At 55.9% G+C, this 111,233-nt stretch carries 103 protein-coding genes, 6 tRNA genes, 1 other RNA gene and 5 pseudogenes (1 of these 115 cut by a window edge); 66 read left to right on the forward strand and 49 right to left on the reverse strand.

Features of this window, described 5'->3' with window-relative positions; translation table 11 throughout:
* Both IFU29_RS15675 and ypfH read left to right on the forward strand, forming a co-directional pair.
* Window positions 1–114: the 3' end of a tRNA(Met) cytidine acetyltransferase TmcA gene (locus IFU29_RS15675; protein WP_342214480.1), read on the forward strand. It extends 1,884 nt beyond the left edge of the window; 114 of the gene's 1,998 nt are visible here — the last part of the coding sequence; its start codon lies beyond the left edge, outside the window; its stop codon occupies window positions 112–114.
* An 82-nt stretch (window positions 115–196) separates the two neighbouring features.
* Window positions 197–886: an esterase gene (ypfH, locus tag IFU29_RS15680; RefSeq protein ID WP_191934746.1), complete on the forward strand. Its 690-nt coding sequence runs from the start codon at window positions 197–199 to the stop codon at window positions 884–886.
* A gap of 53 nt (window positions 887–939) precedes the next feature.
* On the opposite strand, the gene IFU29_RS15685 is transcribed toward ypfH, so the two are convergent.
* From IFU29_RS15685 to IFU29_RS15695, 3 genes are read right to left on the reverse strand one after another with little or no spacing between them, the layout of a single operon-like run.
* A complete protein-coding gene (locus IFU29_RS15685) occupies window positions 940–1,128 on the reverse strand; it encodes a YpfN family protein (protein WP_062744795.1) in 189 nt (62 codons plus the stop codon).
* Window positions 1,129–1,138: 10 nt separating this feature from the next.
* On the reverse strand, window positions 1,139–2,266 hold the full coding sequence (gene dapE / locus IFU29_RS15690) for a succinyl-diaminopimelate desuccinylase (protein ID WP_191934747.1): 1,128 nt from the start codon (window positions 2,264–2,266) through the stop codon (window positions 1,139–1,141).
* Window positions 2,248–2,652: an ArsC family reductase gene (locus IFU29_RS15695; RefSeq protein ID WP_191934748.1), complete on the reverse strand. Its 405-nt coding sequence runs from the start codon at window positions 2,650–2,652 to the stop codon at window positions 2,248–2,250. The genes dapE and IFU29_RS15695 overlap by 19 nt, the downstream gene beginning before the upstream one ends.
* 251 nt (window positions 2,653–2,903) lie before the next feature.
* On the opposite strand from IFU29_RS15695, the gene IFU29_RS15700 reads away from it, so the two are divergent.
* Both IFU29_RS15700 and ypfM read left to right on the forward strand, forming a co-directional pair.
* On the forward strand, window positions 2,904–3,098 hold the full coding sequence (locus IFU29_RS15700) for a hypothetical protein (RefSeq protein WP_062744802.1): 195 nt from the start codon (window positions 2,904–2,906) through the stop codon (window positions 3,096–3,098).
* 278 nt (window positions 3,099–3,376) lie between these two features.
* Entirely contained in the window at window positions 3,377–3,436 is a 60-nt protein-coding gene (gene ypfM, locus IFU29_RS15705; RefSeq protein ID WP_101505280.1) for a protein YpfM, read from the forward strand.
* Window positions 3,437–3,537: 101 nt separating this feature from the next.
* On the opposite strand, the gene acrD is transcribed toward ypfM, so the two are convergent.
* The 3 genes from acrD to narQ all read right to left on the reverse strand — a co-directional run bounded on the left by acrD (window position 3,538) and on the right by narQ (window position 9,324).
* The gene (gene acrD / locus IFU29_RS15710; RefSeq protein ID WP_191934828.1) at window positions 3,538–6,651 is read right to left on the reverse strand and encodes a multidrug efflux RND transporter permease AcrD; all 3,114 of its coding nucleotides are present in this window, start codon (window positions 6,649–6,651) and stop codon (window positions 3,538–3,540) included.
* 347 nt (window positions 6,652–6,998) lie between these two features.
* Window positions 6,999–7,637: a response regulator gene (locus IFU29_RS15715; RefSeq protein WP_191934749.1), complete on the reverse strand. Its 639-nt coding sequence runs from the start codon at window positions 7,635–7,637 to the stop codon at window positions 6,999–7,001.
* Between the two features lie 4 nt (window positions 7,638–7,641).
* A complete protein-coding gene (gene narQ / locus IFU29_RS15720; protein WP_191934750.1) occupies window positions 7,642–9,324 on the reverse strand; it encodes a nitrate/nitrite two-component system sensor histidine kinase NarQ in 1,683 nt (560 codons plus the stop codon).
* A 253-nt stretch (window positions 9,325–9,577) separates the two neighbouring features.
* On the opposite strand from narQ, the gene IFU29_RS15725 reads away from it, so the two are divergent.
* From IFU29_RS15725 to nudK, 3 genes are all read left to right on the forward strand, one after another.
* Window positions 9,578–9,853 carry a DUF1471 domain-containing protein gene (locus IFU29_RS15725; protein WP_191934829.1) on the forward strand — a complete coding sequence of 92 codons (276 nt, stop codon included), beginning with the start codon at window positions 9,578–9,580 and terminating at the stop codon, window positions 9,851–9,853.
* Window positions 9,854–10,191: 338 nt separating this feature from the next.
* Window positions 10,192–11,640: an L-asparagine permease gene (ansP, locus tag IFU29_RS15730; protein ID WP_191934830.1), complete on the forward strand. Its 1,449-nt coding sequence runs from the start codon at window positions 10,192–10,194 to the stop codon at window positions 11,638–11,640.
* Window positions 11,641–11,788: 148 nt separating this feature from the next.
* Window positions 11,789–12,367, forward strand: coding sequence for a GDP-mannose pyrophosphatase NudK (gene nudK, locus IFU29_RS15735; protein ID WP_191934751.1), 579 nt, complete (start codon window positions 11,789–11,791; stop codon window positions 12,365–12,367).
* A gap of 168 nt (window positions 12,368–12,535) precedes the next feature.
* Here nudK and IFU29_RS15740 read toward each other — a convergent pair.
* Window positions 12,536–12,933: pseudogene (locus IFU29_RS15740) on the reverse strand (DeoR/GlpR family DNA-binding transcription regulator); the annotation flags it as partial.
* 490 nt (window positions 12,934–13,423) lie between these two features.
* Here IFU29_RS15740 and IFU29_RS15745 point away from each other — a divergent pair.
* Window positions 13,424–14,521 carry a DUF1176 domain-containing protein gene (locus tag IFU29_RS15745; RefSeq protein ID WP_191934752.1) on the forward strand — a complete coding sequence of 366 codons (1,098 nt, stop codon included), beginning with the start codon at window positions 13,424–13,426 and terminating at the stop codon, window positions 14,519–14,521.
* A gap of 17 nt (window positions 14,522–14,538) precedes the next feature.
* On the opposite strand, the gene IFU29_RS22665 is transcribed toward IFU29_RS15745, so the two are convergent.
* A complete protein-coding gene (locus IFU29_RS22665; protein ID WP_274604299.1) occupies window positions 14,539–14,670 on the reverse strand; it encodes a hypothetical protein in 132 nt (43 codons plus the stop codon).
* Window positions 14,671–14,684: 14 nt separating this feature from the next.
* Window positions 14,685–15,467: a MipA/OmpV family protein gene (locus tag IFU29_RS15750; RefSeq protein ID WP_191934753.1), complete on the reverse strand. Its 783-nt coding sequence runs from the start codon at window positions 15,465–15,467 to the stop codon at window positions 14,685–14,687.
* A gap of 121 nt (window positions 15,468–15,588) precedes the next feature.
* On the opposite strand from IFU29_RS15750, the gene IFU29_RS15755 reads away from it, so the two are divergent.
* The 4 genes from IFU29_RS15755 (at window position 15,589) to IFU29_RS15770 (ending at window position 21,763) form a co-directional block, all read left to right on the forward strand.
* Complete coding sequence (locus IFU29_RS15755) at window positions 15,589–16,284, forward strand: response regulator (protein ID WP_191934754.1); 696 nt, start codon at window positions 15,589–15,591, stop codon at window positions 16,282–16,284.
* A complete protein-coding gene (locus IFU29_RS15760; RefSeq protein ID WP_191934755.1) occupies window positions 16,281–17,483 on the forward strand; it encodes a sensor histidine kinase in 1,203 nt (400 codons plus the stop codon). Before IFU29_RS15755 ends, IFU29_RS15760 begins: the two co-directional genes overlap by 4 nt.
* A 78-nt stretch (window positions 17,484–17,561) precedes the next feature.
* A complete protein-coding gene (locus IFU29_RS15765) occupies window positions 17,562–18,704 on the forward strand; it encodes an efflux RND transporter periplasmic adaptor subunit (RefSeq protein WP_191934756.1) in 1,143 nt (380 codons plus the stop codon).
* Window positions 18,701–21,763, forward strand: a complete 3,063-nt coding sequence (locus IFU29_RS15770) for an efflux RND transporter permease subunit (protein WP_191934757.1) — start codon at window positions 18,701–18,703, stop codon at window positions 21,761–21,763. Before IFU29_RS15765 ends, IFU29_RS15770 begins: the two co-directional genes overlap by 4 nt.
* Window positions 21,764–21,808: 45 nt before the next feature.
* Here IFU29_RS15770 and tkt read toward each other — a convergent pair whose 3' ends face one another.
* The 3 genes from tkt to rpiB all read right to left on the reverse strand — a co-directional run bounded on the left by tkt (window position 21,809) and on the right by rpiB (window position 25,564).
* A complete protein-coding gene (gene tkt / locus IFU29_RS15775; RefSeq protein ID WP_191934758.1) occupies window positions 21,809–23,809 on the reverse strand; it encodes a transketolase in 2,001 nt (666 codons plus the stop codon).
* 69 nt (window positions 23,810–23,878) lie between these two features.
* Complete coding sequence (tal, locus tag IFU29_RS15780; protein ID WP_062744852.1) at window positions 23,879–24,829, reverse strand: transaldolase; 951 nt, start codon at window positions 24,827–24,829, stop codon at window positions 23,879–23,881.
* A 276-nt stretch (window positions 24,830–25,105) separates the two neighbouring features.
* Window positions 25,106–25,564 carry a ribose 5-phosphate isomerase B gene (gene rpiB / locus IFU29_RS15785; RefSeq protein ID WP_191934759.1) on the reverse strand — a complete coding sequence of 153 codons (459 nt, stop codon included), beginning with the start codon at window positions 25,562–25,564 and terminating at the stop codon, window positions 25,106–25,108.
* 419 nt (window positions 25,565–25,983) lie between these two features.
* On the opposite strand from rpiB, the gene IFU29_RS15790 reads away from it, so the two are divergent.
* From IFU29_RS15790 to maeB, 7 genes are all read left to right on the forward strand, one after another.
* Window positions 25,984–27,324, forward strand: coding sequence for an MFS transporter (locus IFU29_RS15790; RefSeq protein WP_191934760.1), 1,341 nt, complete (start codon window positions 25,984–25,986; stop codon window positions 27,322–27,324).
* Window positions 27,321–29,081, forward strand: coding sequence for a dihydroxyacetone kinase family protein (locus IFU29_RS15795; RefSeq protein WP_118663527.1), 1,761 nt, complete (start codon window positions 27,321–27,323; stop codon window positions 29,079–29,081). The genes IFU29_RS15790 and IFU29_RS15795 overlap by 4 nt, the downstream gene beginning before the upstream one ends.
* On the forward strand, window positions 29,078–29,863 hold the full coding sequence (locus IFU29_RS15800) for a triose-phosphate isomerase family protein (protein WP_280638618.1): 786 nt from the start codon (window positions 29,078–29,080) through the stop codon (window positions 29,861–29,863). Before IFU29_RS15795 ends, IFU29_RS15800 begins: the two co-directional genes overlap by 4 nt.
* Complete coding sequence (locus IFU29_RS15805; RefSeq protein ID WP_137268759.1) at window positions 29,864–30,676, forward strand: sugar phosphate isomerase/epimerase family protein; 813 nt, start codon at window positions 29,864–29,866, stop codon at window positions 30,674–30,676. It abuts the gene before it with no gap.
* Window positions 30,673–31,530 carry a phosphogluconate dehydrogenase C-terminal domain-containing protein gene (locus IFU29_RS15810; protein ID WP_191934761.1) on the forward strand — a complete coding sequence of 286 codons (858 nt, stop codon included), beginning with the start codon at window positions 30,673–30,675 and terminating at the stop codon, window positions 31,528–31,530. Before IFU29_RS15805 ends, IFU29_RS15810 begins: the two co-directional genes overlap by 4 nt.
* Window positions 31,531–31,631: 101 nt before the next feature.
* Window positions 31,632–32,594 (forward strand): sugar-binding transcriptional regulator, encoded by a 963-nt coding sequence (locus IFU29_RS15815; RefSeq protein ID WP_062744866.1) that lies wholly within the window; start codon window positions 31,632–31,634, stop codon window positions 32,592–32,594.
* Between the two features lie 190 nt (window positions 32,595–32,784).
* Window positions 32,785–35,064 (forward strand): NADP-dependent oxaloacetate-decarboxylating malate dehydrogenase, encoded by a 2,280-nt coding sequence (gene maeB / locus IFU29_RS15820; RefSeq protein ID WP_191934762.1) that lies wholly within the window; start codon window positions 32,785–32,787, stop codon window positions 35,062–35,064.
* A gap of 35 nt (window positions 35,065–35,099) precedes the next feature.
* Here maeB and hemF read toward each other — a convergent pair whose 3' ends face one another.
* Window positions 35,100–36,008, reverse strand: a complete 909-nt coding sequence (gene hemF, locus IFU29_RS15825) for an oxygen-dependent coproporphyrinogen oxidase (protein WP_191934763.1) — start codon at window positions 36,006–36,008, stop codon at window positions 35,100–35,102.
* Between the two features lie 105 nt (window positions 36,009–36,113).
* Window positions 36,114–36,992: an N-acetylmuramoyl-L-alanine amidase AmiA gene (gene amiA, locus IFU29_RS15830; RefSeq protein ID WP_191934764.1), complete on the reverse strand. Its 879-nt coding sequence runs from the start codon at window positions 36,990–36,992 to the stop codon at window positions 36,114–36,116.
* Between the two features lie 208 nt (window positions 36,993–37,200).
* On the opposite strand from amiA, the gene IFU29_RS15835 reads away from it, so the two are divergent.
* The 12 genes from IFU29_RS15835 (at window position 37,201) to IFU29_RS15890 (ending at window position 47,768) form a co-directional block, all read left to right on the forward strand.
* Entirely contained in the window at window positions 37,201–37,626 is a 426-nt protein-coding gene (locus IFU29_RS15835) for a GNAT family acetyltransferase (protein WP_062744949.1), read from the forward strand.
* The gene (locus tag IFU29_RS15840) at window positions 37,627–38,082 is read left to right on the forward strand and encodes a DUF2919 domain-containing protein (RefSeq protein WP_342214481.1); all 456 of its coding nucleotides are present in this window, start codon (window positions 37,627–37,629) and stop codon (window positions 38,080–38,082) included. It begins immediately after the preceding gene.
* Between the two features lie 69 nt (window positions 38,083–38,151).
* The gene (locus tag IFU29_RS15845) at window positions 38,152–38,775 is read left to right on the forward strand and encodes an RpoE-regulated lipoprotein (RefSeq protein WP_191934765.1); all 624 of its coding nucleotides are present in this window, start codon (window positions 38,152–38,154) and stop codon (window positions 38,773–38,775) included.
* 117 nt (window positions 38,776–38,892) lie between these two features.
* Entirely contained in the window at window positions 38,893–39,816 is a 924-nt protein-coding gene (locus tag IFU29_RS15850; protein ID WP_191934766.1) for a Dyp-type peroxidase, read from the forward strand.
* 264 nt (window positions 39,817–40,080) lie between these two features.
* Window positions 40,081–41,094 carry a sulfate ABC transporter substrate-binding protein gene (locus IFU29_RS15855; RefSeq protein ID WP_191934767.1) on the forward strand — a complete coding sequence of 338 codons (1,014 nt, stop codon included), beginning with the start codon at window positions 40,081–40,083 and terminating at the stop codon, window positions 41,092–41,094.
* A gap of 2 nt (window positions 41,095–41,096) precedes the next feature.
* Window positions 41,097–41,930, forward strand: coding sequence for a sulfate/thiosulfate ABC transporter permease CysT (cysT, locus tag IFU29_RS15860; protein ID WP_191934768.1), 834 nt, complete (start codon window positions 41,097–41,099; stop codon window positions 41,928–41,930).
* Entirely contained in the window at window positions 41,930–42,805 is an 876-nt protein-coding gene (gene cysW / locus IFU29_RS15865) for a sulfate/thiosulfate ABC transporter permease CysW (protein WP_062744886.1), read from the forward strand. Before cysT ends, cysW begins: the two co-directional genes overlap by 1 nt.
* Window positions 42,795–43,883 (forward strand): sulfate/thiosulfate ABC transporter ATP-binding protein CysA, encoded by a 1,089-nt coding sequence (gene cysA / locus IFU29_RS15870; RefSeq protein ID WP_191934769.1) that lies wholly within the window; start codon window positions 42,795–42,797, stop codon window positions 43,881–43,883. Before cysW ends, cysA begins: the two co-directional genes overlap by 11 nt.
* A gap of 78 nt (window positions 43,884–43,961) precedes the next feature.
* On the forward strand, window positions 43,962–44,840 hold the full coding sequence (cysM, locus tag IFU29_RS15875) for a cysteine synthase CysM (RefSeq protein ID WP_191934770.1): 879 nt from the start codon (window positions 43,962–43,964) through the stop codon (window positions 44,838–44,840).
* Between the two features lie 165 nt (window positions 44,841–45,005).
* Window positions 45,006–45,686, forward strand: a complete 681-nt coding sequence (locus tag IFU29_RS15880) for a response regulator transcription factor (RefSeq protein ID WP_191934771.1) — start codon at window positions 45,006–45,008, stop codon at window positions 45,684–45,686.
* The gene (locus IFU29_RS15885) at window positions 45,683–47,035 is read left to right on the forward strand and encodes an ATP-binding protein (RefSeq protein WP_191934772.1); all 1,353 of its coding nucleotides are present in this window, start codon (window positions 45,683–45,685) and stop codon (window positions 47,033–47,035) included. The genes IFU29_RS15880 and IFU29_RS15885 overlap by 4 nt, the downstream gene beginning before the upstream one ends.
* 43 nt (window positions 47,036–47,078) lie before the next feature.
* Window positions 47,079–47,768 (forward strand): GntR family transcriptional regulator, encoded by a 690-nt coding sequence (locus IFU29_RS15890; RefSeq protein ID WP_191934773.1) that lies wholly within the window; start codon window positions 47,079–47,081, stop codon window positions 47,766–47,768.
* A gap of 65 nt (window positions 47,769–47,833) precedes the next feature.
* Here the strand turns inward: IFU29_RS15890 and crr are convergent, their stop codons facing one another.
* The 5 genes from crr to cysZ form a co-directional block, all read right to left on the reverse strand.
* On the reverse strand, window positions 47,834–48,337 hold the full coding sequence (crr, locus tag IFU29_RS15895; RefSeq protein ID WP_062744899.1) for a PTS glucose transporter subunit IIA: 504 nt from the start codon (window positions 48,335–48,337) through the stop codon (window positions 47,834–47,836).
* Between the two features lie 43 nt (window positions 48,338–48,380).
* Window positions 48,381–50,108 (reverse strand): phosphoenolpyruvate-protein phosphotransferase PtsI, encoded by a 1,728-nt coding sequence (gene ptsI / locus IFU29_RS15900; protein WP_118663545.1) that lies wholly within the window; start codon window positions 50,106–50,108, stop codon window positions 48,381–48,383.
* A gap of 216 nt (window positions 50,109–50,324) precedes the next feature.
* A complete protein-coding gene (gene ptsH, locus IFU29_RS15905) occupies window positions 50,325–50,582 on the reverse strand; it encodes a phosphocarrier protein Hpr (protein WP_034916267.1) in 258 nt (85 codons plus the stop codon).
* Between the two features lie 393 nt (window positions 50,583–50,975).
* Complete coding sequence (gene cysK / locus IFU29_RS15910; protein WP_191934774.1) at window positions 50,976–51,947, reverse strand: cysteine synthase A; 972 nt, start codon at window positions 51,945–51,947, stop codon at window positions 50,976–50,978.
* Between the two features lie 219 nt (window positions 51,948–52,166).
* Entirely contained in the window at window positions 52,167–52,928 is a 762-nt protein-coding gene (gene cysZ / locus IFU29_RS15915; protein ID WP_191934775.1) for a sulfate transporter CysZ, read from the reverse strand.
* 220 nt (window positions 52,929–53,148) lie between these two features.
* Here cysZ and zipA point away from each other — a divergent pair, with 220 nt between their 5' ends.
* The 3 genes from zipA (at window position 53,149) to IFU29_RS15930 (ending at window position 56,428) form a co-directional block, all read left to right on the forward strand.
* Entirely contained in the window at window positions 53,149–54,117 is a 969-nt protein-coding gene (gene zipA / locus IFU29_RS15920) for a cell division protein ZipA (protein WP_191934776.1), read from the forward strand.
* A gap of 69 nt (window positions 54,118–54,186) precedes the next feature.
* Entirely contained in the window at window positions 54,187–56,199 is a 2,013-nt protein-coding gene (gene ligA / locus IFU29_RS15925) for an NAD-dependent DNA ligase LigA (protein ID WP_191934777.1), read from the forward strand.
* 1 nt (window position 56,200) lies between these two features.
* On the forward strand, window positions 56,201–56,428 hold the full coding sequence (locus IFU29_RS15930; RefSeq protein WP_191934778.1) for a DUF3820 family protein: 228 nt from the start codon (window positions 56,201–56,203) through the stop codon (window positions 56,426–56,428).
* Window positions 56,429–56,435: 7 nt separating this feature from the next.
* Here the strand turns inward: IFU29_RS15930 and IFU29_RS15935 are convergent, their stop codons facing one another.
* On the reverse strand, window positions 56,436–57,458 hold the full coding sequence (locus IFU29_RS15935; protein WP_191934779.1) for a bile acid:sodium symporter family protein: 1,023 nt from the start codon (window positions 57,456–57,458) through the stop codon (window positions 56,436–56,438).
* Between the two features lie 94 nt (window positions 57,459–57,552).
* Between IFU29_RS15935 and IFU29_RS15940 the strand changes: the two genes are divergently transcribed.
* A complete protein-coding gene (locus tag IFU29_RS15940) occupies window positions 57,553–58,473 on the forward strand; it encodes a LysR family transcriptional regulator (RefSeq protein ID WP_191934780.1) in 921 nt (306 codons plus the stop codon).
* Here the strand turns inward: IFU29_RS15940 and IFU29_RS15945 are convergent.
* From IFU29_RS15945 to IFU29_RS15970, 6 genes are all read right to left on the reverse strand, one after another.
* The gene (locus tag IFU29_RS15945) at window positions 58,470–58,814 is read right to left on the reverse strand and encodes a FlxA-like family protein (RefSeq protein ID WP_191934781.1); all 345 of its coding nucleotides are present in this window, start codon (window positions 58,812–58,814) and stop codon (window positions 58,470–58,472) included. The genes IFU29_RS15940 and IFU29_RS15945 overlap by 4 nt on opposite strands.
* Before the next feature lie 188 nt (window positions 58,815–59,002).
* A non-coding RNA gene (locus tag IFU29_RS15950) (RtT sRNA) lies at window positions 59,003–59,127 on the reverse strand.
* A gap of 31 nt (window positions 59,128–59,158) precedes the next feature.
* Window positions 59,159–59,234, reverse strand: a tRNA-Lys gene (locus IFU29_RS15955).
* Between the two features lie 4 nt (window positions 59,235–59,238).
* Window positions 59,239–59,314 (reverse strand) — tRNA-Val (locus tag IFU29_RS15960).
* Between the two features lie 34 nt (window positions 59,315–59,348).
* Window positions 59,349–59,424, reverse strand: a tRNA-Val gene (locus IFU29_RS15965).
* Between the two features lie 53 nt (window positions 59,425–59,477).
* A tRNA-Val gene (locus IFU29_RS15970) sits at window positions 59,478–59,553 on the reverse strand.
* Between the two features lie 256 nt (window positions 59,554–59,809).
* On the opposite strand from IFU29_RS15970, the gene gltX reads away from it, so the two are divergent.
* On the forward strand, window positions 59,810–61,219 hold the full coding sequence (gene gltX, locus IFU29_RS15975) for a glutamate--tRNA ligase (protein WP_191934782.1): 1,410 nt from the start codon (window positions 59,810–59,812) through the stop codon (window positions 61,217–61,219).
* A gap of 44 nt (window positions 61,220–61,263) precedes the next feature.
* Here gltX and IFU29_RS15980 read toward each other — a convergent pair whose 3' ends face one another.
* Window positions 61,264–61,614, reverse strand: coding sequence for a YfeC-like transcriptional regulator (locus IFU29_RS15980; protein WP_191934783.1), 351 nt, complete (start codon window positions 61,612–61,614; stop codon window positions 61,264–61,266).
* 153 nt (window positions 61,615–61,767) lie between these two features.
* A complete protein-coding gene (locus IFU29_RS15985; RefSeq protein WP_191934784.1) occupies window positions 61,768–62,556 on the reverse strand; it encodes a formate/nitrite transporter family protein in 789 nt (262 codons plus the stop codon).
* Between the two features lie 350 nt (window positions 62,557–62,906).
* Between IFU29_RS15985 and IFU29_RS15990 the strand changes: the two genes are divergently transcribed.
* A tRNA-Ala gene (locus tag IFU29_RS15990) sits at window positions 62,907–62,982 on the forward strand.
* A 50-nt stretch (window positions 62,983–63,032) separates the two neighbouring features.
* Window positions 63,033–63,108, forward strand: a tRNA-Ala gene (locus IFU29_RS15995).
* A gap of 224 nt (window positions 63,109–63,332) precedes the next feature.
* Here IFU29_RS15995 and IFU29_RS16000 read toward each other — a convergent pair.
* Window positions 63,333–64,517, reverse strand: a complete 1,185-nt coding sequence (locus IFU29_RS16000; protein WP_191934785.1) for a NupC/NupG family nucleoside CNT transporter — start codon at window positions 64,515–64,517, stop codon at window positions 63,333–63,335.
* Window positions 64,518–64,957: 440 nt separating this feature from the next.
* Between IFU29_RS16000 and IFU29_RS16005 the strand changes: the two genes are divergently transcribed.
* Window positions 64,958–66,196 carry an Nramp family divalent metal transporter gene (locus IFU29_RS16005; RefSeq protein WP_191934786.1) on the forward strand — a complete coding sequence of 413 codons (1,239 nt, stop codon included), beginning with the start codon at window positions 64,958–64,960 and terminating at the stop codon, window positions 66,194–66,196.
* Window positions 66,197–66,244: 48 nt separating this feature from the next.
* On the opposite strand, the gene IFU29_RS16010 is transcribed toward IFU29_RS16005, so the two are convergent.
* Complete coding sequence (locus tag IFU29_RS16010) at window positions 66,245–66,622, reverse strand: DUF2502 domain-containing protein (protein ID WP_191934787.1); 378 nt, start codon at window positions 66,620–66,622, stop codon at window positions 66,245–66,247.
* Window positions 66,623–66,806: 184 nt separating this feature from the next.
* Window positions 66,807–67,796 (reverse strand): L-glyceraldehyde 3-phosphate reductase, encoded by a 990-nt coding sequence (gene mgrA / locus IFU29_RS16015; protein WP_191934788.1) that lies wholly within the window; start codon window positions 67,794–67,796, stop codon window positions 66,807–66,809.
* Between the two features lie 205 nt (window positions 67,797–68,001).
* Here mgrA and IFU29_RS16020 point away from each other — a divergent pair, with 205 nt between their 5' ends.
* Window positions 68,002–69,657 (forward strand): alpha-keto acid decarboxylase family protein, encoded by a 1,656-nt coding sequence (locus tag IFU29_RS16020; protein ID WP_191934789.1) that lies wholly within the window; start codon window positions 68,002–68,004, stop codon window positions 69,655–69,657.
* Window positions 69,658–69,750: 93 nt separating this feature from the next.
* A complete protein-coding gene (glk, locus tag IFU29_RS16025) occupies window positions 69,751–70,716 on the forward strand; it encodes a glucokinase (RefSeq protein WP_191934790.1) in 966 nt (321 codons plus the stop codon).
* Between the two features lie 30 nt (window positions 70,717–70,746).
* Here glk and IFU29_RS16030 read toward each other — a convergent pair whose 3' ends face one another.
* The 3 genes from IFU29_RS16030 to IFU29_RS16040 form a co-directional block, all read right to left on the reverse strand.
* The gene (locus tag IFU29_RS16030; RefSeq protein WP_191934791.1) at window positions 70,747–71,475 is read right to left on the reverse strand and encodes a LytTR family transcriptional regulator DNA-binding domain-containing protein; all 729 of its coding nucleotides are present in this window, start codon (window positions 71,473–71,475) and stop codon (window positions 70,747–70,749) included.
* A gap of 13 nt (window positions 71,476–71,488) precedes the next feature.
* Window positions 71,489–73,171: a sensor histidine kinase gene (locus IFU29_RS16035; protein WP_194710769.1), complete on the reverse strand. Its 1,683-nt coding sequence runs from the start codon at window positions 73,169–73,171 to the stop codon at window positions 71,489–71,491.
* Window positions 73,172–73,605: 434 nt separating this feature from the next.
* Window positions 73,606–75,015: an amidase gene (locus tag IFU29_RS16040; protein ID WP_191934793.1), complete on the reverse strand. Its 1,410-nt coding sequence runs from the start codon at window positions 75,013–75,015 to the stop codon at window positions 73,606–73,608.
* A 123-nt stretch (window positions 75,016–75,138) separates the two neighbouring features.
* Between IFU29_RS16040 and IFU29_RS16045 the strand changes: the two genes are divergently transcribed.
* From IFU29_RS16045 to IFU29_RS16060, 4 genes are all read left to right on the forward strand, one after another.
* Entirely contained in the window at window positions 75,139–75,711 is a 573-nt protein-coding gene (locus IFU29_RS16045) for a TetR/AcrR family transcriptional regulator (protein ID WP_191934794.1), read from the forward strand.
* 210 nt (window positions 75,712–75,921) lie between these two features.
* Complete coding sequence (locus IFU29_RS16050) at window positions 75,922–76,575, forward strand: hypothetical protein (RefSeq protein ID WP_191934795.1); 654 nt, start codon at window positions 75,922–75,924, stop codon at window positions 76,573–76,575.
* 119 nt (window positions 76,576–76,694) lie between these two features.
* Complete coding sequence (locus tag IFU29_RS16055) at window positions 76,695–77,237, forward strand: GNAT family N-acetyltransferase (RefSeq protein ID WP_191934796.1); 543 nt, start codon at window positions 76,695–76,697, stop codon at window positions 77,235–77,237.
* Between the two features lie 106 nt (window positions 77,238–77,343).
* A complete protein-coding gene (locus tag IFU29_RS16060) occupies window positions 77,344–77,583 on the forward strand; it encodes a hypothetical protein (protein WP_191934797.1) in 240 nt (79 codons plus the stop codon).
* Between the two features lie 104 nt (window positions 77,584–77,687).
* Here the strand turns inward: IFU29_RS16060 and IFU29_RS22855 are convergent.
* The 3 genes and pseudogenes from IFU29_RS22855 to IFU29_RS16070 all read right to left on the reverse strand — a co-directional run.
* Window positions 77,688–78,020 (reverse strand): annotated as a pseudogene (locus tag IFU29_RS22855) (LacI family transcriptional regulator); the annotation flags it as partial.
* A gap of 261 nt (window positions 78,021–78,281) precedes the next feature.
* Window positions 78,282–79,202, reverse strand: a complete 921-nt coding sequence (locus IFU29_RS16065; protein WP_191934798.1) for an alpha/beta hydrolase — start codon at window positions 79,200–79,202, stop codon at window positions 78,282–78,284.
* A 403-nt stretch (window positions 79,203–79,605) separates the two neighbouring features.
* Window positions 79,606–80,844 (reverse strand): MFS transporter, encoded by a 1,239-nt coding sequence (locus IFU29_RS16070; protein WP_191934799.1) that lies wholly within the window; start codon window positions 80,842–80,844, stop codon window positions 79,606–79,608.
* A 61-nt stretch (window positions 80,845–80,905) separates the two neighbouring features.
* Here IFU29_RS16070 and IFU29_RS16075 point away from each other — a divergent pair, with 61 nt between their 5' ends.
* The 3 genes from IFU29_RS16075 to IFU29_RS16085 all read left to right on the forward strand — a co-directional run bounded on the left by IFU29_RS16075 (window position 80,906) and on the right by IFU29_RS16085 (window position 83,239).
* Window positions 80,906–81,916: an AraC family transcriptional regulator gene (locus tag IFU29_RS16075; RefSeq protein ID WP_191934800.1), complete on the forward strand. Its 1,011-nt coding sequence runs from the start codon at window positions 80,906–80,908 to the stop codon at window positions 81,914–81,916.
* A gap of 182 nt (window positions 81,917–82,098) precedes the next feature.
* Window positions 82,099–82,533: a VOC family protein gene (locus IFU29_RS16080; RefSeq protein WP_191934832.1), complete on the forward strand. Its 435-nt coding sequence runs from the start codon at window positions 82,099–82,101 to the stop codon at window positions 82,531–82,533.
* Between the two features lie 232 nt (window positions 82,534–82,765).
* A complete protein-coding gene (locus IFU29_RS16085) occupies window positions 82,766–83,239 on the forward strand; it encodes an NUDIX domain-containing protein (RefSeq protein WP_191934801.1) in 474 nt (157 codons plus the stop codon).
* A gap of 104 nt (window positions 83,240–83,343) precedes the next feature.
* Here IFU29_RS16085 and IFU29_RS16090 read toward each other — a convergent pair whose 3' ends face one another.
* From IFU29_RS16090 to IFU29_RS16100, 3 genes are all read right to left on the reverse strand, one after another.
* Window positions 83,344–84,087: an SDR family oxidoreductase gene (locus IFU29_RS16090; protein WP_191934833.1), complete on the reverse strand. Its 744-nt coding sequence runs from the start codon at window positions 84,085–84,087 to the stop codon at window positions 83,344–83,346.
* Between the two features lie 223 nt (window positions 84,088–84,310).
* Window positions 84,311–84,760, reverse strand: a complete 450-nt coding sequence (locus IFU29_RS16095) for a GNAT family N-acetyltransferase (protein WP_441004789.1) — start codon at window positions 84,758–84,760, stop codon at window positions 84,311–84,313.
* Between the two features lie 223 nt (window positions 84,761–84,983).
* Window positions 84,984–85,892, reverse strand: coding sequence for a LysR family transcriptional regulator (locus tag IFU29_RS16100; RefSeq protein WP_062743066.1), 909 nt, complete (start codon window positions 85,890–85,892; stop codon window positions 84,984–84,986).
* Window positions 85,893–85,992: 100 nt separating this feature from the next.
* Here IFU29_RS16100 and IFU29_RS16105 point away from each other — a divergent pair, with 100 nt between their 5' ends.
* The 4 genes from IFU29_RS16105 to IFU29_RS16120 all read left to right on the forward strand — a co-directional run bounded on the left by IFU29_RS16105 (window position 85,993) and on the right by IFU29_RS16120 (window position 88,527).
* Window positions 85,993–87,120, forward strand: coding sequence for an FAD-dependent monooxygenase (locus IFU29_RS16105; RefSeq protein WP_244633720.1), 1,128 nt, complete (start codon window positions 85,993–85,995; stop codon window positions 87,118–87,120).
* Window positions 87,121–87,432: 312 nt separating this feature from the next.
* The gene (locus IFU29_RS16110) at window positions 87,433–87,684 is read left to right on the forward strand and encodes a hypothetical protein (RefSeq protein WP_118663571.1); all 252 of its coding nucleotides are present in this window, start codon (window positions 87,433–87,435) and stop codon (window positions 87,682–87,684) included.
* A complete protein-coding gene (locus IFU29_RS16115; protein ID WP_191934803.1) occupies window positions 87,656–88,003 on the forward strand; it encodes a low molecular weight protein tyrosine phosphatase family protein in 348 nt (115 codons plus the stop codon). Before IFU29_RS16110 ends, IFU29_RS16115 begins: the two co-directional genes overlap by 29 nt.
* Window positions 88,004–88,197: 194 nt before the next feature.
* Window positions 88,198–88,527: an NIPSNAP family protein gene (locus IFU29_RS16120; RefSeq protein WP_191934804.1), complete on the forward strand. Its 330-nt coding sequence runs from the start codon at window positions 88,198–88,200 to the stop codon at window positions 88,525–88,527.
* A 157-nt stretch (window positions 88,528–88,684) separates the two neighbouring features.
* Here the strand turns inward: IFU29_RS16120 and IFU29_RS16125 are convergent, their stop codons facing one another.
* Together IFU29_RS16125 and IFU29_RS16130 are read right to left on the reverse strand one after the other, a co-directional pair.
* Window positions 88,685–89,197 carry a GNAT family N-acetyltransferase gene (locus IFU29_RS16125; RefSeq protein WP_191934805.1) on the reverse strand — a complete coding sequence of 171 codons (513 nt, stop codon included), beginning with the start codon at window positions 89,195–89,197 and terminating at the stop codon, window positions 88,685–88,687.
* Between the two features lie 176 nt (window positions 89,198–89,373).
* Window positions 89,374–90,615, reverse strand: a complete 1,242-nt coding sequence (locus tag IFU29_RS16130; protein WP_191934806.1) for a DUF1479 domain-containing protein — start codon at window positions 90,613–90,615, stop codon at window positions 89,374–89,376.
* 121 nt (window positions 90,616–90,736) lie between these two features.
* Here IFU29_RS16130 and IFU29_RS16135 point away from each other — a divergent pair, with 121 nt between their 5' ends.
* Window positions 90,737–91,264 carry a GNAT family N-acetyltransferase gene (locus tag IFU29_RS16135; protein ID WP_191934807.1) on the forward strand — a complete coding sequence of 176 codons (528 nt, stop codon included), beginning with the start codon at window positions 90,737–90,739 and terminating at the stop codon, window positions 91,262–91,264.
* 123 nt (window positions 91,265–91,387) lie between these two features.
* Window positions 91,388–92,623 carry an alanine transaminase gene (gene alaC, locus IFU29_RS16140; RefSeq protein WP_191934808.1) on the forward strand — a complete coding sequence of 412 codons (1,236 nt, stop codon included), beginning with the start codon at window positions 91,388–91,390 and terminating at the stop codon, window positions 92,621–92,623.
* Window positions 92,624–92,666: 43 nt separating this feature from the next.
* Here the strand turns inward: alaC and ypdK are convergent, their stop codons facing one another.
* The 3 genes from ypdK to IFU29_RS16155 all read right to left on the reverse strand — a co-directional run bounded on the left by ypdK (window position 92,667) and on the right by IFU29_RS16155 (window position 95,473).
* On the reverse strand, window positions 92,667–92,738 hold the full coding sequence (ypdK, locus tag IFU29_RS22720) for a membrane protein YpdK (protein ID WP_156288194.1): 72 nt from the start codon (window positions 92,736–92,738) through the stop codon (window positions 92,667–92,669).
* Window positions 92,739–92,837: 99 nt separating this feature from the next.
* Entirely contained in the window at window positions 92,838–93,866 is a 1,029-nt protein-coding gene (locus tag IFU29_RS16150; protein WP_191934809.1) for an HlyD family secretion protein, read from the reverse strand.
* On the reverse strand, window positions 93,863–95,473 hold the full coding sequence (locus tag IFU29_RS16155) for an MFS transporter (protein WP_191934810.1): 1,611 nt from the start codon (window positions 95,471–95,473) through the stop codon (window positions 93,863–93,865). The genes IFU29_RS16150 and IFU29_RS16155 overlap by 4 nt, the downstream gene beginning before the upstream one ends.
* A gap of 163 nt (window positions 95,474–95,636) precedes the next feature.
* Here IFU29_RS16155 and IFU29_RS16160 point away from each other — a divergent pair, with 163 nt between their 5' ends.
* The 4 genes from IFU29_RS16160 to IFU29_RS16175 all read left to right on the forward strand — a co-directional run bounded on the left by IFU29_RS16160 (window position 95,637) and on the right by IFU29_RS16175 (window position 98,281).
* A complete protein-coding gene (locus IFU29_RS16160) occupies window positions 95,637–96,422 on the forward strand; it encodes an IclR family transcriptional regulator (protein ID WP_191934811.1) in 786 nt (261 codons plus the stop codon).
* 12 nt (window positions 96,423–96,434) lie between these two features.
* Window positions 96,435–96,884, forward strand: coding sequence for a universal stress protein (locus tag IFU29_RS16165; protein ID WP_191934812.1), 450 nt, complete (start codon window positions 96,435–96,437; stop codon window positions 96,882–96,884).
* A 49-nt stretch (window positions 96,885–96,933) separates the two neighbouring features.
* Window positions 96,934–97,743, forward strand: coding sequence for a DUF2909 domain-containing protein (locus tag IFU29_RS16170; protein ID WP_191934813.1), 810 nt, complete (start codon window positions 96,934–96,936; stop codon window positions 97,741–97,743).
* A 256-nt stretch (window positions 97,744–97,999) separates the two neighbouring features.
* Window positions 98,000–98,281, forward strand: coding sequence for a hypothetical protein (locus IFU29_RS16175; protein WP_191934814.1), 282 nt, complete (start codon window positions 98,000–98,002; stop codon window positions 98,279–98,281).
* Window positions 98,282–98,460: 179 nt separating this feature from the next.
* Here the strand turns inward: IFU29_RS16175 and IFU29_RS16180 are convergent, their stop codons facing one another.
* The 3 genes from IFU29_RS16180 to IFU29_RS16190 all read right to left on the reverse strand — a co-directional run bounded on the left by IFU29_RS16180 (window position 98,461) and on the right by IFU29_RS16190 (window position 100,878).
* The gene (locus IFU29_RS16180; RefSeq protein WP_191934815.1) at window positions 98,461–98,628 is read right to left on the reverse strand and encodes a hypothetical protein; all 168 of its coding nucleotides are present in this window, start codon (window positions 98,626–98,628) and stop codon (window positions 98,461–98,463) included.
* A 342-nt stretch (window positions 98,629–98,970) separates the two neighbouring features.
* Entirely contained in the window at window positions 98,971–100,197 is a 1,227-nt protein-coding gene (locus tag IFU29_RS16185; RefSeq protein WP_191934816.1) for an L-lactate MFS transporter, read from the reverse strand.
* Between the two features lie 471 nt (window positions 100,198–100,668).
* Window positions 100,669–100,878: a hypothetical protein gene (locus IFU29_RS16190; protein WP_062743051.1), complete on the reverse strand. Its 210-nt coding sequence runs from the start codon at window positions 100,876–100,878 to the stop codon at window positions 100,669–100,671.
* A 210-nt stretch (window positions 100,879–101,088) separates the two neighbouring features.
* On the opposite strand from IFU29_RS16190, the gene IFU29_RS16195 reads away from it, so the two are divergent.
* Window positions 101,089–102,336 (forward strand): mechanosensitive ion channel family protein, encoded by a 1,248-nt coding sequence (locus tag IFU29_RS16195; RefSeq protein WP_191934817.1) that lies wholly within the window; start codon window positions 101,089–101,091, stop codon window positions 102,334–102,336.
* A 55-nt stretch (window positions 102,337–102,391) separates the two neighbouring features.
* Here IFU29_RS16195 and IFU29_RS16200 read toward each other — a convergent pair whose 3' ends face one another.
* Window positions 102,392–104,335, reverse strand: coding sequence for a methyl-accepting chemotaxis protein (locus tag IFU29_RS16200; RefSeq protein WP_191934818.1), 1,944 nt, complete (start codon window positions 104,333–104,335; stop codon window positions 102,392–102,394).
* A 752-nt stretch (window positions 104,336–105,087) separates the two neighbouring features.
* Here IFU29_RS16200 and IFU29_RS16205 point away from each other — a divergent pair.
* From IFU29_RS16205 to IFU29_RS22525, 7 genes and pseudogenes are all read left to right on the forward strand, one after another.
* A complete protein-coding gene (locus tag IFU29_RS16205; RefSeq protein WP_191934819.1) occupies window positions 105,088–106,026 on the forward strand; it encodes a pectate lyase family protein in 939 nt (312 codons plus the stop codon).
* A 577-nt stretch (window positions 106,027–106,603) separates the two neighbouring features.
* Window positions 106,604–106,955, forward strand: a pseudogene (locus IFU29_RS16210) (type VI secretion system contractile sheath small subunit); the annotation flags it as partial.
* Between the two features lie 22 nt (window positions 106,956–106,977).
* The gene (gene tssK / locus IFU29_RS16215) at window positions 106,978–108,318 is read left to right on the forward strand and encodes a type VI secretion system baseplate subunit TssK (protein WP_191934820.1); all 1,341 of its coding nucleotides are present in this window, start codon (window positions 106,978–106,980) and stop codon (window positions 108,316–108,318) included.
* Window positions 108,315–109,004, forward strand: a complete 690-nt coding sequence (gene tssL, locus IFU29_RS16220; protein ID WP_191934821.1) for a type VI secretion system protein TssL, short form — start codon at window positions 108,315–108,317, stop codon at window positions 109,002–109,004. Before tssK ends, tssL begins: the two co-directional genes overlap by 4 nt.
* Entirely contained in the window at window positions 109,001–110,725 is a 1,725-nt protein-coding gene (locus IFU29_RS16225; RefSeq protein WP_191934822.1) for an OmpA family protein, read from the forward strand. Before tssL ends, IFU29_RS16225 begins: the two co-directional genes overlap by 4 nt.
* Before the next feature lie 178 nt (window positions 110,726–110,903).
* Window positions 110,904–110,987: pseudogene (locus tag IFU29_RS22955) on the forward strand (Clp protease N-terminal domain-containing protein); the annotation flags it as partial.
* Window positions 110,988–111,070: 83 nt separating this feature from the next.
* A pseudogene (locus IFU29_RS22525) lies at window positions 111,071–111,233 on the forward strand (type VI secretion system tip protein VgrG); the annotation flags it as partial.

Raw genomic sequence — 111,233 nt, forward strand, 5'->3', positions numbered from 1 at the left:
TCCGGGCGTAAGGCGCTGCTGGTTGCCTGGCGACAGGAGGCCCGGCAGGGACTGATGGCGCAGGACCCGCTGCGGGCACAGCGGCACCAGCAGTGGGTCATCTCATTACAATAAATCCACCGTCTTCATCAAAAATACCCCCTGTTCTTCAGCCAGCAGGGGCGTATGATCCCGGCAATAGCTTAAGGAGTTCACCATGAAATTTCCCCATGTTGTTGTTCAGACCCCCTCGTTACCCGCGACGCAGCTGTTTTTGCTGTATCACGCTGCCGGCGATAATCCAGTGGCAATGGGTGAGATTGGTCACTGGTTTGCCGGGGCCTTCCCGCGGGCGCTGGTGGTCAGCATCGGCGGACCGCAGGCGGATGCTGACGGGGGTTTTCACTGGTATATGCCGTCCGTGCCGGACGGTCATCAGCAGCAGGTTGATGGCGCAATGGATGGTTTTATCGCCAGCGTTCGCCACTGGCAGCAGCAGAGTGGGGTCAACGCGCGGGCAACTGCCCTGATAGGCTTTGCTCAGGGTGCGACGATGGCGCTGGAGGCGATTAAGGTGCAGCCGGGACTGGCAGGGCGGGTAGTGGCCTTTAGTGGCCGGTATGCCACGCTGCCCGACCAGGCCGGGACGCGCACCACTATCCACCTGATCCACGGCGATAATGATACCGTGCTGCCGCTGACGCACGCGGTTGCGGCGGAAGAGCGGCTGTCAGCGCTGGGCGGTGATGTGACGCTGGATATCATCGACGATCTGCCGCATGCCATCGACGAGCGGGCGATGCGCTTAGCGCTCGAACGCCTGCAGTTTACCGTACCGCGTCGTTATTTTGACGAAGCACTCAGCGGTGCGAAACCGGGCGATGATGATGTGATTGCACTGATGTGATTAGCGTGTCAGGGCCGACCGTGTTTTCCGGTCGGCCCTGAATCGGGAGGAAATTATTTCTTCTTCGGCCAGTCGTCTTCATCATCCCATTTATCGTTAAAATCACGATGTGGGGGGAGTTCTGGCTTGTTGTCGAGAAACTTTTTATGATCGATGCGCTTCAGATCTTTGTAAACGTTCATCAGAATGCCAATCATCAGCAGGATCACCAGGATCCACCAGTAGTGCTTTATAAATTCCATCATTTCACCTTTATGCGATCAGCTGTTCCATGATCCGCTGGTACATGCGGCTGAGAAGCTGCAGGTCGGCGGCTTTCACGCACTCATTGATTTTATGAATGGTGGCGTTGACCGGGCCTAATTCCACCACCTGCGCCCCCATGCGGGCAATGAAGCGCCCGTCAGAGGTGCCGCCGGTAGTCAGCAGCTGCGGCCTGATCTCATTATAGTGCTCAACCGCGTTAACCACCGCATCAACCAGCTTACCGCGTGAGGTCAGGAACGGCTGACCGGAGAGTTTCCACTCTATGGTGTAGCGCAGCTGATGGCGATCGAGCAGTTCCTGAACCTGCTGCCGGATCATCTCATCGGTCAGTTCGGTGCTGAAACGGAAGTTAAACTGCACAAAACAGTCGCCGGGGATCACGTTGTTGCTGCCGGTCCCGGCCTGTACGTTGGCAATCTGCATACTTGTCGGCGGGAAGAATTCATTACCGCGATCCCACTCTCTGGCCACCAGCTCATTCAGCGCAGGCATGGCGCGGTGAACCGGATTATCGGCGAGGTGCGGGTAGGCCACATGGCCCTGGACGCCATGAATAGTCAGGTTAGCGGTAATCGACCCGCGACGGCCATTTTTCACCACGTCGCCGACCACTTCAGTGCTGGACGGCTCGCCCACCAGGCAGTAATCCATGCGTTCGTTGCGGGCCATTAGCGCTTCCACGACTTTTACGGTGCCGTTGGCGGCGCTGGCCTCTTCATCGGAAGTGATCAGAAAGGCCAGACGCCCTTTGTGCTGCGGATGGGCGGCAACAAAACGTTCCGCGGCCACAACCATCGCGGCCAGCGACCCTTTCATATCGGCGGCACCGCGGCCAAACAGCATCCCGTCGCGGATAGCCGGTTCAAACGGGGGATTGATCCAGCGGTTGGCATCCCCGGTCGGTACGACGTCGGTATGACCGGCAAAGGCCAGCGTTTCCCCTTCGCCGCGCCATGCCCAGAAATTCAGGGTGTCGCCAATGTTCATCGGTTCAACGGTAAAACCCAGCGCCTGTAAACGGGCAATCAGAATAGCCTGGCAACCGGCATCATCAGGGCTGAGGGAGGGGCGACGAATAAGCTGCTGCGTCAGCTCTATGACCGGACAGTGCATAATGATGACTTCTCCTGAATAAACGACGAATAGGTACCTTCACTGAAGCCCAGCAGCATAGAGCCGTCTGCGGCGCAGAGCAACGGGCGTTTGATGATGGCTGGCTGCGACAGCATCAGCGTCAGTGCCGCTGCCGGATTATCCACTGCCTTACGTTCCGACTCTTCCAGCTTGCGCCAGGTAGTGCCGCGCGTGTTGAGCAGGGCTTCCCAGCCAAGAACATCGATAAAGCGCTGCAGCAAATCTGCTTCTAATCCGTCTGCACGGTAGTCATGAAACAGATAGTTCACGTCACTCGCTTCCAGGTATTTCCGGGCTTTTTTAACGGTGTCGCAGTTCTTGATGCCATACATCGTAAAGGTATTTTTCGGGCTCTGTTCTGTCATCGGTATCCGTTTCCTGTGCCGGCTGATAATTACGGGTTACAGTTTACAGTGGATAGCGCCGGCAGACAGCCCTTGAGATGATGAAACTCAGGTGCCAGGAAGGACGTTTGATGCGTTGCCGGTAAAAGTCAGACTTGTGTACCCTTCTGTTTTTTGTGGGATTCATCTATATTCGGATGAGCTCAATGCAGGACAATAGCGACGAGCACGATGAGAAGGGTAGAGAGCCCGTGATTAAGAGGAGGGGAGCGATGAATTACATGAAAGAGTCGGCCGCGCATACGGTAGAAGAAACCCAGTCCACGATCGTACTGAAGCGTAAAAAAGAAACCCGCTGTGAGGATTTTGCTCATATCGTTGACGCAGTGATGCGCGATCACCCCGACGCGAAAACGCACATCGACAGTGAAAGCGGCGGTTACGATAAAATCATCATTCTGAAATAGTGAATCATCCGGCCCCGCCCGGGGTCGATGTTCCTCTTGAGACGGTGGAAGAGTGGTTGTCTGGCGTATTCAGGTGCGCCTGCCGGATATACGAAGCCTCTTAATTATGCTACCGCTAATAATCCCCTGAGAAATCATCACCTACAGACTGTGCGGCATAGCACAGTTTCATCGAATTTTCGTTTAACTCATTTTACCGATGGCAGTAATTGGGATCCCGATCTTTCTTTTGCTTAGGAATACTCTTAAAATGAAAAGACAAAAAAAGAGAGGTTATTATGATTGATTTAGAATTGGGGAACTGGAAAGACTTTATTGAAGCGATGTTACGCAAGTAATGCGTTTCAGACAAAAAAAGCAAGGCGACCGTATCAAACTGCTTTACCTTCAGTCACTTCCGTTATAAAAGGCAGCCCGTAACAGGCTGCCTTTTTGCTTTTTACTGGGGTTTATCTTTCAGCGGGAAGCGGCGGCGAACCAGCACAAAGAACAGCGGCACAAAGAAGATCGCCAGTACCGTGGCGGAGATCATCCCGCCCATCACTCCGGTCCCGACCGCGTGCTGGCTGCCGGACCCGGCACCGCTGCTGATCACCATCGGCAGGACGCCGAAAATAAAGGCCAGCGAGGTCATCAGAATCGGTCTCAGGCGCTGGCGCGATGCTTCCAGGGTCGATTCCACCAGGTCGCCGCCGCGGGTGTTCATCTCACTGGCAAATTCAACGATCAGGATGGCATTTTTCGCCGACAGTCCGATCACGGTCAGCAGACCGACCTGGAAATAGACATCGTTTTCCAGCCCACGCAGCCAGGTGGCCACCAGCGCCCCAATCACCCCCAGCGGTACCACCAGCATGACCGAGAAAGGAATCGACCAGCTTTCGTACAGGGCGGCCAGGCACAGGAACACCACCAGCAACGACAGGGCATACAGCGCCGGGGCCTGTGCGCCCGTCATACGCTCCTGCAGCGATGCCCCTGTCCACTGCAGGCCAATCCCCACCGGCAGCTGGCTGACCAACTTCTCCATCACGTCCATGGCCGCACCGTTACTGACGCCCGGTGCCGATTCCCCCACAATTTCAACGGCGGAATAGCCGTTGTAGCGTTCAAGGCGGGGTGAACCACTCTCCCAGTGAGAGCGGGCAAAGGCGGTGAAGGGCACCATTTCGCCGCTGGCATTGCGGACGTACCACTTGCTGATATCGTCTGGCAGCATGCGGAAGGTAGCGTCAGCCTGGACATAAACTTTTTTCACCCGTCCTCTGTCAAGGAAGTCATTGACGTAGGTCGATCCCCAGCCGGTTTGCAGCGTCGCGTTAATATCATCCAGCGACACGCCCAGGGCCTGGGCTTTCCGCTGGTCAATATCAATACGCAACTGCGGGCTGTCATCCAGACCGTTATGACGGACCCGGGTCAGGGACGGGTTGCTTTGCGCCAGCTCAAGCAGGCTGTTGCGTGCCGCCATCAGCGCGGTATGGCCCAGCCCGGCATGATCCTGCAGCTCCATATCAAAGCCGGCCGAGTTGCCCAGCCCGGTGATGGCGGGTGGGCTGCTGGCAATCACTTTCGCCTCATTGATTTTTGCAAAGGCTTTGGTGGCGCGCTCAATAATGGCGAAGGCGGTATTGTCACTGCCGGTGCGATCCTGCCAGTCTTTCAGGCGCACAAACATACGTGCCACGTTCTGCCCGTTGCCGCCGGGGCCGGCACCCACGGTGGCGAATACCGACAGCACGTTGTCTTTCTCGTGCGTCAGATAGTACTTCTCGACTTTTTCCACCACTTTCATGGTCTGTTGCAGGGTGGCGCCCGGCGGCAGTTGAACCTGCGTGGTGAAAATACCCCGGTCTTCCAGCGGCAGGAAAGAAGTGGGCAGGCGAATAAACAGCAGGGCCATCACGGCGATCAGCGCCACATACAGCACCAGCCATCGTCCCCCTTTGGCCAGAATTTTGCCCACGCCGCGCTCGTAGCGTTCAGCGCTGCGGTTAAACAGGCGGTTAAACCAGCCAAAGAATCCCCGGCGGCCGTGATGGTGGCCTTTGGCCAGTGGTTTCAGCAGCGTGGCACACAGGGCAGGGGTAAGGATCATCGCTACCAGTACGGAGAGCACCATGGCGGAGACAATCGTGACTGAAAACTGGCGATAGATAGCCCCGGTGGTGCCGCCGAAGAAGGCCATCGGGATAAAGACCGCCGACAGCACCAGCGCGATACCGACCAGCGCCCCCTGTATCTGCCCCATGGATTTGCGCGTCGCCTCGCGCGGCGACAGGCCTTCTTCACTCATAATACGTTCGACGTTTTCCACCACCACGATGGCATCATCCACCAGCAGGCCGATGGCCAGCACCATCGCGAACATGGTGAGCGTGTTGATGCTGTAACCGAAGAGATAGAGAATGCCAAAAGTGCCCAGCAGCACCACCGGCACGGCAATGGTCGGGATCAGCGTGGCACGGAAGTTTTGCAGGAACAGGTACATCACCAGGAAGACCAGCAGCACGGCTTCAAACAGGGTTTTCACCACGTCTTCAATGGAGGCTTTGACAAACGGCGTGGTCTCGTAGGCGATCTCCGCCTTCAGCCCGTGGGGAAAATAGTGTGACAGTTCGTCAAGACGGGCGCGGACCAGGGTATCCGTTTGCAGCTCATTGGCCCCGGAGGCCAGCTTGACCCCCAGCCCTGACGCGGCCATGCCGTTATAGCGGCTGAGGTAATCATACTTCTCCGCGCCCAGCTCCACCTTTGCCACATCACCCAGCGTTACCACGGAGCCATCGGCATTGACCCTGAGGGTGATATCGCGGAACTGCTCCGGGCTTTGCAGCAGGGACTGGGCGTTGATGGTGGCATTCAGCGCCTGGCTGTCGACAGAGGGCAGCCCGCCCAACTGGCCTACCGCCACCTGGCTGTTCTGCGATTTAATGGCGGTGACCACATCGCTGGTGGTCAAGGCATAGTTAATCAGCTTATTGGGATCGAGCCAGATACGCATGGCATACTGCGAACCGTAAGCATCCACCTGGCCTACGCCGTCGATGCGGCTGAGGGGATCCTGAATATTACTGGCAACATAGTCCGAGATATCCTGTTTATCCATGCTGCCGTCGGTCGACACGAAGGCGACCATCAGGATATTAGTATCACCGGTTTTATTGACCGTCACGCCCTGCGACTGAACATCCTGCGGCAGTTTTCGCAGCGCAGATTGCAACTGGTTCTGCACCTGCTGGCGGGCCTCATCAGGGTTTGTCCCGGCTTCAAAAGTCAGCGTAATCGTTGCCTGGCCGGTATTGCTGCTCTGCGACGACATATACATCAGGTTATCGATGCCGGTCATATTCTGCTCGATCACCTGGGTAACGGTGTTTTCCAGCGTTTCAGCAGACGCACCCGGATAGTTGGCGGTGATGCGGACGTTAGGCGGGGCCAGGTCGGGATATTGTTCAATGGGCAGAGAGACGATGGCCAGACCCCCGGTCAGACACATCAGAATTGCCAGCACCCAGGCAAAAATAGGGCGATCGATAAAGAAGTTGGCCATCTCAAGCTCCGCAGCATGTATATCCGTCATCATGTTACCGCGGCAGGCGCGTCGCACGCCCGTTCGCGCCGGTCAGATAACGATCTGCGCGCGGGGCGTTACGGGCTGGCGTCAGCCTGCAGGATGGATGATGGTGGGTATAACCTCAAAAAATAACAAAATAGTGCCTGTGTTCCCTGCGGCGTTCGGGGCAAATATCCCGTCGGTCTCTCTGGCCGGTACGGGACAAATTTATGAATTTATTCAACGTGCTCCGGCAGGGGACCACTGTACCCGCCGCCGGCGAAACAATCGTGGAGAAATTGAGGAGAATATGTAAATTATGCCACAGGTAAACGCACCTGTGGTTACAGACTGGCGTGATGCGACTCCAGCCACATCACGGTGGCTGCCACCCGCGAACGGACGTTCAGCTTGCGTAATACGTTGCGGATATGGACTTTGACCGTCTGCTCCGAAATGGTCAGGTTTTCGGCAATCTGCTTGTTAGACAGGCCGCAGGCTACCTCTTTCATCACCTCCTGCTCACGTTCGGTCAGAATAATAAACGGATCAGCTTTCCAGCTGTCGTTATCACGCAGCGCGTTAAGCGGCGCGCTGAACGCGACGCCCCCCTCTGCCACCTGGATAATTTGCGACAGCAGCTGTTCCGGGGCGCTGTCCTTCAGCAGATAACCGCTGGCCCCGGCTTCCAGCAGGGCGGAAATATCGCTGCGCTGGTCAGAAATCGTCAGCACCAGGATCCGGGCGGGTATGCCGTTGGCGCGCAGGGCGTTAAACGTCTCCAGACCGGACAGACCCTTCATTTTCAAATCTAGCAGGATCAGATCTGGCGGGTTCAGCAGCGCCTGCGCTATCGCATCGTGACCATTGCCGACCTCTGCAATCACCCTGAACCGGGGCTCCAGCGCCAGCAGTTGGCGAATGCCGTTACGCATCAGAGGGTGATCGTCGACAATCATCACGCTGACGGTGTTGTCTTCCATGGTGCTACTCCTTGTCAGAACCCATTTCGGTTAGCGGTTTAAAGTGTAAAGACACGCGCGTGCCTCCGTGCGCATGGCGCACGATGGTCAGCTGGCCGTTCAGCCTTGCAGCGCGCTCATGCATGATGTTCAGGCCGTAGTGACCCTCGGGTTCTTCCAGCGAGGCAATGCCCACGCCGTTATCATCAATGACTATCGTCAGCCCGCTTGTCGCGTCGTAATCGCCGCTGACGGCGATCTCCGTTGAGTTCGCATGCTGTACGGCATTAAGCAGGGCCTCGCGGACAATCTGCAATACGTGAATATGCTGCTGGGCCGGAAGCCGCACTTCAAGCTGTCCCTTCAGCACAATCGGTGCGGCGGTCTGCTGGCGCAGGGGAGCGATGACCTGCTCCAGGGCGCGCGTCAGGCTGGCCGGTTCAATGGTCAGCCGGAAGGTGGTGAGCAGTTCGCGCAGCTGCCGGTTTGCCGTGCTCAGCGCCTCTTCAAACTCGGTCACGATCTCCCTCGCAGCGGTAGCCTCCGCGTCCAGAGTACGTTTCAGTCTGACCAGCTGAATGCGTAAAAAGGTCAGGGATTGCGCCAGCGAATCATGCAGTTCACGGGCGATGGTCGCACGCTCCTCCAGCAGCAGCAGACTCTGCACCTGCTGCTGTGCCTGCCACAGCTCCAGCGCATGGACGAGTAAAGCCGCCACGCTTTTCATCAGCGGCGACTCGCTCTCCTCCGCCTGCCAGTGCAGCACACCGCAGGGGGGCTGCTCCGGGTGTGAGTGAAGGGGCAGCGTTTGCCACGCCCTGTCCGGCACACTACGCCCTGCGCTCAGTCGCCCAAACTCGGGCGTGGAAAGCTCAATGTAACTGAGCTTTTCATGGTCAGACACCAGCCGCAGCGTTTGCTGAAACGCCTCCTGCCCCTTGATGCTGTGACTGAGCTGCTGCGAACAGGCGTACAGCAGCCTGAGGCGGCGGTTGGCCTGGGTTAAATCGGCGGTCTTTTCCTCCACATTCAGGGACATCGCCCGCCACGACTTTTCCAGTTCGCCGGACATTCGGGTAAACGCCCGTGCCAGCACCCCCAGTTCATTTGGCAGGCCGGTGCTGAGTGGGGGGAGATGAAAGCGCCGCTGTTCAATCGCTTCGCTGGCGCTGACCAGCTGTTGCAGCGGGCCGACCACCCGCTGGCGAATATGACGCAGAATAAACCAGACCCTCAGGCTAATGGCCAGTAAACCCAGCAGGCAGGCGAGGGCGGCCAGACGCATTTTCAGCTCGGCCCAGTGCTGCAGAGCCAGCACAAACTGGTCGATTTTATCAACCTCGGTAATCACCTGCTGGTGGTTTCCCGCTGTCGCGGAGGCGGTCTGCCGCGCGGTGACCAGCAGTTCACGATAGCGCTGGCGCACGGTATCCGGCACATAAAAACGGTCCAGCGCTTCCAGCGCAGGGGAGTGCAGTGTGCGCTGATAGTCGGCGATATGCTGTGCAGAAAGGGGGGAGCGCGTGCTGATGTCCCAGCTCAGGCGATAGACCTGCATCCGCAGGGAGCCTGCCAGATTGACTGCTTCTGCATCGCGCAAGCTGCCGGAAAGCGTCAGCAGCGCCAGCCCGCTGGAAATGACGGACAGAAGAACAATAGTAAACAGCGCGCGGGCCAGGCTGTGCGTCAGGGAGCGGGTGATGGTCACATTAATCATCCTTAATATCAGGAGGGTTATTATAACGCCGCGCTAAGGTTTACTGAAGCAGTAGTACCGGACTGTCACTGACGGTTACATCTGCTGAAATTCGACATATCTCTTTACGCTTCTTGGCAGTGTTACGCGCAATACCAGGAATGTTTTAACGGCTTTACGCCCTGCTCACTCTGCTTTTCATTGAAAAGGTAATAATCAATCCCGTCACTACATTAATCGAAACGATTCCCCGAGGAGCTTCATGATGAACAAGATGTTACCCGCAGTGATCGCGGCCACACTGCTTGCTGCAACGTCATTCTCTACGCTGGCCGCCACGCAGGTGGGACAAAGCCAGGCGGCAGATTTGCAAAGTATTGGCACGGTGTCGGTGAATGGCGTCAGAGGCACGCTGGATGATGCCACCCGTCATCTGGCGAAAAAAGCCGATGCCATGGGCGCCAGCAGCTTCCGGGTGATCGGTGCCAACACCCCGGGCGATTCCAGCCTCTGGTCAGGAAACGCTGAGATTTACCGTTAAGCCCTGTTTTACCCTCATCTCCTGTAGTCCCTGTCTGTCCCTGTGTAGTCTTTAGTGCTTGCACTGACCGACCGCAAATTGCGGTCGGTTTTTTTATGCGCCACCCGACAAAAATTACAAAAGCTCACGATTTCCAGCGTGGAATTTTTGCGTCGATTAATCAGAACGGTTAGGATGCATCGCCGCGATTTCCCTGCTTGCGTCATGAATAAAATTACAGCAAACAGGGGGATCTTCCACGCCTGCGTCGCGTACGCAATCGTTTGGTTGGCCTATAAGAAACAGGATACCCGGGACAGGTAACCGCATCACTTTGTGGACAGGAAATAGGAATGACAATGAAAGCTGAAAAGAAAACGGGCGCAGAAAAGCGCGCTGCAAGAAGGCGTTGGTTAAACTCTCATGATTCTGGCTACCATAAAGCTATGGACAATCGTCACGTACAGATGATTGCCATCGGTGGCGCGATTGGTACAGGGCTGTTTCTCGGTGCGGGCTCCCGCCTGCAGGCCGCCGGTCCGGCACTGGCCATTGTCTATCTGGTCTGTGGTATTTTCTCTTTCTTCATTCTTCGTGCGCTGGGTGAACTGGTTCTGCACCGTCCCTCAAGCGGCAGTTTCGTTTCTTATTCCCGCGAATTCCTCGGTGAAAAAGCCTCCTACGTGGCGGGCTGGATGTACTTTGTTAACTGGGCGATGACCGGGATTGTCGATATCACCGCCGTTGCGCTGTATATGCACTACTGGGGCGCGTTCGGCGATGTGCCGCAGTGGGTGTTTGCCCTCGGGGCGCTGGCCATTGTTGGCACCATGAACATGATCGGCGTGAAGTGGTTTGCCGAAATGGAGTTCTGGTTTGCCCTGATTAAAGTGCTGGCGATTGTCATCTTCCTGGTGGTGGGCGTGGTGTTCCTCGGCAGCGGCAAGCCGCTGGATGGCAATGCGACGGGCTTCCACCTGATCAGCGATAACGGCGGCTTCTTCCCGAACGGTCTGATGCCGGCGCTGGTGCTGGTGCAGGGGGTGGTGTTTGCCTTCGCCTCCATTGAACTGGTGGGCACGGCGGCTGGCGAGTGTAAAGACCCGAAAACCATGCTGCCAAAAGCAATTAACAGCGTGATCTGGCGTATCGGCCTGTTCTACGTCGGGTCGGTGGTGCTGCTGGTCCTTCTGCTGCCGTGGAATGCCTATCAGGCAGGGCAGAGTCCGTTTGTGACCTTCTTCTCCAAACTTGGCGTACCTTACGTCGGCAGCATTATGAATATCGTGGTACTGAGCGCGGCGCTGTCCAGTCTGAACTCAGGCCTCTACTCGACGGGACGTATTCTGCGCTCCATGTCGATGGGCGGCTCCGCACCGAAATTCATGTCGAAAATGAGCGGCCAGCAGGTTCCTTACATGGGTATCCTGGTGACCATCGGTGTCTACATTATTGGTGTCTACCTGAACTATGTGGTGCCCTCCCGCGTCTTCGAAATAGTGCTGAACGTCGCGGCGCTGGGGATCCTCTCTTCCTGGGCGTTTATCGTGGTGTGCCAGATGCGCCTGCGCAAAGCCATTAAAGAAGGCAAAGCGGAAGATGTCAGTTTCAAGCTGCCGTGGGCTCCGTTTACTTCATGGTTAACGCTGCTGTTCCTGTTCAGCGTGCTGGTGCTGATGGCATTTGACTATCCGAACGGGACCTACACCGTGGCGGCTATCCCGCTGATTGCCATCGTGCTGGTGCTGGGCTGGTTTGGCGCGCGCAAGCGGGTTCATGCGCTGGCGCAGGAAGAACACAACCACTGATAAACCGGGGGACGATGTCATCGTCCTGTTCCCCGAGTTGCTTAAGCAGGGCGGCCCTCACCGGGCCGCCTTTTCTTATTATTCTCATCGCTCTGGCCGTCAAAACCCTCTATGATCCTCCTCTCCCGGAAACCCAAACGGAGACGGTATGTCAGCCAAGATTGACGTTATCAAAAATAAGATCCTGTCAGAAAACTGGTTCACCCTGCGTAATTTCACTTACGACCTGACGAAAAAAGACGGCTCCACCCTCCGCCATAAACGCGAAGTTTACGATCGCGGCAACGGTGCCACCATCCTGCTGTACAATCGCGAAAAAAACAGCGTGGTGCTGACGCGCCAGTTCCGTATTGCCACCTGGGTAAACGGTAATCCTTCGGGCATGCTGATTGAAACCTGCGCCGGACTGCTGGACGACGACTCCCCGGAAGTGTGCATTCGCCGCGAGGCCACAGAGGAAACCGGCTACGTGGTCGGGGAGGTGGAGAAGCTGTTTGCCCTGTATATGTCCCCGGGCGGCGTTACCGAAATGGTGCACTTTTTTGCGGCCGAGTACAGTGAGTCGCGGCGTGACAACGCGGGCGGCGGCATTGATGACGAGGATATTGACGTGCTGGAAATGACCTTCCCGGAGGCCTGGGCGATGGTGAAGGATGGCCGGATCCAGGACGGTAAAACCGTGACGCTGTTGCAGCACGCGCTGCTGGAGGGCTGGCTGCACCATTAACCATCACCGACTGACACAGATCGCCGTGTGCGGAGCGATGGCCTGGATTGGGCGGATGCTGCTGTAGCCGGGCTAACGCATCGGCATACGGCGGCATGGAATGAGCCGCCCCTGACGGCGCGAGCAGTCACTAATATTGGCCCCGTTCCACGCCAGCGCCTGTTGTCATTCTTTATCTTTCAGGCTGTCGGTAATTAAAAAGTCGACGTCGCGGTAATGACAAATATGGGCAAACGACGGTTGCAGAAATTTACCGGTATCCAGCAATAAGTATTTCCTTTCAGACGCCAGCAGCACCTGCTGTTTTAAATGCCCTTTTATTCATTCCCTTCCCGCAGATAACCGTCGGTACCCAAGCTGCCGCAGGAAAAGAAGGCTTTATTAATTAAAAACTCCGTGAGGGGACGCGCAGCCACCACGCCGGTAAAATCTTCATTGCGGGCAGAATATTCACCGCTGAGACAGCGGGTGCGTAAATTGCTTTTTACCGCCCGTGTTTCTACCGTTCTCAGTGAATGAGTGAGTACGTTTAATTCAATATCCGGCAGCTGGCGGGCCAGGCACCACTCCGCCCGTCCAGCCACCAGTGCGCGGCCCTGCTGGCTGAGTATGTCGATGATTTGTCGCTGACGTTCAATCGGCATCATAAATATCTCCGGTGTAGATAAAAGGTACGGCATCGTTCCGCGCAAAATGCGCACCAGACAGGCGTCCGGCCCCCGGGGGTTAACGTTGCGCCATAAAGTGATCGCTCTCTAAATAAATGCAGGGGTTTTACTGTTGTTTCTTATATAAGAGTGACGTGTGTCACATTAATTGGGGTGAATATGCTGGCTTTTGCTAAAATTGATTTCCTGACATTTTATCGGTAACTGAAAATATCATCACTGTTGCTAACCGTTTATGTGGTGTTGACCCATTCCCCCCCCGGCACAGGCGACTGTCCGATAAATCTGATTGAGGCCATGACGTTAACTGAGCATGATAGAGGGGCCCTACGGGTTGCCCGTCACGGGCTTTCTTTTCTGCATTACCTTACAGGGACTTCATCGAGCAATGTCTTACTGGACGAAATGGTTATGGTTGCTTTCGCTCTCTTACGTCGCTTCTGGACAGGCACAGCCGTTGCAGAAGACCTTCTCTGACTGGCAGATCACCTGTAACAATCTCAACAGCTGCGAAGTGCGCAGCATTCCCGGCAATAACGGCCTGGCGATGACGCTGGAGCGTGAGGCTGGCAGCGATGCCCCGACACAGCTGCGTCTTGATTACGGTAATCGTTACAGCGGACCGCTGCCCGGCGGTGCGCTGCGTGACAATCTGCTGCTGGACGGGCGGCGGCTGCGGCTCGATCTCAAACACTGGGAGGTGGAGCCGCATCACCTGCTGACCACGCACGCCATTTCGATAGATGAATTCCTGGCGCAGGTGATGGACGCCGGTACGCTGCAACTGCTGTACCGGGCGGATGCGGTGATCGGCATGCGCGGGCTCAAGGAAGCACTGATGCTGATGGATGAAATTCAGGGGAGGGTGAACGGCAGTAGCGCCCTGATCCAGCGCGGCAATGACGCGGCCAGCCGCGTCCCGCCCGCCCCGCAGCTACCGCAGATCAGTGCGCCGCCGCGAATGCCGCAGGCCCTGACCCAAGAGGAGTCGAGCGGGCTGATTGATTTTGGCACCTGGCGGGTGAACAGCGATAGCTGTTCGCTGGATCCACTGCGCCGTGAAGTCAGTGTTTCACCGCTCAGTGATGACAAAGCGCTGCTGCTGGTCAGCTGTGAAATGGGGGCCTACAACGTCATCGATCTGGCGTTTGAGGTGACGCGGACAGCCCCCTATGTGTCGAAAAGTATTACCCTGACCCTGCCGTTTTCTTTGCCGGATCGCAGCGATAATAATCTGGAGCTGGTGAATGCCGACTTTGACGCGGCGCGCGGTGAGCTTCTGACCTTTAGTAAGGATCGCGGGCTGGGCGACTGCGGGGTGGCCACGCGCTGGCAGTATAATGGCCGCCAGTTCGTGCTGGCAGAGTACGCACAGGAGAAAACCTGTGACGCCTGGCACAGCAGCGATCAGTGGCCGGTACTGTGGGAAAGCCAGTCCGTTGCACCGCAGCAGGACCCGGGCATGGTGGCAATGCAGGCGCAGTGAGCCGGTGCTCGCTGCGCTCAGGCATCGCAATAGGCCATCAGGTAATAAAACAGTAAATGGATGGCGGCAATTCCAGCCAGGGTCAGCGCCACGAACCCCACGTCATAGTCGGTAAGAAAATCGCCCAGCCGTGAGGTTAACCGCGTCACCTTCTTCATGCTCATTAAAAGGTGTAGGTGACGGCCGCTGTCGCTGTGGCTTCGTTACGGCGGAAAACAATCGGGCTGTCACCCGCATGATCACTGAGCCAGGTGTAGCCTGCCACCAGCGTGGTGCCCCACTGCGGCGTAAACTGATGTCCCCAGGTGACGCTGTTTTCCACACCATAAAGGCCGCCGGGGGCCGAATAGCGGCGATACCCGCTGCGGGTGCTCTGCTGCCCGCTGACTCCGTAAAAGGTATTCATATAGCGGCTGTCACCGAATAACGCGGCAGACTGGAAGGCCAGCGTATCGCTGTCGTTTTGCAGGGGGATCAGCGTCACCGACGTCTGATATTGCACCCCCTGACTGTCGCTTAACGGCAGCGTTGCTTTGCCCTCGACGGACAGCCAGGGTTCAATGGTCCAGCCGACCGCGACCGCCGTGTTCAGGGCGGCGTCAATATTTCCCATCCCTTTCAGTTTGTCGGACCCGTCACGCCATGACGCGTTTTTCTCTGACCGCCCCAGGCTGTAGCCCAGCGTGTGTTCAAGATAGAGTCCCGAATCAGCCTGCAGGTCATAGCCCAGCCCCTTTTGCGAATCAAAAAACACCGCGCCATCACGCGCCTGAATGACCGGGGCAAACTGCCACTGGCGCTGGTCGGACCCGCTGTAACGCGGGGCACTGGTCGCGCCAACCCCCACGGTCAGGCTGGTCGGATCGGCGGCGCAGGCACCGGCGATCAGCGTGATGTTCATAACGGCAATACAGCTAATGCACAGGGTAAGTTTTCTGGTTATCATCGTCGCTCCTCAGCACCGAATCATTACGGCTCCCAAGCGGCCGCGCATCTGATACCGAATGATGAACAGGCAGTGTCAATTTCCTGCCAGGGTTTTATGAAGAAACAATCAAGGTGAGTAAATGCAGATGAAACGCGTACTGATTATTGAGGACGACGCGGATGCGGCTAATGTCCTGGAAGCTTATTTACGGCGGGAAAGCTTTAATGTGGCGATCGCCAGCGACGGTCTTGCCGGGCTGGAGATGGCGCAGAGCTGGAAGCCAGATCTGATCCTGCTGGATATTATGCTGCCGGTGATGAACGGCAGTGATGTGCTGGCCGCCGTGCGGCGCAAGGGCGATATTCCGGTGATTATGGTTTCCGCCATGGGCGACACGCCGGACAAAATCGGCGCGCTGCGCTACGGGGCCGATGATTACGTTGTTAAACCGTACAACCCCGGTGAAGTGGTGGCACGCGTGCATGCCGTGCTGCGCCGGGCTTCCGTGCGTACCGGTCAGAAAGAGCTCCTACGCTGGCAGGGGCTGGAAGTGGATACGGAGTCGCTGACGGCGGTGGTCAGGCACGACGGCGAAAGCGTCACCTGGCTGGAGCTTACGCCGACGGAACTCTCCCTGCTCACCACGCTGATGCAGTCCCAGACCTATCCTTTTTCCCGCCAGCAGCTGCTGGAGCGCTGCCTGCCCGAGAGCGAAGCGCTGGAGCGCGTGGTGGATACTCACGTATACAACCTGCGTAAGAAACTGGAAAACGCGGGCATTGCGGACGTGCTGCATAACGTGCGCGGCGTCGGCTACCGGTTCAGACAGCCATGAGTCAGCCAAAAGAACAGAGTCTGTGGCGCTGGATCTGCATGCGGATCCTTGCGCTGGTGATGGGGTCGGTGGTGATGATCGGCTTCTGCATGTGGCTGCGCTTTGTGATCCAGAAATACTGGGTGCTCAACCGTATGCCGCCCGCAGAGAGTCAGGAGCTGGCTATCCTGTTAAAAAATCCCGAACGCGACGTCTTACGCTTTCACCAGCTGGCGGATGCCGGGTTTGGCATCAGCTATTCAGTGCCTGACATCACCTCTTCTGACTGGATAACGTTGTGGGTGTTAATCCTGATGGCCATGCCGGTGATTATTGTTCTCGGACTACGTGCCGCCAGGCCGCTTTCGGAGCAGTTCAGCCGGCTGGCCACGGCGGCACGATCCGTGGCGCACGGCGAATTTGGTACCCGGGCCGATACGGTGGAAAACGCGCCTGCGGAGCTGGCGCAGTTCACGGAAGACTTTAATCTGATGTCCCGGCAGCTGGAACGTTACGATCGGGAACTGCGGGCTTCCCATGTTGCGATGGCTCACGAGCTGCGATCGCCGCTGACCGCCGCTATCGGACGGCTGCAGGGCATGCTGGACGGCGTGTTTGCGCCCGATCTGACCCAGTTAAATATGGTGATGAAGCAGCTGCAACACCTGAACCGTCTCACGGATGAGCTGCATCTACTGTCCCTTGCCGATGCGGGACAGCTCACGTTTACCCTCAATACCTTTGATCTGGTGGAACTGCTGAACGAGCGGGTAGCCTGGATCAGGCCTCAGGCCGTAGCGGCCGCAATGAGCATTAACGTCAGTGCACCGGCCCCCGCCGTTTTTCGCGGCGATCCGTTCAGAATGGGGCAGGTGTTTACTATCCTGCTGGAAAATGCGGTGCGCTATGCTGCCGAAGGCAAGGTGCTGGATATTGAGATAAAGCCCCATCTTAAAGGCTACCTGATTGCTTTTACCGATCATGGGCCGGGTGTGGATGCCGCGTTTCTGCCGCTGATGTTTGAACGGTTCACCCGCGCCGAATCATCCCGCGCGCGCCACTCTGGCGGCAGCGGGCTTGGCCTGTCGATAGCCCGCGCTATCTGTGAAGCCTGCGGGGGGAAGCTGGTGGCCTCACAGCCCGAACACCGGGGGCTGACGATAAGCCTCTATCTGCCGTTTGCCATTCCTGAGGCGGGAATGAAAAATCAGTTGAATTGACATTTCCTTGACAGGACGTGCAGCAAATCTGGACAGTCGCACGATTGAATAGGGCTATCACCGCACAGGAATAGCCCTATGACCGATACCTTTACTGACTACGCCCGCCACATACTGCACCACCTCAACCTGCCTGGCCGGCTCTCTGTCCACTGTCTGTGGCTGTTCTCGTTTCCGCTGATTTTTCTTCTCGCTGCCTGCGGTGACAAGGGACAGCCGGCATCGCCGCACGTCCGTCCTGTTCGCTATGTGATTGCCCCGGCCTCGCTTTCCGGCAGCCTGCTGTCGCAGACCGGAGAGATCCGCGCAACGGATGAAACAACGCTGGCTTTTCGTCTGGATGGCCGCCTGATTTCGCGTGCCGTGGATGTCGGTGACCGGGTGAAAGCAGGGCAGTTACTGGCGGTGCAGGATAACAGCACGGGGCTGAACCAGCTTGGCAGCGCGCGGGCTGATCTGGCCAGTGCGCAGGCGGCTGAACGGGTAGCGGCGCTGAATCTGCAACGGATGACCACGCTGACAAAAACCGGTGCCATTGCCCGCATGCAGCTCGATACGGCCCGGTCAGACTGGCAGGCGGCCTTATCCAAAAGGCAGAGCAGCGAGGCTGCACTGAAAAATGCGCAGGACAGCCTGAGCTGGACCCGACTGACCGCACCGTCAGACGGCATTATTACTGCGGTCAGCGCCCAGCCCGGTCAGGTGGTCAGTGCCGGACAGGCAGTGTTCACCCTGGCGGCAGGCGGCGGCCGCGACGCCGTGTTTGACCTCAGCGATCCGCAGGCGCTGACGCAAAGTAACCCCGCCGTGGTTCGCGTGTCGCTGCTGGCCGACCCCACCATTCAGGTTCAGGCGCACCTGCGAGACGTCAGCCCGCAGGCCGATCCCCAGACGCGCACCTGGCGGGTGCGCGTAACGCTGGATCATCCTCCGGAAAGCATGGCGCTGGGGGCCAGCGTCCAGGTGAACTGGCGGCGTGAGGGCACGCGCAGTATCAGCCTGCCGGCGTCGGCGTTGACCCGGCTGGGGGATCAGGCCGCCGTATTTGTGGTCGATCGCGCCCAACAACGGGTGCGGCTGCGCCCGGTCACGCTGGGGGCCTTCACGGTGACGGACATTTCCGTCACCGCAGGGGTTCGCCCCGGGGAAGCGGTGGTGACGGCCGGTGTCAGCAAATTGCGCGACGGTGAAAAAGTCACGCTGCTGGAGGACGGAGAATGAACCCGAAAAAAACCGCGTCACGTTTTAACCTTTCCACCTGGGCGCTACAGCACCAGCAGCTGATTGTCTTCTTTATGCTGCTGGTGATGGCGGCGGGAACCTTCAGCTATATGAACCTGCCGCGCAACGAGGATCCGGCCTTTACCATCAAGACCGCCGTGGTGACGGCCGCCTGGCCCGGAGCCGATGTAAAAGATACCGTCAATCTGGTCACCGATACGCTGGAAAAAAAGCTGCAGGAGATCCCTTACCTCGACTATGTCGAGAGTGAAACCCGCGCCGGGCAGGCGGTCATTTTTATCAATCTGCGCGACGATACGCCGCCTGCCGCCGTTGCGGGTATCTGGTATCAGGTGCGCAAGAAGGTCGAAGATATTGCGCCTTCCCTGCCGCAGGGCGTACAGACGCCGCAGGTGAACGACGAGTTTGATGATACGTTCGGCACCATTTACGGTTTTACCGCCGAGGGCTTCACCCCACGTGAGCTGCGTGACCGGGTAGAGGATATTCGGCGCAGCCTGATGTCACTGCCGGATATGGGGAAAATTATCCTGACCGGCGTGCAGGAAGAGCAGATCGTCATTGCCTTTTCGCCGCGTAAAATGGCCGGGCTGGGGCTGGATCTCCAGCAGGTTACCGCCGCCATTGCCGCACAGAATGCCGTGGCACCGGCCGGGGAAATTCGCAGCGACCGGGAAAACATCGCCCTGCGTGTCACCGGGGCGCTGGGGTCAGCAGAGAGCCTGCGGGCCGTCGTCCTGCATATCGGCCAGCGGTATATTCCCCTGAGTGATATTGCCACGGTAACTCGCCAGGCCGCGGAGCCGCCGGCGTCCGCATTTCGCGTTAACGGCCAGCCCGCCATTGGGCTGGCGATCTCTATGGCTGCCACCGGGAATATGATCCATTTTGGCGAGGCGCTCAGCCAGCGTATGGCGGCCATTCAGGCCGGACTGCCGCACGGGATTGAGATGACCCGGGTCGCCGACCAGAGCAAGGTCGTTCAGCAAGCGGTCAGTGGCTTCACCCGGGTGCTGGCAGAAGCGGTGATTATCGTAATGGCGGTCTCGTTTATCTCGCTGGGAATGCGCGCCGGGCTGGTGGTGGCCACGGCAATCCCGCTGGTGCTGGCCATTACCTTTACCGGCATGATGCTGGCCGGGATCGGTTTGCAGCGGATTTCACTGGGCGCGCTGATTATCGCGCTCGGGCTGCTGGTGGACGATGCGATGATCACCGTGGAAACCATGGTGTCGAGGCTCGAGGCGGGAGACAGCCGCTGGAAGGCCGCCAGCCATGCGTTTGAAACCACGGCCTTCCCGATGCTGACAGGTACGCTGGTGATGATCGCCGGGTTTATTCCGGTCGGATTTGCTGCCTCCAGCGCCGGGGAGTACTGTTTTTCCCTGTTCGCCGTGGTGATGATTGCGCTGCTCTCTTCGTGGGTGGTGGCCATCCTGTTTTCCCCACTGACCGGTACCTGGCTGCTGCCCGCGACCCTCAGCCCCCACCAACACGGGCCGGGGCGCCTGGCGCGTGGCTATCACCGGCTGCTGGCACTGGCGCTGCGCCACCGGCTGAAAACGGTATCCATGGCACTGATCCTGCTGGTGCTGGCAGGGTGGGGGACTACGTTTATGCAGGGGGAATTTTTCCCGGCGTCCGACCGGCCCGAACTGCTGGTCAGCCTGACGCTGCCCGGTAATGCTTCGCAGGCTGAAACCGAACGGCGGACGGAACGGCTGGAGCAGGCACTGCGCGGGAACCCGCATATTGACCATTTTTCCAGCTATATTGGCACCGGCGCGATCCGCTTCTATCTGCCGATGGATGTGCTGCTGGACAACGAAAATACGGCCCAGCTGGTGGTGGTAGCGAAGAGCCTTGAGGACCGGGAAGCGCTGCGCAAGCAGCTGGAACATATCCTCTCCGCCGGATTTGGCGATATCGCCACGCGCGTGTCGCCGCTGGAGCTTGGCCCACCGGTCGGCTGGCCGCTTAAATACCGCGTGAGCGGGCCGGACTATCATCGGGTGCAGGCGATCGCCCGCCAGCTCGCCGGTATCCTGGGCGACAGTCCGGCCACCCGCGAAGTAAACCTCACCGCCGGGGAGCCGGAGCGCGTGGTTACGCTGCAGATTAACCAGACCGCCGCCCGCGCAGCCGGTCTCTCTTCGGAAAGCGTGGCCAGCGCGCTGAATACCCTCTGGTCGGGCAGCGTGGTGACAACAGTTCGTGACGGCAACCGGCTGGTGGACGTGGTGCTGCGGGCAAATGATGCAGAACGCCAGGATCTGTCAACACTCTCCACACTGCAACTCACCGCCAGCAGCGGCGTAAAGGTGCCGTTAAGCCAGGTGGCGACCCTTAACTGGGGGATTCAGGATCCCGTTATCTGGCGTCACCAGCGCCTGCCATTTATCACCGTGCAGACCGACCTGGCACCGGGGCGGCGTGCGGAAGCCGTCTCACAGCAGCTGGCAGCATCTGTCGCACGGGTGCGGGACGCCCTGCCGCCGGAGTACCGGATTGAAGAGGGGGGCGCGGTGGCCGAGTCAGATAAGGGCAACAGTTCGGTGTTTGCCGTGCTGCCGGTGACGCTGTTCTTTATGCTGATCCTGCTGATGGTTCAGTTACAGCGCTTCTCACGGATGCTGCTGGCGCTGCTGATGGCCCCCTTCGGCCTGATTGGTATCGTGCTGGCGATGCTCCCCACCGGCACGCCGATGGGCTTTGTTGCGCTGCTGGGAATGATTGCACTCGCCGGTATGATCATCCGTAATGCGGTGATTTTAATCAGCGAGGTGGACAGCAATTTGCAGCGGGGGATGGCCAAAGAGGATGCGATTACTGCCGCCGCACACCATCGCGCCCGTCCGATTATGCTGACCGCCTGCGCGGCTATCCTCGGCATGATCCCGATAGCGGAGCAGGTATTCTGGGGGCCTATGGCTTATGCCATTATTGGCGGATTGCTGGTGGCGACGCTGGTGACGCTGACGGTGCTGCCCGCCTGCCTCAGTCTGGCGATCCGCGACGAGGCTGCGGCGAAGCCATAAAAAAACCGCCTTTCGGCGGTTCAGTGTACGGAGGAAAACGGGCCATCAGTGCGGCTTCAGCAGCGCCTCGGCGTGGCTGACAATGTTTTCCACGGTGAAGCCAAACTCCGGGAACAGCTTCTCGGCCGGGGCTGATTCCCCAAAGCCGGTCATGCCGACGATGGCACCGTTCAGGCCAACATACTTATACCAGTAGTCGGCTATGCCCGCTTCCACGGCCACGCGCGCCTGAACGCCGGACGGCAGCACGGATTCGCGGTAGGCGGCATCCTGGGCATCAAACAGATCGGTTGATGGCAGGGAGACGACCCGAACCTTGTGGCCGCTGGCGGTCAGCTTGTCGGCCGCACCCAGGGTGATTTCCACTTCGGAGCCGGTGGCAATCAGGATCACCTCCGGGGTACCGTCGCTGTCTTTCAGTACGTAGCCGCCGCGTGAAATATTCGCCAGCTGCTCTTTCGTTCGCTCCGGCTGCGCCAGGTTCTGACGCGAGAGGATCAGCGCGGTCGGGCCATGATGTCGCTCAACGGCATGTTTCCACGCTACGGCCGTTTCAACCTGATCGCACGGACGCCAGACGCTCATATTGGGCGTGACGCGCAGGCTGGCAATCTGTTCAACCGGCTGGTGCGTCGGGCCATCTTCCCCGAGACCGATGGAGTCGTGGGTATAGACCATAATCTGACGGGCTTTCATCAGCGCCGCCATACGTACGGCGTTACGGGCATATTCCACAAACATCAGGAAGGTCGCCGTATAAGGAATAAAGCCACCGTGATGGGCCAGGCCATTGGCAATCGCCGTCATCCCAAATTCGCGCACGCCGTAGTGGATATAGTTACCCGCCTCGTCCTCTTTGATCGACTTCGAGCCAGACCAGATGGTCAGGTTACTCGGGGCCAGGTCAGCAGAGCCGCCCAGGAACTCTTTCAGCAGCGGACCGTAAGCTTCCAGGGCGTTCTGCGAGGCCTTACGGCTGGCAATTTTCTGCGGGTTAGCCTGCAGCTTCTCAATGTATTTCTGCGTTTCTGCCTGCCAGTTCTCAGGCATACCACCGGTCATACGGCGGGTATACTCGGCGGCCAGCTCCGGGTGTGCGGCCTGATAGGCAGCAAATTTCTCGTCCCAGGCTTTTTCCGCTCTGGCACCGGCTTCTTTCGCATCCCACTGGGCGTAAATCTCTTTCGGGATCTCAAACGGTGGATAATTCCAGCCCAGCGCTTTACGCGTCAGCGCCACTTCTTCATCACCCAGCGCTGCGCCGTGGGCTTCTTCTTTCCCGGCTTTGTTCGGTGAGCCGAAGCCAATCACGGTTTTACAGATCAGCAGGGACGGCTTATCCGTCACGCTCTGCGCCTCTTTGATAGCGCTGGCAATCGCATCCGGGTTGTGACCGTCTATGTCGCGGATCACATGCCAGTGGTAGGATTCAAAACGTTGAGCCGTGTCATCGGTAAACCAGCCTTCCACTTCGCCATCAATCGAGATGCCGTTGTGATCGTAGAAGCCAATCAGTTTGCCCAGACCCAGCGTTCCCGCCAGTGAGCAGACTTCGTGGGAGATACCTTCCATCAGGCAACCATCGCCCATAAATACATAGGTGTGGTGGTCGACAATTTCATGGCCGGGGCGGTTAAACTGCGCGCCCAGCGTGCGTTCTGCAATGGCCAGACCGACGGCGTTCGCCAGGCCCTGGCCCAGCGGCCCGGTGGTGGTCTCAACGCCCGGCGTGTAGCCCAGCTCCGGGTGACCCGGGGTTTTTGAATGCAGCTGGCGGAAGTTCTTCAGCTCGGACATCGGCAGATCGTAACCGGAGAGGTGCAGCAGGCTGTAGAGCAGCATCGAAGCGTGGCCGTTAGACAGGATAAAACGGTCACGGTCGGCCCAGGCCGGGTTGTTCGGATTGTGATGCAGGAACTCACGCCACAGGACTTCAGCGATATCGGCCATGCCCATCGGAGCACCGGGGTGGCCAGATTTGGCTTTTTGCACCGCGTCCATACTTAGCGCACGGATGGCATTTGCCAGTTCTTTACGTGAAGACATTATTTCCTCCAGAATACGTGAGGGCGGATCGACGATCCGCCCGGGGAACAGGGTTGGAAAGCGGGGGAATTACAGGCGCGCGGCCAGCACATCTTCCAGGTTCTGCTGGTCAACGGCGAACTGACGGATACCTTCGGCCAGTTTTTCTACCGCCATCGGATCCTGATTGTGCTCCCAGCGGAATTCCGCTTCAGACAGCGGAGCCGGCTGGTGGAAGGCCTGAGTGGATGGCGTCAGTTTACGCTCAACCGGGGCGTTGCTGGCCTGTAGCTCTTCCAGCAGGTTAGGGGCAATCGTCAGACGGTCGCAGCCTGCCAGCGCCAGGATCTGCTCCGTTTTACGGAAGCTGGCACCCATGATGACGGTGTTGTAGCGGTGCTGTTTGTAGTATTCGTAAATGCTACGGACCGATTTCACGCCAGGATCTTCATCAACCACGTACGGGTCGAGCGGCTTACGGCTGTTGTACCAGTCGTAAATACGGCCCACGAACGGGGAGATCAGGAACACACCGGCTTCGGCGCAGGCACGAGCCTGAGCGAAGGAGAACAGCAGGGTCAGGTTACACTGGATACCGTTTTTCTCCAGTTCCTCAGCCGCTTTGATCCCCTCCCAGGTGGAGGCCAGCTTGATCAGAATGCGCGAACGGTCAATGCCGTGCTCTTCATACATTCTCACCAGCTTTTCTGCTTTAGTGACGCACATGCCGCGATCGAAGGAGAGGCGCGCATCCACTTCGGTAGACACACGGCCCGGTACGCTTTTCAGGATTTCCAGCCCGAGGTTAATCGCCACTTTATCACTGGCATTGATAATCTGGGTTTCTTTACTGCCGCCCTGTTTTTTGGCGTAGTCGATAGCGTCGGTAATCAGATGTTTGTAAGAGTCGAGGCCAGAGGCTTTCAGGATCAGAGACGGGTTGGTTGTGGCATCTTCCGGGTGGTAATTACGGATGGATTCAATATCGCCACTATCAGCCACCACGGTGGTGAATTGTTTCAGTGCGTCTAACTGGTTCATCTAAAGCTCCTTGATAACAATCGGTGATGCAAATTTGACCGTGACGCGTGTGCTGCGGCTGTTTTAACAGGCAATACGCAACAACTCTACCGGACACGGCTGAGTATTCTTAGGCGAAACATTGCATCAGACCCGCGAAGATGGGAATGCGTTTTCTCTGATTGTTGCGATGGGTTCGCCCAATGGGCCAGTCAACTGGCAAAAATATCACGACAGTAAAGTGTAGCAGCTCGTGGCAAACAGGGGGTGCGGCGGGGCTAATACCGCACATCAGGATTACTTTTCGCCGACTTTGTGCTCGTAATAACTGATTTTCTCCACTTTTTCCAACGACCCTCCGCCTTCAAATTCAGAGTTTAGCCAGCTGTTGACAATGCTGCGCGCCAGCTCTGGCCCAACAACGCGCGCCCCCAGCGTCATCACCTGTGCATTGTTACTTTTACGGGCACGCTCGGCAGAGTAGGTGTCATGGCACTGTGCCGCGCGGATACCCGGCACTTTATTCGCCACAATCGCCATGCCAATTCCGGTGCCGCAGATCAGGATCCCGCGCTGATGCCTGCCTTCACGAATCGCGTTCGCCACGTTCCAGGCGATATCGGGGTAGATGGGGCCTGTGGCCCCACCGTCATTACTGTAGTCGCTGACCTCAATATTCTTTTCCAGCAGCAGTTGCTTGATCAGGTTTTTTAATTCCAGGGCCGCATCATCGGCGCCAATCGCAATAGAGGACATAGGTTACTCCCGCTGAGATATCAGGGTTACCGGATCGCTTTCAGAGAAGAGGATCCCGGTAACGGTTCAGGATTACCCTACCTCATTTGTGTTCATATGTTCAATCATTGTTCTTTTGTTTTATTCTTCCGTATTATTTTTTCGAGCCTTTTTTCCTTATTCCCTGCGGTTTAGCGTGTTATTGGCCATAAAATGCAAATTTAAAGGTTTTGAGATGCGTCACAGTTTTGGTTTTCCCCGCTGGGAAATGAACATTAATACAGATAGTGTTCATTTGTTCACGCATTGATGCAATGCACAAGAAGACCCACTGAGGACTCAACCATGCGTCAAATCAGCCTTTTACCTACACCAGATCTGGTGTGTTATCGCCAGCGTCATTGTCTCTGTTCTGCTCTCCAGTTCGCCGGAGGTATCGTATGACTGCCCTGAACTCGCAGGCGATTGAAAAATCGGCCATCCGTAAGGTCTCACTGCGGCTGGTGCCCTTTGTGGCCCTGATGTTCTTTATCAACTTCCTTGACCGCACGGCGATCTCTTTTGCCGGGCCTAATGGTATGACACAGGATCTTGGACTGACTGCGGTGCAGTTCGGTCTGGCATCCGGGGTTTTCTTTATCGGTTATATCCTGCTGGAAGTACCAAGTAATCTGGCGCTACACCGCTTTGGCGCGCGGAAATGGCTGGCACGTATCATGGTCAGCTGGGGCATTGTTTCCCTGCTCTTTACGTGGGTGAGCAGTGTTGAGGGGCTGTACACCTTGCGAATGCTGCTGGGGATTGCCGAAGCGGGCTTCTTCCCGGGGGCTATTCTGTTTCTCAGCATGTGGGTACCGGCGAAGCACCGCAGTAAAGTGCTGTCGCTGTTCTATCTTGCCCAGCCGCTGACGGTGGTGCTGGGTGCGCCACTAGCCGCAGCACTGATTGAGCAACACGGCCTGTTTGGTCTGTCCGGCTGGCGCGTGATGTTCCTCGGTGTTTCCCTTCCGGCGATTGTCATCGGCATTGTGGCCTGGTTCTATCTGGTGGACTCGCCGCGTGAGGCGAAGTGGCTCAATAAAGAGGAGAAAGCGTGGCTCACCACGGCGCTGGAAAAAGAGCAGCGTGAAAAAGGCACAACGGCTCATGCCAGTCTGCGTAGCGTGATGACCAATGGCCGCGTCTGGCTGCTCTGTTTGATCTATTTCGGCTTTATCTATGGCCTGTATGCCCTGGCCTTCTTCCTGCCGACCATCATTGCCGGGTTCCAGCAGCAGTTTGGCACCTCGTTCAACGTGATTGAGAAGGGGTTAATCACCGGGGCACCGTATCTGGTAGCTGCCGTAGTGATGTTCTTCTGGTCGCGTGATGCAAGCCGCCGGGGTTGCAAAACCTGGCATATCGCACTGCCTGCCCTGACCGGGGCTGTCAGCGTACCGCTGGCCCTTTATATGGAATCACCGCTGGCGACCATGCTGGTGATATCAGTGACTGCCAGCTCAATCTTTGCCGCGCTACCTAACTTCTGGACGCTGCCGACACAATTCCTCACCGGGGCTTCTGCCGCCGCCGCGATTGCGTTGATCAACACCCTGGGTAATGTCGCCGGTTTTTCGGCGGGTTACCTCACCGGAATGCTGCATGACGCCACCGGCGGCTACACCGTTTCAATGATGGTAGTGGGCGGCTTCATGCTGCTCTCTGCGCTACTGATGCTGTTACTTAACGCCAGACGTTCTGGATTTCAGTCCAGTCCTGTCCCACAGGAGCCATCCCAATGACTTATCTGTTTAATCAACCCTCAGCCTTTGCCAGTGAACTGATTGAGGGTTTCGTGGCGGCCAACGCCGATAAAGTGCGCCAGGTGCCGGGGGGCGTTGTGCGCAGCACCCGAAGCCCTGCGGGATGTGTTGCGGTGGTGATTGGCGGCGGTTCTGGCCACTATCCGGCCTTTTCAGGTCTGGTCGGGCAGGGTATGGCGCACGGGGCGGCGATGGGAAACCTGTTTGCTTCCCCCTCGGCTCAACAAATCTACAATGTGGCCCGTGCGGCCGATAACGGCGGCGGCGTCCTGCTGGCTTTTGGTAATTATGCGGGAGATGTGCTGCATTTTGGCCAGGCCTGTGAACGGCTGAAAGCGGAAGGTATTGACTGCGAACTGCTGGCCGTGACAGATGATATTTCCAGCGCGGCGCTGTCGGAACGTGAAAAACGGCGTGGTGTGGCGGGCGATCTTGCGGTGTTCAAAGTCGCCGCTGCGGCGGCCGAGGCGGGTTATTCGCTGGCAGAGGTAGCCCGTCTGGCTCGTTATGCTAATCACCGTACCCGTTCACTGGGCGTGGCGTTCTCGGGCTGTACGCTGCCGGGAGCCACTCAACCGCTGTTCAGCGTGGCACACGGCACCATGGCCCTGGGGATGGGTATCCACGGCGAACCGGGTATCCGCGAATGTGATATCCCGGCAGCCGATTCGCTGGCAGAGCTGTTCGTCAGCAGCCTGATGAAAGAGTGCCCGGAAGAGATTAGCCAGCGCCAGGGGCAGCGCGTGGCACCGATCCTGAACGGACTGGGGTCGGTAAAATATGAAGAGCTGTTTGTTGTCTATCGCCGTGTGGCCCAGCTTCTGACTGCTGAAGGGCTGGTGGTCGTGGAGCCGGAGGTGGGCGAGTTTGTCACCAGTTTTAATATGGCGGGGGCCTCACTGACGCTGCTGTGGCTGGATGATGAGCTTGAAACACTGTGGCGCGCCCCGGCCAATGCCCCGGCGTTTCGTAAAGGCAGCGTACTGAAAGCAGAGCCGCTGGATGCCGCCGCTCAGAACCTACCGGAGGTGGATATTGTTCCGGTCGCCAGTGCGGCTTCCAGGCAGGCATCCCGCTGTGTGCTGTCCGTGATCACGGCTATCGCGGAAGTGATTGAAGAGCACGCCGCTGAACTGGGGCGCATCGATGCGGTCGCCGGCGACGGCGACCACGGTATTGGCATGGTGCGTGGATCGTTGGGGGCGCTGGAAAAAGCGCGCGAGATGCAGCAGCGGCAGGCCGGGGCGGGAACACTGCTCTGCCGTGCCGCCGATGCCTGGGCTGATCAGGCTGGCGGTACCTCTGGCGCACTGTGGGGCGTATTGCTGACAGCAATCGGTACAGCGCTGGGCGATGAGACATCACCCGATGCCCGGCGCGTGGCGCTGGGCGTCCGGCACGCTAAAGAGGGCATTATGCACTTTGGTAAAGCGAAGCCAGGGGACAAAACCATGGTCGATGTGCTGGTGCCGTTCAGCGACCGTCTGACGGAACGGGTCGCGGCGGGAGACACGCTAACCGATGCCTGGGCTGTAGCTTCACGGCAGGCCACACAAAGCGCCAGCGAGACCGCGCAACTGCTGCCGAAAATGGGCCGGGCACGTCCGTTGGCTGAGAAAAGCCTCGGGACACCGGATGCCGGGGCCGTCTCACTGGCGCTCATCGTCAATAAGGTACTGCGGGTGCTCGAGGCCTGTGCGCCGGCGAAGCCAGCACTTCAGGAGGCCAGCCAGTGAGCGCGCGTATCATCCTCGGTGTCAGCCTGAAAATGTATTTCGGCTATCAGCAAACGCTCACCTGGAGCCAGCAGGTGGCTGAAATTGCCCGTCAGCATCCGGCGATTGTCAGTGGTGACGTGGCGCTGTTTGTACTGCCCGCTTTCCCCGCGATCCCGGCGATAAAACAGATTTTTGCCAATACGGAGGTCAGCGTTGGGGCACAGGATCTCGCCTGGGAAGACGGGGGGGCCTGGACTGGCGAGGTCAGCGGTCCGATGCTGGCGGAAATTGGCTGTCGTTATGTAGAAGTGGGCCACGCAGAACGTCGCCGTCATTTTGCTGAAGATGAGGATCAGGTGGCAAAAAAACTGGCAGCTGCGCTGCGCAACGGTCTGACCCCGGTACTGTGTCTGGGTGAGGAGCAGCATCTCAGTAGTGAGCAGGCGATTGACTTTTGCCGCCAGCAGATAACGTCAGCACTCAGTCAGGCACGTCAACAGCAGCTGCGTGGGGAGGTGATTCTGGCCTGGGAACCGCAGTGGGCTATTGGTGCCCCATCACCGGCCCCGGATGCCTTTATTGGCGAGGTCTGCACGGGCTTACGTCAGCTCAGCGAACCTGGAGAGATCGGTTTTCGTGTGATTTACGGAGGTAGCGCCGGGCCGGGTTTATTGAACCGGCTGGGCCATCAGGTCAGTGGTTTATTCCTCGGGCGCTTTGCCCACCGGCCTGACGCCCTGGCGGAAATCATTGATGAGGCGGCCTCACTGGCCCGCAGCACACCACGACAGGAGGCATAAATGGCTATTGGTTTAAGTACCTACGCATTTTTCTGGCGTGCCTCTGAACGGGTAGCGGCCCCCATGACTCTGGCGCAGATGCTGGAAAAAACGGCCTCAATGGGCGTGACGTTGTTTCAGATTTGCGACTATCCGCAGATTGAAACCTGGAGCGATGCCGAACTGGATACCCTCCGCCAGCAGGCTGAGGCGCTCGGCATTGAGCTGGAACTCGGCACACGCGGTCTGCAAACCGTTCACTTACAGCGTTATTTGCACATCGCACAGGTGTTACAGGTATCGCTAATCCGCTCAATGTTTAACAGCGTCAGCCACCGTCCGACGCTGACTGAAGCCGCCGGGCTGATCGAGACTATTCTGCCGCAGTTTGAACGCCAGCAAGTGAGGCTGTGTCTGGAAACGTACGAACAGGTGAATAGCGTGCAGATGATGTCTGTGATTGATCGTTTTTCTTCTGGTTTCCTCGGTGTTTGCCTTGACCCGGCCAATTGCGTAGCGGCGCTGGAGCTCCCGCAACAGGTGATTGCCCATACCGCACATCGGGTGCTTAACCTGCATATCAAAGATTTTGCCTTTACCCGTCAGGAGGGCTGGGTGGGGTTTACGCTGACCGGCTGCCCGCTGGGAGAAGGGCTGCTTGACTACGACCTGCTCATGGCCCGGGTGCGCCCGGCCGAGCGCGGCATTAACCAGATCGTCGAACACTGGCTACCGTGGCAGCAGGATGCTGAAAGCACCTGCCAGCGCGAAGCTGAGTGGACGCAACAGAGCGTTGACTTTTTACGTCACAAACACCTTCAGGAGTCACTATGAGCACAGTATTAACCACGATCACCGTGATTGGCGCAGGCGGAAAGATGGGCATGCGTATTTCAGCGAATTTGCAGCGCAGCCACTATCAGGTGTTTTACTGTGAGAGCGCACCGAAAGCGCAGGCGCAGGTCACGGAGCAGGGGCGTGAGCTTTCCAGCGCTGAATCCGTAGTGCCACACAGCGACGTTGTTATCCTTGCGGTACCGGACATTGTCTTAGGCAAAGTCTCTGAAGGCATTGTGCCGTTGATGAAAGCCGGGGCCACCCTGTTGACGCTGGATCCGGCGGCAGCCTATGCCAATCTGATTGCGCTGCGTGACGGTATTCATTACGCCGTGGCACACCCATGCCATCCTTCTGTGTTTCTCGACCGCTACACAAAAGAAGAGCATGCGGATGCGTTCGGCGGTGTTGCCGCTATTCAGCATGTGGCGGCCTCCTTCGAGAGCGGCAGCGACGCGCAGAAAGCGGAGCTGAGTAAGGTGATCGGCGTGATGTACGGCCCGGTTGAGCAGGTTCACTGGGTTACCGTAAAACAGCTGGCCTACCTGGAGCCTACGCTGGTGGAAACCGTCGCCTGCATGGTCGGTTCCTTTATGAAAGAAGCGCTGGATGAGACGGTAAAACACTCGGGCGTACCGGAAGAGGCAGCCAAAGCGATGCTGTACGGGCATATCCAGATTGCTCTGGCCGTTGCATTCCGTGCCACTAACCCCTTCTCGGATGCCTGTATGATTGCGATGGAGTATGGCCGCGAGAAGATCATTAAGCCGGACTGGAAACAGATTTTCGATGAGAAAGAACTGGATCTCGTCATTGCGCGAATGCTCAAAATCGACGCGATCCGTCGTTAATCCTCTGTCGGATGGCATAAAATGGTATAAATTGTTGCCTGAGGCGCGATGGTTACCATCGCGCCTGCCACTGAAACCGATGAGAAGAGACGACTGCCCGGATGGAAAAAAACACGCTATCTCAGGACACTGAATTGCTGACGGAAATTGCCGTCGCATACTATCAGGACGAAATCACCCAGGAAGAGATTGCGCGTAAATTTGGGATCTCCCGTATCAAAGTGGGGCGCTTGTTAAAGCGGGCCAAAGAAGAGGGCATCGTTGAAATCAACGTGCGTTATCACCCGGTGTTCAGCACCCGGCTGGAACAACAGCTGCTTGAGCGCTTTCCCTTACAGCGGGCGCTGATTGCGCTTGACCATCATGACGATGATGAACAGCGGCGACAGGTGGCCGCGCTGGTGGCGATGCATCTGTCACAATCGCTGAAGGATAATGCGGTGGTGGCCGTGGGGCAGGGGCGTAACGTTGCGGCTGTCGCTGACCATCCTGGCAGTGTCCCCACGCGCAATTGCCATTTTATCAGCGGGATTGGTGGCACTCATCGTCCCGGGGATGCCATCAATGCCGATCATATCAGTCGCCGTCTGGCGAAGAAGTTTGGCGGTATCAGTGAAACGCTTTATGCCCCGGCCTACGTTGAGAACCGGGCGCTGAAAGAAGCCTTTATGCAAAACGGCACGATCAAAGAGACGCTCGACCGCGCACGCAAGGCCGACGTGGCGCTGGTGGGCATCGGCGATATGAATGAAAACAGCTATATGGTTAAGCTCGGCTGGTTCACCCCCCACGAAATTATCGATGCCAGCCTGAATCAGGGGGTGATTGGTGATGTGGCGGGTTATGACTTCTTTAATGCCCAGGGCCAGCATGTGGATACGGTCATGAACGACCGGGTCATTGGTCTGAGCATCGACGAGTTGCGCAAAATTCCCTGCGTGATAGCCATTGCGTCGGAGAACACCAAAGCCATGGCGCTGCTGGGCGCGTTGCGCACCGGGGCCATTGATATGATTGCCACCACGGCGCAGAACATCCGCACGCTGTTGAGTATGACCAAATAAAGATATGGTGGGCTGGCCCTGAATGAAGGTCAGCCCCTGCATTCCAAGCGGGATATGCCTTTTCCCGTCGCCCCGTATCGTTGAACTCATCCCGTTTTCTTCCCCAAACTATGCACTCCCTCAAGTTTTTCACCCGTCCTGCCCTCCTATACTGAGCAGTTGTACCCCTACATAAAAAAGGATCCTGCTAATGGACGAACAGTTAAAACAGAGTGCGCTCGATTTTCATCAATTCCCGGTTCCCGGAAAAATTCAGGTTTCCCCTACTAAGCCCCTTGCCACCCAGCGCGACCTGGCACTGGCCTATTCTCCCGGCGTAGCCGCCCCGTGCCTGGAGATTGCTGCTGATCCCTCTGCTGCCGATAAATATACTGCCCGCGCCAACCTGGTGGCCGTCATCTCTAACGGGACGGCGGTGCTGGGGCTGGGGAACATCGGCGCGCTGGCCAGTAAGCCGGTGATGGAAGGGAAAGGGGTGCTGTTTAAAAAATTTGCCGGTATCGACGTGTTCGATATCGAAGTGGATGAGCTGGATCCTGACAAACTGATCGAGGTGGTCGCTGCGCTGGAGCCGACCTTTGGCGGCATCAACCTGGAGGATATCAAAGCCCCCGAGTGTTTTTATATTGAGAAGAAGCTGCGCGAGCGCATGAATATCCCGGTGTTCCACGACGACCAGCACGGTACGGCCATCATCTGTACCGCCGCCGTGATGAACGGCCTGCGGGTGGTGAAAAAAAGTATTTCCGACGTGCGGCTGGTGGTCTCAGGGGCCGGGGCATCGGCAATCGCCTGCCTCAATCTGCTGGTGGCGCTGGGTATGCAGAAGCACAATATCGTGGTCTGTGACTCAAAAGGGGTGATTTACCAGGGGCGTGAAACCCCGATGGCAGAGACCAAAGCGGCCTATGCAGTGGCTGACAGCGGCAGGCGCACACTGCTGGAGGTGATTGACGGAGCGGATATTTTCCTGGGCTGCTCCGGGCCGAAGGTGATGACGCAGGAGATGGTGAAAAGCATGGCGCGCGACCCGCTGATCCTCGCGCTGGCCAACCCGGAGCCGGAAATCCTGCCGCCGCTGGCGAAAGAAGTCCGCCCGGACGCCATCATCTGCACCGGCCGTTCTGACTTCCCTAACCAGGTGAACAATGTGCTGTGCTTCCCGTTTATCTTCCGGGGGGCGCTGGACGTCGGTGCTACCGCCATCAATGAAGAGATGAAGCTGGCGGCGGTGCATGCCATCGCCGAGCTGGCGCTGGCAGAGCAGAGCGATGTGGTGGCCTCGGCCTATGACGATCAGGAGCTGTCGTTTGGCCCGGACTACCTGATCCCTAAACCGTTTGATCCGCGTCTGATCGTGCAGATTGCGCCCGCGGTGGCGAAGGCGGCGATGGACTCCGGTGTGGCGCGACGGCCGATCGCCGACTTTGATGCCTACCGTGAAAAGCTGATGGAGTTTGTCTACAAAACCAATCTGTTCATGAAGCCGGTGTTCTCGCAGGCGCGGAAAGATCCGAAGCGCGTGGTGCTGGCCGAAGGGGAAGAGGCGCGCGTTCTGCACGCCACCCAGGAACTGGTGACGCTGGGGCTGGCAAAACCGATCCTGATCGGCCGTCCGAGCGTTATTGAGATGCGCCTGCAGAAGCTGGGGCTGAAAATTGAGGCCGGTAAAGATTTCGACGTGGTGAATAACGAGTCCGATCCCCGTTTTAAAGAATACTGGAACGAGTATTACCAGATCATGAAACGACGCGGCGTATCCCCCCAGCAGGCGCAGCGTGATGTGATCGGCAATCCGACCCTGATCGGGGCGATTATGGTTCACCGGGGGGAAGCGGATGCGCTGATCTGCGGTACCGTTGGGGATTACCGCCAGCATTACGACATTGTTGAAAAGCTGTTTGGCTTCCGCCCGGATGTCAAAGTGGCTGGCGCGATGAATGCGCTGGAGCTGCCGAGCGGCAATACCTTTATTGCCGATACGTACGTTAACGAAGATCCGACGCCGGAACAGCTGGCCGAACTCACGCTGATGGCCGCCGAAACGGTGCGCCGCTTTGGCATAGAACCAAAGGTCGCACTACTTTCCCACTCCAGCTTTGGGGCGTCTGATGCCCCGGCCGCGCGAAAAATGCGCGACACGCTGGCGCTGGTCAAAGCACGCGCGCCTGACCTGGAAATCGACGGAGAGATGCACGGTGATGCTGCGCTGGTTGAGAGCATTCGCCAGGATTTGATGCCGGACAGCCCGCTAAAAGGATCGGCGAATATCCTGATTATGCCGAACGTGGAAGCCGCGCGCATCAGCTACAACCTGCTGCGCGTCTCCTGCTCTGACGGGGTGACGGTCGGGCCGGTACTGATGGGGATGGCGAAGCCGGTGCACGTGCTGACCCCCATCTCATCGGTCAGACGCATCGTCAATATGGTCGCGCTGGCGGTTGTGGAGGCCCAGACCGCGCCGCTGTAAGCCAAAACGCCGGGCAATCTGCCCGGCGTTCTTGTTTATATCCACGCTTTAACTGGCAGGAAGTCGCGATAAAGTGCGGCTTCCGGGCTGCCTTCTTCCGGATGATAGTCATATTCCCAGCGCACCAGCGGCGGCATCGACATCAGAATCGACTCGGTACGTCCACCGGTTTGCAGGCCGAACAGCGTGCCGCGATCCCATACCAGATTAAACTCGACGTAGCGGCCCCGGCGGTAAAGCTGGAAGTCGCGCTCACGTTCGCCCCAGGTGAGGGTTTTACGGCGCTCAACAATGGGCAGATAAGCGTCGGTAAAGCCGTTTCCTACCGCCTGCATAAAGCGGAAGCTCTGGTCAAAGTCAGGCGTATTCAGGTCGTCAAAGAACAGCCCGCCAATGCCACGCTGCTCGTTGCGATGTTTCAGGTGGAAATAGTCATCGCACCATTTTTTATAGCGCGGATAGACATCCTGGCCAAACGGCTGACAGAGATCGGCGGCGGTCTGATGCCAGTGGATGGCATCTTCTTCAAAGCCGTAGTAGGGCGTCATATCAAAGCCACCGCCGAACCACCACACCGGATCAGCACCCGGTTTTTCAGCAATAAAGAAACGCACGTTGGCGTGGCTGGTAGGAATGTACGGGTTCTCCGGGTGGATCACCAGCGACACGCCCAGCGCCTCAAAGCTGCGACCGGCCAGCTCGGGACGGTGCGCGGTGGCAGAGGCGGGCATGGCGTCGCCGTGGACGTGGGAGAAATTGACGCCCGCCTGCTCGAACACCCGGCCCTGGCGCAGCACGCGGCTGCGTCCGCCGCCGCCGCCCGGCCGCTCCCAGCTGTCTTCGGCAAACTGGGCTTCGCCGTCGGCCTGCGCCAGCTTGCGACAGATGTCATCCTGAAGGTTGAGCAAAAACTGTTTTACCTGGGCGATATCCGGTGCGTTCATAAAAAAATCCTGTGACTAAAAGACGCGGGGATTATATACCCAAAAGAATTCGAGTGGCAGCCAGCGTATCCGCGGCCTGGCGTCTCCCGGTTTTATCCTGTTCATTCAGCCCATACGCCGGGTGGCATCGTACTCGTCAAAAAAGCTGACGATACCGTCGGCAATCGCCCCGGCAATCTTCTGACGGAAAGCCGTGGTGCCGAGCAGTTTCTCTTCGGCGGGGTTGGTAATGAAGGAGGTTTCCACCAGCACCGATGGGATCGAGGGGGATTTCAGCACCGCGAATGCGGCCTGTTCAGTATGCTGGCTGTGCAGATGATGAACCGGGCGAATCTGTCCCAGCACGTGTTTGCCGAGGATCAGACTATTTTTAATGGTATCGGTCTGCACCAGGTCAAACAGCACCTGTTGCAGATAGTGATCTTTAGCCGCCGCCCGGACGCCGCCCACCTCATCGGCCGCATTTTCCCGCTGCGAAAGATAGCGGGCCATGGTACTGCTGGCACCACGATTGGACAGGGCAAAGACGGAGGCACCGTTGGCGGTCGGGCTGGTAAAGCCGTCGGCATGAACCGACATAAACAGATCGGCCCCGTGCTGATGGGCAATTTCCACGCGTTCACCCAGCGGAATAAAGTGGTCGCTTTCCCGCGTCAGGCGAACCTCGATACGGGGGTGCTCGCTGAGCAGGTGACGGATGTGCTGAGCAATCTCCAGAACCACATGCTTCTCTTCTGACCCCTGATGACCCACCGCGCCGGAATCAATGCCGCCGTGCCCCGGATCAATCATCACAATACGTTTACCGCTGGCGGGACGCGGTGGCGGGGGGCTGGATTGCTTATGCGGGCGCGGGCGTATGCGCAGGGTCGCGTCCTCCTCTGCCGCGCGGGCCGGGCCATTGGTCAGCAGCGCAAGCGCCAGACCGGAAAGCAGTAGCTGGCGGCGGGTGGTCAGCGGCGTCAGGTGGGTTAATTTCTTCATGGCAGATCCTGGGGGCAAAAAGTGCTTATTGTTATATCGTAACAATGGGTCGGCGGCGAGGAGGGAACTATTGCAGGCTTTTTCCATGTATTTCAGGACAATAATCCCTCTTCCTGCGTTTTTTTTCTGCCTGGCGGGCGAACGGACTTGCACCCGCAGAAGAATGCGTGATAATCAGCAAATTATGCTTAACCACAGGGCAAACTCCATGGAAATCCGCGCATTCCGGCAAGATGATTTTGAAGAAGTAATGACGCTTTGGGAGCGTTGCGATTTGTTACGGCCATGGAACGATCCCGAGATGGATATCGAGCGCAAGCTGAACCACGATCCGGACCTTTTCATGGTCGCGGTGGTGGGCGGGGAAATCGTCGGGACGCTGATGGGCGGATACGACGGGCATCGCGGGTCGGCCTACTACCTGGGCGTGCATCCTGATTATCAGGGGCGTGGCTTTGCTAATGCACTGATTAATCGCCTGGAGAAAAAACTGATTGCCCGGGGCTGTCCGAAGATCAACGTGATGGTGCGGGAAGAGAACGATGCCGTCATCGGGTTCTACGAAAAGCTGGAGTATGAAACGCAGGACAGCCAGCTGTTAGGCAAGCGCCTGATTGAAGACCGCGAGTACTGAGTGACGACGTTGTCCTATTCCCCTGATGATTATGATGCGAAAGGCCAGCTGCGTCTGCCGCTGAGTTTTTGGGCCATCCTGCTGCTGCAGGCCCGTACCTGGGTACTGTTTGTGATGGCCGGTGCATCGCGACAGCAGGGGGCAGACCTGCTGGCGCTGTTTTATCCTGATAACCACACGTTCTGGCTGGGGCTGGCTTTTGGTGTTCCGGCGGCTGTCGGGCTGCTGCTGACCGGCTACCGGCAGCGCCTGCCGCGCCTGTGGCAGGCATGGCGCTGGGTGATGGTGCTGACGCTGGTGGTTACCCTGCTGGCGCAGCTGGTGATGCAGTGGCAGGAGGAGGACCCGACGACAGAGTTGCTGCTGCTGGTGACCCTTGCTGATGGCCTGGCGCTGGTAGCACTGCTTTTTTACCGCCGTCTGACTGACTGCTTCGATCCGGCTAAAAATCATTAAATAAAACTTTTTTGCCTGCCGGCACTCCAAGCAGGTAAGCAAGGACCCTGTTCATACACTGGAGTTGTCATGAAAACTATTCGCCCGGCGCTGTTGATCGCCACCTTAATGCTGGCTGGCTGTGCCGGTTCCTCTTCTGACGCGCCGCGCAGCGACTCATCTTCCACCTGGTGGAACCCGGTCTCCTGGTCGTGGTCCAGCCTGTCACCGACGCACTGGTTTGGCTCTTCGCTGACCCTCTCTGAGCGCGGCCTGGGTGAGGTCAACGGCAGTACCCTGATGCAGCACGACGTACTGAACGATGCCCTGGGTAATAATTATCATCTGCGGCAGGGGATGCGCACCACTGACGGAACGATTGAGCGGTTCTGGCAGGGGGTGGACAGTGAGAAGCAGCAAAAAGTGGAGCTGGTAGGGGACACCACCGTTAACCGCATTGACGTCACGGACAGCGATGTCACCACCGAAAACGGCGTCAAGCTCGGCACGAAATTCAGTGAGCTGTACAGTAAAGCCTTTGGTGCCTGTGAGAAAGGCCACGGCGCAGACCGTGCTAACGTGGAGTGTAAAGCGCCGGGCAGCCAGCACATCAGCTTTGTGTTCAGCGGCGACTGGCACGGGCCGCAGGGACTGATGCCCTCTGATGACACGCTGAAAACCTGGACGTTAAGCAAGATGATTTGGCGGCGTTAGTGCGCCGCATTTAAAGTCCGCATAAAACATGCGTTTAAACATTCTCCTGGCAGTGGGTTGAGGTATCCTGTTCTGAAAAATCGATCGGAACTGACCTGAACACCAGGAGAATGCAGCATGTCCCCTTTCCAGAGCGGTATTTTATTAGAACACCGCCGTTTTGCTATCTACCTTGAAGCCATGGCCGGGAGCGATCTTGCCGCCCTACGCGATGGCAGCCACCGTTTTCTTCAGCAGCTGGAACAGCTGCAACAGCGCTATCCTGATGCCGGACTGGGGGCCGTTTTAGCCTTTGGTCAGGCCCTGTGGAATGACCTCTGCCCGGGCCACCGCTGTGCTGAACTGAAAGACTTTCAGCCGCTGGGTAAAGGGATGGCACCGGCCACCCAGCGTGACCTGCTTATCCATATTCAGTCGCTGCGCCATGATGTCAACTTCAGCCTGGCGCAGGCGGCCCTGGCCGCGTTTGGCGATGCCATCCGCATTGTGGAAGAAACCCACGGCTTTCGCTGGACGGAAGAGCGCGACCTCAGCGGTTTTGTCGACGGTACTGAAAACCCGCAGGGCGCGCAGCGCCAGACAGTCGCGATTATCGCCAGCGGCGATAATGCCGGCGGAAGCTACGTCTTCAGCCAGCGCTGGCAGCATAATCTGGTCATGTTTAACCGCCTTCCGGTGGTGAAACAGGAGCAGATAATTGGCCGCACCAAAGAGAGCAATGAAGAACTGGAAGGCGATGCGCGTCCGGCGACGTCCCATGTGGCACGTGTCGATCTGAAAGAGGACGGCAGAGGGCTGAAAATTCTGCGTCAGAGCCTGCCGTACGGCACGGCCAGCGGCACCCATGGCCTGTTTTTCCTCGCCTACTGCGCCACGCTGCATAATATTGAACAGCAGCTGTTGAGCATGTTTGGCGAAACCGACGGTAAGTTTGATGCCATGCTGCGGTTTACTAAACCGGTCAGCGGCAGTTATTTTTATGCACCATCACTGGCGCAGCTTGCCGCACTGTCATTCAGCACCGGGTCGACCTCTGCGTAGGCCGACCACCACGCAGCATCCCGGCAGGGGCGGGCCTTTTTTCTGCCCGCCCCGTGTGAAGGGGAAACGCCAGCCGTGATGCAGACCTTTTTCTGACGATGACGTTTTATTCCCGCCCGCTGCATATTCAATTCCACACCCTTATAGCGTTTTCTGCTTGCAAAGCACCAAACGGTATATAAAACCGTTACAGCTTTTACCCTGGTTATAAATAAACTGAACAGACTTCAGGCCGGTGAGCCGGTAATTCTCTCAGGGTGCATAATGACGTTACCAACGGTAAAAAAATTCGTATCAGCCTCCGCGCTGGCGTTACTGCTGAGTTCCGGCGCGCAGGCCACCGAGCTGTTAAACAGCTCGTATGACGTCTCACGCGAGCTGTTTACCGCCCTGAACGCACCGTTTGAACAGCAGTGGGCGCAGCAGCATCCCGGCGACACGCTGACCATCAAACAGTCTCATGCCGGGTCGTCGAAACAGGCGCTGGCTATTCTGCAGGGCCTGAAAGCCGACGTCGTGACCTATAACCAGGTGACCGATGTCCAGGTGCTGCATGATAAAGGCAGGCTGATCCCGGCTGACTGGCAGCAGCGTCTGCCGAATGCCAGTTCACCGTTCTACTCCACCATGGCGTTCCTGGTGCGTAAGGGTAATCCGAAGAACATCCATGACTGGAGCGATCTGGTGCGTGACGATGTCAAACTGATCTTCCCGAATCCCAAAACCTCAGGCAATGCCCGCTATACCTATCTGGCCGCCTGGGGAGCGTTCGACCGCGCCGACGGTAAAGATAAGGCGAAAACGGAACAGCAGATGACGCAGTTTCTGAAAAATGTTGAAGTCTTTGATACCGGTGGACGCGGGGCGACCACGACGTTTGTTGAGCGTGGCCTGGGCGATGTGCTGATCAGCTTTGAGTCTGAGGTGAACACCATCCGTCAGCAGTACGCCAAAGACGGCTATGAAGTGATCGTGCCAAAAACCAATATTCTGGCCGAGTTTCCGGTGGCCTGGGTCGATAAAAATGTCGCCAGTAACCACACAGAAGAAGCCGCCAAAGCCTATCTGAATTATCTCTATACCCCGGCTGCGCAGCAAATCATCACCCAGTTTTACTATCGGGTGAATAACCCGAAGATGATGGCGCAGCAGAAAGATCGTTTCCCCCAGACGGAGCTGTTCCGCGTTGACGATGAGTTTGGCAGCTGGGACCAGGTGATGAAAACCCATTTTGTCAGCGGTGGCGAACTGGATAAGTTGTTAGCGGCGGGGCGGTAGTGATGTTTTCAGCAAGCAGTAAACGTGTCCTGCCCGGGTTTGGTATCAGCCTGGGCAGCAGCCTTTTCTTCACCTGTCTGATCCTGCTGCTGCCGATCAGCGCGCTGCTGATGCAGCTGTCGCAGATGACCCTGGCGCAGTACTGGGAGGTGGTCACCAACCCGCAGGTTATGGCCGCCTATGAGGTAACGCTGCTGGCGGCAGGTGTGGCTTCGATCTTTAATGCCGTGTTCGGGATGCTGATGGCGTGGATCCTGACGCGTTACCGTTTCCCGGGGCGTACGCTGCTGGACGGCCTGATGGACCTGCCGTTTGCACTGCCGACGGCGGTAGCCGGCCTGACGCTGGCGGGTCTGTTCTCGGTGAACGGCTGGTACGGCGAATGGCTGGCCCAGTTTGGCATCAAAGTCTCCTATACCTGGCTCGGTATTGCGGTGGCGATGGCCTTTACCAGCATCCCGTTTGTGGTACGCACTGTTCAGCCGGTACTGGAAGAGCTGGGGCCGGAATATGAAGAGGCGGCTGAAACCCTGGGGGCAACGCCGTGGCAGAGCTTCCGTCGCGTGATCCTGCCGGAAGTCGGCCCGGCGCTGCTGGCCGGAACGGCGCTGTCGTTTACCCGCAGTCTGGGCGAGTTTGGCGCAGTGATTTTCATTGCAGGCAACATTGCCTGGAAGACAGAAGTGACCTCGCTGATGATCTTCGTGCGCCTGCAGGAGTTTGACTATCCGGCGGCCAGTGCGATCGCCTCGGTAATCCTGGCCGCTTCCCTGCTGCTTCTGTTTGCGATAAACACCTTACAAAGCCGCTTTGGCCGTCGTATTGGAGGTCACTAATGGCTGATGTTACCGATTTGCGGGGCAGCGGGCGCGCCCGAGTTCAGTGGGGAAAATGGCTGCTAATTGGCCTCGGCATGCTGATCTCCCTGCTGCTGCTGGTGATCCCCCTGGTGGCCATTTTTACCGCCGCCCTTTCTGAGGGGCTGATGGCCACCTTCGCCAACCTGGGCGATTCAGATATGCTGCACTCCATCTGGCTGACCGTGCTGATTGCGCTGATTACGGTGCCGGTTAACCTGGTGTTTGGTACGCTGCTGGCCTGGCTGGTCACGCGCTTTACCTTCCCTGGACGCCAGCTGCTGCTGACGTTGTTTGATATTCCTTTCGCCGTGTCGCCGGTGGTCGCCGGGCTGATGTACCTGCTGTTCTGGGGCGTCAACGGTTCTGCAGGTGGCTGGCTGGATGCCCACAATATCCAGCTGATGTTCTCATGGCCTGGGATGGCGATGGTGACTATTTTTGTCACCTGCCCGTTCGTGGTGCGTGAGCTGGTGCCGGTGATGTTAAGCCAGGGCAGCCACGAGGATGAAGCCGCCGTTCTGCTGGGCGCATCGGGCTGGAAAATGTTCTGGCGCGTGACCTTACCGAATATTCGCTGGGCGCTGCTCTATGGCATCGTGCTGACTAATGCCCGCGCCATCGGGGAGTTTGGTGCCGTATCGGTGGTTTCAGGGTCGATTCGCGGTGAAACTTATACGCTGCCGTTGCAGGTTGAATTGCTGCATCAGGATTACAACACCGTCGGGGCCTTTACCGCCGCCGCGCTGCTGACCCTGATGGCGATAGTCACGTTGTTTTTAAAGAGTGCAGTGCAGTGGCGGTTAGAAAGCCAGAGCAAGCGTCTGCAACAGGAGGGGAACCATGAGCATTGAAATCAGTAACATTAATAAATCCTTCGGCAGGACCAAAGTCCTGAACGATATTTCACTGGATATCCCTTCCGGGCAAATGGTCGCGCTGCTGGGGCCATCCGGCTCCGGGAAAACCACACTGCTGCGTATTATCGCCGGACTGGAAAACCAGAACAGCGGACGGCTGAGTTTCCACGGTAAAGACGTGAGCCGGGTTCACGCCCGTGACCGTCAGGTGGGCTTTGTCTTTCAGCACTATGCGCTGTTCCGCCATATGACCGTTTTCGACAATATTGCCTTTGGGCTGACGGTGCTACCGCGCCGCGAACGCCCGTCTTCCGCCGAGATTAAACAGAAAGTGACGCGCCTGCTGGAGATGGTGCAGCTGGGCCATCTGGCGGGCCGTTTTCCGGCACAACTTTCCGGTGGACAGAAGCAGCGTGTTGCCCTGGCGCGTGCGCTGGCGGTAGAACCGCAGATCCTGCTGCTGGATGAACCTTTTGGCGCGCTGGATGCTCAGGTGCGAAAAGAGCTGCGCCGCTGGCTGCGTCAGCTGCACGAAGAGCTGAAATTTACCAGCGTGTTTGTCACCCACGATCAGGAAGAGGCGATGGAAGTGGCTGATCGCGTCGTGGTGATGAGCCAGGGTAATATTGAACAGGTCGGCACCCCGGATGATGTCTGGCGCGATCCGGCCACCCGTTTTGTACTGGAGTTTCTGGGCGAGGTGAACCGCTTTGATGGGGAAGTGCATGGCTCCCAGTTCCACGTTGGTGCCCATCACTGGCCGCTGGGCTATGCCCCGGCGCATCAGGGCGCGGTAGAATTGTTCCTGCGTCCGTGGGAAATCGACGTTAGCCGTCAGAGCAGCCTAGAAACGCCGCTGCCTGCCCAGGTGCTGGAAGTCAGCCCGCGCGGCCACTACTGGCAGTTGGTGGTGGTGCCCGCCGACTGGAGCGGAGAGCCGGTGACGGTCGTGATGGACGGAGACCAGCTGGCACCCGTTCGGGGCGAACGTCTGTTCCTGGGGCTGCAACATGCCCGCCTCTATAACGGGACGACGCCGTTACGGCCTGTTGCCTTTGCACAAAGCGCCTGATATTTTTCTCTGACAGTATTTTGCCAGCAAGGGGTCGGGTTTTCCGGCCCTTTGCCATTTCATGCCGGGAACCGTACCTTGACCACACTCGAAAATACCATCGGCAATACGCCGCTGATCAGGCTCCAGCGTCTGACGCCCGCCAATGGCAGCGAGATCTGGCTGAAGCTGGAAGGCAATAACCCGGCCGGCTCGGTGAAAGATCGCGCGGCGCTGTCGATGATCCAGCAGGCAGAGCTGCGCGGGGAAATTCACCCCGGCGACGTGTTGATCGAAGCGACCAGTGGCAACACCGGCATCGCGCTGGCGATGATCGCCGCCATGAAGGGCTACGTCTTAAAACTGCTGATGCCGGACAACATGAGCATTGAGCGCCAGGCAGCCATGCGCGCCTATGGGGCCGAGCTGATCCTGGTGAGCCGCGAGCAGGGAATGGAAGGGGCGCGGGATCTGGCACAGGAGATGGCGGCACGCGGTGAGGGAAAAGTGCTGGACCAGTTTAATAATCCGGATAATCCGCTGGGGCATTATCTGACCACCGGACCGGAGATCTGGCAGCAGACGGCAGGGCGTCTGACCCATTTCGTTTCCAGCATGGGCACCACGGGGACCATTACCGGCGTCGGACACTACCTGAAAGAGCAGAATCAGACGATAAAGATTGTCGGCCTGCAGCCGTCAGAGGGCAGCAGCATTCCCGGCATTCGCCGCTGGCCGGCCGCTTATCTGCCGGGTATTTTTCGCCCGGAGCTGGTGGACCAGGTGATGGATATGGCCCAGCAGGACGCGGAGCAGACCATGCGGCTGCTCGCCCGGCGTGAAGGGATCTTCTGTGGCGTCAGCTCCGGCGGAGCCGTAGCGGGTGCGCTGCGCATTGCAGAAGCGCATCCCGGCAGCATCATTGTGGCTATCGTCTGCGATCGTGGCGATCGTTATCTCTCCACTGGCGTCTACTGATCCCTTCTTTACTCTTTCAGCGGCGGAATTCTCTGCCGCTGCTTGTCTCAAATCCGTCCTGACACTTTCCCGTGCCGTTGAGTAGACTGTAAGGATTAGGTAAAAGCGGCTGCGGACTCGTCAGGAACAGGCGAAAATAGCGGCGATACCATTGAGAGATCCCCTATGAAAATTTTACTGGTCGATGATGACCTCGAACTGGGCACCATGCTCAGTCAGTACCTGATTGCCGAAGGATTTGATGCTTCACTGGTGTTAACGGGAAAGGCGGGGGTGGAAGGGGCGCTCTCCGGCGGCTACAGCGCCATGATCCTCGATATTATGCTGCCTGATATGAGCGGCATTGATGTGCTGCGTCAGGTGCGCCAGCATGGCCGCCTGCCGGTGATTATGCTGACGGCAAAGGGCGATAATATCGACCGGGTCATCGGGCTGGAGATGGGCGCTGATGACTATATGCCCAAACCCTGCTACCCGCGTGAGCTGGTGGCACGCCTGCGTGCAGTGCTGCGACGCGTGGAAGAGCAGCCGACGGTGACTGAGAATAAGGCGTTGATTAGCTGGGGTGCGCTGACGCTGAATCCGGCAACGCGCATCAGTGAATGGCAGAAAAAACCCTTTGATCTTACCGCCTCTGAATTCAATCTGCTGGATCTGCTGCTGCGTTCCCCAGACCGCGTGGTGTCGAAAGACGAGCTGTCGGAAAAAGGCCTCGGGCGGCCGCGTGAAGCCTACGATCGCAGTGTCGACGTCCACATCAGTAACATTCGCCAGAAGCTGGCCGCGCTGACCCAGGATACCATCACTATCGAGACGGTGCGCAGCATCGGTTACCGTATCCGATGAAAACCGGTTTCCGTGGCTTTCTGTTCTGGAAGATCCTGCTGGGCTTCTGGCTGACCTACATTGTAATTACCCAGCTGCTGTGGCTGGGGTTCAGCCTGTACGGGAAACATCATGAGCCCCCTGAAAACAGAGCAACAAAGCGTATTGTTAACCTGCAGATGACCTCGGCAGTGTCGGTGCTGCAGCGCGGTGGGCTGGAAGCGCTGAATGATATGATGGTGGACTGGCCGCCCAACGACCGGCGTTTTTTCTCGGTAAAGCTGATGGCCAGACCGCCCCTGCGGACGGAGTCCCGCGATGATTTAAACCGTGATCTGGCACCGGGAGCTTTCCCCCGGGAAGTCATTGAATGGGTGACCGGGGCCGATGGTCGCCAGTATCAGCTGCGCTACGACGTGGCGGGCCTGCGCGCCGACAGTACCCTGGGCGGCCATCCGCGCAGTATTCTTAATATGCCGGAGCCCCTGTTTATTGTCGGGGCAGCCTGCGGGCTGTTGTTCAGCCTTTTCCTGGCCTGGAACCTGACGCGTCCGATGCGCCAGCTACGCGCCGGATTTGCCCGGGTCTCCGCAGGCGATCTGTCCGTTCGCCTGCTGCCGCAGATGCGCCGCAGGCACGATGAGTTTTCCGTGGTGGCGCAGGAGTTCGATGCGATGGTTGAACGGCTGTCGGTGCTGGTTAAGGCGCGCGAAGAGTTGCTGCACGATGTTTCCCATGAGCTGCGGTCCCCGCTTGCCCGCCTGCAGCTGGCGACGGGACTGGCCCGTCAGACGCCGGGATCCGTTGACGCCTCGCTTGATCGTATTGATGAAGAGGCGCGTCGCCTGGATAAGATGATCGGCGAATTACTCACGCTGTCGCGGGCAGAACATCAGACCCTGCCCGATGAGCAATATTTCGATCTGCTGGGGCTGCTGAAGGCCGTTGTCAATGACGCGCGCTATGAAGCACAGGTCCCCGGCGTGGAGATCCTGTTTAACGCCGATGAACAGCAGGATTACACGGTCAAGGGGGAGGCAAACCTGATCCGTTCTGCCGTAGAAAACGTGATACGCAATGCGCTACGCTTTTCCGGTAACGGGCAGCAGGTGGTTATCGGCCTGCATCAGGAGCAGGACTGGCTGGTGATCGGCGTGCGTGATTTCGGCCCGGGGGTTGAGGCTGACAAGCTTTCCAGTATATTTGACCCCTTTGTCCGCGTTAACTCGCCCCTGTCCGGCAAAGGCTATGGGCTGGGCTTGTCCATCGTGCGTAAAGTGGTGATCGCCCATCAGGGTGAGGTCAGTGCCGCCAACGCCCGCGATGGCGGGCTGGAACTGACTCTGCGTTTGCCGCACTGGGTAGTCTGAGCCCGCTTCAGCGCAGAGGGGATAATTGACTGAGGGGAAGAGGATGAACACAGCGGCCAGTGCCAGACAGCAGGAAATTCAGCGGATCGTCGATGCGCTGTCAACGGCGATTGCGCTGCACCGGCTCACGCCCGGTACCCGGCTGGTTGAAGCACAGATTGTCGAGGTGCTGTCGGCCAACCGGAACCACGTGCAGGCAGCCCTTCAGCGGCTGGCATTGCAGCACATTGTGACTATCTCGCCAAATCGTGGGGCGAGGGTGGCCCAGCCGGAAGCGCGTGAGGCACATGAAGTGTTTATCGCCCGTCGGGCGTTAGAGCGTGCGATGCTTGCCGGCATCAGCGTTGAAAAGATGGCGAAGCATGAACAGGAGCTTGACGCCCACTTTCAGGCGGAGCGGGAGGCGATCGCGGGAAACGATCGCCGCGATATCATCCGGGTTCTCAGCCATTTCCACCTGCTGCTGGCCCGGATCAGCGACAACCGGGTGCTGAGTGAAATGCTCGACAACCTGCTGGTGCGCAGCTCGCTGATTGTTGCCCTGTACCAGCGTAATGAAACCCCGGCCTGCCAGTGTGATGAACATCTTGCTGTGGTATCCGCGCTGAGGGCAGGGGCGGTCGCCCGCGCGCAGGCAATTATGGATGAGCATTTGCATCATCTGGAGCGGCAGCTGGCGCTGGAGGAGGGGCCGCAGGCCTCATTCAGCCTGCGCGATGCACTGACCCAGTAACCGGTAATCAGCCATAAAAAAAGCCCCCTGACCGAAATCAGAGGGCTTTTTAACGATGACGGCTGTTACTTCTTGATGCGGATAACCGGGGTTTCACCCACTACAACATTACCCGTCAGCTTAACCAGCTCTTTGATCTCATCCATATTGGAGATCACGACCGGGGTCAGCGTTGATTTTGCTTTCTCTTCCAGCAGCGCCAGATCGAACTCGATCACCACGTCGCCTTTTTTGACTTTCTGACCTTCTTCAGCGATGCGTTTAAAGCCTTCGCCTTTCAGTTCAACCGTATCAATCCCGAAGTGGACGAACAGCTCAATGCCGTTGTCAGATTCGATGGAAAAAGCATGATTGGTTTCGAAAATTTTACCAATGGTACCATCGACCGGCGCAACCATTTTATTGCCGGTAGGTTTGATAGCGATACCATCGCCAACAATTTTCTCTGCAAACACTACATCCGGCACGTCTTCGATATTGACGATTTCACCCGACAGGGGGGCTACGATCTCGATAGTGCCTGATGCGGAATCAGACTTATCGCCAAAAAGTTTTGAAAACAAACCCATGTTCTTCTCCTAAGCAGTAATTTTGGGCCAGCGTGTCTCTAACTCAGCAGAGTGTTTTTTCTTCAATGAACTTATTGACCAGGTTCATCAACTCGTCCGCTGTAGGTTGAGCAAGAGCCTGCTCTGCCAATGCCTTCGCATCTTCAAAATTCGTATTACGAATAATTTTCTTGATGCGTGGAATAGAAATGGCACTCATGCTGAATTCGTCCAGCCCCATTCCCAATAACAGTAGTGTAGCACGTTCGTCGCCTGCCAGCTCACCACACATGCCTGTCCATTTACCTTCGGCATGAGAAGCATCAATAACTTGCTTGATCAGCGTCAGTACAGAAGGAGACATTGGGTTGTAGAGATGGGAAATCAGGTCATTACCACGGTCAACTGCCAGAGTATACTGCGTCAGGTCGTTTGTCCCAATACTGAAGAAATCAACTTCTTTCGCCAGGTGGTGAGCAATCACGGCTGAAGCCGGTGTTTCCACCATAATGCCCACTTCGATGCTTTCGTCGAAGGCTTTGCCTTCTTCGCGCAGCTGCGCTTTCAGCGTTTCCAGCTCGGCTTTCAGGAAGCGCACTTCCTCAACGGCGATAATCATTGGGAACATGATACGCAGTTTGCCGAAGGCAGAAGCTCGCAGGATAGCGCGCAGCTGGGCGTGGAGAATTTCAGGACGGTCCATGGCGATACGGATCGCGCGCCAGCCGAGGAACGGGTTATCTTCTTTCGGCAGGTTCATATACGGCAGGTCTTTATCACCGCCGATATCCATGGTACGGACAATCACCGCCTGCGCACCGACGGCTTCAGCCACGGCTTTATACGCCTGGAACTGCTCATCTTCCGTCGGCAGGGATTCACGGTCCATAAACAGGAATTCGGTACGGTACAGGCCAACACCTTCAGCGCCGTTACGTTCTGCACCGGCGACATCGCGCACGGTACCGATGTTCGCGCATACTTCTACCTGATGGCCGTCGAGCGTAATCGCCGGTAGATCTTTCAGTTTCGCCAGCTCGTTTTTCTCGCTGAGATACTGATGGGCTACGGCTTTCAGCTCTTCGATTTTTTCAGCGGTCGGGTTAACGTACACCTGATTATTAACGCCATCGAGGATCAGGAAATCGTCATTTTTTACCTGACTGGTCACATCACCGGTGCCGACGATAGCAGGCAGTTCCAGAGAACGCGCCATGATCGAGGTGTGCGACGTGCGGCCACCGATATCGGTGATAAAGCCCAGCACTTTGTTCAGGTTCAGCTGTGCCGTTTCTGACGGGGTCAGATCTTTTGCAATCAGCAATACTTCTTCATTGATGGCGCTGAGATCAACGATATGCAGGCCAAGAATGTTTTGCAGCAGGCGTTTACCGATATCACGCACGTCGGCAGCACGCTCTTTCAGATACTCGTCATCGAGCTCTTCCAGTGCCTTAGCCTGACCTTCAATGACAGAAAAGGCAGCAGCATCCGCAGTGGCATGCTCGTCTTTGATCAGGGCGATGATTTCCTGCTCCAGTTCTTCATCTTCCAGCAGCATAATATGCCCTTCGAAGATCGCTTCTTTCTCTTCACCGAAGGTTTCCCCGGCTTTGATTTTGATCGCTTCCAGCTGCACGGCAGCCTTTTTACGACCATCAAGAAAACGTTGAACTTCCTGATCGACCTGGTCGGCAGAAATCTTTTTCCGGTTGATGATAATCTCATCTTCTTTCAGCAGAAGCGCCTTGCCGAAAGCGATACCCGGTGATGCTAAAATGCCTGAAATCATAACCCTACCTTTTCATTCTTTGAAAATCATCTGAGGCGAAGAACCGCGGATGACTGCATCGGTTAATCCACTCAGCGAGCCGGACAGCACATACCGTCTGTTTCGTCAGCTTTTTGGCTAGTTTACGAAAACAACATCGCGAACGTACTGTTCGCGATCAATATTGCTTACTCATGTCCGGAAAAACGTCGCTGGACTAGCTGGAAAGCGAATGGATTACTCCAGTTCCGCCATCAGTTTAACCAGATGCTCTACGGCTTTCTGCTCATCTTCGCCTTCAGCTGACAGGGTAACGACAGTACCCTGAGTCAGACCCAGGGTCTGCAGTTTGAACAGGCTTTTCGCGCTGGCAGATTTACCGTTAGAGGTCACGGTGATTTCTGAGGCAAAAGCTTTCGCTTCTTTAACGAACTGAGCGGCTGGACGAGTGTGCAGGCCATTTGGTGCGGTAATGGTGACTTCTTGCTGGAACATTATGTTTCCCCAACTTAATTTGGTTTGGTGTTGTTGATCTAAAGTCTAGCCTGGTGGCTGAACTTTAGCCTGTAGTGAGTCGCGCTGGCATGGTACAAAGACTGGCCAAAAAATGCGCTGGTAAGGTGGAATGAACAGGGAGGATGAATGCGGAATTCCCTCTTGCTTTTCCACTACCCATTATGCCGCTATTTCGCGTTGTGCGCCAAACCAGTAAATCGATTCAGCTTGATCCAGTTCACGCGGCGATTAATTTTACGGATCGAAATAATTGGCAGCTTAAATACCAGACACCAGAGGGTAAAATCAATCGGTAGGGTGGTAAAAGTTTGAAGCAGCCCACAAAAAAGCACCCGAACGGGTGCTTTTTCAGACAATATCGGCGTTCTGGCACTACTGTTGCAGTTCTTTTTCAGTGAACAGATCGGCAAACAGAGCGGTAGAGAGATAGCGCTCACCGGAAGAGGGGAGGATTACGACGATATTTTTATTGGCGAAGGCCTCATCTTCCTGCAGTTTCAGCGCGGCGGCGACCGCAGCACCGGAAGAGATACCGGCCAGAATTCCTTCTTCTTCCATCAGGCGACGGGCGGTTGAAATCGCTTCTTCATTGGAGATAGCCACCACCCGATCCACCAGGTTGAGATCGAGGTTACCGGGAATAAAGCCCGCGCCAATGCCCTGGATTTTATGCGGGCCGGGCTTAATTTCTTCCCCGGCAATCGCCTGGGCAATCACCGGGGAGTCGGTCGGTTCGACCGCAACGGTGATCAGCGTTTTTTTGCCCTGGGTATTTTTGATGTAGCGGCTGACGCCGGTCAGCGTTCCGCCCGTACCGACACCGGCGATAAACACATCGACTTCACCATCGGTATCTTCCCAAATCTCCGGGCCGGTGGTCTTTTCATGAATTTCGGGGTTAGCCGGGTTGCTGAACTGCTGGAGGAGGACAAAGCGGTCTGGCGCGCTGGCCACAATCTCTTCTGCCTTGCTGATGGCACCCTTCATTCCTTTGGCCCCTTCCGTCAGCACCAGGTTAGCGCCCAGCGCTTTCAGCAGCTTACGGCGCTCAACGCTCATGGTTTCAGGCATGGTCAGCGTCAGCTTATAACCGCGTGCGGCGGCAACATAGGCCAGCGCAATACCGGTGTTACCGCTGGTCGGTTCGACCAGTTCAATACCCGGCTTCAGAATTCCGCGTTTCTCTGCGTCCCAAATCATATTGGCACCGATACGGCATTTGACACTGAAGCTAGGGTTACGCGACTCTACTTTTGCCAGAATGCGTCCATTACCGATGCGGTTCAGTCGAACCAGCGGCGTATGACCGATTGTTAAAGAGTTGTCTTCATAGATCTTACTCATAGCCCGTCCTTAACTGTATGAAATATTGGGAACGCTTAGAGCATACCTTGTTCATTTAGCCAGTGAAGTGAAGAAATCGTATATAGATATGTTCTGCCGAAATAAGGCCTGCCGAAATGGCATAAGCGCGAAATGACGGGCGAAATCATGGAAAATCCACGCTGCCCGTCGCGGGATTGGACAGGGGCGGGCCGGAAAGCGCGGCCCGCTGATCGGGTCCTATCGGTTCAGTGCCAGCTGCGGGCGGTATTTTTCTACCCACATGGCCGTCGCGCCGCAGACGGCAACGGGCATAATCACCAGATTCAGCAGCGGGATCAGAGTGAACAGGCTGACGAGGGCACCGAACTGCATATTCTCCGTTTTATTCTGTCGTAGTGCAGTACGCATGTCCCGGAAGCTCACTTTGTGATTATCAAAGGGGAAGTCGCAGTACTGAATCGACAGCATCCATGCGCTGAACAGGAACCACAGCACCGGGGCCACCGTCTGGCCAAATCCCGGAACAAAATAGAGCAGCAGCAGAACCAGCGCACGCGGCAGATACCAGGCCAGCTTTTGCCATTCACGTTTCATGATGCGCGGCAGGTCTTTTATCAGACCACTCCAGCCGTTATCGGGCAGGGGTTTTCCGGTCAGACGCCCCTCCAGCTGTTCGGAGAGCAGGCCGCAAAAAGGAGCGGCTATCCAGTTAGCGATAGTCGAAAAGAAATAGCTGAAGACTAAAATGATCGACAGTACTGTGAGCGGCCAGATCAGATAGCCAAGCCACTGCAGCCAGCCGGGAACCATCGCCATCAGTTGGGGTATCCAGTGCCCCAGACGATCAAACAGCCAGATAAAAGCGCCACCCATCAGAATGATGTTGACCAGCAGCGGCAGCAGCACAAAACGTCGGATGCCAGGAAGCATGATCAGCTTCCATCCCTGGGCAAAAAAGTGGACGCCATTGTGCGACGGGTCAGAATTTTGAAGTGACATGTACTGCTTTTCTCCATTAAACGGGCGGCCAGGGGGTATCATAACTCAGCTTTTTCCCCTTGCCAGAGGGGCTTTGAGCGAAAAAACAGCAAAAAACCGTCCTCATAGCGGGATATTTGTCAGAAAATACTGCACAGACTTGCACTTGTGTACCTGGGCAAATACAGTTAGAGGATAAAGTTTGCCGCGGTGGCAAGGTATTGGAACAACAGAGAATACAATGATGCAGGATTTGCGTCTGATATTAATCGTTGTTGGCGCGATCGCCATAATAGCGCTTCTCCTTCACGGCTTGTGGACCAGCCGTAAAGAGCGCTCATCTGTTTTTCGCGATCGCCCGCACAAGCGTTTAAAGCAGGACAGAGAAGAAGCGTTCGAAGACGAGGAAGAGGGCGTGGGCGAAGTGCGTGTCCAGCGCAGCCAGCCTGAGCCGTCGGAGCCTTCCCTGGGTGGATTTAATGCCGGGGATGAACCACCGCGTCAGTCAAAACCTCGTCAAGCACCTGAACCGGTACGGCATCAGCCCGTGGTGGATGAGCAACCTGAATCTGACCCGCTGTTTGGCGGTGAGTTTCAGCATGCCCCGGAACCGGAGTACGAGACACCTGAACCTGTGCGTCATGCTGAACCTGTGCGTCATGCTGAACCCGTGCGCCAGGCACCGCCGGTTAGCAGACCGCCGGAGCCGCCTCAACCTGTGGCCGGGGCCGTCCAGCCTCCGTCTGACGAGGAAATCGCAGAGGCGAAGCGCGAAGAGGCCCGTCGTAAAGAGACCGTACTCGTTCTGCACGTTTCTGCCCATGCAGGCGGCAGCATCAGCGGTGAAGCGCTGCTACAGGGTGTACTGCAGGCAGGCTTCCAGTTTGGCGAAATGAATATATTCCACCGCCATCTGAACCCGGCGGGCAGTGGCCCGGTGCTGTTCAGCCTGGCGAATATGGTTAAACCGGGGTCGTTTAATCCGGACAACATGTCTGATTTCACCACCCCAGGCGTGTCGATCTTTATGATGGTGCCGTCCTACGGCGATGCACATCAGAACTTTAAGCTGATGCTGCAGTCTGCCCAGCGCATTGCCGACGATGTTGGCGGCGTAGTGCTGGATGATGAACGCCGGATGATGACACCACAAAAGCTGGAAACGTATAAAGCGCGTATCCGCGATGTGATTGACGCCAACGCGCAGTAATTTTCACCCGAATCATAATCTTCCCAAACCCCCGGCCTTCGGGGGTTTTTTATCTCTGATGGTGCCGCTATGGAATCCTTACAAGACAAAATCACCCATCTGCGAACCCTGCTTCGCCACCATGAATATCAGTATCACGTGCTGGATGCGCCGGAAGTGCCGGATGCGGAGTACGATCGCCTGATGGGGGAACTGCGTGAGCTGGAAGCCGCCCACCCTGAACTGGTGACCGCCGACTCTCCCACCCAGCGTGTCGGTGCTGCGCCACTTACTGCTTTTGACCAGGTGCGCCACGAAGTGCCGATGCTATCGCTGGAGAATGCCTTCGACGAAGAGAGCTATCTGGCGTTTAACAAGCGCGTACAGGATCGCCTGAAAAGCAGCGATGAGATGACCTTCTGCTGCGAGCTGAAGCTCGACGGGCTGGCGGTCAGCCTGCTGTATGAAAACGGGGAACTGGTGCGGGCAGCGACGCGGGGTGACGGCACCACCGGGGAAAATATCACTGCCAACGTGCGCACGATTGGCGCTATTCCGCTGCGCCTGCGCGGGGAAAATATCCCGGCACGAATGGAAGTGCGTGGCGAAGTATTTATGCCGCTGGCCGGCTTTGAAAAGATGAACGACGAAGCACGGCGCACCGGCAGCAAGGTATTTGCTAATCCGCGCAATGCGGCGGCTGGCTCACTGCGTCAGCTTGACCCGCGCATCACTGCCAGACGCCCGCTGACGTTCTTCTGCTATGGACTTGGCCTGCTGGAGGGGGGCGAGATGCCGCGCAGCCACATGGGTCGCCTGCAGCAGTTTAAAGCCTGGGGCCTGCCGGTCAGCGATCGCGTGCGTTTGTGTCACAGTGCCGAAGAGGTGCTGGCTTTTTACCGGGAAGTTGAAGCGGCTCGTCCGACCCTCGGGTTTGATATTGACGGCGTGGTGATCAAAGTGGACTCCCTGGATCTGCAGGAGCAGCTGGGCTTTGTAGCCCGCGCACCTCGCTGGGCGATCGCGTTTAAGTTTCCAGCCCAGGAGCAGATGACCGTGGTGCGGGACGTCGAGTTCCAGGTCGGGCGTACCGGGGCGATCACGCCGGTAGCACGTCTGGAGCCGGTGCTGGTCGCCGGGGTGATAGTGAGCAACGCCACGCTGCACAATGCGGATGAAATTGAGCGGCTGGGGCTGAAAATCGGTGACCGCGTGACGATCCGCCGTGCGGGCGATGTGATCCCGAAAGTCGTCAGCGTGGTGGAACACGCTGAAGATGCGCGGGACGTCGTGTTCCCGACCCACTGTCCGGTCTGTGGCTCGGACGTTGAGCGGGTAGAAGGCGAAGTCGTCGCCCGCTGTACCGGCGGTCTGATCTGCGGTGCCCAGCGTAAGGGCGCGCTAAAACACTTTGTTTCCCGCCGTGCGCTGGACATAGACGGCATGGGCGAAAAGATTATCGACCAGCTGGTCGATAAAGAGTATGTCCTGAACCCGGCCGACCTGTTCGACCTGACGGCAGGCAAACTCACCGGGCTGGATCGTATGGGGCCAAAGTCTGCTCAGAACGTCGTGGATGCCCTGGCAAAAGCGAAGCACACCACGTTTGCGCGCTTCCTGTATGCCCTGGGCATCAGTGAAGTCGGGGAGGCCACAGCCGCTAACCTGGCTGCCCACTTCGGTACTCTTGAGGCGCTGATGGCCGCCGATCTCGACGCGCTCATCGCGGTGCCGGACGTCGGCAAAGTGGTTGCCAGCCACGTGCGTAACTTCCTGGATGAAGAGAGCAACCGTGAGGTGATCCGCCTGCTGGTGGAAAAAGCCGGGATCACCTGGCCTGAGGTGGTGGTGGTCAAAGCGGAAGAGATCGACAGCCCGTTTGCCGGTAAAACCGTTGTGCTGACCGGTTCTCTGACCGTGCTGTCACGCGATGAAGCCAAAGATCGGCTGGTGGCGCTGGGGGCAAAAGTCAGCGGCAGCGTGTCGAAGAAAACCGATCTGGTGATTGCCGGAGAAGCCGCAGGCTCCAAGCTGGCTAAGGCGCAGGAGCTGGGTATTGCGGTGATCGACGAAGCGGAAATGATACGTTTACTGGGTGAGTGAGATGGAAAAACAGCACCTGATCGAGATCGCCAACACCGAAATGCCCTTTGGTAAGTATAAGGGACGGGTGTTGATTGACCTGCCCGAAGAATATTTACTGTGGTTTGCCCGCAAAGATGAGTTTCCTCAGGGACACCTGGGGGAGCTGATGCAGATCGCGCTGGCGATCAAAATAGAGGGGCTGGAAGGACTCGTGAAACCGTTGAAACGGGGCCATCAGGCCCCGTAACACAGTCTTACTTCTGCGATTCCATTACCGCAGGTTTTTGCTCGTCTGCTTTCTTCTGCGCAGCCAGTTTCTCACCGGCTCTTTTATAGCGCTGCGCCAGCATGGAACAGACCATCAGCTGGATCTGATGGAAGATCATCAGCGGCAGCACAATGATCCCCACGGCGGCTGACGGGAACAGGATATTGGCCATCGGCACGCCGTTTGCCAGACTCTTTTTCGACCCGCAGAAGAGAATGGTAATCTCATCCTCACGGTTAAAGCGAAACAGTCTCGCTGCAGCCAGGTTAATTGCCAGCACCACAAACAGCAGGCCCAGGCTCCCCACCCCAATCCACACCAGCGTCATCACCCCTACGCGGTGCCAGATACCGTTCACCACCGCCTCGCTGAAGGCCGAGTAGACCACCAGCAGAATAGACGTCTGGTCGGTTTTACCAATCAGGCCACGGTTTTTTTCCACCCAGCCGGCGATCCAGCGGCGCGAAAGATTACCGAGTAAAAACGGCACCAGCAGCTGCAGCATAATTTTACCCATCTGCTCCAGGTTGCCACCGACGGCATCCGTGTGAACATTCATCAGCAGGCCAACCAGCAGCGGCGAGATAAAGACGCCAAGCAGGCTGGAGGCCGAGGCGCTGCACACGGCTGCCGCGACGTTACCGCCCGCCAGCGAGGTCAGCGCAATCGACGACTGCACGGTGGCGGGCAGAATGGTCAGGTACATAAAGCCGGTATAGATCTCAACGCTGAGATCTAACGGATGCCACCAGACCAGCAGCATTCCGAGGGCCGGGAACAGGACGAAAGTACTGAACATCACCCACAGGTGCAGACGCCAGTGGCCGCCGCCGGCAATGATCTTTTCCCGCGACAGCTTGGCTCCGTGCATAAAGAACAGCAGGGCGATGGCGATGGTGGTCATCCATCCAAAGAAATCAACAAAATAGCCGCGGGCGGGCAGGAAGGATGCCAGCAGCACGGTGATAATCAGCTTCAACATCAGTGGATCAATACGAAATATGCCCATTGTTAATACCCGGTTAAAAAATGATGCGGCTATTGTGCTCTGCCGGGGTTTAGAAATAAAATTAATTTATTGAATTCATATATGAGTAGAATCGATGAATTATACGTTGCGTCAGCTGCGGGTGTTTGTGGCGGTGGCCCAGCAGGGAAGTTTCAGCCAGGCCGGACAGCTGATCGGGCTCAGCCAGTCGGCGGTCAGTCACAGCATAAAAGAGCTGGAAACGGAGATGGGCATTCGACTGCTGGATCGTACCACGCGTGAGGTGCTGCTGACCGAGGCGGGAGAACAGCTTGCCAGCCGCCTTGAGCGCCTGCTGGAAGAGCTGAACACCACGCTGCTGGATGTGCGCAGTTACGGCCATCATCGCAGCGGTACGGTGCGCGTGGCTGCCAGTCAGACCCCTTCTGCCCACCTGATGCCGCAGTGTCTGGCGGCTGGGCAGCTGCACTACCCTGAGATCAAAGTGTTGCTGCGCGACCGTCCGCAGCAGTGGGTGTTGCAAAGCATCCGCAATGCGGAGGTCGATTTCGGCATTGTCGTCGGGCCGCTGCAGGCGGACGATCTGGAGTGTGAGGCTATCCTGGATGAACCGTTTTTGCTGTTGTGCCGCCAGGATGATCCGCTGGCGCTGACAACCACGGTTTACTGGCACATGCTTAACCACCGCACGCTGGTACTGCAGGACTATGCCTCGGGCAGCCGGGTACTGATTGATGAGGCGCTGCGCGGCCAGCAGGTACAGGCAGAGATAGCCCAGGAGATTGGCCATCCGGCAACCTTGTTTCCCATGGTGGAGGCGGGGATCGGTATCAGTATTTTACCGGCGCTGGCGCTGCCATTACCCCAGGGGAGGCCGTTGCTGGTACGTCGCATTGTACCGGAGATCAACCGCAGCATTATGCTGGTCAGGCGTAAAAACCGCTCGCTGACGCCTGCGGCAGAGGCGATATGGCAGGAAGTGCGCCAGCAGGCGGAGCTGCTGACGCAGCAACGTGCCAGCGCATCGCCTTATTAGATGTAGACGTTCAGCTTATTATTTTCGGTCGGACGGTTAACCCCGTCGGCCATTTTACTGCTACCGCTGTCCGCATCTTTACTGGCTTCCTGCGCTTCGGCGGCTTTTTCAGCCTGCTGCTGCTGGATTTGCGCTAACTGCGCTTCCAGCATCATGATCTGATTTTCGATCATCTGCTGCTGTTTTGCTTTCTGGTCTTCATCCATGGTCGTATCACCGGCCATGCTTTTCAGCTGTTCCTGCAGTCTGGCAATCTGTTTGCTGATGCTGGCGGTTTGCGAAACCGAATCCCCGCCCCCTGAACCGCCCGATACGCTGGCGCTGGTATTGATGGTTGTCATCTCTGTCTCCTTTGTATTTAACCAATACGGGTTATCGGAAAGGATCGCTCCAGACTTGAGCACATAATGCGTAAAAAGTGTGTTCGCAAAGCGAAAAGCACACCAGGGGGCAGCCTGGATGTTCTGGGTTCGACCGCCGTGCGATGGGCAGAACGAAAAAAGCGCCCGTCAGGCGCTTCTTTCTGAATGGGTGGGTCGTGCAGGATGACTCGGCGTTGCCTCGCCCTTCGGGCCGTTGCCTTCAGCAACGCTGTCTCGCTGCGCTTGACCTGAACCTGCGGCAGGTTCGAACCCCGCCCGGGTGACAGATAGCAAAAAGGCGCCTTTAGGGCGCCTTTCTACATTGGTGGGTCGTGCAGGATTCGAACCTGCGACCAATTGATTAAAAGTCAACTGCTCTACCAACTGAGCTAACGACCCGATATGGTGGGTGATGACGGGCTCGAACCGCCGACCCCCTCCGTGTAAAGGAGATGCTCTACCAACTGAGCTAATCACCCATATCGTACTGCTGCCAGACAATTTACCGAGATATGGTGGGTGATGACGGGCTCGAACCGCCGACCCCCTCCGTGTAAAGGAGATGCTCTACCAACTGAGCTAATCACCCACATCTCAAATCTCTGGGTACTGCATTTTCGCGGGCATCATTCACATAATGAATGGTGGGTGATGACGGGCTCGAACCGCCGACCCCCTCCGTGTAAAGGAGATGCTCTACCAACTGAGCTAATCACCCCCGCTGTGTGGAGTCGCATTATAGGGAAGCGCGGAAATGAGTCAACGCTTTTTCCGCGTAAAATGTGTGTTCGTCGTAAAAATAGTCAGGATGTTCCCATTTCAGGCAAAAACAGAGGCTTGCTGTTGGAAAGTCTCTGCTCTGTCATGCTGCAAACAGGGATTGGCGTTGAGGATTCGCCCGCAGGTGATAGAATGTTTCCCCTAAAAGTTTGTTCCGACCAGGCCCTAGCCACCGCGTAATAAGGCATTCATTAATGAAAATCAAAACCCGCTTCGCTCCAAGCCCAACTGGATACCTCCACGTGGGCGGCGCTCGTACCGCACTTTACTCCTGGCTGTTTGCCCGCAATCAGGGCGGAGAGTTTGTGCTGCGTATTGAAGACACCGACCTGGAGCGTTCAACCCAGCAGGCGATCGATGCCATTATGGATGGCATGAACTGGCTGAATCTCGACTGGGATGAGGGCCCGTACTACCAGACTAAACGTTTTGACCGCTACAACAGCGTTATCGATCAGATGCTGGAAGCGGGCAGTGCCTATAAGTGCTACTGCTCTAAAGAGCGTCTGGAAGCGCTGCGCGAACACCAGATGGCGAACAACGAAAAGCCGCGTTATGACGGTCGCTGCCGCGACAGCCACGAGCATCATGCCGATGATGAGCCGTGTGTGGTGCGTTTCCGCAACCCGCAGGAAGGTTCGGTCATCTTTGACGATCAGATCCGTGGCCCGATTGAGTTCAGCAACCAGGAGCTGGATGACCTGATTATTCGTCGGACCGACGGTGCGCCAACGTACAACTTCTGCGTGGTGATCGACGACTGGGATATGGAGATCACCCACGTCATTCGCGGCGAAGACCATATCAACAACACCCCGCGCCAGATTAACATCCTGAAAGCCATTGGTGCCCAGGTGCCGGTGTATGCGCATGTCTCTATGATCCTTGGCGATGATGGCAAAAAGCTGTCCAAACGCCACGGGGCAGTAGGGGTGATGCAGTACCGCGATGATGGTTACCTGCCGGAAGCGCTGCTGAACTATCTGGTTCGCCTGGGCTGGTCACATGGCGACCAGGAAATTTTCACCATCGATGAGATGAAAAAACTGTTCGATCTTGATGCGGTTAGCAAATCGGCCAGCGCCTTCAACACGGAAAAGCTGCAGTGGCTGAATCATCACTACATCAACAGCCTGGCACCTGAGTACGTGGCGACCCATCTGCAGTGGCACATTGAGCAGGAAAAAATCGACACCCGTACCGGCCCTGAGCTGGCACAGCTGGTGAAGCTGCTGGGTGAGCGCTGCAAGACGCTGAAAGAGATGGCGGCATCCTGCCGGTATTTCTATGAAGAGTTTGATGAGTTCGATGCCGATGCCGCGAAAAAACACCTGCGTCCGGTAGCACGCCAGCCGCTGGAAGTGGTGCGTGACAAACTGGCTGCGATTACCGACTGGACGGCAGAAAACGTCCATCATGCGATTCAGGCAACAGCCGATGAGCTGGAAGTCGGGATGGGCAAGGTGGGGATGCCGCTGCGCGTGGCGGTTACCGGTGCCGGGCAGTCTCCGGCGCTGGATGTGACCGTCCACGCCATTGGTCGTTCACGCAGCGTGGCGCGTATTGAGAAAGCGCTGGCGTTTATTGCCACTCGCGAAGCCTGAGAAGGTATAAAATAAAAAAACCGGCCATCTGGCCGGGTTTTTTTTCAATTGCTGATACCCAGTCGTTGCAAAATTCCCTGTATTCCTTCGCGAAGCAGCATGGCTGCCAGCTTATCCTGTTCATCACTGCTCAATTGCTGGATTGAGGTGATTAACAGCGCAGGAAGTGAATTCTGATTCACGCGATATTGGGCATGAGGTTCTGCAGCATGACGTGTGGATTTTAAGAATACTTTTACGCGGTCATCAATATGAATCATGCGTGCCTTTCCACCCTGTACGCCGGGTTTCGGTGCAGTAGTCCAGTTCTCTTTCTTCACCCACTTATTAATCGTTTGTCTGCTAAAACCTGTTTGCTGTGCCAGTTCTTCCGGCGTTAACCAATCCTTTTTCACGTTCTTGTCCCTTTTGCCGAATAAAGTCGCTAGCATATTACAACAATTCATCACGTGAACAACTAACACAAATTACTAACCTTGACAGATTAATGCGCAAAATCTGACGACGGTTCAAAAAACACTCCCCCACAGCCGCAGGGGAGCGTGATGTCAGCGTGAAACGGGGCTTTCTGACGGCGGTGCGCGGAAGGCGACAAAGTAGGCCAGGCCAACAAATATGGCACCACCCACGGCGTTACCGAGGAAGACGGCCACAAAGTTAGGCAGATACTCTCCCCAGCTCAGGTAACCGGCAAAAATGGCGGCCGGAACAATAAACATATTGGCCACCACGTGCTGGAAGCCAATGGCAACGAAAGCCATAATGGGGAACCACATGCCGAAAATTTTGCCGACCACATCTTTACTGGCAAAAGCCATCCAGGTTGCCAGGCAGACCAGCCAGTTGCAGCCAATACCGGAAATAAAGGCATGGAGGAAATCAGCATTCACTTTTGCGCTGGCAATCGCCACCGTCTTCTTCAGATAGTCACCTTCCGTCATTCCTAACATATGACCAAAGAACCACGCGATGGTGATGCTGCCAATAAAGTTCGCCAGGGTCACCCAGAACCAGTTACGCATTACGCTGAGTGCGCTGATCTGGCGTGCGAACCATGCCACCGGCAGCAGCATCATATTTCCCGTCAGTAATTCTCCCCCGGCGAGCACAGTAAGGATGATCCCTACCGGGAATACCGCCGCACCCAGCAGGATGCCAAATGATCCCCAGTCTGCCGGCAGCTGGTTAACGACGTGAATATAGAGAAGAAAGCCAAATGCGATAAACGCCCCGGCAAGGAAACCAAGAATAAGCAGAGAAGATACCGGTGTACGGCTTTTGATCACGCCTGCCTGAACCGCGACAGCTGAAATCTCTTTTGGTGTGTGCAAAGACATATTCGCTCTGGTGAAATTAATAACGGGAAAGGGCGCCAGATTCCGCTGTCCGCTAAAAAAGGCTTCCATCCAGCGCAGAGCAGGGCATGGCATCAAAAAACGGGCGCAGTTTTGCATGGTCGATTAACAAAAACAAGTAGCTTTTAACCTTGTTATTAACGCGTCATTAACAGAAAGTCATCGCGGAAAAGGCCGCGGCAGAAAGGGGGGGGGAAAACAGGGAGTTATCGCTTTTTGCCCTGCGTTGACGGCTTTTTCAGCGATCGATCTCAGATTGTTATTTTAGCGTTGACACCAACCCCACCGTTTCATATTATCCCCGCCGTCAACACGACACAGTTTTCCGGCTTGGGGGTATAGCTCAGCTGGGAGAGCGCTTGCATGGCATGCAAGAGGTCAGCGGTTCGATCCCGCTTATCTCCACCAACTCTTTACCAGAAGATAAGGTGGCACCGGAAAACTGAGAATTAAGATGTGGGGGTATAGCTCAGCTGGGAGAGCGCTTGCATGGCATGCAAGAGGTCAGCGGTTCGATCCCGCTTATCTCCACCAAATTCTGATCCTTCCCTGATTAAACCCACAATCTGCTCAGGCGGATTTTTTTTCGTTTCCCGTATTCCGTATCCCTTTCGGACCGCTTTCAGCGACAGGATCGCCGACGGCTAGGCTTATGCGTTGTTTAACCGCTTACAGGGCGTGTTGAAGCGTAGGAGGAGGTTCGTACAGAGGAGAAGCAGGGGGGAGGGGAAAGCGGGGCCAGAGGCCCCGCCAGGTGATTACAGTACCAGACCGGCAATCGATGCCGACAGCACACTCACCAGGGTAGAACCGTACAGCAGCTTCAGGCCGAAGCGCGACACGACGTTACCCTGTTCCTCATTCAGGCCTTTAATTGCCCCGGCAACGATACCGATAGACGAGAAGTTGGCGAACGAGACGAGGAACACGGAGAGGATACCTTCACCGCGTGGAGACAGCGTACCGGCAATTTTCTGCAGGTCCATCATCGCCACAAACTCGTTAGACACCAGCTTGGTGGCCATAATACTGGCGACCTGCAGGGCTTCATGGCTTGGTACACCCATAACCCAGGCGAACGGGTAGAACACATACCCTAGGATACCCTGGAAACTGATGCCAAAGATCGTATCGAACAGGGCGTTAATCGCCGAGATCAACGCGATAAAGCCGATCAGCATCGCGGCTACGATAACGGCCACTTTGAACCCGGCGAGGATGTATTCCCCCAGCATTTCAAAGAAGCTCTGACCTTCATGGGTGTTACCCAGCTTCAGGTCTTCTTCGCTGTCTACGCGGTACGGGTTAATCAGCGACAGCACGATAAAGGTACTGAACATATTCAGCACCAGCGCAGCCACGACATACTTTGGCTGCAACATGGTCATATACGCCCCGACGATCGACATAGAAACGGTCGACATAGCGGTGGCTGCCATGGTGTACATCCGGCGCTCTGACATCTTGCCGAGGATATCTTTATAGGCAATAAAGTTCTCTGACTGTCCCAAAATCAGTGAGCTCACTGCGTTGAAAGATTCCAGCTTACCCATGCCGTTGATTTTCGACAGTACAGTACCGATAGCACGGATAATGATTGGCAGGATGCGGAAGTGCTGCAGAATACCGATCAGCGCCGAGATAAAGACGATAGGGCAGAGAACGTTGAGCCAGAAAAACGCCAGGCCCTTATCACTCATATTACCGAAGACGAAGTTAGTCCCTTGCGCCGCATACTTCAGTAAATGTTCGAACAGGTCTGAGAAGCCTTTGACGAAACCCAGACCGGCTTCTGAGGTCAGGAAGAACCAGGCCAGCAGAACTTCAATGACTAAAAGCTGTATGACAAAACGCACACGGATATTTTTACGATCGCGGCTGACCAGAAGGGCCAGCAGGGCGACCACCGCCAGTGCCAAAGCAAAGTGCAGAATGCGGGACATGTTTGCTCCAAATTTGAGGGCTGTTATATTTCGTTGCACATTCTATGTAACAAGAACGGGAAAAACGAGATCTACGCCGCAATATAACAATTCCCTATTGCAGCAGATTGCAGAAAAGCATGAGCCGTCACATGTTTTCACCAAAACTTAACGACTTACCTTATCTTCAGGCACGTTATCCTCGATTATGCGCGGGCTGACAAGCCCTGTTTGATTAAATAATGACCCTTTAGCTGGTAAGTGATTTCCGAATATCCTACAGTAAAAAAGGGTTGCTCATTTTTTGAGTTTACCGTAGTTTGTTTTAAAGTATAGCCTTTGCTATACCTTATAGCGCTGGCTATCACAGCGATAAAAATAACCGTTCTCTGTGCCCTTGATAAGCATGATCAATAAAGGGCAGCATAGACAGTCAGGTCATCGTTTCAGGGGTAAACACTATGTTCGGAAGCCGCACTGCGGAGCAGAACATTCGCAGTAATCGTAAAATCAAGTTTGCCTTGATGGGGCCCGCTTTTATCGCGGCGATTGGCTACATCGACCCCGGTAACTTTGCCACTAATATCCAGGCCGGGGCCTCCTACGGGTACACATTGCTGTGGGTGGTGGTGTGGGCGAATGTGATGGCGATGGTTATCCAGCTGATGTCTGCCAAACTGGGCATTGCCACCGGCAAAAACCTTGCCGAGCATATTCGCGACCGCTTCCCACGCCCGGCCGTCTGGTTTTACTGGGTGCAGGCGGAAATTATCGCTATGGCGACCGACCTGGCGGAGTTTATCGGCGCGGCGATTGGCTTCAAGCTGGTGTTTGGCGTCAGTCTGTTGCAGGGGGCGATGCTCACCGGGGTCGCGACCTTCCTGATCCTGATGCTGCAAAGCCGCGGGCAGAAGCCGCTGGAGTTTATCATTGGCGGATTACTGCTGTTTGTTGCTGCCGCCTATGTGATTGAGCTGTTCTTCTCGCAGCCGAAAGTGATCGACCTGATGCACGGCATGGCAGTGCCTTCCCTGCCAACGGCCGATGCTGTCCTGCTGGCGGCGGGCGTGCTGGGGGCGACAATTATGCCCCATGTTATCTACCTTCACTCGTCCCTGACGCAAAAAGACGAGGGCGGCACGCGCGCGCAGCGCTACTCCTCGACCAAGCTGGACGTAGCCATTGCCATGACCATTGCCGGTTTTGTTAATCTGGCGATGATGGCGACGGCGGCGGCGGCATTTCACTTCAGCGGTCACAGCGGCATTGCCGATCTCGGCCAGGCCTATCTGACGCTGGATCCCCTGCTGGGTAAAGCGGCCGCCGTGGTGTTCGGTCTCAGCCTGCTGGCGGCGGGGCTCTCCTCTACCGTGGTCGGCACTATGGCCGGTCAGGTGGTGATGCAGGGCTTTATCCGCTTCCATATCCCACTGCTGGTGCGGCGCGTGGTCACCATGCTGCCCTCCTTTATCGTGATTATGGCGGGCTGGGAGCCGACGCGTATTCTGGTGATGAGTCAGGTGCTGTTAAGCTTTGGTATTGCTCTGGCGCTGGTGCCGTTGCTGGCCTTTACCGGCAACCGCGATCTGATGGGCGAAATGGTGAATTCACGGCTGATGCAGAGTATTGGCTGGGTGATTGTGGCGGTGGTGGTGGTATTAAACGGCTACCTGCTGGTGGCCATGGCAATGAACCTTTGATCCTGTCATAAAATAACAGGGCGCCCGGTTACGGGTCGCCCTGAAAAATTACCAGCGGTCGTGGCGATCGTGGCGGTCGCGCTCATCATGACGGCGTTCATTTTCATGATGACGCCACTCGCGCCGGCGATCGTGGTCGCGCCAGCGGCGCTCCTTTTCCCACTGATGGTGGCGGCGCATCTCCTGATGACGTCGCCACTGCTCGTGTCGCCACCAGCGCCCTTCATCGTAACGGTAATTATTGCGCCACCAGTGGTTGTCGCGCCAGCGGCCACCGTCCCAGTAACGTCCCCGATCGTCGCGATCGCCTAAATGCAGTGTAATACCTGGAGCCAGGGTGATACGGGCGCTGTCGGCGTAAGCTGTGTGTACCGCCAGCGGGGATAAACTTGCCAGCAAAGCGGCAATAAGCAAGATGCGTTTCATATTATCTCCTTTATCAGCGGCCTGACTGCGCCACCGTAGAGGCACAATATAAACAGTTCCTCGCCGTTACGCCTGGGGAACTCTGAAAATGTGCGGAATACGTGGATTTGGGATTTATCTGCAACGGGGCGTAATGACAGGGCCGGGGTGTTCCGACCGGCCCTGAGAGGATCGTCGATGAAGATCAGCCAAGAATTGCGTCAATCTCCGCCAGTTCATCTGCGCTGAAGTTGCGGTTGCCCAGCATCTGCACGGCGTCATCAATCTGGCTGGTTTTGCTGGCTCCAATCAGCACCGAGGTGACGCGGTCGCCGCGCAGTACCCAGGCCAGCGCCATCTGCGACAGTTTTTGCCCGCGACGCTGCGCCATCGCATTCAGCCGCTGCACCTTATCCATTTTTTCCGGGGTCAGCTGATCGCCACTGAGGAAGCGGCTGCCGCTGGCGGCACGCGAGTCTTCAGGAATACCGTTCAGGTAACGGTCAGTCAGCATGCCCCCCGCAAGCGGTGAGAAGGCAATGCTGCCCACGCCCTGGTCGGCCAGCACGTCCAGCAGGCCTTTTTCCGGCGCACGTTCAAACATCGAATACTTTGGCTGATGGATCAGACACGGCGTGCCCAGCTCTTTCAGCAGCGCAATAGCCTGTGCAGCCAGCTCTGCCGGGTAGTTGGACAGACCGACGTACAGCGCCTTGCCCTGACGCACCAGGTGATCCAGCGCGGTCATGGTCTCTTCCAGCGGCGTTTCCGCATCCGGGCGGTGATGATAAAAGATGTCCACATACTCCACGCCCATACGTTGCAGACTTTGATCGAGGCTGGAAATCAGATACTTACGCGAACCCCAGTCACCATATGGCCCCTCCCACATGGTGTAACCCGCCTTGCTGGAGAGCACGAGTTCATCACGATAGCCGCGAAAATCCTCGCGCAGGATGCGGCCAAAGTTTTCTTCGGCTGACCCGGGAGGCGGGCCGTAATTATTGGCCAGGTCGAAATGAGTGATACCGTTATCAAACGCATGATGCAGCAACTCGCGGCTGTTATCGACGCGGGTGCTGTCGCCAAAGTTATGCCATAAACCGAGGGAAATAGCCGGAAGTTTCAAACCGCTGCGCCCGGTGCGGTGATAGGTCATTGTCTCATAACGACGGGTATCTGCTTGATAAACCATGAATAAATCCTGTAATGAAAACGGAGGGTCGCTAAACAGCATAGTAGTGTATACGGTTACACTAAATGAAATCGCGCGACGGATCGCAACTTAAAGATAATTCCTGGCGCGTAACGATCCCTTTCCATTTGGTTCTGCGGTTTTCCGATAACAGAGTGAAAATAATCGCTAATACTGAAAGCAGATGCCAGAGAGGACCAGGACGATGAAGCAATACACCGTCAGTGATTACCTGCTTGCCCGCTTAAATGAGATTGGAATCGATCATCTGTTTGGCGTACCGGGTGATTACAACCTGCAGTTTCTCGATCATGTGATCGATCATCCGCGCCTCGCCTGGGTGGGCTGTGCCAATGAGCTGAATGCGGCCTATGCGGCGGATGGGTATGCCCGCTGCCGGGGGGCGGGGGCCCTGCTGACCACATTTGGCGTCGGTGAGTTAAGCGCCCTTAACGGCGTGGCGGGAAGTTATGCGGAGTATCTGCCGGTAGTGCATATCGTCGGGGCCCCCTCACAAGCCGCACAGAACAACGGCGAGCTGCTGCACCATACGCTGGGGGACGGTAGCTTTAGCCATTTTTTGCGCATGTATCAGGAGATTGCCGTCGCCACCAGCGTGCTGACGGTCGGTAACGCTGCCGCCGAAATCGATCGGCTGCTGCTTTCGGCCTTAACGGCGCGCCGTCCGGTTTACCTGCTGCTGGCCACCAACGTGGGCGAAAGCCCGCTTTCACCGCCGGAACAGCCGCTGGCGCTGCCCGTCGCGAGCACCAGTGCGTCGCTGGCCGCCTTCGCCGATGCGGCCGAAACCCTGCTGGCCGGCGCTGGAAGTGCGGCAATGCTGGCTGATTTTCTTGCTGACCGCGCCGGGCAGCAGCAGCGCCTGCGCGACTGGCTGACTGAGGTCCCGATGCCCTTTGCTACCCTGCTGATGGGCAAAAGCGTGCTGCCGGAAGGACTGTATGGCTATGCGGGAACCTATGCCGGGGCCTCCAGCGCGGAGAGTACGCGGGCGGTGATCGAAGAGAGCGAGGTGCTGATCGCCATTGGCGTGAAGTATACCGATACGCTGACCGCCGGCTTTACCCAGCATATTACCCGCAGCCGTACTATTGAAGTTGACCTGCACGATTGTCATGTGGCGGGGCGTGAGTTTCCCGGTATACCGATGGCGGCAGCGCTGGCGGTCCTGCATGCGCTGGCCCGCAGGCACGGGGCGGGCTGGCGGCAGGGCATTGTGGCCCCGCCGGTGATGGAGAATGCCCCGTCCGACAGCCTGACCCAGAGCACCTTCTGGCAGGCCATACAGCGCTTTTTACGACCGGGAGATATTTTTCTGGCGGAGCAGGGGACGGCAGCGTTCGGCGCTGCGGCCCTGCGTCTGCCGGACAATGTTCTGATGCTGGTACAGCCGCTGTGGGGGTCAATTGGCTACACGCTGCCGGCCGCCTTTGGCGCGCAAACGGCCCAGCCGGAGCGGCGGGTGGTGTTGATTATCGGCGATGGCTCCGCGCAGCTGACGGTACAGGAGCTGGGTACGATGCTGCGTGACGGACAGAAGCCGGTTATTTTCCTGCTCAATAACGCGGGGTATACCGTTGAACGGGCTATCCACGGCGCGCAGCAGCGCTATAACGATATTGCCAGCTGGGACTGGACGCGTCTGCCCCAGGCACTCAACGTTGATTGTCAGGCGCAGAGCTGGCGTGTGACCCAGACGGTGCAGCTGGAGGACGCGATGTTGCTGCTCCAGCCGCCGCAGTCATGCCTGTCGCTGGTGGAAGTGGTGCTGCCCGCGGATGACATCCCGCCGCTGCTGGCCTCGGTCACCCGGGCCCTGCACCAGAGCAACAGTCGGTAAGTCTGTTTAGGCGTAATTCAGATGTCGCCTTGATGCAACTCGACTGTTTTTGGGTATAGTGTAGGAAATTGAATTCAGCGGAGCAGAACAATAATGACCAGCTATGCCCTGGTAGGTGATGTCGGCGGGACCAATGCCCGTCTGGCACTGTGTGACGTCAGTAACGGTGCCCTGTCACAGGCTAAAACCTTTTCCACTTCAGAATATGACAGTCTTGAAGCGGTGATCCGCGCTTATCTCGACGAACAGCAGCAGGATATTCAACATGGCTGCATCGCCATTGCCTGCCCAATCACGGAAGACTGGGTGGAAATGACCAACCACGACTGGGCGTTTTCGACCAGCAAGTTGAAAGCCAGCCTCGGCTTCGAGGCGCTGGAAATTATTAACGATTTTACCGCCGTGTCGATGGCGATCCCGATGCTCTCCAGTGAGCATGTGTTGCAGTTTGGCGGCTGTGCGCCGGTGCCGGATAAGCCGGTTGCGGTCTACGGTGCCGGGACTGGCCTGGGCGTGGCGCATCTGGTGCATGTGGATAAGCGCTGGGTCAGCCTGCCGGGCGAAGGTGGCCACGTCGATTTCGCCGCCAACAGTGAAGAAGAGGATCAGATCCTTGAAGTGTTGCGTGAGGAGCTGGGGCATGTCTCCGCCGAGCGTATTCTCTCCGGCGGCGGGCTGGTGAATCTGTATCGGGCGATTGTTAAATCAGATGACCGGGTGCCAGAAAATCTGAAGCCGCGTGACGTCACCGAGCGCGCCCTGCAGGACAGCTGCACAGACTGCCGTCGCGCGCTGTCGATGTTCTGCGTGATCATGGGTCGCTTTGGCGGCAATCTGGCGCTGAACCTCGGTACCTTCGGCGGCGTTTATATCGCTGGCGGGATTGTTCCGCGCTTCCTTGAGTTCTTTAAAGCCTCCGGCTTCCGCGCCGCGTTTGAGGACAAAGGCCGCTTCAAAGACTACGTTTCTGGTATTCCTGTCTATCTGATCACCCACGATCAGCCAGGCCTGCTCGGGGCGGGCGCTCACCTGCGTCAGACCCTGGGGCGGGTGCTGTAAACCCTGCCTTTCACGTCAGCGATGCGGCGGTTACAGCCGCATCAGCTGGCGAAACTCCTTCACCTTACTGCGGCTGACCGGGACCTGAAACTCAAGATCGCGTAGCCTGAGGATGTAGGTATTGTTAAACCAGGGCTCGATCTCGCGGATCTTGCTGAGGTTGACACAGTAAGACCGGTGGCAGCGAAAGAAATACTCATCCGGCAGCCGGCTGCAAAATTCAGTGATATTCATCGACATCACATACTCTTCCCGCCGCGTGTAGACAAAAGTCAGCTTCTCGTGGGCTTCTGCATAATAAATGTCGTTGATATCGGTGACGATAATGCGCTCGTCCTTCACCAGGTTAATGGTGTGCGGGGCAGGGCGTACCGCCGTCTGATTCAGCGGAGAGTGGCTCTGGCTGTGGTTTTCCAGCTTGCGTAACAGAGTGATGATGCGCATTTCAGACCAGGGCTTAAGGATGTAGTCAAAGGCCTCCAGCTCAAAGGCTTCTACCGCATGTTCTTTATAGGCGGTAATAAAGACGATGAGCGGCTTATCGGCGAACTTACTGATATTTTGCGCCAGCAGCATCCCGTCCAGCGAGGGGATGTTGATATCAAGGAAGATCACGTCAACCTGATGGGTTTGCAGGTACTTCAGCACGTCCAGACCGTCATCAAACGTCGCTTCAATAGCGATCTGGCTGTGTTCACGTATCAGCCAGCTTAACTCCTGCTGGGCGAGGAACTCGTCTTCTACAATGATTGCTTTCACGCTGTATCCCGGTTCAGGTTATTGAAATACTAGGTTTTTCCGGCAGACCCACACCGTTTTTACTGATGTAAAACGCAATTTCTGTACCCGGGTTAAGGCGGTGAATATGCAGTCCTTCACCGTACAGCAACTTCACCCGATGGTGCACATTCAGCAGGCCGATCTTGTTGCCCGGCATCTCGTTGTTTTCCACCCTGGCCACCACGTCCTCACTGATCCCGTTGCCAGTATCGCGGACGGCGATACGGATCCGGTCACCCAGGTCGTGAATACTTAGCGTTACGACGCCCTTGCCCCGGCAGGGATGGATGCCGTGCACAATGGCATTTTCAACCAACGGCTGGATCAGCAGGCTGGGCAGCGAGCAGCTAACGTCCTCTTCAATGTCGTAGATCACGGTGAGTTTATCGCCGAAGCGCGCCTGTTCGATGGCGATGTAATCCTTGATTTGGTAGAGCTCTTTTTTGATATCGATAATCTCGTCATCGTTCAGCTCAAGGTTATAGCGCAGATAACGTGACAGGTTGGTGATCAGCTGGCGCGCGGTGTCCGGATTAATGCGGATGGATGAAGAGATCGCATTCAGGGCGTTAAACAGAAAGTGAGGGTTAATTTTGCTCTGCAGCGCCCGCAGTTCGGCCTTGTTGGCCATTTCACGCAGCTGCTCGGCACGCGACACCTCCAGCTGAGTGGAGATAATCTGCGACAGTCCGACGGCCATCTCTTTCAGCGACCAGGTGATGCGGTGGGCATGGCGGTAATAAATTTTCAGCGTTCCCGTAACCTCACCCTTCTCCCACAGGGGGATGACAATCATCGAGTGAATTTCCGGGGTGCGATGGGCTTCATCATTGTTTTTGATGATGATTTTACCTTCGGTTATCGCTGCTGTGGTGGTCGGGCTGATACCGTCATCACCGTTGTGATAGTTCTCTTCCCCCACGCCAACATAGGCGAGGATCTGCTTATTATTGGTCATCGCCACCGCATCGGCATGAATGTCGTCGCGAATGATATGGCATACCTGACGCAGGGAATGGCTGTTGACCTGGCGGAACAGCGGCAGCGTTTTATTGGCAATATCCAGCGCCAGCTTGGCCTGACGGGCAGCAATGGCCTCTTTTTCCCCCTCCACGCTCTGCACCAGCAGCACGATCAGCCCGATACTGACGGCCCCGAGGATCATCGGGATGGCGATTTCCGACACGATATCCAGCCCCAGTGAGGTGGGGGAGGCCCAGGCGACAATCAGCAGCATGGTCAGGGACTCACAGGCCATGCCGCCGATAATACCGATGCTCCAGCGCTTCTCTTTGGCCACCCTGAGGTTGATCCAGCCGGAGACCACCCCGGCAACAATACTGGTGATCAGGCACGGCACCGAGGTGACGCCATCCATATCAATCAGGAAGCGGTGCAACCCGGCAATCACGCCGGTGGCAATCCCTACCCAGGGACCAAACAGGATGCCGCCAGACATAATGGCGATGGTCCGCACATTGACCAGTGAACCTTCAACGTTGATCCCGGTCCAGGTGCTGAACAGCGCAAACAGCGAGAAAATTGCGGTGACCGCAATCAGCTCCTGACGCGAATGCTCATCTTTTTGCAGCAGCTGGCGGAAGTGACGGGTACGGGTAATAAAGAACAGGCAGATTAACATCAGCGCTGCGCGGTCAAACACGGCGAGCAACATCTCAAACATCGAATGCACGGGCGTCTCGGCTGGTGGGGATAATGCGCCTATGATAGGGAAAGTGCGCAGGATGTGCCAGGCATCCGCACGCCGGAATGCCCCGATCCCTGTCTGGATCAATTTCTGGCGATAACTGACCTCTTTTCGCTACAGAGTCGGGCTGCCTTTCAGCCCGGATGAAGGTATCCGCTTGGTTGAACATCTCCTTTCTGCCGGACACATTCTAAAAAATTATCTTACCCAGCGTTAATCCTGGGCGCGGAGATTGAACGCGGGGAAATCCCTGCGGTTGCCTCATGACGCGGTAAACAGGGGGGTTAGTAAGGAGGGTACTCCGCCATCCCTGGCGCGAAAAGGGAACGTGTTACACCGCAGCTGACATCGGCGTGAACCTGTGTACCCGGCCTCACCTCACCCGGCGAGGCCGCTTATACTCAGAGCGACGGGTGGGATCCTTTCACCGGGCTGACGGCTTCAAGCAGTGAAGCGATATGTAAAATGGTTCTTTCCGCATGCCATTTTCCCACTATCTGAACGTTAATCGGCATCCCCTCACGACTTTTTCCAAAGGGGAGCGCTATGCCGGGTAAACCGGTGATGTTAAGCGGGACAGTCGCTCCCTGCAGATAGGTTGCATCCACCTCTTGTCCGTCAATGACAAAATGCGCTACGCCGTGCTTGTGTGCCTGCACGGGAAGGACGTGCGTGATCAGGGCATCAAAGCGGGAGAAGTATTCCGCAAAACCATCCCGCAACCTTTCTGCTGCCTGCTCTGCATCGATATAGTCGGACATTGAGGTGTCCGGCAGTGACAGCATGGTTTTTGCCATTTTATACAACTCGTCAGGGTGACGACCTGCCGTTGCGGCAGCAAAAGCGGGTTTCATTTCCATCACGTGCAGCCTGTTGAATACGTCCAGCGCAAAATCCTGTTCCAGAGCCGGAATACCTACGTGCTCCACTGTCACTCCGGTGCCGTGCAGCGCATCCGCCGCTGACTTAACAACGGCGACCACCTCAGGGTCGACCGGGCCAAAGCCGGGACCGGTCATCCAGCCAACTCGCAGCGGACGTGAGGACGCCGCGGGCAGCCCATCCGGATAAACCGGCGCGGTACTGGAAAAGGCATCGTGCCCGTCTGGGCCGGACAGCTGTGAAAAGGCCAGGGCAATATCACGTACGGAGCGGGCCATCGGGCCCACATGCCAGAACCGGCGAGGCGCACGGGGCCAGATCCCGGTCATCGGAATGCTGCCGTGCGTGGCTTTCATCGATGTGATGCCGGTCTGTGCCGCCGGACCGCGTACGGAAATGGCCAGATCGGTGCCCAGGCCCAGCGGAGACATGCCTGCTGCGATAGCAGCGGATTCACCTCCGCTGGAGCCACCGGGTGTCCGGGTCAGATCCCAGGGGTTATTGGAACGGCCGGAAAGCAGGTTGTCGCTCTCGATCCAGTATGAAAACTCGGGCAGGTTGGTTTTCGCCAGCAGGATAGCGCCTGCTTTTTTAAGACGCGCTACGCTGGTTGCGTCCTCATCAGGACGACGGTCTTTAAAGATCGGCGAGCCGCGCTGCGTCAGCACGCCGGCAGTGTCTATCGAATCCTTGACCGTAAACGGAACTCCATGCAAAAGGCCGAGATCATCACCTCTCATTACCGCGGCTTCCGCTGCGATGGCCTGCTTCATCGCATCGCCGGCCAGGGTCACGATGGCATTAACGTCCGGGTTAGTGGCGTCAATGCGGTTAATGTGGGCCTGCATGACTTCCACCGGGGAAATTTCGCGGCTGCGGATCATGCTGGCGAGTTGGGTTGCGTCTGAATAAAAAATAGCGTTGCTCATGATTGCCTCTTGAGAGAAAAAACTAACTAACAGTTGGTAGGTAAAACAGTAGGCGCATGAGATTGTGTTGTCAACACCTAACTAACAGGTGTTAGAATAATGGCTTTCTTCAGGAGAAAAATAATGAGCAAGACATCCAGTGATGAAATCCTTCACGCGGCCCGCCTGAAAGCACAGGCGCATGGGTACACCGGCCTGAACATTCGTGCCCTGGCCGATGAGGTCGGGATTAAAGCGGCAAGCATTTACTATCATTTTGCCAGCAAGGCGGATCTGGGGGCGGCAGTGGCACAACGCTACTGGGAGGATACGGCGCGGGATCTTCAGGCAATACGTGAAACAGAAGGCGACGCACTCAACAGTCTGATTCGCTATCCCCATATTTTTCGCCGTTCTCTGGAAAGTGAGAACCGGTTGTGCATGGTGAGTTTTATGTCGGCTGAATATGACGACCTGCCAGATAAAGTCAAAACAGAGGTGCAGAAATTCGCCGATATCAATGTGGCATGGCTGAATGCGCAGCTTCAGGACGCCGGTATTTGCGGTCCAGGGGACGGTGAGACGCGGGCGCGGGCGATATTTTCCGCGATTGCAGGTGCTCAGTTAATGGCGCGCAGCCGGAATGATATTAGCCTCTTCGATGAGCTTATCCGGGGGTATTCACAGGCAGGCCTGTTGCCCTCCGCCACGCAATGACAGGGGCGATGGGCGAAAAGTGGCGTCAGGACTGAAAAAAATACGTACCCGCTATCAGCGGATCGACGGGGATAAATCCGTTCGTGAAGACGACGTTGATACGGTAATAAGGACGTTTCTGCGTGAGGATAAAGCGCAACACCGTTGTCGCCAAGGGACATTCCGGGCAGTATGAGGATGCGCTGAAATCATAATAAAACAGGAATGTTCATGTGCCGAAAAGCAACGCTGATGACGTTATCTCTGCTGACAGCGTCGGTGTTCCTGCTGACAGGGTGCCCCCCCGCACCGGACCTGGTCCAGTGGCAGCGTCCTGACACGGACACCGATGGCGTGCGGGTCGCGATGGGGCAGTGCGGTGTGCCACTTCCTGGCCCCGACATCCCTAAAACGTATAATGAGTCCGTGCTCTATTACCAGTGCATGGAAAATAAAGGCTTTACCCGTAAAGACGGTTTCAAAATCTGCAGCGTGGGGGTTTTTCATGATACCCCGGCCTGCATCAGCCAGGAGCAGGGACACCCCCTGAGTCAGAAACAGCTTGAAGCACTGCCTTTTGTCGCAGACAGCGGGTTTAATCCGATTGATCCGGCTTACGGTGTGAGCGAATATTCCCTGATCTCCTGGCGTAAAGCGGGGGCTTCACAGCATTTCACACAGCAGATTGAAAATGATAAGCAGGCGCTGGTGGTGATGTATCAGTGTGGTTATCCGCAACCTCTGGGCTCGCTACCTTACGTGCCGACGCTACGTAAAGCCGCACAGGTTCAGCGGTGCATGCTGGATAACGGTTTCGAGCCGAAGAATAAGCTCAACCTGGTCTGTCGCCATTATCCGCAGGTCAGCGGTTGCCCAAAAACATGACGGTTTGCGCTGAACTTACCCCGAAGATGCGGTATCAGGTTTCAGCGAAGGGGATTAACATCAGTAAGCGGACAGGCATCAACAGCGAATGGACGGATAACACCCATCCGGGGGGGAAAGTGGAAATTAAAACTGAGCGTCTGATCCTTCGGCCGGTCGTGTCATCCGATGCGGCGGCCCTGTTCAGTATTTACGGTGACCCTGCCACCAACCTGTTCAATCCCGCAGGGCCTTATCCGGATATTCATCATGCGAGAACGGTTCTGCATCGCTGGACAGAGCATCGTGAACGTCACGGGTTTGGCCACTGGGCCATTGCGCTTCTCGATAATCCTGACAACATCATCGGTTTCGGAGGGCTGCAGATAGCCCGCGTCGCCGATATGTCGATTAACAATCTGGGGTATCGCTTTGCAACGCAGGCATGGGGCAAAGGTCTGGCGACAGAATTTGCCGATCGTGCCGTCCGCTATGGATTTGAAACGATCGCGCTGGCCGGGATAGGTGCGGTGGTCAGAAGAAACCATCTGGCCTCGCAAAAAGTCCTGCACAACGTCGGGCTGAGGTATATCCGGGACATTGATGATGTGAATGACGCACCGCCGAGCATGTTTTTTTCACTCCACTTAGATGAGTGGCAAAAAAGCCGTATGAAGGGATGAACCGTGCTGACATGCCAAATGCGAATGCCCTCACTCTGCATTTCGCCATCAGAGGGGATGCCCGTTCAGTATTAAGGACGATTTTTATCAGACAACCGGGAACGGAATGATGGAACATAATGTGCTGTATAAAGTGATTGTCGCCTTAGCCGTCGTCGTCAGTATCTGGCTGGATTTCAGGCCGAATAAAAGAGTCATTAACGCGGATCCGGTTATCGCTGCGGCTGACGCCCGCGAACGTCATGCGTGGCGCTATGCCCGCTGGGCGTTGCGGGGTGTGCAGATAACGCTGGGGATTTATCTATTGTGGATGGCCGTCAGATTCATCCTGACGTCGCCTGGCTAATCACCGGTTACACTACGGGAGGCGCTACGCATCCCGTGCAGTGATTAATCGCTGACCCGGGGTGATGAAAAACGTGTCTCACCTCATCAGCGTAATGGGGCTCTTCAGGCGGGCTTTAGCACCACCACTGAATACCGGCACGTCTCATCAGTCTCATTCCTGAAAACACAATCGGCCGGAACGCCCAACGCCAGACAATCCCCGGTGAGCATCTCAAAAGTCGTCGGCCCTTCTTCAAGCGTCAGCCTGCCTTCGAGCACCCAGATCACCTGACGCCGGGAACGGTAGGAGATAGCCGGCATCGGCACCGCCGTTCTGGCAGGAAGGGCGATGCTGACCAGGTCGACAGGGATAGGGTCCGGTGACACGTGGCGACGAATGTAATGGCTTTCGGGATCCTGCCAGACCGCCTGATTTTCATACCTTACCAGCGTACCGGGTCTCTGAAGTCGGCAACAAATTTGGCCGCTGGCTGGACCTGACCTTTATGCAACGGCATCTTGATGCGCGTGACGTTCCCTGAAATGTCTAAGCCTGCATGACTCAGCGTTCAATAAGGCCTTGTGGGGGCGCTGGACGCTTGATGTAACCCGCGCAGTGTCTGCTTTGAGCGAGAAGCTGACGTTATGCCATGGTTCGCCTTTGATCCGCTATTTTTCTGATTTAGCGATAAGGTAATGACCTGATAAAAAAGTATGTCATCGCTCATCAACTGAACGAAGCAGGGAGCAAATGTCCCGCATCAGATTACGTGCTGTCTGGCTAATGCCTCCGAGCTGGAAGAAGCCGTGGATGACGCCGAGGTAGCGTTGTGCCGTGCACTTTACCCCCTGTTGTGTCATGCGAACAAACAAGGCTTCACCTTCATCGCGCAAGGGGTCATATTCCGCTGTAATAATATGTATTGGCGGCAAGCCCGAGAAATCATTACGGAATAACGGACTGGCGTCAGGGTGGTCAAAATTAGTGTTAGGGAAATAGGCTTCGAAACCGGTAATTAGCGTATCACGAGTTATCACATAATCACTGCCGTTTAACTTATAGCTTTCAGATGATGCTGTTGCATCCAGCATAGGATAAATGAGTACTAGCTGTCTGGGTAACCACTGCCCAGCACTTCTCACTCGCAACGCTGTTATCAGAGCAAGATGGCCGCCCGCGCTATCTCCCATTAACGTTATACAATTACGGTCAATACCTAACGCTTGTGCGTGTTTCCATACAGTGTTAGCGGCATATTCAGCATCATCATGTGCTGCAGGATAAGTATGTTCTGGCGCTAAACGATACTGCACAGCAACGACACGGCAACCCCCCAGGAAAGCAATTTGTCGCAATTGATTTTCATGCGTTAAAAAACCACCACTTATAAAACAGCCACCATGATAATAGACAACCGTAGGTAACACTTTCTTTTCATTTAATGGCGAGAAAATACGCAACGGTATGTTGTCAATAATCATGTCTTCAATATTTACGCGTGTCTCAGTACTACCAGCCAGTGCTGTGCTTGCGACATAACCATCCCGACGTTCCCGGAACGTCTGATTACGCGATGACGGACGACCTGCAGAGATGAAATCGTTTACGAGATTTGCAATTTCTGGTTCAAGAGCCATAAAAATCCATCCTCAGAGATCAAATTTGAGCAACAAACTGAGAGTATAATTTTTCAGGGAACTTTTTATAAGCTATTAAAAATTTAGTATTGGGAGCCGTTCATCAGCGCAATTTCTGTCAGTAAAGACAGCAGATATTGCAATGAGCTTAGGATAATACCATCGCCGCTGTAATGTCTGCTTCTGGCACATACCCGACTGGCATGCAATGCCAGGCCTGACTGGAGCCAGGCCCGGCATTGAGCCATTCGGGACGCAGGTAACAATGATCGAGTCGATTCTTCAATGCTACATTGCGGAGCCATGTTGACCTGATGTGTTTACCGTAGTTAACACTCAGTCAGGTTGATGCACAGGGCGCCGTTCAGGCAAAGACGCCATTCGTGGGCCACCGAACCTTAAGCTAAAAGTGTGTTGCCGGGCTGTCAGACTGGCCATGCTGTGGCAGTTCTACCCGAACCTTAACGGCAATAAAAAGCGCAGCGAGCAACATCAAGCCGCCGGCGGTAAGAAAAACGCCCGCAACGCCACTAAATCCAAACATCAGCCCGCCTACAGCAGCGCCGGCAGCGATTGAGGATTGTACGGATGCGACCACCATGCCTCCTGCCGTTTCTGCCTGATCCGGCACCGCTCGCGCCACCCAGTTAGACCAGGCGACGGGAACACCACCAAACGCCAGCCCCCACAGTACGATCAGGAATATCATTCCGGTTAACTGTACGGGAAGCCAGATCATGAACAATGCCGCTACGCCGACTATTGCAGGCATCAGCACCAGGGTGGCTCGCAGGCTGCGCTCCATCAGCCATCCGGCCAGTAGCGTTCCCACAAAATTGGCTGCACCGAACCCAAGCAGTATTAAAGACAAACCATTCACGTCACTGTGGGTAACGCTTTCAAGAGCCGGGCGAATATAGGTAAACAGCGCATACTGTCCAGTGTGGGCAAGCACACATCCCATCATTCCCGGGGCAATACCGGGTCGTCGGAGTAACTCTATTACCGATGCGGTTCGTACCGTTTTGCGCGCCGCCATACGCGGCAGAGTGAATAACTGGACGATGAGTGTCAGCACACCCACTGCCGTTGCTGCCACAAAGGCGCTGCGCCACCCGTAAAGCCCCCCCAGGTAAGTGCCCAGCGGCACCGAAACCACGGTGCCCACGGCAATGCCGCTGAAGATAAAGGATAACGCGCGCGGAACGAGCCTGGCGGGAACCAGCCGCATGGCAACGGCAGCGGCCATACTCCAGAACCCTCCCAAAGCGATGCCCAGCAGTATTCGCATAATTAACAGAACGGTCAGGCTTGAGGAACATGCCACGAGCAGATTGGAGGCAATCATCAGTCCTGTGAAACTCAACAGGACGGCCCTTCTGTCAAACCGGCGAGTCAGGCCGGGCACAAGGAGGCCGGCAAACAGGGCCACGACTGCCGTCACGGTCACCGCCTGGCCAGCAAGCGCTTCCGACACCTGCAGGTCAGCGGCCATAGGCGTCAGCAGACTGGCAGGGAGGTACTCTGCCGTCAGCAAACCAAACACGCCCATTGCCAGGGAAAATACAGCGGTCCATGCGGCTCCCGCCGGTTCATCATCATTTGCAGATGCGGGTACAGCACTATTTACATCATTGCTCATCTTCTCTATCCCAGGGTAATTATCACAGCGGAAAGCCTAGCGTCGATTGGCAGGACGATCTATGATGCTGAATCTTGATGTTATGCCCGAAACACCTGAAATGACCGATAAAGAACAAACCGCCCTGTCGTCCGATCTGATAAGTGAACTGTTGACGGGCATGCGCCTGCGCGGTGTCCAGTATCGCCGTATCCAGACCGGCCCTTCTTTCGGGCTGGGGTTTGATGACAGGCCGGGACATGCTTATTTTCATTATCTGGCCGCTGGCTCGGCTTTCTTACGTACAAATGACGGCGCGCTTCACAAGCTGACGGCTGGCAATGCTGTGTTCATGCCTCAGGGAGGAACGCATCAGCTGCTTTCAGACCCCCTCGCTGTGTTTCAGCCTATCGACAATTTCGCTACAGCTCCCCTGGGGGAAGCCGTAAGCGGGGTGGATACCTGCCCCAGTACGCACCCGATCCCAAGCGCAGTGCTTTTTTACGGTTGCATGGCGTTCGATTTCGGCGGCATGCACAGGCTCGGTAAACTGATGCCGCAGGTCATCGTGGCGAATACCGATCAGCCGCGTTATCCGGGTCTGGTGTCAATTCTGTATGCCATGAAAAGCGAAATATGCTCAGGACGCATCGGCTTTGCCGGCATTCTGGCTCGTCTTGCCGAGGTCGCGGCCGCGATGATGGTGCGTGGATGGGTTGAATGTGGCTGTGAATCTGCATCTGGCCTTTTTGCGGCCCTGCGGGACCCGCGCCTTGCCCGGGCCATACTGGCTATACACCGTCAGCCCGGCAAAGAGTGGACTGTTGCTGAACTGGCAGCGGAATCGCATGTATCGCGTTCTGTTTTTGCCGATCGCTTTAAAACGACCATTGGCGTGCCGCCGCTGCGCTATGCAACGGAGTTTCGTATGCGTCTCGCCAGTCAGTGGCTCAGCCAGGATAAGCTATCGATCGACACGGTAGCCCAGCGTCTGGGCTATACCTCTCAGGCCGCGTTCAGTCGGGCTTTCAAGCGTATCAACGGCCAGCCGCCGGGAGCCAGTCGCAGTGGCGTAATGAAGAATACGCCCTGAATCGTCAGGCCACGTCTCAGAGGCCGGTTTAAGCACCGGCGAACTGGGGCTTGTACAAGGCTGACTCTGAAGGGGATACCCTCTGCTTCGAGCGAGAAGCGGACATTCGCAATTTATCGATAAAAGATGCAGGCTTTCTATATAGCTGGATGATGAACTTTCAAAACTCAGCAGGTAATTGCATGATCTTAAGTGTTAATCACGTTGGTTTTTCAGTTAAAAACATTGAAGACTCATTATTTTTTTGGACTCAGATTCTTGGAGGTAAATTATTACGTGAAGGAAAAATGTCTGGACCTATAATCGATGAGGTAACAGGTGCAAGGGGAGCTGATGTACGAATGGCTTTGCTTGAACTGGCTGATATTCGAATTGAATTACTACAATACAATAACATTGAGCAGCCAGAAGAACCTTCAGCACCCTATATCCCAGGCTACGCTCACCTTGCTTTTAATGTCGAGGATCTTGATACGCTATTGGGCAACGTATCGGACTACGGCTGGAAAACGCCGGGTAAACCTCAGACAGTGTTGTCAGGCCCCATGCAGGGAACCAGAGTAATATATTTACAAAGCCCTGATGGTCAGACGCTTGAATTGATGGAACGCAGTTAATGAGGACCACTTATTATGACCTGTTATCCTCTAAATAAAACAGTGATGTTTGCAAAGTTCGCTCCTGGCACAAAGCGGACTGACGGCAGGCTAATGTCAGCTTCGAGCGAGAAGGTGACGTTGAACGCAGTTAAAGCTGAGAGAAATCATTTTTAAATCAGGGGAGTAACAATGCCGCTTATGTTTACATAAATTCAATAATTAGGGTTTAACCTTACTTAAGGGGGGCTTTGTGCGCACTCGTCCATCATCTCGATTGATCGTTCTTTCGCCTGAAAATCACGTCCTGCTCTTTCGTTTCTGCCATACAGATGATGCTCTGAGTGGAAAGACATACTGGGCAACACCAGGTGGAGGACTCGAACATAATGAATCCTATGAGCAGGCTGCTTTACGCGAATTATTTGAAGAAACCGGTCTGACAAGAGCCGCAGCAGGACAGCAGGTAGCATCCAGAACCTTCACAATGATGCTACCAAGTGGGGAGACAGTTCTTGCTGAAGAGCGTTTTTTTGTTATTTATACAGATAAATCAGATATTGATAGCTCAGGCTGGAGTTGCAACGAAAAGAAAGTCATTCGCGATCACTATTGGTGGGCAGTCGATGAGCTCAGACAGACTAAAGAAACAATCTTCCCACACGATTTGCTCATGAACATACTTGAAGGCAAGTTAACCAGCTATGCAAAATACAGCGCATCATAATAATTTTAACGCCTTATTTGTCACGAAGCAGACCTGTAGAGGATTCGTCAGGTCCGCTGTGAGCGAGAAGCGGACGTTGAGCAGAATGCTCACCGTCCCCCAGTTTAGCGCCTGGCGTTAAGATCTTCGCGAGTTGGACCTTGAAAGTAGATGCTGCTTATATGGCAACTATGCGGTTGTGTCAGCACAAAACGAATCGTTTCCCAGACCGATCGTCCGTTCATTAAACGTTCTCCCATTCTGGATTGACTATCGACAGACGTATCTAACCCTGTAAATTCGAAATCCGGAGGGTACAACCCGGTAACGCGGATATTTTCTTCAGATAACTGCTGTGCCAGTTTAGTTGTAAACCCGCTAAGCCCGTGTTTACTGGCGAAAAAGGCTGGGTGCGCAATAGAATCCGTAAAGTTGGGGACCCCACACGAAGATATAATTGAGACAATATCAGCATTTTCTGAACGTCTTAACCCCGGCAGTAGAGCCTGAGTCAGGAGAATCGAACCTGTCAGGCCTGAATTGACGGTATTAATAATTTCTATATCAGGCTGATCGTCTAATCTCCCTGATAACCACTGAGCAGCATTCAGGATTAAAATGTCTATAGGCTTGTCTGAAGCTAACAGCTGTGAAGAAAACTGAGAAAGGGATTCAGGCCGGGTTAAATCACAGATATACCCTTTTGCAATGCCGCTTTCAGCAGTGATGATGTTGCAGGTTTTTTGAATATCTTCAGCCCGCCGTGCGCAAAATTCCACCTCGACGCCCTCTCGTGCCAGCCACACGCACAGCGCCTGGCCAAATCCCCCACCTCCGCCGGTAATAACCGCTCTTTTACCTCTCAGCATCTTCATTCTTCCTTTTCCTGATGACTTTGTGTGTAAGTAGATATACATGAGGAAGTTAAGTGACATCTTTCAGTTAATGCCCTTTTTACATGAGGAACAGAAATAAGCTGCACTGCAAACTGTTTAAGCGTGACTCAGGGGATGAGCAACGTGCGCTTCTGGCACAGAGTGGTTATCTACACCCTGCAGGTTTCACCGCAAGTCGAATCGTCAGCGCATGAGTCTAACCGGTAGAGCCGCCAGTTTCTGCCGAACTGCCGGAAGCCAGCTTGCTCAGGCGTTCACCCTGGAGATAATAATTCACAATACCGTCATTTATTCTGCCCCCTAAAGACTGATAAAAACGATTTGCTCCGGGGTTTGATTTCTCGGCGTTCCAACTGAGGCTAAGACACTCCTGTTCAAGAGCGAGTTTCGCAATAAAGCGCATGATGGATTTCCCTGTGCCTTGACCTCTGTTGTTCTGAGAGACATACAGCTCTTTAATGTGCAGCTGACCACTGTATCGGGGAGAAGGGTAGAGAAGACTGCAGCACGCCAGCCCAACGATATGAGCATCGCAGCGAGCCCTGAGTACCAGAGTCCCGGAGAGCTGACTGAACAGTCGATTGCGGAGGTAATTCTTTAACAGTGATTCCTGAATGATGCCCTTGCCATAATAGTGCTCTTCCATTTCGGTAAAAATTTTCACCATGGATTCCCATTCATCTGGCGGACACCGTTCTACCGTTATTTCCATATTTACTCCTTTCAGCTAACTACACGCCAAGGCCGGGGCAAGTTGCTCTTACATAGCAGTTCTAAGCATTCCGGCCCGGCTGCCGGGTTAGCTTCGCCGATCCGTCAGAAGCGGCGTTACTTTTCACTTCGTCCAGGATACTGGATTGCTGAGTCATTCATGTTCCTTTCTTACCGCGTATATCTAATTGAGCAATAGCCTCTTGCAGGTGTTCCAGAAACGCCTTCACTTTCACCTGTAGGTATTTTCTGCCGGAATAGAGCGCGTACAGCACCAAATCCTCGGGTTCGCGGTTACAGTTAATTTTAACAAGGGAGCCGTTATTGATTTCTGATTCACAGGCATGGAGAGGCAAAATGGCGAAACCAAGTCCTTTTAATGCAGCGGCCTTGGCCATCTGTCCACTGTTCACCTTATAGCTGGATTGTACCTGGACGCTTTGGTTTTGTTTAAATCTCCAGGGCATTCCCTGGAGTACCGACATACTCGTAATGCAGGGGGTTTTGGTGAGCTCATCCACCGATTGTGGTGAGGGGTGACGTTCCAGAAGTTCTGGTGCAGCTACCACACCACTCGGCCAACGCAGAATTTCCCTGGCTACCCAGCAAGAATCTTCCAGTGGCCCACGTCCAAAGCGTAATATCAGATCGAATCCATCCAGTAGGCCCTCTGTTGGATCCAATTGTGTGTCACAACTGAGCTGTATATGTGGATGCTTGATGCAGAAGTCAGCCAGAATATCTGCCATGAATGGAAGGTCTGGTGTAATGATCTTCAGGTGACCTGATAGTGAATCACCAAACAGTGCGACTTCTTGCAGTGCATGATCCAAAGCGTGCGTGAGCGGCGTAATGGATTGATACAGCATTCTACCGGCTGCGGTTGGCATTATCTTACGCGTCGTACGCTCCAGTAGCCGCAGATGAAGTTGCTGTTCAAGTAAAGCGACATGTCTACTGACATTGGACGATGGCAACTGAAGCTGCTCTGACGCGAGCTTAAAACTCAGCTTTTCATAAACCACCTGAAAGCTGATAAGCCACTGCAATTCACATTTTTCAATCATTAATTATCCCAAAAAATGAGATTAACAAAGCTATAACTCTATATTTATCATTAATCAGGTGGTCATTACAATTTTCGTTAAATTTCATAACAGGAAAATAATGATGACCAGGCCTAAGAAAATTGCCATCGTAGGTGCCGGCGTTGCTGGAATGGCACTTGCAATACTCGCGACCCAACAGGGCCATCAGGTTAGCCTGTTTGAGCGTGGCAGCAACGTCTCTTACATGGGAGCTGGCGTAACTTTATGGCCCAATGCCATGTTCGTCATGCAGAAGATGGGGCTGGACGAAAAGGTCAAGCATGTAGGTGGTACACCGTTCATGATGCGGCAGTTTGATCGGAATGGTTACCTTCAGACGCAGTTCGATATTTTAGCAGTGAATTCACTTTGCGGTTTTCCGAGTGTGACCGTGTTACGGCGTGAACTGATGCACTTACTGGCCGCCAGGTTAGAGAGCCTGGGCAGGGAGATTAAATTCAATTGTTCAGTCACTACTGCGGACGTCAGGAAGTTGAGCCTGGCGTTTGATTTAGTCGTCGGCGCTGACGGGCGAATGAATTCAGTCGTTCGTCAGTCATTGCACGGGGACAAAGAAACGCCTCGTTATCATGGTTTCGTGAACGTCATAGGAGTGGGAAGGCAACGAGAGGGTGCATCGAATAACGCTATTGATGACTTTCGCGGTCAGGGGGAGCGTTTTGGTATCGTCCCGGTGAAGGACAGGTTGTGCTATTGGGCAGGAGCGTGGAACGCTCCTGTGGACAATGAACGTCCTCGGGCACATTGGTACAATGAGTTGCATCAGCATTTTCGAGACTGGCCTGATCCTGTGCAGAACTTGTTGCTGTCATGTGATAGTGCATCTGTTAAGGGCATTTTCGTGCATGACATTGATCCTCTTCCCTTTTGGCATCGAGACAATGTTGTAATCATCGGGGATGCGGCTCATGCTTCGTTGCCGACATCCGGGCAGGGAGCCTGTCAGGCGCTGGAAGATGCATGGCACCTGACTTGTTTACTGAAGGAGACAGATGATTTGGAAATGGCTCTGCAAGGCTTTTACCAACAGAGACATATCAAAACCTCAGCAGCGCAGTGGGTTGGAAGACAATTCGCTAAAAAAATTTTTTTTGAGCAGCCTGAACCACTGCTACCTGCATCCACTATTTCCGCAGCAGAACTCAGTCGGTTCTGGATGCAGGGTTTAAAGCATGTAGCCTTCTGAAACCAGGTGATAAGAATGCGGTATGACTGTCTGTCAGATGAATACTGACTGGTGCGATGTTATTACCTGATAACGTCCGCTTCTGACACACAGCTGAAGTTAATGTCAGGTATCAATGAGAATAACATTTGTGCCTGACTGGATGCCGCAGCAAGGCTGAAGAGGGACAAGCTTCTCATCACATAAGAAAGTTAAACATTCTCAACCAATAATCGGGGGTGCCTATTGTCCCTGAAAACGTTATAATTACTGAGTTTGTTCTCTCCGTATTATCGCGGCTGCTAACCCCGATCATTCTTTGAGAGAGAAATTATGCAAACGATCCGTACCCGAGGCTGGCGCAAGGCGCAAAAGCAACGCAATAAGTCTCGAGATATTCACAATGCTTTATTAACTTTTCGTGGCGAAAAAAACTGGAAGATGCTTTATACGCGGTCAGATAAATTGCTGCGTGCCGCACAACTGGGGCTTGAGTATCCACGTATTACTAACCAACAGCTTGCCTCACGAGGTCTGGAAGAGTACCAGGTTTCTGATGAATATACTTTTTATATGCAGTCGTAATCAATGGCGCAGCCCCACGGCGGAACAGGTGTTCCGCCGTCATCCAACCCTTTCCGTGCGTTCTGCGGGCACAAGCCGGAATGCTAAAAAAAAGGTGTCTGCTGATCTGCTTCAGTGGGCCGATATTATCTGCGTTATGGAAGAGAAGCATAAAAATCGTCTGGTGGCAGAATATGGCCGAATCATTGCTTTTAAGCCACTGCACATCCTGGATATCCCCGACGATTACCTCTTTATGGATCCCAGGCTGGTAGCCATACTGAAAGAGACCGTGCCGGCAATGCTGAAACTCACCGTTCAGGGAACGGATGGCCATTAACGTCCCCTGATTATCTGTTTTCCCGCCAGCTATAGGGTGATCAATCTCCCTACTGGCACTCGGGAGCTACTCGGAAACAGCATAGCGAAGAAAGACCGGGTGTCTATCAGGACGCTCCGCCAGTTCTGACAGATTTCATGTTTCCAGGGCGAAATGTCACTATTATTTTAAAAAAAATCAACAGGATAGCGACGATGAGAACAGTCGAGTTTTTGCTGTATACCCTAAAACCCGGCACCGGGAAAGACTTCCACAGGATAATGACGGAGCAGAGCGCTCCGCTTCACCGTTTAGCGGGTATGGATATTATTTCTTTTGGTATATCAGCCCACGACGACGACGCTTACTATCTGATCAGGGCTTATGACAGCCTCTCCCATCTGAAATCCTCTCAGGAATCTTTCTATAATAGTGAAGAGTGGCGGCTTGGCCCCCGGCAGGCCATTATCGATAGAATAAGGGTCAGCGTTAAATCAGTGCTCATGCTTAGCAGTAATGCGATTGATAATTTACGATCCAGCTGAATCGCTTAGTAAGAATAAGTGATGTCACAGGAAGCAGGCTGCATACACATCCCAGCTTTGCTTCATTAAGTTCCTTTATGGCACAGGGTAGCCAGGGGAATACGATTGGGCTGACCATCAGGCGACGTTACCTGATCAATATCAGCATCAACCGCGTTCAAAGATTTTTACCGAGGATATGAACCTTTACATCAGATGTGGATGTTTTATGGAAAAAATCCTGAATGAACACCATCCCCTGTTTTTCATAGAATTGACGCGCACGTTTGTTATGTTCGTGAACTTCTAACCAGAGATAATCATTGCCGCGCTCTCTCGCTTTTTCAGCGATGTCATCAAGGATCTGCCTGCCATAGTTTTTCCCCGTTTCATCCGGCGAGAGGTAAAGTTTGTTCAGCAGCGTTCCCTCCTGACGGGTTCCGGGGATATGACATCGCCATGTGACTTTTAAGAAGCCAACCGGGGTTGAAGACTCCACAATATACCAACTGACGGCGGGATCGTTGAGGCTATGCTGAATCGTATGTAACGAATACTCCTGCTGAAGGTATTCATTCATTTCTTCTTTTGAATCCCAGTAATGTTGCAAATGGTGCGTATATAAACGGATGCCTAACTGATTGAGAAGGGCGGCTTCGGATTGTTTCGCATCTCGCAGAATAAACGTCATAGCGTGTTTGCCATTGTCAGTCGATATCAGAGGGGGAAAGTAATCTGCCACAGTAAACGAAAAAATTCAGGGTGCAAACAAATCCGCTCCCCATGCGGTCAGTCAGGAGATCTAAACGCTAACCCGGTCGGCACAAAGCAGGGAACAGTGCGCACCGACCGGAACCGCTGGCAGGATCAGACGTGCATCTGTTTTTTCCCCGTTCCGGTTAAATCCGCCTCCGTGGCGCGTCCGGCAAAATCCACCTCAAAATCATCGGCGGCGAAGTCCGGGGGTGAACGACCGTCGACAAATGCCGGCCACTGGCGCTGCAGATAGGCGGCGTTCTTCTCACACCAGGGCGCTGCCGCAATGTACATCACATTGCTGTCAAATTCGCCGTGATGCTCATTTTCCACGGCATGGACCACGTCGCAGTGCCAGAACACCGTGTCGCCAGGCTCCATATCCGGAATAGAGGAAAAACCTTCAAGTAAAAGAGGATGGAATTTTTCACTGACCGACAGCGCCCGGCCCGGAGCCGCGCCGCACAGGTCATCTTCTGCTACGTCATCCTGCAGGGCACGCAGTAATATCCACGCCATGGCGTTAGCCACCGGTAGCAGTTTCAGGGTGCCGCCGTGCCGGCGCTGCGGCGTCAGGGCGGTCCAGCCCTGAAACGTGCGGAACATTGAGCAGACGGCGGGTGAGGCGAACTCGCGCACTTCCGTCCGGCCTTCGGCATCGAACGGATTATAATGCTGCCAGTCGCCGCTGAAGACGTGGCGGTATACGTGGCGGAAGTTTTCATCCAGCCAGCGTTCCAGCGATCCGCCGTCTACGTGCGGCGACAGGCCCAGCGAACCGGAATGTGGCGGGCGGCGGCGAATGCGGTCGGCATAGCTGACGATGCGGGTGGGGTCAAAGTGTTGTCTGCCCTGGCTTTCGGTCTGCCAGAGCGAATTCAGAAAGACCTGAACCGCCTGCATGCGCGCATCCTGCCGCGCCTGAACCTGGGGCTGTGACCAGTAAACGCCGTAGATCTGCGGTTTTCCCTCCTTCAGGTCACCGAAATAGTTATCTTCGGCGGCATTCTTGAGTTTCTCAACGAACTGATTATCGTCAAGATAGTGGCTCATCTGTTCATTCCATGCGCGGGCCTGCGGTACGGAGAAAACCCCGCGAACCGTGCAGCAGCCGCGCTGGCGGATCTGGTTTTTTTGGCTCTCGGTGATGCGGTGGTGAATAATATCGTCGGCATCCAGCTGCGGTACCGGATGCTCCCCGCGCTGCTGCTCCGCGTGGAGCGCATCGATCTGGCGGCGCATCTCCTTGTCCAGTTCGGCAAAAACCTGGCGATAGTGCGGAAGCTCTTGGCGGAGCTGCATTTTAACGCGGCGAATAGCATCCGGAATATTGTCAATTTTGAGGTCAGTCATGTCGTTCTCCTGTGACAAATTCATTATCATGGTGTGAAGCTGCGGATCATTACACGGCGAAAAAGCGGCAGAGAAAAGAGATGTGTTTTTTGTGGTTTTTCCCCTTTTAGCGAGACGATGTATGCAACTCACGACTGAGCGACTGATTCTGACCCGATTACAGCCTGAAGACTGGCAGCTTTTCCTCAAGATCCACAGCGATGAAACCTGCATGAAATTTATCAGCGCGGTGCCGCAGCTGGCCGATATTCGTCAGCGTTTTCAGGACCGTCTGGCCCCCTGGCAGGTCACCAGCTTTCACATGCTGTGCCTGGTGGTGCGGCTGAAAGAGAGTGGGCGCGTGGTCGGGCTGATGGGTGCCAATCCCGAGTGGGCCCCGCACCGGCAGGCTGAGGTAGGGTATTCGCTGTTCAGCGACTGTTTCGGTCAGGGCTATGGCAGCGAGGCGTTGGGTGCGCTGTGTGATTTTTTATTCGACGAGTGTGAGTTCCATAAACTCAAAGCTCAGGTCGTGGAGGGTAATCATGCCTCGCGACGGGTGCTGGAAAAAAACGGCTTTTTGCTGGAAGGGACGCTGCGGGATAATTACCTGTTACACGGCCAGTGGGTGAATGACTGGCTGTTTGGCCGCCTTAATCCCGCCGGATAAAAAATTTTATCCTGCCTCTCGACAGGTTACAGAATTGTAAGATATGTTGATTCAACGACCACCAGAGTGGTCAGCGTCGCTCGGATGGTCCGGGCGCTTACGTGAATCAAAGGATGCTATGCTATGGCTGACAACAGTTCCCCACGCCGTTTTTCCCGTATTGAACGTCTTCCCCCGTATGTATTTAACATCACTTCCGAACTGAAGATGGCCGCCCGCCGTCGCGGTGAAGATATTATCGACTTCAGTATGGGAAACCCCGACGGCCCGACGCCGCCGCATATCGTTGAAAAACTCTGTACCGTGGCCCGGCGTGAAGATACGCACGGTTACTCCACCTCGCGCGGGATCCCCCGCCTGCGCCGCGCCATTTCACGCTGGTATGCCGACCGCTACCAGGTGGATATTGACCCGGAATCAGAAGCGATTGTCACCATCGGGTCGAAAGAGGGACTGGCCCATTTGATGCTGGCAACGCTCGATCATGGCGACACCGTACTGGTGCCCAACCCCAGCTACCCCATTCATATCTACGGTGCGGTGATTGCCGGCGCGCAGGTGCGTTCCGTGCCGCTGGTGGCCGGTGTCGACTTCTTTAACGAACTGGAACGCGCCATCCGTGAGAGCTACCCTAAGCCGAAAATGATGATCCTCGGCTTCCCGTCGAACCCGACCGCGCAGTGCGTGGAGCTGGACTTTTTTGAGCGGGTGATTGCGCTGGCGAAACAGTACAACGTGCTGGTGATCCACGACCTGGCCTATGCCGACATTGTCTACGATGGCTGGAAGGCCCCGTCGATTATGGAAGTGCCGGGCGCACGTGACGTGGCGGTAGAGTTCTTCACGCTGTCAAAAAGTTACAATATGGCGGGCTGGCGCATCGGCTTCATGGTGGGTAACAAGGAGCTGGTCTCGGCGCTGGCGCGTATCAAAAGCTACCATGATTACGGCACCTTTACGCCGCTGCAGGTGGCGGCCATTGCCGCCCTGGAAGGGGATCAGCAGTGCGTACGGGATATTGCCGAACAGTATAAACGCCGTCGTGACGTGCTGGTAAAAGGCCTTCACGAGGCGGGCTGGATGGTGGATAACCCGAAAGCCTCGATGTATGTCTGGGCAAAAATTCCCGACCACTATGCGCACCTCGGGTCGCTGGAGTTTGCCAAACTGCTGCTGCAGGAGGCGAAGGTCTGTGTCTCGCCGGGTATTGGCTTTGGTGACTATGGTGATACGCACGTGCGTTTTGCGCTGATAGAAAACAGCGATCGTATCCGTCAGGCGGTCAGAGGCATAAAAGCGATGTTCCGTGCAGAGGGTATTCTGGCGGGGGCCACCAAAAGTAGCGACGACGACATTTAAAAACAGTGAGGGTCAGGGCAGCCTGACCCCGTCACTTTTATCCTTACAGCATCAGATAGAAAGTGCCAACCCAGATCAACAGGATAAAAGAGATTCCCATCAAAGCATATTTCACAAACAAGTCCTCTGAGCGCCCGATATGGGCCGGATCCGAGGCTAATTTACCTGTATTGCCCTGCAAAATAAAGGTCATTATTATGCGACCTTGTTCACATTAATACCTTTCCAGTTCCGGGACGACGGACATGCCCACGCGCAGCCGTTCCCGATCTGCCTGGCCCGGTTCCAGTACGATTTTCACCGGCAGGCGCTGCACCACTTTGGTGTAGTTGCCGGTGGCGTTGTCGGCGGTAATGGCGGCAAAGGTGGATCCCGTTGCCGGGGCAATACTGTCAACGTGACCGCGTAGCGTCACGCCGGGAAGCGCATCAACCGTCAAAGAAACCGGCTGTCCGGCAGTCACGTTGGCCAGCTGCGTTTCAAGGAAGTTGGCCACCACATAGCTCTGTTTCAGCGGTACTACGGCCAGCAGACGGGTACCCGCCGCTACCCACGCACCCTGTCGCACCGCGCGCTGGCCAACGCTACCGGAAATTGGGGCGGTGATGCGGGTGTAGGAAAGATTGAGCAGCGCCTGATCGACGCTGGCCTGCATGGCACTGCTGTCTGCCTGCGCCTGTTTCAGGCTGGCCTGCAGTACCGCCACCGCTTTATGCGCGGCCAGCGCTGCGGCCTCGCTCTGCTTCACCTGGGCGGCAGCGCTCAACATGGTGGCGCTGGATTTTTGCTGCTCATCGGCGGTCGCCGTACCGCTTTTCAACAGGCGGCGGTAACGGTCCGCATTGTGTGCGGCGTAGTTGAGCGTGGCCTGGCTGGCGCTGACCGCGGCATCAGCCTGAGCGATGGTCGCTTTCTGCTGCTCAAGCTGGGCCTCAATGCTGGCCTGTTTCGCCTCGCTCACCTGCAGATTCGCTTTGGCCGTTTCCAGCGCAACGCGGTAGTCCCGATCGTCGAGGGTGGCCAGCACCTCTCCGGCAGTGACCTGCTGGTTATCAGAGACGTTAACCGTGCGGATATAACCGGAAATTTTGGGCGCGACCAGCGTGTAGTCGGCGGTGACCACCGCATCGTCGGTGCGCAGCTGATGACGGTTAATGGCCGACCAGATAAAAAAAGCAATGGCCAGCAGTATCAGCAACAGGGCCGCCAGCAAAGCGGTGCGTTTAGCAGGTGTGAAGCTCATGATTGTGATCTCGATGTTGGCGGAACGGGAGTGAGTAAGGTTTGCGGCGGCCACACGCGTTTCGGCAGCCAGGCGGTCAGCAGAATGAGAACCAGCGCAAACCCCGTAATCAGCAGGTAGGCGTCACTGATGCTGAGGATCACCGCCTGATGTCTGAGCAGCGTGCTGAAATGGCTGAGGTTCTCAACGGAACTGACCGTCCCGTCGGGCAGCAGCGGCATCAGGCCGCTGGCGCTGTCGCTCTGCGCGGCGGTCATCAGCCACGGCCGGTTACCCAGCTGATCGACCAGCGTATGCGAGTGGAACTTCTCGCGGTGGGTGAGGAAATTCTCTACCAGCACGCCGGCGGCCACGCTGGAAAAACCGCGCACGGTATTGAACATCGCCGAGGCAAAGGGCCCCTCGGGCGGCATCACCACGCTGGTGGCGCTCATCAGTACCGGCAGGATCATCATTGGCTGGCCAAACGCCTGTAAAACCTGAATGACCCAGAAATTTTGTCGCGCCCACTCGCCGGTGATCTGCATTCCCATCATGCAGGAGAGGATCATCAACCCGGCTCCCGCCGTCAGCATCCAGCGGCAGTCTATCCAGCGCAGGTTAAGCAGCGCAGCAAGCAGCGGCGCAATCAGCAGCTGCGGCAGGCCAATCGTCAGCGCCAGCGGAGCAAACTGCGCGGTGCGAAAGCCGTCAATCTGAGCAAAATAAGCTGAAGGCAGGGCCGAACCCGACAGCCCTACCATCAGTACCCCTGCCAGCACCAGCAGACCGTGGGTCAGATTTTTTCGCTGCAGCATTTGCAGCCGGAACAGCGGCAGCGGGTGATACCATTCGTTGATCAGAAACACCAGCAGCAGCGCAGCCGCGCTCAGTAACATGCCGCTAATCAGCGGTGACTGGAACCAGTCAAGCCGTTCTCCCTGGGTCAGCGCCAGTATCAGCAGGGCGATACCGCTACAGCCGGTAAGCATCCCCAGCCCGTCAATCTGGCGAAACCGCTCCAGCCGGACCGGATCCTGCGGCAGCCCCCAGCCAATCAGCAGGGCGGCGATCAGGCAGGGGGGGATAACCTGCCAGAAGGTAAACTGCCAGCCAACGGAGTCGGTCCAGAATGCGGCCAGGGAGGCGGCCATATTCGGGCCAAAGGTCGCGGTCATGGCATACGCAGCCAGCCCGTAAAGTTTAATGCCGGGCGGCAGGAAGCGCAGAGCGACCGTCATCAGCATTGGCGGGAGGGCACCGCCAAAAATCCCCTGGATCACCCGGAGGGCGATAAAGCCTGACGCATCTGAAACCAGTGGCTGGACGACCGCCATCAGGCAGAAACCCAGCGTGGCAGCCAGCGTAAAACGTCGCAGGGAGAAGGTGACGGCAAACCAGGGAGCTATCATCATGGCAGCGACTTCCGCTGCCTGATAGGCGGAGGTGATCCAGCTCCCGGTGTCAAAATCTATGCCCAGTGCGGCACGGATGTCGGCCAGAGCGAGATCTGTCACCCGATCGTTAAGGCCGGAGCTGAGTGCGGCGATCAACACACCCACCAGGCCCAGCGCCAGGCGCAGGGTGAAAGGGTGCGGAGGCGGCATTGCCGCAGGCTGGCCATTCATTGCAGGGACTCCAACACTATTTTTATTATCGATGCACTGTATTGCATCGTGATACATTGTGCGGAATATTACAGGGTGATGCCGTGTATTGCAATGCGGTACACTGTATCCAGTGAGACATTCAGTGCTACAGTAAAGGCCGGTAACAAGGAAAAGGATCCCTATGTTTGAGTCTTCAGGCTGCCGCGATGACGAGCGTTCCGGCGGCATTCAGGTGATCACCCGCGCGGCGAAAATTCTTGACGCGTTAGGGGCAAAACCGGACGGGATGAGCCTGGGCGAAATTGCCCAGGCGGTCGATCTGCCGCGTTCCACCGTACAGCGTATTGTCGCTGCGCTTGACTCGGTCCAGCTGGTACGCAGCCACGGTACGGCGGCAGGCGTGCGCCTCGGGCCAGCTCTGCTGCGACTTATCGCCAATGTTCATACTGATGTGGTGGCGATCGCCCAGCCCTGGCTTCAGGCGCTGTGCGACCAGACGGGGGAAACCGTCTCTCTGGCGCGGGCCAGCGGTCTGCAGCTGGCCATTATTCACTATGTGGTGGCCGACAGGGAGCTGCGGGTGGTGCCGCGCATCGGCATGAACCTGCCGCTTTACAGCACGTCCGGCGGCCGTGCGCTGCTGGCGCTGGACAGCGACGAGACGGCCAGAGAGCGGGTCGGGGAGGCTTTTCAGGCCATCACAGAACTGACCGTGCGCGACTTCCCTGCGCTGCTGGCGCATCTGACTGAAATTCGCCGTACCGGTCTGGCCTATGATCGGGGAGAAACCCTGGAGGGCATCTCCACCATGGCGGTGGCGATCGACACCATTCTGGGGCGTTTTTCCATCAGTCTGTTAATCCCTGGCGCCCGCTTTCAGCGGCATGAGGCGCGCAACCGGCAGGCGATCCTGCGGTGTAAGGAGGCACTGATCGATGAAATTGGAAAAGCCGCATTACGCGACTGACAGGAGAAGGCTATGAAAACGCTTTTAGTTGCAGTAGATAATTCGGTCATTGCCCGCAAAGTTGTTTCGCTGGCGACCGAACAGGCGCTGGCCTTACAGGCTGAGGTGGTGGTGGTGTGCTGCGTGGATGCCAGCTATGCGGACTCCGGCCCGTTTGATATAGAGGCGGGTGAAGATCCCGGTGATTTTGGCCTGGCGCTGGACGAGCAAAATACCGCCGAAGCGGTGGTGCGCCAGGCGCTGGCGGAACTGCACCGTGCGGGCGTGGTGGCGCGGGGCAGGGTGGTCGCCGGGGAATCGGCTGAAACCATCGTGGCCGAATCGAACCGCCTTCAGGCGGCGATGATCATCATCGGACGTCGCCATCTCTCCTCCTTCAACCGTCTGCTGAAAGGTTCATGCAGTGCAGCGGTTATCGAACGTGCCAGCTGTCCGGTATTGGTGGACGTGCGCGCTGACTAAGGTGTTTTTACAGGCCGGCTAGCTGGCCTGATAACTTCAGGATCCTGCTTTGACTTCTCACGCTATTCTTGCCTCGCTGTTCTCCGCTCTGGTCTGGCTGGTTATTATTGGTGGCCTGCGACAGCGTAAAAAACTCAGGCCTGCTGCGGCAATACTGCTGTTTGTACTTCCGCTGCTGGCGGGCAATGTTTACTACTTCGGCTGGGTGAACCCGGCACAGCAGAAACAGGCCGCCATTGATGCCTCAGCGGCCCGCCTCGCCACGCTGCCGGTCTGGCGCACGGTGAAAGTACAGCAGCCTGCGCTCTACCAGCAGGCCTATGATCAATTGATGACCCATCTCCGTGACGGAATGCCGACGCAGCAGGCGATCGACAGCCTGCGTCCTCTGGTGGCTGACCTGCTGAATCAGCGTATTAATGCGGCCCGCGATGAGGACCTGATCGACTACATGCAGGCCTCCCTTGAGCAGATGAAACAGATCCGCCAGCACGGTGCCGGACAGTGTTTCCGCTTTCTGTTTCCCCAGGTTAAAGGGGGCGTTAACGTCAGTCAGCTGTTGCCAAAAGCCGTTACCGACCGGGAGCTGCAGTCGATGGATGTCCTGCTGCAGCACAGCCGGGGGGCAGAACAATCTGTGGATTTAAAACAGGGACGTGTGCAGCTTCAGGGCGTGGTACGCGGCCTGTATGGTCGCTGGGGCAGTGATCTGCAAACGCTGAATACACCGGCTGAACCCGGGGTGGATGAAGGTAAACTCTGCGATATGACGATAGATCTTTATCAGTCGGTTCTGGCACTTCCGGGTAAAGATTCAGCCAATGTTTTACGTATAATTATTAGCGGAACAGGTAATTGATGCCAAAAAAAAGCCCGCTCGCCGCGGGCATAAAAACTTTCTAATTATAGTAAATAAATACCTGGTGTTGCGCAGACATCTTCTAATGTCTGGGGCCATATTCGCACTGATATCGCCTGAAGGCCATTCACTCTCCTGAATCGATTCAATCGGCAAAACATTGCATAAGCTAAGTAAAATTGTGCAAATGCGCCTGAGTCTGATAGCCGCAGGGAGGGAGATTGCTATGATGCGGCACTCGAAGAGGGGAGTCATAATGAAGAAGAAACTATCCGCCGTATTGGCGATTTTACTGCTGGCTGGCTGTACTTCCGGCAAACCCGGGGCCTTTGAGAAGGTGGATGAAGATCCGGCAGTGAATACCGTTCAATATCGTTTTAATCCGGTTAACGTCGATAAAACGGCAATGGAGAAAGATGTTGAACGATATTGTACTGAGCGTGGCTTTGATAAAGTGGAGGCGTTAAGCCCACAGGAAAGCCATGTACCTGGCCTGATGAAAGCCTGGTATCAGTGTAATTACAGTATTAAAAGTTAAATAAAAATAAGGGCGGGGAAATCCCCGCCCAACTTTTTGCTACTTCATGGTTCTTTTTATATTGCTGTGTGCAGGCTTTGCCCGCCCAGCCCCGAACCCTGCTGCGTGTTGACGTCGCTTAAGCGGCGTCAATCCGACGACAGGGTTCCGGGCCTATCGGTGAATATTCACCGAATTCGTCACCAGCCGCGCCGTGGCCCGCCGCCATGATGATAGCCGCCGTGATATCCGCCGCCACCGCCGTGATAACCGCCGTCACCGTCGTGATGATGGCGAGGCGCAATAATACAACCGCTCAGCATCACAATCAGTGCCATGACAGAGGTCGCTTTCATTATTGTTTTCATGTTTATCTCCCGCCCTTTTCTATGACTACAACTTTACGCAAGAAAAGTGGAGGAATAATGCCGCGAATGTAGAGTTATCAGAGGAAATATTTCAAAATAATTCTATATGCTAATGCTCTGACTCTGCTCAAGTATATTAAATAAGATAATGATGAAAAAATCACGATATTGATGAGAATCATCTTAAAGCAGAAGTGGGGGAAAATAGCGCAGCTTTCAACATCAGGGAATAGCCTGCCGGTCAAGCGGGCGTTATTTCGTACAGGAACTGAGCGTGGGCCGATATTGACGTTAAAGCCCGCAGGGAGAGTCGCCTGCGGGCATGCGGTGTGATGCTGTCTGTCAGGCGTGCTGTAACGCTTTTTTCACTTCAGCAGCCCGGTGCGGCATGCGGATGGTGGCTGACATCAGCAGAGAGATAACCAGCAGGGCCATAATCAGGCTAAAGGTCACGGTAAAGCCGCCGAACAGGGAAGCGATAAGCGACCCCATCACGCTACCGATACCGAAGCCAAGATAAATGACCCCGTAGTTTTTCGTCAGGTTGTTGAGGCCAAAGAAGTCACTGACCAGTGACGGATAAACGGTGATGGTGCCGCCGAAGCTGAAGGCGACGCAGGCGATGGCAATAAAGAAGCTGCCTTCATTCATATGGCTGAACAGCAGAATGCTCATCCCGGCCAGGGAGACAATCTGCGCCAGGGTGATCACCCGGATACGGGCGACTTTGTCAGACAGTACGCCCAGAATCAGACGGCCGCTCAGGTTGGCAATCGCAATGATGGTCACCGCATTGGCTGCGGTCTGTGCGCTCAGGTGAACCATATTCTCACCGATGTCTTTTGCCACGCCAATCACGTAGAGACCGCTCATACACGCCGTCAGGAACATCAGTGCCAGCATCCAGTACTGCGGCAGACGCATAGATTCTGCCAGCGAGTAATCGCGGCTCTTCTGGCTGGTTTTGCTACTGCTTCCCTGCTGCGCCGGGGCATCTTTCATCAGCAGCGCACCGACGACTATCATGCTCATCGCCAGCCCCCCCCAGATCATAAAGGTAGTTTCCAGGCTGTAGACGCTTAACAGATAGCTACAGATGAATTTAAAACCCAGGCTGCCCAAGCCGTAGGCACCGATCGCACAGGCGGAAATCATGCCTTTACGCTCCGGGAACCATTTTACACAGTTCGATAAGGTCATCAGATAACCCGCCCCGTCAGCCAGCCCGACCAGCACGCCAGCGCTCAGATAAAGCATAAACAGGTTATCCGCCTGGGAAGTCATCATCAGGCCCACAGCCATCAGCAGCCCGGCGGCGATGGTGACGTTACGCACGCCAAAACGTTCCTGCAGTTTTCCGGCTACGGATGAAGCAACCGCCAGCCCAAGACTCAGCAGTCCGAATGAAAAAGCGACCTGGCTGATGCTGGTATCCAGCTTGTCAGACAGCTGCCCGTTAAACAGGCTCCAGGTGTAGACCGAACCCAGCGCAAACTGCGTAATGATTGTACCGATCAGGGTTAACCAGCGGGTGCGGTTAACGCGGTGACCTGCGGTTGATGCGTTCATGGAAATCTCCTGGTGGAAATACTAAGGATCTTGAATTAAGCCAATAGTAGAGCCGGGCTTCATTACTGCGGGGAAAAAGGGCATGAACTGCCCTGACCAGGGAATGAAATGCCTCTGGGACGACATGAATGGCCGCTGGCAGACGCAAAGAGGATCGTAGGGCGTGAGTTTATTTATTGATATATATCAATTTATTAAGCGAGTTTGCCGTTTTGGATACCCATGAGGTGGCGTAAGGCGGCGGATGTCTGCGGTAGGACGGGGTTAAAAACCAGCTGAAGGTGGAGGAGAGAGCAGTGCAGGGCGATGGCTAAACTGACGCTGGCCGTCTCGCCGAGGGGGCATCAGACGGTGCAAAATACCGACGCCACGCATGGCGATGCGTCGCCGCTGGCGGAAGCTATCCCGCCCTTCAACGTCGTTTCACTGCCGACGTCACCCGGCGATCGCACCGGGTGGCCTCGTTATGATCTAGCGAATATAACCGCGGATCACATCCGCAATGGCTTTATTCGCTTCGCGTCCGTCGCGGTGTTCCACCTCTTCCGCAATTTTTTCCAGGTACTTATTCAGTTTGCCGCCCGTTGGCACATTGCCGTAAGCGATCAGCATCTGCACAATGTTTCTCAGTGCAAGAACCTCTAGGGAGAGGCGTTCAACAACGGCGTCTTTATCTGGCATGGAATGCTCCGGTACGGCAGTCAACAATAATACCGTCAGATTACCCGCCCGCGCGCGGAATCAATCCGTTGAATATCGCTGTTTTTCGCGGCGATTAAGCGCCTGAACACTTAACCTCTGCAATACATCGGCAAGATACTGTTACCTGTAAGGCTTGAACCTGCCTTCGGCACAGGGCATGATCGCGCCTCGCTTTAAAAAGGAGGCTTTATGCCGCAGTTGACCGCGATTCTGAAGCAATATGGAATAAATCCTGATCACACCACCTCGCTGATTATTATTTTTGGCATTATTTTTCTCACAGCATTAATCGTTCACTTTATTCTGCACCGCATCGTCCTGCGTGCCTTTGAACGGCGGGCCAACAGCAGCAGCCATCTGTGGCTGCAAATCATTACCGGCAACAAGCTGTTCCACCGCCTCGCCTTCACCGTGCAGGGGATGATCGTCAATATTCAGGCGCTGCTGTGGCTGCAAAAAGACAGTGATGCGTTATTGATCGTCACGACCTGCGCGCAGCTGTGGGTCATGCTCTATGCCCTGATGTCATTCTTCTCGCTGCTGGATGTGATCTCTGGCCTGTCCCACCGCTTTGCCTTTGCTGCTCAGTTCCCGCTGAAAGGGATTTTCCAGGGCGTGAAGCTGCTGAGTGCCATCGTTATTGGCATCATGATGATCTCCCTGCTGATCGGTAAATCACCGGCGATCCTGATTAGCGGGCTGGGGGCCATGGCCGCGGTGCTGATGCTGGTGTTTAAAGACCCGATCCTGGGCCTGGTGGCGGGTATCCAGCTTTCTGCCAACAGCATGCTGAAGCTGGGGGACTGGCTGGAGATGCCCAAATACGGTGCCGACGGCGCGGTAACTGATATCGGGCTGACCACCGTTAAGGTGCGCAACTGGGATAACACCATTACCACCATCCCGACCTATGCGCTGGTGTCGGATGCGTTTAAAAACTGGAGCGGCATGTCCGCCTCCGGTGGGCGACGCATTAAGCGCTGCATTAATATCGACAGCACCAGCATCCGTTTTCTCACGGCTGATGAGGTGAACAACCTGATGCAGGCACGCCTGCTGAAGCCCTATATGGCATCACGTCAGGAAGAGATTACCAGCTGGAACGGGAAGGAGGGGGCGGACGCGTCGGTGCTGAACCAGCGCAGAATGACCAACGTTGGCACTTTCCGCGCCTATCTGACCGAGTATCTGCGCCAGCATCCGTCGATTCGCCAGGATATGACGCTGATGGTGCGTCAGCTTGCCCCGGGCCCGGAGGGGCTACCGGTAGAGATCTATTGCTTCACCAATACGGTGGTCTGGCTGGAGTATGAGAGCATTCAGGCGGATATTTTTGACCATATTTTTGCGGTGATCGGCGAGTTCGGCCTGCGTATTCATCAGGCACCGACCGGCAGTGATGTGCGGGCGATTGCCGGCAGCGTTATCCCGGAATAAAAAAATCCGGTGCGCCCTGCGGCGACACCGGATGGTTTATTCACGGTCAATCGGTTTAGTGGGCGGCCTGCGCGGTGCGGAACACGGCAACCAGCTCCCGCAGCTGAACGGCCCGCGCGGCCAGCTCATCCGCCGACGAGGCGGACTGCTCTACCAGCACCGCATTCTGCTGGGTCACCTGGTCCATCTGGTTGACGGCAATGTTGATTTGCGAAATACCGGCGCTCTGTTCCTGTGACGAGGCGGAGATTTCGTTCACCAGCTGCGCGGTCTGCTCAATGGCCCCCACGCTTTGCTTCACTTTATCCCCTGCATCCTGCGCCATGGCGATCCCCTGACGGGCATTATCCACCGACACGCCGATTAACTGCTTGATCTCTTTGGCGGCCGTTGCGGAACGCTGGGCCAGCGCTCTGACCTCGGCGGCCACGACGGCGAAGCCTTTCCCGTGTTCTCCGGCCCTGGCCGCCTCAACGGCGGCATTAAGCGCCAGGATATTGGTCTGGAAGGCGATGCTGTCAATAACGCTGATGATCTCTTCAATCTGTCCGGCGCTGGCGCTGATCTTCTGCATCGACTGCAGGACCGACTCCATCGCTTCCCCACCCAGCAGGGCGGCATCCGTAGCGGAGCTTGCCATGCCGGCGGCATAGCGTGTGTTATCCGCATTTTGCAGAATGATGGAGGAGAGTTCTTCCATGCTGGCAGCGGTCTGTGCCAGCGAAGCCGCCTGCTCTTCCGTCCGCGCAGACAGGTCGCCATTGCCCTGGGCAATTTCTTCTGAAGAGGTGGCAATCGTCGTGGCGTTATCTTTAATGTCTGCCACCAGCAGTGAAAGGCGCTCACGCATCTGCATCAGGGAGCCAATCAGCCCGGCCATTTCGTTGTTGCCGGTGACTGCCAGGTGGGAGGTTAAATCGCCGGAGGCGACATCCCGGGCAACCTTCGCGGCATCGCTGACGGGGCCGGTGATGGAGCGGATGATATATACCCCGAGGATCACCACAAACAGAGCTAGCACGGCCAGTACGCCGAGTAACTCAACCTGCGCCAGGCGATGGGCGCTGATTTGTTCAGACAGCATCCGGCTGATTTCGTCACTCGCTTCAAGACCAAAGGTGTTGTACTGATTGATGGCGCGGGTGAAGAGGGCGACAAACTCCGCTGGCTGGAGATCGGTTTTGGTCCGGTTCACAAACACATCTTCAGCAATTTTTAAGGCCTCACTGGCCTGCTGCAGCGCTGCTTCCCCTTTGCCACTGAATTTTGCACGGACCTCTTCGTCTGTCTCAAATGACTTCTTCAGGTTCGCGTTATACAACCGCAGGGCATTCCGGCCGTTGCGGATCTGAAACTCCATACGGGCGTAATCGCTGTCCTCAATCCCGTCTTTTTTCGCCAGAAGCGACGTACCGCGAGCGCGGATCTGACCGAGTGTTTCTGTTAAGTCAGGCAGGCGGCTGAAGGAGCTGATGATGAACTGATAGGTATTTAAATCGGCATCCAGCGACAGGCTGTAAAAATCAAGCACGTCAACATTCAGGTCCAGCGCCGAGCGGATCACCTCAGCGTGACGATTCAGGCTGGTTGCCAGCGTCAGATTGCGGCTGTCGATATCGCGCTGCAGCTGCTCCCACTCAGCGGTCAGCGCGTTAAAACGTTGCAGCAGGGCATCGTTGTTACGGGTGGCACTCAGCGTGGTGAGAAGGGCGGCATTGAGCTGGTCAATCCGGGCTTTCAGTGCCAGACGATTTGGCGTAGCGGGATCATTGGTAGCGATAGCAATGGCCGCTTCAGCACGGTGGCGCTGCATCAGATTAAGCAGATTCAGCATCTCCTTTTCAACGGGAATACCCTGTAACTCTAATTCCTTCACGTTGATCTGCTGGTTTCCTTCTTGAATAAATAACCAGGAAGGAACCGCAAATAGCATCAATGAAAAAAACGCAAGGAGCAGGAATTTTGCAGGCAAATTAATATTGTTGAGGAGTCTTTTCATTTTTTAAATTTCACTTATGTTCAATATGATTTTCAGTCAAACCACGGGTGAGGGAATAAAAATTATCTTGGGGTTTTACAACTAAAAAAATCATTGTTTCCATGTGTCAGTTATATAACTCAATTCTGCGAATGAGTTTCACTATCAGCCTATAAGTAAACCTTCTTGATAGTGCGTTGAATTATAGTTTCAGATGAATGATTGTCTACGATCAAAATAGATGATATTTATTAATAGAAGCATAACGTGCTGAATTGTTTAACTCTTTGTTTGTTATGCTTTTTTAAGAAAGTCAATTTCTGTTAATTCCATTCATAAAAGCCAAAGTGTGTATTGTTTTTAACATTTATAAAATAAACTAAAGTTTGAATTAACCTTGCCGATAAGGGCTTTTATGAGATGAATGTCTTATTTATTTCAGCCTGAATCTGTTCGTTTTATACATAATCTTATTCAGTCATAGGCACCCGCTTATATAAGGCCTTACCGCTCACGGTTATTATATTCTGTTACATTTGAGCAGGATCTCCTTACAAAAGGCGTGTCGGACAAAGCGTTCTGTTTGCCTGTCGACCAGCAGAGTGAACTGGCTGGGCCATTGTTTTTAGCCTGGCGTATAACGGGTTCCGTACCCGGCCACTGGCGGGTTAGCCGATGTTATTAGTGATACAGGCTGATAGCGGAAGGCTCTGTCGACAGGATGTCGTATCACGGTGTTTTTCACTATAACGTAATACGTATAAGGGCTTTTTATGACATATCCAACGAGTAAGCTGAAGGGTCTGGTCGGTTTCGCCAAAGCCGCTAACGTCACGGGCGGCTGGAACGGGACGGTGGTAGAAATTAACTCTCTGGCCCAGCTGAACCAGTATGCGGGCGACAGCACGGCGCGCGTGCTGGTCATTAACAGTAATATCACCGCCTCCACCCTGACAAAAGTCAGCCTGGGCTCCAATAAAACCATCGTGGGCTCATTCCAGAACCGGACACTGAAAAATATCCACTTCCGGGCAACGACCACGTCGCAGAATATCATTTTGCAGAACCTGATTTTCCAGCACTCGGTGAACATCAAAGACAATGATGATATCCAGCTTTACCTTAACTACGGCAGTAAATACTGGATCGATCACTGCTCATTTATCGGCCATACCTGGTCCGACGGCGACGGCAGTCTGGATAAACTGGTGTATGTCGGTGATAAAGCCGACTACGTGACCATCAGTCACTGCTACTTTGGCAACCATAAATATGGCCTGATCCTCGGCCACCCTGCAGATGATAACAATACCGCCTATAACGGCTTCCCTCATCTGACTCTCTGCCATAGCTACTTCGATAATATGCAGGTTCGGGCTCCCGGCCTGATGCGCTATGGCTATTTCCACGTTTACAGTAACTACGTTAACAAGTTCCAGCTGGGCTTCACGCTGGCGCAGAATGCCAATATCCTCTCTGAGAATAACTATTTCGGTGAGGGGAGTGCGAACAAAGGGATGCTGGATGACAAAGGGACCGGTACCTTCACGGATACCGGCAGCGTACCCGCCATTACCAACCAGAAGTCACCCAAAGCGCGGTGGACGGCCTCGTCTAACTACGCTTACAGTGCGAAGTCTGCCAGCGAGGCGAAAACCTTCGCGGCGGCTAATGCCGGAGCGAAGTCTACAACGCTGGTATTTGGCGGCTGAATACCTTTACCCGGGCCCGCGCAAGCGGGCTTTTTAAGGCCCGCCAGGCCAGTCAATAATAAATATTATTGAAGATTTGAACCGGCCGTGAGATGGACGTCTGTTCAGTCACGTCCTGCCTCCCCTTTTTTGCAAAAAATGAAAAATCAGACTTTTCACAATATTCATTGTATTTGGGTGATTTTTAATCCCTAAGTGAAATTGATCGCTTACTGAACACCCTTATCCCACAAGGCCTGGGTGAGATTTGAAAGAAAATTCTTATAAATCAGAAAGATGATCTGTGCTTGTTAAAATCGCCAATTGTAAATTTTTGTTACACATTTTCATTTCCGATCAGGCAGGGAACGTTTCTACACTCCGCCTATTGGGTGTTATCCGAATTTTTACATTTCAGATAAACACTCAAAAATACAGTGCTGACATGCTGGTGTAAGGAATGCGCTCGCTTTTAACCCCGGGATTTTGACGCTCGTCGGATGACGTGAACCGGAGGTTGTTCTGCCTGGGTTTGCCTTTCTTAATCATTTCTTACTGGCATTGACCGCTTCTATGACTCTTTAGAACAGGGACAGCCATGACTAACGCTCCCTGTCAGTCCGACATTCCCGGGGCGGGTATTCCTCTAAAACCTGACCTGCATAGCGGTGAGGCAAGCAATAAAACTGAACGCCCCCTGAAATGACGGGTGGCGGGTGATTTCAGTAACGGTCAGGAATCGGCACCCCTGTCCGGGCGCGAAAAAGTGAAGGTGAATAAAACAACGTTGACGCAGTGCTTTCTGAATATTTTCCAAAAACAAACCTGATCGTTAAAAACACGCTTGCTGTTGATGGTAGCAATGACGCATCAGTCTGATATTTCAGAGCATGAAAGATTTTTCTCCAGAGCAAGTCTCCCGGCAACTCCCCCAGCTGAAGGCCATGCTCGTAACATTAAGGCAGGAAGCCGATGAAAACGGAACAACCGTTATGGGGCAGGGGCGTTATGATCGCTCCCCAGCATTTCCAGCAGCAGGTCGCGTACGCAGCCTGGTCTGCTGAAGGTATCGCCCGGATGGGGTTATTACAGCCCTGGGGCGTGATCAATGTCGCTTTCGAACCGGAAACACTGAAGCTGGGCCGTCTGCAGGCCCGTCATCTGCACATCCGTTTTCAGGACGGGACGCTGATTGATACAGACAATGCAGATACTCTGCCACCGGTGCTGTCACTTGAAAGCATTACGCATGAGGTGGTGGTCCTTCTGGCGCTTCCACTGCTGCGGGCGAATGGTGGCAACTGCCTGAAACCCGATGAGGTGGCTGAGCGTCCGGTGCGATATCGCCAGCGCTGGCGTGATGTCCGCAATACTTTCGGCGACGATACCCGCCAGATTGCGGTGATGCAGCCAGAGCTGACGCTGCGGTTTGCTCATCAGAACAACAGTGATTACCTGTGCTGTCCGGTCGCCCGACTGCAGCAGGATTCGCAGGGTTCCTGGCAATGTGATGAGACGTTTCTCCCTCCACTCCTGACCCTCCAGGGCAGCCGCTGGCTGACGACCCAACTGGAGCAGCTGATGACCCAGTTGCGCGCCCGCCTGAGCCGTCTGATGGCGATGCGCCGTGAAAGCAATGAGCGTATGGCCGATTTTGCCGTGGCTGACGTCTCCCTGTTCTGGCTGCTCAATGCCCTGAACAGTGCAGAGCCTGTACTGGGGCAGTTTCAGCGCCATCCGCAAAGCCCGCCTGAGCGTCTGTACCCTGAACTGGCACGACTTGCAGGCAGCCTGCTGACCTTCTCGCTGGCGCATCAGGTAAGCGCGATACCGGTCTGGCAGCACGAGCAGCTGAATGACGTCTTCCCGCCGTTGTTCGATTTACTGGGCGACCTGCTGGAAGCCAGCCTGCCGTCGCGGGTGGTGGCGATTGAGCTTGAGCATGATGCCCGGCTTCACTTCTGGCAGGCTCGTCTGCATGACCCACGTCTGCGCGAAGGCGCTGATTACTATCTCTCCGTACGCTCACCGATGCCGGTGGCACAGCTGCAGGAACAGTTCCCGCGTCAGTGCAAGGTGGGTAGTCCCGATCATGTCAGGAGTATCGTTAATTCATCGCGGGTGGGGGTGCCTCTGGTGCCTCTGCGTCATGTGCCGGCTGCCATTCCACTGCGTCTGGAAAACCAGTATTTCAGCCTTGATGTCTCTCATCCACTGGCCATTGAAATGCTCCAGGGCGGGACCTGTATGTTTTACGTTCCGGGAATGCTGGGTGAGCCTGAACTTGAACTCTTTGCGGTACTGAGAACATGAGTGAGCAAAAACGCGGCGCTGCCGCATCCATTGATATTGATTCCCTGCTTCAGGACACCTGGCTTCAGGTCATCAGCCTGCGCCACGGTCCGCAGTTTCAGGATGGTGAAGGCCGGATGCTGTGGGAGCGCTGTATCGCTGATGTGGAGCGCGTGCAGCGTGAGCTGAAAGCGAGCGAACTCGATGAAGCCAGCTGTCAGCATATTCTCACCGCACAGTGTGCGCTGCTTGATGAGGTGGTCAAAGGTCGGGGCGTGGAGGATGACGCCTGCGTGCAGTGGTATGACATTCCCCTGCAGGGCCACTTCCTCGGTACCATGGACGCCGGTGACACGCTGTGCGATCGGATGCGCGACGTGCTGCGCGAACCGGCTCCTGACCACGTCGTCGTGACCTGCTTTCAGCGGGTCATGAAGCTGGGGTTTCTCGGCAGCTTCTGCTCTCTGAACGACCCGGCACGGCAGAAACTCGTCAACGCCCTCAGTGAACAGGTTACGCCGTTCAGCTATCCACAAACTCATCCGGTACTGGCGGAAAGTCCTGCCAGCCGGGGAGTGGGCGTCTGGCTGGCGTCATGGCCCGTGCGTATTGGTCTGAGCGTGGTGGTGGTGGCTGCACTCTGGTGGGGTCTGGATCACTGGCTGGATCAGACGCTGCAGACCCTGTTGCCGGAAGCCATGAAATGAGTCCTGCACAACAGCGCGGGCTTGCGCTGTGGGCTGCCCTGCTGAGTGCCGTGGTTTGCCTGGGTTTCCTGCCGGCCACCCGACTGGTTTCTGTGCTGGTTCTGCTGGCAATGCTGGGGCTTATCATGGCGTTCTGGGCTGTCGCTCGTCGTCGTGCGGAGCACGATGTCACCCTGCGTCTGGATGACCTTCCGGACGCCACTTACCGGCAGCCCGTGGTGCTGGTCTGCGGCGATCTGCCGCTGGCATGTATGCAGCAGTCACCGGTGCTCACTGTCACGCAGGGATGCTGGATCCGCGTGGAAGATCATCAGGATCTCGAGCAGGCAGCCCGCCAGGTACTGTGGCTGCGCCCTGACTGGGGACGTCAGCTGTCGGTGATGGTCAGTGTCTGCCCGCAGAAACACGCTGACAGCGAGCGCCTTACCAGTCGCCTGCTGGCCCTGCGCTGGCAAATCAGCCAGCTGCGTAAAGAAACCGGTCATTCTGTGCCGCTGGTTCTGAATGGTCAGATCGGCAGTGCGATGACAAATGACATGCTCTGGCAAGCCGCTGTCCCGGAGGAAGGGGTAAGGGTCTGGCGGGCGTCTTCAGCACCGAGCTCAATTGCCGCATGGGTCACTACCGGCGGGACGCCTGCGATGCAGCAGCAGGTGCTGATGAACACCCTGATGAGCTGGTTCCATCAGCACGTGAAAGCCGTCTTTATGGATGAGAACCCCGATGTTCCGATCATCGCCCCTGCTGCCGTGCTGTGGGGAATGGGGCCGATCCTTGCCGGAAGCCTGGCCACCTCGGTCTGGACGGTGTGGCTTTCCCGGCACACCGCGATGCAGCAGGTGACGGGCTGGCAGCCGGTGGGGACCGACAGCACGGTGATTTCCCCCTTCCCGGATTTTATCCTGCCGCTATTGCCGAAAGGGCAAGGCCTGACGCCGCGCGGACGAACCTGGCGATGTGCGCTCGGGATCTTCACGCTGGCGGCCATTGCCGCGCTGCTCAGCAGTGGCTGGAACAATCGCCAGCTGCTGCAACGGGTGAGTTTTGATATTGCCCGCTACAACCGTATCCCTATGCATGATTTCGCACCAAAAGCCGACGCCGTTTCCATCCTGCGTGACGATGCGGCACAGCTTGATGACCTGGCGCGTAATGGCGTACCGGCCCGGATGAGCCTGGGTCTGTATCGGGGGGAGCGCCTGCGAATGCCGGTACTGGAGGCGATCCGCTCGTATGTGCCTCCTCCACCTCCGTCTGAACTGCCGTCTGAACCGCAGCCGAAAGCTAAACCGGCCCCGACAATTGTGCGGCTCGACAGCATGTCGCTGTTCGATTCCGGCAAGTTCGTGCTGAAAGCGGGATCCACCAAAATGCTGGTGAATTCACTGGTCGGTATCAAAGCGAAGCCGGGCTGGCTGATTGTGGTGAGTGGCCATACCGATAACACCGGCAATGCGGGACTGAACCAGGCGCTGTCCCTGAAACGTGCCGAAGCGGTGCGTAACTGGATGCGGGACACCGGCGATGTGCCGGAAAGCTGTTTTGCGGTACAGGGTTATGGTGCAAGCCGTCCTGTCGCAACCAACGATACCCCGGAAGGCCGGGCGCAGAACCGCCGTGTCGAAATCAGCCTGGTACCCCAGGCCGATGCCTGCCAGCTCCCGGGCAAACCTTCAGCGTCATCACAGGATGAAGACGTTTCACAACACTTTCGAGAGTAGTCCAGGGCAAGCGTCCTGACGGACAGTCTCTTCTGCCCGTTCTTTGCTCAACGCCTGCCCGCGCGGGTTGAGCAAAGAAACCCTCAAACTGCCAGCCCGACCGTATGCGCTTTGGTCCCCTTAAGAGGAAACAGCGATGGGCGGTAGCGTGTCCGGGAACCGACAAAGAGAGGGATGTATGGGACATCCAGCCATTCTGTTGCGACGTCTGACCCCTTACTGTGCCCGTGCGGTGGAAGGCGCGGCTTCGCTCTGCCAGACCGCGCCCATGCGGACATTCACGCCGGGCTGGCGCGATGAAAAGGGTATCCGGCTGGCGTTTGAACTTACACAAGGAGTGTACACATGAGCAATAATCCCCCCAACAGATTCAGCCACAGCCACCACCTGCTGGCGGTAAAAGGGTGCGGGTCAGCCCTCGACGTACTGGCCTTTGAGGGCGATGAAGCCCTGAGCACGCCGTTCAGCTACCGCATTGAGTTCACCAGCGGTGACCATGCCATCAGCA

The sequence above is a fragment of the Erwinia persicina genome (assembly GCF_014838825.1).
Taxonomy (GTDB): Bacteria; Pseudomonadota; Gammaproteobacteria; order Enterobacterales; family Enterobacteriaceae; genus Erwinia; species Erwinia persicina_A.

What these genes read in the sequence shown, in the direction of transcription:
- IFU29_RS16095 (WP_441004789.1), bottom strand. Translation starts at nt 84,760, where the DNA reads ATGGAAGAGCACTATTATGGCAAGGGCATCATTCAGGAATCACTGTTA.
- IFU29_RS16100 (WP_062743066.1), bottom strand. Translation starts at nt 85,892, where the DNA reads ATGATTGAAAAATGTGAATTGCAGTGGCTTATCAGCTTTCAGGTGGTT.
- IFU29_RS15835 (WP_062744949.1), top strand. Translation starts at nt 37,201, where the DNA reads ATGGAAATCCGCGCATTCCGGCAAGATGATTTTGAAGAAGTAATGACG.
- IFU29_RS16070 (WP_191934799.1), bottom strand. Translation starts at nt 80,844, where the DNA reads ATGAGCAATGATGTAAATAGTGCTGTACCCGCATCTGCAAATGATGAT.
- IFU29_RS16135 (WP_191934807.1), top strand. Translation starts at nt 90,737, where the DNA reads ATGCAACTCACGACTGAGCGACTGATTCTGACCCGATTACAGCCTGAA.
- hemF (WP_191934763.1), bottom strand. Translation starts at nt 36,008, where the DNA reads ATGAACGCACCGGATATCGCCCAGGTAAAACAGTTTTTGCTCAACCTT.
- IFU29_RS16005 (WP_191934786.1), top strand. Translation starts at nt 64,958, where the DNA reads ATGTTCGGAAGCCGCACTGCGGAGCAGAACATTCGCAGTAATCGTAAA.
- ptsI (WP_118663545.1), bottom strand. Translation starts at nt 50,108, where the DNA reads ATGATTTCAGGCATTTTAGCATCACCGGGTATCGCTTTCGGCAAGGCG.
- IFU29_RS15770 (WP_191934757.1), top strand. Translation starts at nt 18,701, where the DNA reads ATGAACCCGAAAAAAACCGCGTCACGTTTTAACCTTTCCACCTGGGCG.
- tkt (WP_191934758.1), bottom strand. Translation starts at nt 23,809, where the DNA reads ATGTCTTCACGTAAAGAACTGGCAAATGCCATCCGTGCGCTAAGTATG.
- cysZ (WP_191934775.1), bottom strand. Translation starts at nt 52,928, where the DNA reads ATGTCACTTCAAAATTCTGACCCGTCGCACAATGGCGTCCACTTTTTT.
- IFU29_RS15810 (WP_191934761.1), top strand. Translation starts at nt 30,673, where the DNA reads ATGAGCACAGTATTAACCACGATCACCGTGATTGGCGCAGGCGGAAAG.
- IFU29_RS16180 (WP_191934815.1), bottom strand. Translation starts at nt 98,628, where the DNA reads ATGAAAACAATAATGAAAGCGACCTCTGTCATGGCACTGATTGTGATG.
- IFU29_RS16125 (WP_191934805.1), bottom strand. Translation starts at nt 89,197, where the DNA reads ATGACGTTTATTCTGCGAGATGCGAAACAATCCGAAGCCGCCCTTCTC.
- IFU29_RS15715 (WP_191934749.1), bottom strand. Translation starts at nt 7,637, where the DNA reads ATGGAAGACAACACCGTCAGCGTGATGATTGTCGACGATCACCCTCTG.
- IFU29_RS15855 (WP_191934767.1), top strand. Translation starts at nt 40,081, where the DNA reads ATGACGTTACCAACGGTAAAAAAATTCGTATCAGCCTCCGCGCTGGCG.
- cysW (WP_062744886.1), top strand. Translation starts at nt 41,930, where the DNA reads ATGGCTGATGTTACCGATTTGCGGGGCAGCGGGCGCGCCCGAGTTCAG.
- IFU29_RS16130 (WP_191934806.1), bottom strand. Translation starts at nt 90,615, where the DNA reads ATGACTGACCTCAAAATTGACAATATTCCGGATGCTATTCGCCGCGTT.
- IFU29_RS16020 (WP_191934789.1), top strand. Translation starts at nt 68,002, where the DNA reads ATGAAGCAATACACCGTCAGTGATTACCTGCTTGCCCGCTTAAATGAG.
- acrD (WP_191934828.1), bottom strand. Translation starts at nt 6,651, where the DNA reads ATGGCCAACTTCTTTATCGATCGCCCTATTTTTGCCTGGGTGCTGGCA.
- IFU29_RS16150 (WP_191934809.1), bottom strand. Translation starts at nt 93,866, where the DNA reads ATGAGCTTCACACCTGCTAAACGCACCGCTTTGCTGGCGGCCCTGTTG.
- IFU29_RS15985 (WP_191934784.1), bottom strand. Translation starts at nt 62,556, where the DNA reads ATGTCTTTGCACACACCAAAAGAGATTTCAGCTGTCGCGGTTCAGGCA.
- IFU29_RS15795 (WP_118663527.1), top strand. Translation starts at nt 27,321, where the DNA reads ATGACTTATCTGTTTAATCAACCCTCAGCCTTTGCCAGTGAACTGATT.
- IFU29_RS15940 (WP_191934780.1), top strand. Translation starts at nt 57,553, where the DNA reads ATGAATTATACGTTGCGTCAGCTGCGGGTGTTTGTGGCGGTGGCCCAG.
- zipA (WP_191934776.1), top strand. Translation starts at nt 53,149, where the DNA reads ATGATGCAGGATTTGCGTCTGATATTAATCGTTGTTGGCGCGATCGCC.
- IFU29_RS16165 (WP_191934812.1), top strand. Translation starts at nt 96,435, where the DNA reads ATGAAAACGCTTTTAGTTGCAGTAGATAATTCGGTCATTGCCCGCAAA.
- rpiB (WP_191934759.1), bottom strand. Translation starts at nt 25,564, where the DNA reads ATGTCCTCTATTGCGATTGGCGCCGATGATGCGGCCCTGGAATTAAAA.
- ligA (WP_191934777.1), top strand. Translation starts at nt 54,187, where the DNA reads ATGGAATCCTTACAAGACAAAATCACCCATCTGCGAACCCTGCTTCGC.
- gltX (WP_191934782.1), top strand. Translation starts at nt 59,810, where the DNA reads ATGAAAATCAAAACCCGCTTCGCTCCAAGCCCAACTGGATACCTCCAC.
- IFU29_RS15755 (WP_191934754.1), top strand. Translation starts at nt 15,589, where the DNA reads ATGCAGATGAAACGCGTACTGATTATTGAGGACGACGCGGATGCGGCT.
- mgrA (WP_191934788.1), bottom strand. Translation starts at nt 67,796, where the DNA reads ATGGTTTATCAAGCAGATACCCGTCGTTATGAGACAATGACCTATCAC.
- IFU29_RS16115 (WP_191934803.1), top strand. Translation starts at nt 87,656, where the DNA reads ATGAATATACTTTTTATATGCAGTCGTAATCAATGGCGCAGCCCCACG.
- IFU29_RS16110 (WP_118663571.1), top strand. Translation starts at nt 87,433, where the DNA reads ATGCAAACGATCCGTACCCGAGGCTGGCGCAAGGCGCAAAAGCAACGC.
- IFU29_RS16160 (WP_191934811.1), top strand. Translation starts at nt 95,637, where the DNA reads ATGTTTGAGTCTTCAGGCTGCCGCGATGACGAGCGTTCCGGCGGCATT.
- IFU29_RS15890 (WP_191934773.1), top strand. Translation starts at nt 47,079, where the DNA reads ATGAACACAGCGGCCAGTGCCAGACAGCAGGAAATTCAGCGGATCGTC.
- IFU29_RS15805 (WP_137268759.1), top strand. Translation starts at nt 29,864, where the DNA reads ATGGCTATTGGTTTAAGTACCTACGCATTTTTCTGGCGTGCCTCTGAA.
- IFU29_RS16080 (WP_191934832.1), top strand. Translation starts at nt 82,099, where the DNA reads ATGATCTTAAGTGTTAATCACGTTGGTTTTTCAGTTAAAAACATTGAA.
- cysK (WP_191934774.1), bottom strand. Translation starts at nt 51,947, where the DNA reads ATGAGTAAGATCTATGAAGACAACTCTTTAACAATCGGTCATACGCCG.
- IFU29_RS15750 (WP_191934753.1), bottom strand. Translation starts at nt 15,467, where the DNA reads ATGATAACCAGAAAACTTACCCTGTGCATTAGCTGTATTGCCGTTATG.
- IFU29_RS16040 (WP_191934793.1), bottom strand. Translation starts at nt 75,015, where the DNA reads ATGAGCAACGCTATTTTTTATTCAGACGCAACCCAACTCGCCAGCATG.
- IFU29_RS16185 (WP_191934816.1), bottom strand. Translation starts at nt 100,197, where the DNA reads ATGAACGCATCAACCGCAGGTCACCGCGTTAACCGCACCCGCTGGTTA.
- IFU29_RS15885 (WP_191934772.1), top strand. Translation starts at nt 45,683, where the DNA reads ATGAAAACCGGTTTCCGTGGCTTTCTGTTCTGGAAGATCCTGCTGGGC.
- IFU29_RS16195 (WP_191934817.1), top strand. Translation starts at nt 101,089, where the DNA reads ATGCCGCAGTTGACCGCGATTCTGAAGCAATATGGAATAAATCCTGAT.
- ypfH (WP_191934746.1), top strand. Translation starts at nt 197, where the DNA reads ATGAAATTTCCCCATGTTGTTGTTCAGACCCCCTCGTTACCCGCGACG.
- IFU29_RS15945 (WP_191934781.1), bottom strand. Translation starts at nt 58,814, where the DNA reads ATGACAACCATCAATACCAGCGCCAGCGTATCGGGCGGTTCAGGGGGC.
- IFU29_RS15850 (WP_191934766.1), top strand. Translation starts at nt 38,893, where the DNA reads ATGTCCCCTTTCCAGAGCGGTATTTTATTAGAACACCGCCGTTTTGCT.
- IFU29_RS15700 (WP_062744802.1), top strand. Translation starts at nt 2,904, where the DNA reads ATGAATTACATGAAAGAGTCGGCCGCGCATACGGTAGAAGAAACCCAG.
- IFU29_RS15930 (WP_191934778.1), top strand. Translation starts at nt 56,201, where the DNA reads ATGGAAAAACAGCACCTGATCGAGATCGCCAACACCGAAATGCCCTTT.
- IFU29_RS16035 (WP_194710769.1), bottom strand. Translation starts at nt 73,171, where the DNA reads ATGTTGCTCGCCGTGTTTGACCGCGCAGCGCTGATGTTAATCTGCCTG.
- IFU29_RS16010 (WP_191934787.1), bottom strand. Translation starts at nt 66,622, where the DNA reads ATGAAACGCATCTTGCTTATTGCCGCTTTGCTGGCAAGTTTATCCCCG.
- IFU29_RS16205 (WP_191934819.1), top strand. Translation starts at nt 105,088, where the DNA reads ATGACATATCCAACGAGTAAGCTGAAGGGTCTGGTCGGTTTCGCCAAA.
- glk (WP_191934790.1), top strand. Translation starts at nt 69,751, where the DNA reads ATGACCAGCTATGCCCTGGTAGGTGATGTCGGCGGGACCAATGCCCGT.
- IFU29_RS15815 (WP_062744866.1), top strand. Translation starts at nt 31,632, where the DNA reads ATGGAAAAAAACACGCTATCTCAGGACACTGAATTGCTGACGGAAATT.
- IFU29_RS16225 (WP_191934822.1), top strand. Translation starts at nt 109,001, where the DNA reads ATGAGTCCTGCACAACAGCGCGGGCTTGCGCTGTGGGCTGCCCTGCTG.
- IFU29_RS15745 (WP_191934752.1), top strand. Translation starts at nt 13,424, where the DNA reads ATGTCTTACTGGACGAAATGGTTATGGTTGCTTTCGCTCTCTTACGTC.
- amiA (WP_191934764.1), bottom strand. Translation starts at nt 36,992, where the DNA reads ATGAAGAAATTAACCCACCTGACGCCGCTGACCACCCGCCGCCAGCTA.
- cysT (WP_191934768.1), top strand. Translation starts at nt 41,097, where the DNA reads ATGTTTTCAGCAAGCAGTAAACGTGTCCTGCCCGGGTTTGGTATCAGC.
- IFU29_RS16190 (WP_062743051.1), bottom strand. Translation starts at nt 100,878, where the DNA reads ATGCCAGATAAAGACGCCGTTGTTGAACGCCTCTCCCTAGAGGTTCTT.
- ansP (WP_191934830.1), top strand. Translation starts at nt 10,192, where the DNA reads ATGAAAGCTGAAAAGAAAACGGGCGCAGAAAAGCGCGCTGCAAGAAGG.
- IFU29_RS16175 (WP_191934814.1), top strand. Translation starts at nt 98,000, where the DNA reads ATGAAGAAGAAACTATCCGCCGTATTGGCGATTTTACTGCTGGCTGGC.
- IFU29_RS16075 (WP_191934800.1), top strand. Translation starts at nt 80,906, where the DNA reads ATGATGCTGAATCTTGATGTTATGCCCGAAACACCTGAAATGACCGAT.
- maeB (WP_191934762.1), top strand. Translation starts at nt 32,785, where the DNA reads ATGGACGAACAGTTAAAACAGAGTGCGCTCGATTTTCATCAATTCCCG.
- tssK (WP_191934820.1), top strand. Translation starts at nt 106,978, where the DNA reads ATGAAAACGGAACAACCGTTATGGGGCAGGGGCGTTATGATCGCTCCC.
- IFU29_RS15880 (WP_191934771.1), top strand. Translation starts at nt 45,006, where the DNA reads ATGAAAATTTTACTGGTCGATGATGACCTCGAACTGGGCACCATGCTC.
- alaC (WP_191934808.1), top strand. Translation starts at nt 91,388, where the DNA reads ATGGCTGACAACAGTTCCCCACGCCGTTTTTCCCGTATTGAACGTCTT.
- IFU29_RS15790 (WP_191934760.1), top strand. Translation starts at nt 25,984, where the DNA reads ATGACTGCCCTGAACTCGCAGGCGATTGAAAAATCGGCCATCCGTAAG.
- IFU29_RS16155 (WP_191934810.1), bottom strand. Translation starts at nt 95,473, where the DNA reads ATGAATGGCCAGCCTGCGGCAATGCCGCCTCCGCACCCTTTCACCCTG.
- IFU29_RS16060 (WP_191934797.1), top strand. Translation starts at nt 77,344, where the DNA reads ATGATGGAACATAATGTGCTGTATAAAGTGATTGTCGCCTTAGCCGTC.
- IFU29_RS16120 (WP_191934804.1), top strand. Translation starts at nt 88,198, where the DNA reads ATGAGAACAGTCGAGTTTTTGCTGTATACCCTAAAACCCGGCACCGGG.
- tssL (WP_191934821.1), top strand. Translation starts at nt 108,315, where the DNA reads ATGAGTGAGCAAAAACGCGGCGCTGCCGCATCCATTGATATTGATTCC.
- IFU29_RS15685 (WP_062744795.1), bottom strand. Translation starts at nt 1,128, where the DNA reads ATGGAATTTATAAAGCACTACTGGTGGATCCTGGTGATCCTGCTGATG.
- ptsH (WP_034916267.1), bottom strand. Translation starts at nt 50,582, where the DNA reads ATGTTCCAGCAAGAAGTCACCATTACCGCACCAAATGGCCTGCACACT.
- IFU29_RS16045 (WP_191934794.1), top strand. Translation starts at nt 75,139, where the DNA reads ATGAGCAAGACATCCAGTGATGAAATCCTTCACGCGGCCCGCCTGAAA.
- IFU29_RS16000 (WP_191934785.1), bottom strand. Translation starts at nt 64,517, where the DNA reads ATGTCCCGCATTCTGCACTTTGCTTTGGCACTGGCGGTGGTCGCCCTG.
- IFU29_RS16105 (WP_244633720.1), top strand. Translation starts at nt 85,993, where the DNA reads ATGATGACCAGGCCTAAGAAAATTGCCATCGTAGGTGCCGGCGTTGCT.
- IFU29_RS16200 (WP_191934818.1), bottom strand. Translation starts at nt 104,335, where the DNA reads ATGAAAAGACTCCTCAACAATATTAATTTGCCTGCAAAATTCCTGCTC.
- IFU29_RS15695 (WP_191934748.1), bottom strand. Translation starts at nt 2,652, where the DNA reads ATGACAGAACAGAGCCCGAAAAATACCTTTACGATGTATGGCATCAAG.
- tal (WP_062744852.1), bottom strand. Translation starts at nt 24,829, where the DNA reads ATGAACCAGTTAGACGCACTGAAACAATTCACCACCGTGGTGGCTGAT.
- IFU29_RS15845 (WP_191934765.1), top strand. Translation starts at nt 38,152, where the DNA reads ATGAAAACTATTCGCCCGGCGCTGTTGATCGCCACCTTAATGCTGGCT.
- IFU29_RS16065 (WP_191934798.1), bottom strand. Translation starts at nt 79,202, where the DNA reads ATGGCTCTTGAACCAGAAATTGCAAATCTCGTAAACGATTTCATCTCT.
- IFU29_RS15765 (WP_191934756.1), top strand. Translation starts at nt 17,562, where the DNA reads ATGACCGATACCTTTACTGACTACGCCCGCCACATACTGCACCACCTC.
- crr (WP_062744899.1), bottom strand. Translation starts at nt 48,337, where the DNA reads ATGGGTTTGTTTTCAAAACTTTTTGGCGATAAGTCTGATTCCGCATCA.
- IFU29_RS15760 (WP_191934755.1), top strand. Translation starts at nt 16,281, where the DNA reads ATGAGTCAGCCAAAAGAACAGAGTCTGTGGCGCTGGATCTGCATGCGG.
- IFU29_RS15725 (WP_191934829.1), top strand. Translation starts at nt 9,578, where the DNA reads ATGAACAAGATGTTACCCGCAGTGATCGCGGCCACACTGCTTGCTGCA.
- cysA (WP_191934769.1), top strand. Translation starts at nt 42,795, where the DNA reads ATGAGCATTGAAATCAGTAACATTAATAAATCCTTCGGCAGGACCAAA.
- dapE (WP_191934747.1), bottom strand. Translation starts at nt 2,266, where the DNA reads ATGCACTGTCCGGTCATAGAGCTGACGCAGCAGCTTATTCGTCGCCCC.
- IFU29_RS15935 (WP_191934779.1), bottom strand. Translation starts at nt 57,458, where the DNA reads ATGGGCATATTTCGTATTGATCCACTGATGTTGAAGCTGATTATCACC.
- IFU29_RS16090 (WP_191934833.1), bottom strand. Translation starts at nt 84,087, where the DNA reads ATGCTGAGAGGTAAAAGAGCGGTTATTACCGGCGGAGGTGGGGGATTT.
- nudK (WP_191934751.1), top strand. Translation starts at nt 11,789, where the DNA reads ATGTCAGCCAAGATTGACGTTATCAAAAATAAGATCCTGTCAGAAAAC.
- IFU29_RS16050 (WP_191934795.1), top strand. Translation starts at nt 75,922, where the DNA reads ATGTGCCGAAAAGCAACGCTGATGACGTTATCTCTGCTGACAGCGTCG.